The sequence below is a fragment of the Streptomyces sp. NPDC023527 genome, assembly GCF_055560115.1.
Map to the genome: position 1 here is coordinate 1 of NZ_JBVHJJ010000014.1, position 113,390 is coordinate 113,390.

General features: G+C 72.8%; 99 protein-coding genes, 4 tRNA genes and 4 pseudogenes (1 of these 107 running past the window's edge). 51 read left to right on the forward strand and 56 right to left on the reverse strand.

The features are described 5' to 3' along the window. Positions 1 to 250: 250 nt before the first annotated feature. Positions 251 to 1,495, reverse strand: a complete 1,245-nt coding sequence (locus tag ACZ303_RS25455; RefSeq protein WP_467342688.1) for an MFS transporter — start codon at positions 1,493 to 1,495, stop codon at positions 251 to 253. Between the two features lie 107 nt (positions 1,496 to 1,602). On the opposite strand from ACZ303_RS25455, the gene ACZ303_RS25460 reads away from it, so the two are divergent. Together ACZ303_RS25460 and ACZ303_RS25465 are read left to right on the forward strand one after the other, a co-directional pair. Next, entirely contained in the window at positions 1,603 to 2,202 is a 600-nt protein-coding gene (locus ACZ303_RS25460) for a TetR/AcrR family transcriptional regulator (RefSeq protein ID WP_467342690.1), read from the forward strand. 82 nt (positions 2,203 to 2,284) lie between these two features. Continuing rightward, positions 2,285 to 2,695 (forward strand): PPOX class F420-dependent oxidoreductase, encoded by a 411-nt coding sequence (locus ACZ303_RS25465; protein WP_467342692.1) that lies wholly within the window; start codon positions 2,285 to 2,287, stop codon positions 2,693 to 2,695. A gap of 16 nt (positions 2,696 to 2,711) precedes the next feature. Here the strand turns inward: ACZ303_RS25465 and ACZ303_RS25470 are convergent, their stop codons facing one another. Together ACZ303_RS25470 and ACZ303_RS25475 are read right to left on the reverse strand one after the other, a co-directional pair. Continuing rightward, complete coding sequence (locus tag ACZ303_RS25470; RefSeq protein ID WP_467342694.1) at positions 2,712 to 7,883, reverse strand: PAS domain-containing protein; 5,172 nt, start codon at positions 7,881 to 7,883, stop codon at positions 2,712 to 2,714. Between the two features lie 201 nt (positions 7,884 to 8,084). Further along, the gene (locus ACZ303_RS25475) at positions 8,085 to 8,540 is read right to left on the reverse strand and encodes an SSI family serine proteinase inhibitor (RefSeq protein WP_467342695.1); all 456 of its coding nucleotides are present in this window, start codon (positions 8,538 to 8,540) and stop codon (positions 8,085 to 8,087) included. Positions 8,541 to 8,804: 264 nt separating this feature from the next. Between ACZ303_RS25475 and ACZ303_RS25480 the strand changes: the two genes are divergently transcribed. The 3 genes from ACZ303_RS25480 (at position 8,805) to ACZ303_RS25490 (ending at position 9,397) form a co-directional block, all read left to right on the forward strand. Further along, a tRNA-Ser gene (locus ACZ303_RS25480) sits at positions 8,805 to 8,895 on the forward strand. Between the two features lie 308 nt (positions 8,896 to 9,203). Continuing rightward, positions 9,204 to 9,276, forward strand: a tRNA-Arg gene (locus ACZ303_RS25485). Positions 9,277 to 9,323: 47 nt separating this feature from the next. After that, positions 9,324 to 9,397 (forward strand) — tRNA-Met (locus ACZ303_RS25490). A gap of 116 nt (positions 9,398 to 9,513) precedes the next feature. Here ACZ303_RS25490 and ACZ303_RS25495 read toward each other — a convergent pair. Beyond that, on the reverse strand, positions 9,514 to 10,398 hold the full coding sequence (locus ACZ303_RS25495; protein ID WP_467342696.1) for an LLM class F420-dependent oxidoreductase: 885 nt from the start codon (positions 10,396 to 10,398) through the stop codon (positions 9,514 to 9,516). Positions 10,399 to 10,583: 185 nt separating this feature from the next. On the opposite strand from ACZ303_RS25495, the pseudogene ACZ303_RS25500 reads away from it, so the two are divergent. The 3 genes and pseudogenes from ACZ303_RS25500 to ACZ303_RS25510 all read left to right on the forward strand — a co-directional run. Then, positions 10,584 to 10,916 (forward strand): annotated as a pseudogene (locus ACZ303_RS25500) (winged helix-turn-helix domain-containing protein); the annotation flags it as partial. 77 nt (positions 10,917 to 10,993) lie between these two features. Then, positions 10,994 to 12,496: an MFS transporter gene (locus ACZ303_RS25505; protein ID WP_467342697.1), complete on the forward strand. Its 1,503-nt coding sequence runs from the start codon at positions 10,994 to 10,996 to the stop codon at positions 12,494 to 12,496. A gap of 580 nt (positions 12,497 to 13,076) precedes the next feature. Then, on the forward strand, positions 13,077 to 13,847 hold the full coding sequence (locus tag ACZ303_RS25510) for a TetR/AcrR family transcriptional regulator (protein WP_467342699.1): 771 nt from the start codon (positions 13,077 to 13,079) through the stop codon (positions 13,845 to 13,847). 189 nt (positions 13,848 to 14,036) lie between these two features. Here ACZ303_RS25510 and ACZ303_RS25515 read toward each other — a convergent pair. Further along, positions 14,037 to 15,590 (reverse strand): annotated as a pseudogene (locus tag ACZ303_RS25515) (MDR family MFS transporter); the annotation flags it as partial. Between the two features lie 83 nt (positions 15,591 to 15,673). Beyond that, complete coding sequence (locus ACZ303_RS25520) at positions 15,674 to 16,285, reverse strand: MarR family winged helix-turn-helix transcriptional regulator (RefSeq protein ID WP_467342700.1); 612 nt, start codon at positions 16,283 to 16,285, stop codon at positions 15,674 to 15,676. Between the two features lie 213 nt (positions 16,286 to 16,498). Between ACZ303_RS25520 and ACZ303_RS25525 the strand changes: the two genes are divergently transcribed. Continuing rightward, positions 16,499 to 16,723, forward strand: coding sequence for a hypothetical protein (locus tag ACZ303_RS25525; RefSeq protein WP_467342702.1), 225 nt, complete (start codon positions 16,499 to 16,501; stop codon positions 16,721 to 16,723). A 107-nt stretch (positions 16,724 to 16,830) separates the two neighbouring features. On the opposite strand, the gene ACZ303_RS25530 is transcribed toward ACZ303_RS25525, so the two are convergent. The 5 genes from ACZ303_RS25530 to ACZ303_RS25550 all read right to left on the reverse strand — a co-directional run bounded on the left by ACZ303_RS25530 (position 16,831) and on the right by ACZ303_RS25550 (position 20,536). Next, positions 16,831 to 17,640: a hypothetical protein gene (locus tag ACZ303_RS25530; RefSeq protein ID WP_467342704.1), complete on the reverse strand. Its 810-nt coding sequence runs from the start codon at positions 17,638 to 17,640 to the stop codon at positions 16,831 to 16,833. 119 nt (positions 17,641 to 17,759) lie between these two features. Then, entirely contained in the window at positions 17,760 to 18,593 is an 834-nt protein-coding gene (locus tag ACZ303_RS25535; RefSeq protein ID WP_087927110.1) for an RNA polymerase sigma factor SigF, read from the reverse strand. Positions 18,594 to 18,780: 187 nt separating this feature from the next. Continuing rightward, entirely contained in the window at positions 18,781 to 19,863 is a 1,083-nt protein-coding gene (locus tag ACZ303_RS25540; RefSeq protein WP_467342705.1) for an RNA polymerase sigma factor SigF, read from the reverse strand. Between the two features lie 204 nt (positions 19,864 to 20,067). Next, entirely contained in the window at positions 20,068 to 20,361 is a 294-nt protein-coding gene (locus ACZ303_RS25545) for a Dabb family protein (protein ID WP_467342707.1), read from the reverse strand. Positions 20,362 to 20,371: 10 nt separating this feature from the next. Further along, positions 20,372 to 20,536: a hypothetical protein gene (locus tag ACZ303_RS25550; RefSeq protein WP_467342709.1), complete on the reverse strand. Its 165-nt coding sequence runs from the start codon at positions 20,534 to 20,536 to the stop codon at positions 20,372 to 20,374. 611 nt (positions 20,537 to 21,147) lie between these two features. Between ACZ303_RS25550 and ACZ303_RS25555 the strand changes: the two genes are divergently transcribed. Then, positions 21,148 to 21,531, forward strand: coding sequence for an STAS domain-containing protein (locus ACZ303_RS25555; protein WP_467342710.1), 384 nt, complete (start codon positions 21,148 to 21,150; stop codon positions 21,529 to 21,531). Here the strand turns inward: ACZ303_RS25555 and ACZ303_RS25560 are convergent. From ACZ303_RS25560 to ACZ303_RS25575, 4 genes are all read right to left on the reverse strand, one after another. Then, positions 21,528 to 21,875 carry an STAS domain-containing protein gene (locus ACZ303_RS25560; protein WP_467342712.1) on the reverse strand — a complete coding sequence of 116 codons (348 nt, stop codon included), beginning with the start codon at positions 21,873 to 21,875 and terminating at the stop codon, positions 21,528 to 21,530. The two genes, ACZ303_RS25555 and ACZ303_RS25560, sit on opposite strands and share 4 nt — an antisense overlap. Positions 21,876 to 21,885: 10 nt before the next feature. Continuing rightward, a complete protein-coding gene (locus tag ACZ303_RS25565; RefSeq protein WP_467342715.1) occupies positions 21,886 to 22,881 on the reverse strand; it encodes a rhomboid-like protein in 996 nt (331 codons plus the stop codon). 86 nt (positions 22,882 to 22,967) lie between these two features. Continuing rightward, positions 22,968 to 23,696: an alpha/beta hydrolase gene (locus tag ACZ303_RS25570; protein WP_467342716.1), complete on the reverse strand. Its 729-nt coding sequence runs from the start codon at positions 23,694 to 23,696 to the stop codon at positions 22,968 to 22,970. Positions 23,697 to 23,726: 30 nt separating this feature from the next. After that, positions 23,727 to 25,283, reverse strand: a complete 1,557-nt coding sequence (locus tag ACZ303_RS25575) for an FAD-binding oxidoreductase (RefSeq protein ID WP_467342718.1) — start codon at positions 25,281 to 25,283, stop codon at positions 23,727 to 23,729. A 370-nt stretch (positions 25,284 to 25,653) separates the two neighbouring features. Between ACZ303_RS25575 and ACZ303_RS25580 the strand changes: the two genes are divergently transcribed. Next, on the forward strand, positions 25,654 to 26,883 hold the full coding sequence (locus tag ACZ303_RS25580; RefSeq protein ID WP_467342719.1) for an IS701 family transposase: 1,230 nt from the start codon (positions 25,654 to 25,656) through the stop codon (positions 26,881 to 26,883). 31 nt (positions 26,884 to 26,914) lie between these two features. On the opposite strand, the gene ACZ303_RS25585 is transcribed toward ACZ303_RS25580, so the two are convergent. The 4 genes from ACZ303_RS25585 to ACZ303_RS25600 all read right to left on the reverse strand — a co-directional run bounded on the left by ACZ303_RS25585 (position 26,915) and on the right by ACZ303_RS25600 (position 32,641). After that, complete coding sequence (locus ACZ303_RS25585) at positions 26,915 to 28,810, reverse strand: helix-turn-helix domain-containing protein (protein WP_467342720.1); 1,896 nt, start codon at positions 28,808 to 28,810, stop codon at positions 26,915 to 26,917. Positions 28,811 to 29,164: 354 nt separating this feature from the next. After that, on the reverse strand, positions 29,165 to 30,691 hold the full coding sequence (locus ACZ303_RS25590; protein WP_467342722.1) for an FAD-binding oxidoreductase: 1,527 nt from the start codon (positions 30,689 to 30,691) through the stop codon (positions 29,165 to 29,167). Between the two features lie 117 nt (positions 30,692 to 30,808). After that, positions 30,809 to 32,026, reverse strand: coding sequence for an MFS transporter (locus ACZ303_RS25595; protein ID WP_467342724.1), 1,218 nt, complete (start codon positions 32,024 to 32,026; stop codon positions 30,809 to 30,811). A gap of 159 nt (positions 32,027 to 32,185) precedes the next feature. Continuing rightward, the gene (locus ACZ303_RS25600; RefSeq protein WP_467342725.1) at positions 32,186 to 32,641 is read right to left on the reverse strand and encodes a carboxymuconolactone decarboxylase family protein; all 456 of its coding nucleotides are present in this window, start codon (positions 32,639 to 32,641) and stop codon (positions 32,186 to 32,188) included. Positions 32,642 to 32,796: 155 nt separating this feature from the next. Here ACZ303_RS25600 and pdxR point away from each other — a divergent pair, with 155 nt between their 5' ends. Then, a complete protein-coding gene (pdxR, locus tag ACZ303_RS25605) occupies positions 32,797 to 34,152 on the forward strand; it encodes a MocR-like pyridoxine biosynthesis transcription factor PdxR (protein ID WP_467342727.1) in 1,356 nt (451 codons plus the stop codon). 102 nt (positions 34,153 to 34,254) lie between these two features. Here the strand turns inward: pdxR and ACZ303_RS25610 are convergent, their stop codons facing one another. The 9 genes from ACZ303_RS25610 to ACZ303_RS25650 all read right to left on the reverse strand — a co-directional run bounded on the left by ACZ303_RS25610 (position 34,255) and on the right by ACZ303_RS25650 (position 45,164). Next, a complete protein-coding gene (locus ACZ303_RS25610; protein WP_467342998.1) occupies positions 34,255 to 34,728 on the reverse strand; it encodes an RrF2 family transcriptional regulator in 474 nt (157 codons plus the stop codon). Between the two features lie 129 nt (positions 34,729 to 34,857). After that, a complete protein-coding gene (locus tag ACZ303_RS25615) occupies positions 34,858 to 36,447 on the reverse strand; it encodes an FAD-dependent monooxygenase (RefSeq protein WP_467342729.1) in 1,590 nt (529 codons plus the stop codon). A 200-nt stretch (positions 36,448 to 36,647) separates the two neighbouring features. Continuing rightward, positions 36,648 to 38,222, reverse strand: a complete 1,575-nt coding sequence (locus tag ACZ303_RS25620) for an AMP-binding protein (protein ID WP_467342731.1) — start codon at positions 38,220 to 38,222, stop codon at positions 36,648 to 36,650. A 58-nt stretch (positions 38,223 to 38,280) separates the two neighbouring features. Next, on the reverse strand, positions 38,281 to 40,164 hold the full coding sequence (locus tag ACZ303_RS25625) for an anthranilate synthase family protein (RefSeq protein WP_467342733.1): 1,884 nt from the start codon (positions 40,162 to 40,164) through the stop codon (positions 38,281 to 38,283). Beyond that, the gene (locus ACZ303_RS25630; protein WP_467342735.1) at positions 40,161 to 40,805 is read right to left on the reverse strand and encodes an isochorismatase family protein; all 645 of its coding nucleotides are present in this window, start codon (positions 40,803 to 40,805) and stop codon (positions 40,161 to 40,163) included. Before ACZ303_RS25630 ends, ACZ303_RS25625 begins: the two co-directional genes overlap by 4 nt. Before the next feature lie 82 nt (positions 40,806 to 40,887). Continuing rightward, positions 40,888 to 41,658, reverse strand: coding sequence for a 2,3-dihydro-2,3-dihydroxybenzoate dehydrogenase (locus tag ACZ303_RS25635; RefSeq protein ID WP_467342737.1), 771 nt, complete (start codon positions 41,656 to 41,658; stop codon positions 40,888 to 40,890). Positions 41,659 to 41,732: 74 nt separating this feature from the next. Further along, positions 41,733 to 42,908, reverse strand: coding sequence for a 3-deoxy-7-phosphoheptulonate synthase (locus tag ACZ303_RS25640; protein WP_467342738.1), 1,176 nt, complete (start codon positions 42,906 to 42,908; stop codon positions 41,733 to 41,735). A gap of 53 nt (positions 42,909 to 42,961) precedes the next feature. Beyond that, a complete protein-coding gene (locus tag ACZ303_RS25645) occupies positions 42,962 to 44,533 on the reverse strand; it encodes a carboxylesterase/lipase family protein (RefSeq protein WP_467342740.1) in 1,572 nt (523 codons plus the stop codon). 1 nt (position 44,534) lies between these two features. Beyond that, entirely contained in the window at positions 44,535 to 45,164 is a 630-nt protein-coding gene (locus ACZ303_RS25650) for a flavodoxin family protein (RefSeq protein ID WP_467342742.1), read from the reverse strand. 353 nt (positions 45,165 to 45,517) lie between these two features. On the opposite strand from ACZ303_RS25650, the gene tal reads away from it, so the two are divergent. Then, positions 45,518 to 46,639: a transaldolase gene (tal, locus tag ACZ303_RS25655; RefSeq protein WP_467342743.1), complete on the forward strand. Its 1,122-nt coding sequence runs from the start codon at positions 45,518 to 45,520 to the stop codon at positions 46,637 to 46,639. 28 nt (positions 46,640 to 46,667) lie between these two features. On the opposite strand, the gene ACZ303_RS25660 is transcribed toward tal, so the two are convergent. The 9 genes from ACZ303_RS25660 to ACZ303_RS25700 all read right to left on the reverse strand — a co-directional run bounded on the left by ACZ303_RS25660 (position 46,668) and on the right by ACZ303_RS25700 (position 59,738). Further along, positions 46,668 to 47,885, reverse strand: a complete 1,218-nt coding sequence (locus tag ACZ303_RS25660; RefSeq protein WP_467342744.1) for an NAD(P)/FAD-dependent oxidoreductase — start codon at positions 47,883 to 47,885, stop codon at positions 46,668 to 46,670. After that, positions 47,882 to 49,219 carry an FAD-dependent oxidoreductase gene (locus ACZ303_RS25665; RefSeq protein ID WP_467342745.1) on the reverse strand — a complete coding sequence of 446 codons (1,338 nt, stop codon included), beginning with the start codon at positions 49,217 to 49,219 and terminating at the stop codon, positions 47,882 to 47,884. Before ACZ303_RS25665 ends, ACZ303_RS25660 begins: the two co-directional genes overlap by 4 nt. Next, positions 49,183 to 51,261 carry a molybdopterin oxidoreductase family protein gene (locus ACZ303_RS25670; protein ID WP_467342999.1) on the reverse strand — a complete coding sequence of 693 codons (2,079 nt, stop codon included), beginning with the start codon at positions 51,259 to 51,261 and terminating at the stop codon, positions 49,183 to 49,185. Before ACZ303_RS25670 ends, ACZ303_RS25665 begins: the two co-directional genes overlap by 37 nt. 394 nt (positions 51,262 to 51,655) lie before the next feature. After that, the gene (locus ACZ303_RS25675; RefSeq protein ID WP_467342747.1) at positions 51,656 to 52,996 is read right to left on the reverse strand and encodes a nitrate/nitrite transporter; all 1,341 of its coding nucleotides are present in this window, start codon (positions 52,994 to 52,996) and stop codon (positions 51,656 to 51,658) included. Beyond that, positions 52,993 to 54,378, reverse strand: a complete 1,386-nt coding sequence (locus ACZ303_RS25680) for a nitrosuccinate lyase (protein WP_467342748.1) — start codon at positions 54,376 to 54,378, stop codon at positions 52,993 to 52,995. The genes ACZ303_RS25675 and ACZ303_RS25680 overlap by 4 nt, the downstream gene beginning before the upstream one ends. Before the next feature lie 2 nt (positions 54,379 to 54,380). After that, complete coding sequence (locus ACZ303_RS25685) at positions 54,381 to 56,369, reverse strand: FAD/NAD(P)-binding protein (protein WP_467342750.1); 1,989 nt, start codon at positions 56,367 to 56,369, stop codon at positions 54,381 to 54,383. After that, entirely contained in the window at positions 56,366 to 57,937 is a 1,572-nt protein-coding gene (locus ACZ303_RS25690; protein WP_467342752.1) for a class I adenylate-forming enzyme family protein, read from the reverse strand. The genes ACZ303_RS25685 and ACZ303_RS25690 overlap by 4 nt, the downstream gene beginning before the upstream one ends. 66 nt (positions 57,938 to 58,003) lie before the next feature. Next, a complete protein-coding gene (locus ACZ303_RS25695) occupies positions 58,004 to 58,546 on the reverse strand; it encodes an SRPBCC family protein (protein ID WP_467342754.1) in 543 nt (180 codons plus the stop codon). Between the two features lie 199 nt (positions 58,547 to 58,745). Next, positions 58,746 to 59,738 carry an NADPH:quinone reductase gene (locus ACZ303_RS25700; protein WP_467342755.1) on the reverse strand — a complete coding sequence of 331 codons (993 nt, stop codon included), beginning with the start codon at positions 59,736 to 59,738 and terminating at the stop codon, positions 58,746 to 58,748. Positions 59,739 to 59,996: 258 nt separating this feature from the next. On the opposite strand from ACZ303_RS25700, the gene ACZ303_RS25705 reads away from it, so the two are divergent. Further along, the gene (locus ACZ303_RS25705; RefSeq protein ID WP_467342757.1) at positions 59,997 to 60,629 is read left to right on the forward strand and encodes a mycothiol-dependent nitroreductase Rv2466c family protein; all 633 of its coding nucleotides are present in this window, start codon (positions 59,997 to 59,999) and stop codon (positions 60,627 to 60,629) included. 5 nt (positions 60,630 to 60,634) lie between these two features. Continuing rightward, entirely contained in the window at positions 60,635 to 61,165 is a 531-nt protein-coding gene (locus ACZ303_RS25710; protein ID WP_467342759.1) for a GNAT family N-acetyltransferase, read from the forward strand. 22 nt (positions 61,166 to 61,187) lie between these two features. On the opposite strand, the gene ACZ303_RS25715 is transcribed toward ACZ303_RS25710, so the two are convergent. Then, positions 61,188 to 62,162, reverse strand: a complete 975-nt coding sequence (locus ACZ303_RS25715) for a LuxR C-terminal-related transcriptional regulator (protein WP_467342760.1) — start codon at positions 62,160 to 62,162, stop codon at positions 61,188 to 61,190. Between the two features lie 377 nt (positions 62,163 to 62,539). Here ACZ303_RS25715 and ACZ303_RS25720 point away from each other — a divergent pair, with 377 nt between their 5' ends. The 10 genes from ACZ303_RS25720 to ACZ303_RS25765 all read left to right on the forward strand — a co-directional run bounded on the left by ACZ303_RS25720 (position 62,540) and on the right by ACZ303_RS25765 (position 73,426). After that, on the forward strand, positions 62,540 to 63,289 hold the full coding sequence (locus ACZ303_RS25720; protein ID WP_467342762.1) for an SDR family oxidoreductase: 750 nt from the start codon (positions 62,540 to 62,542) through the stop codon (positions 63,287 to 63,289). A gap of 56 nt (positions 63,290 to 63,345) precedes the next feature. Beyond that, on the forward strand, positions 63,346 to 64,395 hold the full coding sequence (locus ACZ303_RS25725) for an Inducer of phenazine A (RefSeq protein ID WP_467342764.1): 1,050 nt from the start codon (positions 63,346 to 63,348) through the stop codon (positions 64,393 to 64,395). Positions 64,396 to 64,575: 180 nt separating this feature from the next. Then, on the forward strand, positions 64,576 to 66,744 hold the full coding sequence (locus ACZ303_RS25730) for an iron-containing redox enzyme family protein (RefSeq protein WP_467342766.1): 2,169 nt from the start codon (positions 64,576 to 64,578) through the stop codon (positions 66,742 to 66,744). Positions 66,745 to 66,807: 63 nt separating this feature from the next. Further along, positions 66,808 to 68,643, forward strand: coding sequence for a carbamoyltransferase family protein (locus ACZ303_RS25735; RefSeq protein ID WP_467342768.1), 1,836 nt, complete (start codon positions 66,808 to 66,810; stop codon positions 68,641 to 68,643). Positions 68,644 to 68,720: 77 nt separating this feature from the next. Further along, positions 68,721 to 68,864 (forward strand): hypothetical protein, encoded by a 144-nt coding sequence (locus tag ACZ303_RS25740; RefSeq protein ID WP_467342769.1) that lies wholly within the window; start codon positions 68,721 to 68,723, stop codon positions 68,862 to 68,864. 36 nt (positions 68,865 to 68,900) lie between these two features. Beyond that, positions 68,901 to 69,857: a TauD/TfdA family dioxygenase gene (locus ACZ303_RS25745; RefSeq protein WP_467342771.1), complete on the forward strand. Its 957-nt coding sequence runs from the start codon at positions 68,901 to 68,903 to the stop codon at positions 69,855 to 69,857. 55 nt (positions 69,858 to 69,912) lie between these two features. Further along, the gene (locus ACZ303_RS25750; RefSeq protein WP_467342773.1) at positions 69,913 to 71,169 is read left to right on the forward strand and encodes an ATP-grasp domain-containing protein; all 1,257 of its coding nucleotides are present in this window, start codon (positions 69,913 to 69,915) and stop codon (positions 71,167 to 71,169) included. Between the two features lie 68 nt (positions 71,170 to 71,237). Then, on the forward strand, positions 71,238 to 71,486 hold the full coding sequence (locus ACZ303_RS25755) for a hypothetical protein (RefSeq protein WP_467342774.1): 249 nt from the start codon (positions 71,238 to 71,240) through the stop codon (positions 71,484 to 71,486). Next, positions 71,483 to 72,766, forward strand: a complete 1,284-nt coding sequence (locus ACZ303_RS25760; RefSeq protein ID WP_467342775.1) for an ATP-grasp domain-containing protein — start codon at positions 71,483 to 71,485, stop codon at positions 72,764 to 72,766. The genes ACZ303_RS25755 and ACZ303_RS25760 overlap by 4 nt, the downstream gene beginning before the upstream one ends. Before the next feature lie 36 nt (positions 72,767 to 72,802). Further along, on the forward strand, positions 72,803 to 73,426 hold the full coding sequence (locus ACZ303_RS25765; protein WP_467342777.1) for a LysE family translocator: 624 nt from the start codon (positions 72,803 to 72,805) through the stop codon (positions 73,424 to 73,426). A gap of 633 nt (positions 73,427 to 74,059) precedes the next feature. On the opposite strand, the gene ACZ303_RS25770 is transcribed toward ACZ303_RS25765, so the two are convergent. From ACZ303_RS25770 to ACZ303_RS25795, 6 genes are all read right to left on the reverse strand, one after another. Beyond that, positions 74,060 to 74,500, reverse strand: a complete 441-nt coding sequence (locus ACZ303_RS25770) for an NUDIX hydrolase (protein ID WP_467342779.1) — start codon at positions 74,498 to 74,500, stop codon at positions 74,060 to 74,062. A 24-nt stretch (positions 74,501 to 74,524) separates the two neighbouring features. Continuing rightward, positions 74,525 to 75,316 carry an STM4013/SEN3800 family hydrolase gene (locus ACZ303_RS25775; RefSeq protein WP_467342780.1) on the reverse strand — a complete coding sequence of 264 codons (792 nt, stop codon included), beginning with the start codon at positions 75,314 to 75,316 and terminating at the stop codon, positions 74,525 to 74,527. Next, the gene (locus ACZ303_RS25780; protein WP_467342781.1) at positions 75,313 to 75,813 is read right to left on the reverse strand and encodes a hypothetical protein; all 501 of its coding nucleotides are present in this window, start codon (positions 75,811 to 75,813) and stop codon (positions 75,313 to 75,315) included. Before ACZ303_RS25780 ends, ACZ303_RS25775 begins: the two co-directional genes overlap by 4 nt. Next, a complete protein-coding gene (locus ACZ303_RS25785; protein WP_467342783.1) occupies positions 75,806 to 76,450 on the reverse strand; it encodes a dTMP kinase in 645 nt (214 codons plus the stop codon). The genes ACZ303_RS25780 and ACZ303_RS25785 overlap by 8 nt, the downstream gene beginning before the upstream one ends. Beyond that, on the reverse strand, positions 76,447 to 77,481 hold the full coding sequence (locus ACZ303_RS25790; protein WP_467342784.1) for a radical SAM protein: 1,035 nt from the start codon (positions 77,479 to 77,481) through the stop codon (positions 76,447 to 76,449). Before ACZ303_RS25790 ends, ACZ303_RS25785 begins: the two co-directional genes overlap by 4 nt. Before the next feature lie 330 nt (positions 77,482 to 77,811). Next, complete coding sequence (locus ACZ303_RS25795; protein ID WP_467342785.1) at positions 77,812 to 77,979, reverse strand: hypothetical protein; 168 nt, start codon at positions 77,977 to 77,979, stop codon at positions 77,812 to 77,814. 208 nt (positions 77,980 to 78,187) lie between these two features. Here ACZ303_RS25795 and ACZ303_RS25800 point away from each other — a divergent pair. The 19 genes and pseudogenes from ACZ303_RS25800 to ACZ303_RS25890 all read left to right on the forward strand — a co-directional run. Beyond that, positions 78,188 to 78,415: pseudogene (locus tag ACZ303_RS25800) on the forward strand (helix-turn-helix domain-containing protein); the annotation flags it as partial. Positions 78,416 to 78,541: 126 nt separating this feature from the next. Then, positions 78,542 to 79,573: a hypothetical protein gene (locus tag ACZ303_RS25805; RefSeq protein WP_467343007.1), complete on the forward strand. Its 1,032-nt coding sequence runs from the start codon at positions 78,542 to 78,544 to the stop codon at positions 79,571 to 79,573. Positions 79,574 to 80,242: 669 nt separating this feature from the next. Continuing rightward, positions 80,243 to 80,518, forward strand: a complete 276-nt coding sequence (locus tag ACZ303_RS25810; RefSeq protein WP_467342787.1) for a phosphopantetheine-binding protein — start codon at positions 80,243 to 80,245, stop codon at positions 80,516 to 80,518. 31 nt (positions 80,519 to 80,549) lie between these two features. Continuing rightward, on the forward strand, positions 80,550 to 83,717 hold the full coding sequence (locus ACZ303_RS25815) for a non-ribosomal peptide synthetase (protein WP_467342788.1): 3,168 nt from the start codon (positions 80,550 to 80,552) through the stop codon (positions 83,715 to 83,717). Positions 83,718 to 83,725: 8 nt separating this feature from the next. Further along, complete coding sequence (locus ACZ303_RS25820) at positions 83,726 to 85,225, forward strand: amino acid adenylation domain-containing protein (RefSeq protein WP_467342790.1); 1,500 nt, start codon at positions 83,726 to 83,728, stop codon at positions 85,223 to 85,225. Continuing rightward, on the forward strand, positions 85,222 to 85,989 hold the full coding sequence (locus ACZ303_RS25825; protein WP_467342792.1) for an SDR family NAD(P)-dependent oxidoreductase: 768 nt from the start codon (positions 85,222 to 85,224) through the stop codon (positions 85,987 to 85,989). Before ACZ303_RS25820 ends, ACZ303_RS25825 begins: the two co-directional genes overlap by 4 nt. A gap of 7 nt (positions 85,990 to 85,996) precedes the next feature. After that, positions 85,997 to 87,286 (forward strand): glutamate-5-semialdehyde dehydrogenase, encoded by a 1,290-nt coding sequence (locus tag ACZ303_RS25830; protein WP_467342793.1) that lies wholly within the window; start codon positions 85,997 to 85,999, stop codon positions 87,284 to 87,286. A 56-nt stretch (positions 87,287 to 87,342) separates the two neighbouring features. Next, positions 87,343 to 87,633 (forward strand): acyl carrier protein, encoded by a 291-nt coding sequence (locus ACZ303_RS25835; protein WP_467342795.1) that lies wholly within the window; start codon positions 87,343 to 87,345, stop codon positions 87,631 to 87,633. Continuing rightward, the gene (locus ACZ303_RS25840; protein WP_467342797.1) at positions 87,630 to 88,985 is read left to right on the forward strand and encodes a TrpB-like pyridoxal phosphate-dependent enzyme; all 1,356 of its coding nucleotides are present in this window, start codon (positions 87,630 to 87,632) and stop codon (positions 88,983 to 88,985) included. Before ACZ303_RS25835 ends, ACZ303_RS25840 begins: the two co-directional genes overlap by 4 nt. Beyond that, positions 88,982 to 90,121, forward strand: a complete 1,140-nt coding sequence (locus tag ACZ303_RS25845; protein WP_467342798.1) for an acyl carrier protein — start codon at positions 88,982 to 88,984, stop codon at positions 90,119 to 90,121. Before ACZ303_RS25840 ends, ACZ303_RS25845 begins: the two co-directional genes overlap by 4 nt. Further along, positions 90,111 to 91,619: a class I adenylate-forming enzyme family protein gene (locus ACZ303_RS25850; RefSeq protein WP_467342800.1), complete on the forward strand. Its 1,509-nt coding sequence runs from the start codon at positions 90,111 to 90,113 to the stop codon at positions 91,617 to 91,619. The genes ACZ303_RS25845 and ACZ303_RS25850 overlap by 11 nt, the downstream gene beginning before the upstream one ends. Further along, positions 91,612 to 92,889 (forward strand): type III PLP-dependent enzyme domain-containing protein, encoded by a 1,278-nt coding sequence (locus tag ACZ303_RS25855; protein WP_467342802.1) that lies wholly within the window; start codon positions 91,612 to 91,614, stop codon positions 92,887 to 92,889. Before ACZ303_RS25850 ends, ACZ303_RS25855 begins: the two co-directional genes overlap by 8 nt. A gap of 5 nt (positions 92,890 to 92,894) precedes the next feature. Beyond that, on the forward strand, positions 92,895 to 93,173 hold the full coding sequence (locus ACZ303_RS25860; protein ID WP_467342803.1) for a phosphopantetheine-binding protein: 279 nt from the start codon (positions 92,895 to 92,897) through the stop codon (positions 93,171 to 93,173). Continuing rightward, positions 93,170 to 94,363: an acyl-CoA dehydrogenase family protein gene (locus ACZ303_RS25865; protein ID WP_467342804.1), complete on the forward strand. Its 1,194-nt coding sequence runs from the start codon at positions 93,170 to 93,172 to the stop codon at positions 94,361 to 94,363. Before ACZ303_RS25860 ends, ACZ303_RS25865 begins: the two co-directional genes overlap by 4 nt. After that, positions 94,356 to 95,477, forward strand: coding sequence for an acyl-CoA dehydrogenase family protein (locus ACZ303_RS25870; protein ID WP_467342806.1), 1,122 nt, complete (start codon positions 94,356 to 94,358; stop codon positions 95,475 to 95,477). The genes ACZ303_RS25865 and ACZ303_RS25870 overlap by 8 nt, the downstream gene beginning before the upstream one ends. Further along, positions 95,474 to 96,115, forward strand: a complete 642-nt coding sequence (locus ACZ303_RS25875; RefSeq protein ID WP_467342807.1) for a 4'-phosphopantetheinyl transferase family protein — start codon at positions 95,474 to 95,476, stop codon at positions 96,113 to 96,115. Before ACZ303_RS25870 ends, ACZ303_RS25875 begins: the two co-directional genes overlap by 4 nt. Next, positions 96,112 to 97,029, forward strand: coding sequence for a hypothetical protein (locus tag ACZ303_RS25880; RefSeq protein WP_467342809.1), 918 nt, complete (start codon positions 96,112 to 96,114; stop codon positions 97,027 to 97,029). Before ACZ303_RS25875 ends, ACZ303_RS25880 begins: the two co-directional genes overlap by 4 nt. Further along, positions 97,019 to 98,575, forward strand: coding sequence for an amino acid adenylation domain-containing protein (locus ACZ303_RS25885; protein ID WP_467342810.1), 1,557 nt, complete (start codon positions 97,019 to 97,021; stop codon positions 98,573 to 98,575). The genes ACZ303_RS25880 and ACZ303_RS25885 overlap by 11 nt, the downstream gene beginning before the upstream one ends. Before the next feature lie 26 nt (positions 98,576 to 98,601). Next, the gene (locus tag ACZ303_RS25890) at positions 98,602 to 99,114 is read left to right on the forward strand and encodes a flavin reductase family protein (protein ID WP_467342812.1); all 513 of its coding nucleotides are present in this window, start codon (positions 98,602 to 98,604) and stop codon (positions 99,112 to 99,114) included. A gap of 13 nt (positions 99,115 to 99,127) precedes the next feature. Here ACZ303_RS25890 and ACZ303_RS25895 read toward each other — a convergent pair whose 3' ends face one another. After that, positions 99,128 to 99,703: a CGNR zinc finger domain-containing protein gene (locus ACZ303_RS25895; protein WP_467342814.1), complete on the reverse strand. Its 576-nt coding sequence runs from the start codon at positions 99,701 to 99,703 to the stop codon at positions 99,128 to 99,130. A gap of 96 nt (positions 99,704 to 99,799) precedes the next feature. Here ACZ303_RS25895 and ACZ303_RS25900 point away from each other — a divergent pair, with 96 nt between their 5' ends. Next, positions 99,800 to 101,119, forward strand: coding sequence for an MFS transporter (locus tag ACZ303_RS25900; protein ID WP_467342815.1), 1,320 nt, complete (start codon positions 99,800 to 99,802; stop codon positions 101,117 to 101,119). A gap of 81 nt (positions 101,120 to 101,200) precedes the next feature. Then, positions 101,201 to 102,040 carry a thioesterase II family protein gene (locus ACZ303_RS25905; protein ID WP_467342816.1) on the forward strand — a complete coding sequence of 280 codons (840 nt, stop codon included), beginning with the start codon at positions 101,201 to 101,203 and terminating at the stop codon, positions 102,038 to 102,040. A 14-nt stretch (positions 102,041 to 102,054) separates the two neighbouring features. On the opposite strand, the pseudogene ACZ303_RS25910 reads toward ACZ303_RS25905, so the two are convergent. Then, positions 102,055 to 102,783, reverse strand: a pseudogene (locus ACZ303_RS25910) (AfsR/SARP family transcriptional regulator); the annotation flags it as partial. A 370-nt stretch (positions 102,784 to 103,153) separates the two neighbouring features. On the opposite strand from ACZ303_RS25910, the gene ACZ303_RS25915 reads away from it, so the two are divergent. After that, on the forward strand, positions 103,154 to 104,383 hold the full coding sequence (locus ACZ303_RS25915; protein WP_467342817.1) for a helix-turn-helix domain-containing protein: 1,230 nt from the start codon (positions 103,154 to 103,156) through the stop codon (positions 104,381 to 104,383). 89 nt (positions 104,384 to 104,472) lie between these two features. Here ACZ303_RS25915 and ACZ303_RS25920 read toward each other — a convergent pair. From ACZ303_RS25920 to ACZ303_RS25935, 4 genes are all read right to left on the reverse strand, one after another. After that, a tRNA-Ser gene (locus ACZ303_RS25920) sits at positions 104,473 to 104,562 on the reverse strand. 67 nt (positions 104,563 to 104,629) lie between these two features. Next, positions 104,630 to 105,139, reverse strand: a complete 510-nt coding sequence (gene tadA / locus ACZ303_RS25925) for a tRNA adenosine(34) deaminase TadA (protein WP_467342818.1) — start codon at positions 105,137 to 105,139, stop codon at positions 104,630 to 104,632. Positions 105,140 to 105,173: 34 nt separating this feature from the next. Next, complete coding sequence (locus ACZ303_RS25930) at positions 105,174 to 105,719, reverse strand: tRNA adenosine deaminase-associated protein (protein ID WP_467342820.1); 546 nt, start codon at positions 105,717 to 105,719, stop codon at positions 105,174 to 105,176. A gap of 154 nt (positions 105,720 to 105,873) precedes the next feature. Further along, positions 105,874 to 106,110: a hypothetical protein gene (locus ACZ303_RS25935; protein WP_467342821.1), complete on the reverse strand. Its 237-nt coding sequence runs from the start codon at positions 106,108 to 106,110 to the stop codon at positions 105,874 to 105,876. Positions 106,111 to 106,334: 224 nt separating this feature from the next. Between ACZ303_RS25935 and upp the strand changes: the two genes are divergently transcribed. Beyond that, on the forward strand, positions 106,335 to 106,970 hold the full coding sequence (gene upp, locus ACZ303_RS25940) for a uracil phosphoribosyltransferase (protein WP_467342822.1): 636 nt from the start codon (positions 106,335 to 106,337) through the stop codon (positions 106,968 to 106,970). An 82-nt stretch (positions 106,971 to 107,052) separates the two neighbouring features. On the opposite strand, the gene ACZ303_RS25945 is transcribed toward upp, so the two are convergent. The 3 genes from ACZ303_RS25945 to ACZ303_RS25955 form a co-directional block, all read right to left on the reverse strand. Then, positions 107,053 to 107,763 carry a LytR C-terminal domain-containing protein gene (locus tag ACZ303_RS25945; protein WP_467342823.1) on the reverse strand — a complete coding sequence of 237 codons (711 nt, stop codon included), beginning with the start codon at positions 107,761 to 107,763 and terminating at the stop codon, positions 107,053 to 107,055. Positions 107,764 to 107,887: 124 nt separating this feature from the next. Further along, a complete protein-coding gene (locus tag ACZ303_RS25950; RefSeq protein WP_003986294.1) occupies positions 107,888 to 108,184 on the reverse strand; it encodes a type II toxin-antitoxin system VapB family antitoxin in 297 nt (98 codons plus the stop codon). Positions 108,185 to 108,412: 228 nt separating this feature from the next. Continuing rightward, positions 108,413 to 109,015 (reverse strand): helix-turn-helix domain-containing protein, encoded by a 603-nt coding sequence (locus tag ACZ303_RS25955; RefSeq protein WP_467342824.1) that lies wholly within the window; start codon positions 109,013 to 109,015, stop codon positions 108,413 to 108,415. Positions 109,016 to 109,153: 138 nt separating this feature from the next. Between ACZ303_RS25955 and ACZ303_RS25960 the strand changes: the two genes are divergently transcribed. Beyond that, positions 109,154 to 109,852, forward strand: coding sequence for a B3/B4 domain-containing protein (locus ACZ303_RS25960; RefSeq protein ID WP_467342826.1), 699 nt, complete (start codon positions 109,154 to 109,156; stop codon positions 109,850 to 109,852). A 21-nt stretch (positions 109,853 to 109,873) separates the two neighbouring features. Here ACZ303_RS25960 and ACZ303_RS25965 read toward each other — a convergent pair whose 3' ends face one another. Continuing rightward, on the reverse strand, positions 109,874 to 110,470 hold the full coding sequence (locus tag ACZ303_RS25965; RefSeq protein ID WP_467342827.1) for an HhH-GPD-type base excision DNA repair protein: 597 nt from the start codon (positions 110,468 to 110,470) through the stop codon (positions 109,874 to 109,876). A gap of 114 nt (positions 110,471 to 110,584) precedes the next feature. Further along, positions 110,585 to 111,430 (reverse strand): NmrA family NAD(P)-binding protein, encoded by an 846-nt coding sequence (locus tag ACZ303_RS25970; RefSeq protein ID WP_467342829.1) that lies wholly within the window; start codon positions 111,428 to 111,430, stop codon positions 110,585 to 110,587. Positions 111,431 to 111,519: 89 nt separating this feature from the next. Here ACZ303_RS25970 and ACZ303_RS25975 point away from each other — a divergent pair, with 89 nt between their 5' ends. Next, the gene (locus tag ACZ303_RS25975; protein WP_467342830.1) at positions 111,520 to 112,500 is read left to right on the forward strand and encodes an AraC family transcriptional regulator; all 981 of its coding nucleotides are present in this window, start codon (positions 111,520 to 111,522) and stop codon (positions 112,498 to 112,500) included. Between the two features lie 28 nt (positions 112,501 to 112,528). Here ACZ303_RS25975 and ACZ303_RS25980 read toward each other — a convergent pair whose 3' ends face one another. Next, positions 112,529 to 112,660 (reverse strand): DUF6126 family protein, encoded by a 132-nt coding sequence (locus ACZ303_RS25980; RefSeq protein ID WP_467342832.1) that lies wholly within the window; start codon positions 112,658 to 112,660, stop codon positions 112,529 to 112,531. A gap of 175 nt (positions 112,661 to 112,835) precedes the next feature. Here ACZ303_RS25980 and ACZ303_RS25985 point away from each other — a divergent pair, with 175 nt between their 5' ends. Then, positions 112,836 to 113,390: the 5' portion of a VOC family protein gene (locus ACZ303_RS25985; RefSeq protein WP_467342833.1), read on the forward strand. The gene runs 243 nt beyond the window's last position; 555 of the gene's 798 nt are visible here — the first part of the coding sequence; it begins with the start codon at positions 112,836 to 112,838; the stop codon falls past the right edge of the window.

Here is a 113,390-nt window from a genome sequence, read left to right on the forward strand (position 1 = left end):
CACGGGAGGGGGCGGGTCGGAGCGGGCCCTATACGGGGCGTAAAGCGAAGCAGCCCCGTATAGGGCCCGCGGAGGCCCGACCCCGCACCATTGACAGCCCCGCGCAGCGGACCCCGCCCCGCGCAGCGGACCCCGCCCCGCGCAGCGGACCCCGCCCCGCGCAGCGGACCCCGCCCCGCGCAGCGGACCCCGCCCCGCGCAGCGGAAACCGCGCCGCACGACGGCAACGGGGAACCCCACAGCGGAGCTGTCACGCACGGCGCGCCACGACCGCGCCACCGCCCCAGCCGATCACAAGCCAAAGCGCAGCGATGGCGCAAACCCCATCCCACCCCCACGCGTCGAACGCCGGCCCCGCCAGCGCCGAAGCGATCGAGCCGCCGAAGAACGCGGCGACCACGTAGGCCGTGTTGGCGGCCGCGGGCTTGGCCGTCGCGCCCAGGGCGCGGGTCTGGTTGGCGACCTGGCCGGCCATGAGCCCGGCGTGGATGAGGACCGCCGCCGCGCACAGCGCCCACAGCTGGCGGCCGCCCAGCCAGAAGAAGGGCAGGGAAAGGGCGGCAAGCCCATACGCGGAGGAGACGACGCGGCGCGGGCCGAACCGGTCGATGAGGCCGCCGGAGACGGGGGCGACGGCGGTCGAGACGAGGCCGAAGAGACCGAAGAGGCCGGCGGTGCCGGTGGACAGGTGGAACGGTTCGTCCGCCGTCAGCAGCAGCGCGAGGGTCGTCCACAGGGCGCTCCATGCCCCGAACAGCCCGCCCTGGCGCAGGCACGCGGCGCGCAGGTCGGCGGAGGAGGCGAGGAGCTTCGGCAGGCCGGCGATGTTCCGGAGCGGGTTCGAGCGGCCGCCCGGGCGGGTCTCGGCGGGCAGCAGCACGGCGGTCAGCAGGCCGACGGCCACGGTCAGCGCGGCCGCGCCGAGGAAGACGGCGCGCCAGCCGTACGCCTGGCCGGCGAGGCTGCCGAGGACGCGTGCGGCGACGATGCCGGTGAACAGGCCCGACACGACCGCCGCCACGTGCCGCCCGCGCCGGTCGGCGGGCGCGCGCTCGGCGACCAGCGGTACGAGCAGCTGCGGTACGACCGTCGCGGCGCAGGCCACCAGGACGGCGGCGGCGAGGGCGGGCAGGCCGGGCGCGAACGCGGCGGCCACGAGCGCGACACCGGCGGCGGTGCACAGGATGCCGACGAGCCGGCGGCGGTCGGCGGTGTCGCCGAGCGGGGCGAAGACGAGGAGGCCGAGCGCGTAGCCGAGCTGGGCGATGGAGGCGATCCAGCCGGCGGCGGAGGGCTCGGCGCCGAAGTCCTCGGCGATGAGGCCGAGGAGGGGGGCCGCGAGGTAGATGTTCGCGGCGGTGACGGCGGTGCAGAGGGCGATGACGGCGAGCAGGACGCCGGTTCGCGGTTCCCGCCCTGCGGGGCTGGTGGTGGTGCCGGGCCCGGCCTCCGGGTGTCGGAGCTCGGTGACCGCGGTGGATTCGGGTGACGGCATGGGTGGCGTGTTCCCCCTGTTTGCTTCCCTTACAACCAACTGGTTGGTTGTAAGTTTGATCGCAGCTGCGTGACCCTGTCAACCAAATAGTTGGTTACCCTGTGTGCATGGCAGTTGTCAGGGACCCCGAGGCCACCAAAGCGCGCATCTTCGCGGCGGCCACCGCCGAATTCGCCGCCCACGGCATCGCCGGCGCGCGCATCGACCGCATCGCCCGCGAGGCCAAGGCCAACAAGCAGCTCATCTACGCCTATTTCGGTGACAAGGCCGAGCTCTTCGCCCAGGTCCTCCAGCGGGCCCTGCTCGACCTCGCCGCCGCGAACCCCGTCGACGCCGATGATCCGGACGGTTACATCGACCGCCTCATGGAGTACCACCGGACCCACCCGGCACTCCTGCGCCTGCTCCTCTGGGAGGGGCTGGAGTACGGCACCGCCGAGATCCCGCACGAGAGCGAGCGCCAGGCCAGTTACATGGCCAAGGCCGACGCCTTCGCCGCCGCCCAGGAGAAGGGCACGGTCGATCCGCGGCTCCCGCCGCAGGACCTCGTGTTCATGATCAGCGCGCTCGCCGGCTGGCCGTCGGCCGTGCCGCAGTTCCGCCGCCTGCTCGTCGGGGGGACGGACGCCGACGACGAACGGCTGCGCGAGTCCGTACGTACCGCCGCGCGCCGCCTCACCGGGCGGGACGCCGACGCCCCGCGCTGACCCGGCGACCTCGCTGACCCCGGCGACCTCGCGGGCCCGGCCGCGCTACCGTCGCCAGTAGGAGCGGACGGAGGAGGTTTCCATGAGCAACCCTCTCGACAGCCGGGCCGCGGCGGTGACGCTGGCTCCCTTCGTGGAGCAGAGAACGGTGCTGCTGACCACCTTCAAACGCGACGGCACACCGGTCGGCACCCCGGTCAACATCGTCGTCGAGGGCGACCGGGCGTACTTCCGTACGTACGACGCCTCCTGGAAGGCCAAGCGGCTGCGCCGCGAACCCGAGGTGGCCGTCGCGCCCTGCACCGTACGCGGCGCCCCCACCGGGCCGGCCGTCACCGGCCGCGCCCGCCTCCTCGACGGCGAGGAGGCGCGGCACGCGGCACGGCTGATCGTCCGTAAGCACCCCGTCCTGCACGGCCTCCTGGTCCCGGCCGTGCACCGGGCGCGCCGCTACCGGACGCTGCACTACGAGCTGACGCCGACGGCTCCGTAGGGCGTACGGCGTCCGGTCAGTTGGTGCCGACCTTCGCCAGCAGGTCCACGATGCGGCCCTGGACCTCCGCGCTCGTCGAACGCTCCGCGAGGAAGAGGACCGTCTCGCCGGACACCAGCCCGGGCAGCTGTGCCGGGTCCAGGCCGGCGGAGGTGTAGACGACCAGGGGCGTACGGGTCAGCAGGCCGTTGGCGCGCAGCCAGTCGACGATGCCCGCGCGGCGGCGCCGCACCTGCATCAGGTCCATCACCACGAGGTTCGGCCGCAGCCGCTCCGCGAGCGTCACCGCTTCCGCGTCCGTCGCCGCGTGCGCCACCTGCATGCCGCGCCGCTCCAGCGTCGCCGCCAGCGCATCCGCGATCGGCGCGTGCTCCTCGATGAGCAGCACGCGGGGCGGGTGCATCTCGCTGTCGCGGGGGGCCAGCGCCTTCAGCAGTACGGCCGGGTCGGCACCGTACGCCGCCTCCCGCGTCGCCTGCCCCAGCCCGGCCGTGACCAGCACCGGGACCTCGGCCACGACGGCCGCCTCGCGCAGCGACTGGAGCGCGGCGCGGGTGATCGGGCCGGTCAGCGGGTCGACGAACAGCGCGGCCGGGTACGCGGCGCTCTGCGCGTCGATCTCCTCGCGCGAGTGCACGATCACCGGGCGGTAGCCGCGCTCGGTCAGCGCCTGTCGCGTCGAGTCGTCCGGCGCCGGCCAGACCAGCAGCCTGCGGGGGTTGTCCAGCGGCTCCGGCGGCAGCTCGTCGTCCATCGGCGGCCGGGGGGCGTTCATGACCTCGACGGCGCCGTTCGGCCCGTCGAGCGGTTCGGGGCCCTCGGAGCCCTCGTCCGGCGCTCCTATGGCGAAGGCGCGGCCTTCGGTGCCGTTTCCGGTGCCGGTGCCGTTGCCGCCGAGCGGCTGTGGGCGGGCGGCGGACGGAGTCGTGGTGCGGGCCTCGCGCTCGCCCTCCGCAGGGTTGCCGAGCTTGCGCCGACGCCCGGAACCGACGACGGTCCCACCGGGCGGGGTGTCCCCGGCACCGGGCCCCTGCCCGAGCGTACGCACGCTGATGGGCCGCGCCTTCTCGCCCTGCGGCGTGCCGCCGGGCTCCTCGGCGAGCGGCCGACGGGCGCGCCGACGCCCGGTCGGTGGGGCGGGTGTGGCGGCCGCCGGTTCGGTGGGCGCGTCCTCCGCACCCTGCGGGGGGTTCGGTGCGCCGGGGGCGGCCGGGTGCGGGCCGTCGAACGGCGCGGCACCGGGCCGGGGTTCCGCGACCTGGGGGGTGTCGAAGGGTACGGGGCCGTTCGGGTTGGCCGGCTGACCCGCCGGGCTGTCGGGCTGGGCGCCGCCACGGGCATTCGCTTGCGCGCCGTCGAACGGCGGCACGCCCTGCTGGGTGCCGTCGGAAGAGGCGCCCGTGAAGGGGACCGTGCCGACCTGCGGCCGGTCCGTCCCGTTCACGTGGCGGGGGGTCGCCTGCGGAGGGCGCGGTGCCGCGCCGCCGAAGGGGCCGCCCGCCGGGTTGCCGGTGGCGTTCGCGCCCTGTGGGTGCGCGGGCCCGGCCTCGCGCGGTGCTCCGCCCGCTGCCGCCGGGCCGTGTGCGGCCGTGAACGGGGAGCCCTGCGGGCCGCTGAACGGGGCGACTCGGCCCGCGGGGTCGCCGTCGGGCCCCTGGCCTTGCGCCATACGGAAGGGAACGGGCCCCTCCTGCGGCTGATGCGGTGTGCCGGGTCCTTGGCCGGGGCCGCCGGGCAGTACGACTCCGGGGCGGTCCGCGTCCGGGCCGCCGCCTTGCGCCGTGCCGAAGGGAGCGGGCCCGCCGGGAGCCTGGTTCGGCGCGCCGGGTCCGTGGCCACCCGGGTTGCCGGGGCCGCCGAGCGGCGTGGCTCCGGGGTGGCCTCCCGCGCTCGCGCCGCCTTGCGTTGTGCCGAGGGGAGCGGGTCCGCCGTGCGGCTGGTTCGGCGCGCCGGGTCCCTGGTCACTCTGGTTGCCGGGGCCGCCGGGCGGCACGGATCCGGGGCGGTCTCCGGCGTCCGGGCCGCCTTGCGCTGCGCGGAAGGGAGCGGGTCCGCCGTGCGGCTGGTTCGGCGTGCCGGGTCCTCGGTTGCCCTGGTCGCCCGGACCGCCGAACGGCGCGGCCCCAGGCCGGCCAGCCGGGTTGCCTTCGGCGCCCGGACCCTGCGTCATGCCGAAGGGAACGGGTCCCCCTTGAGCCTGATTCGGTGTGCCGGGCCTCTGGTCGCCCTGGTTGCCCGGACCGTTGAACGGCATCGCCCCGGGCCGAGCCGCGAGGTTGCCGTTGCCGTCGGCGTCCTGGCCCTGCGTCGCGCCGAAGGGGACAAGTCCCTCCTGACCCTGGTCCGGTGTGCCGGGCCCTTGGCCGCCTCGGTTGTCCGGGCCGCCGAACGGCATGCCTCCGGGTCGGCCCGCCGGGTTGCCCCCGGCGTCCGGTCCTTGTCCTGCGGCGAACGGTACGGTCCCGGGTCGGCCCGCCGGATTGCCTCCGGCGTCCGGTCCCTGCCCCGCGCCGGACGGCGTGCCGGGCCCCTGGCCGCCTCGGTTGTGCGGACCGCCGAACGGCATGCCTCCGGGTCGGCCCGCCGGGTTGCCTCCGGCATCCGCGCCGTGTCCTGCGGCGAACGGCACGGTCCCAGGTCCGCCCGCCGGATTGCCTCCGGCATCCCGGCTCTGCCCCGCGCCGGACGGCGTACCAGGCCCCTGGCCCCGGTTGCCCGGACCGCCCAACGGCATGCCCCCAGGCCGCCCCGCCGGGTTGCCCGCAGCGTCCGGGCCCTGCCCTGCCGCGAACGGCACGGCTCCAGGTCCGCCCGCCGGGTTGCCCGCAGCGTCCGGGCTCTGCCCTGCCGCGAACGGCACGGCTCCAGGTCCGCCCGCCGGGTTACCCGCAGCGTCCGGGCTCTGCCCTGCGCCGAACGGCACAGATCCAGGCCCACCCACCGGATTGCCGTTCCCGCTCCCGTTCCCGTTGACGTCACCGTCGCCCGGCGCGCCGTTCCGCGTCGTGCCGGGCCGCGCAGGCCCGTTCGTACCAGAGCCGCCCGAGCCACCCGAACCATCCGAGCCACTTGCCCCGTACAACCCAGGCGCGCCAACCGCGTCCCCATCCGGCGCTCCCGCCGTCCCCGGCTGTTCGCGTCGGGCGCCCGGCACGGCAGTCGCGCGGTCGGCGTCGGCCGGGGGCAGGGCGAACGCGGCGCGCGGGACGTTCGGTCCGGCTTGGGACTGGCCCGGGATCGGGAGTTCCGTGGCCTCCGCCAGGGCGCGGCGGGCGCGGCGGCCCGTGGGGGCGGCCGCCGGGCCGAGGTCCGCCGGGAGGTCCGATTCGGGTGTGCGGTCGGCCTCCGCCGGCGGCAGTGCGAACGCCGCGCGCGGCGCCTCCGCGGGCTGTTCCCGCCGTGCGCGGCGACCCGTGGGCGCGGCCGTGCCCTGTGCCGGCACCCGCCCAGCGGTGTCCGCGGGCTCCTCGTCGGAGCGCGGGCGGGCCCGCCGCCGACCGGTCGGCTGGGGCTGCGGCTGGGGCGCGGCGTCCTCGCCGCCCCCCGGAGTTCCGGCCGTCTCGTTCTCGGCGGCGCCGCCCCGCTTGGCCCGCCGGCCGCCCGAGGTGGTGGTGGAGGCGTCCCCCTCCGCCGTGCCGCGCGCCCGCTGGGACGGCAGCGGCATGACCGTGGTCGCGCTCATCGTGTCCGTGGCCGGCCGTCGCTCCGACGACGCGGACGCGGTCACCGGACCGGCCTTCGCCGAGACCGGCACCTCCAGGACGTAGGCGCTGCCGCCCGCCGCGCCCGGCAGGTCATGGGTCTGGAGCACACCGCCGTGACCACGCACGATGCCGCGCACGATCGGCTCGTGGACGGGGTCGCCGCCCGCGAACGGGCCGCGGACCTCGACCCGTACGACCTCGCCGCGCTGGGCCGCCGCCACGACGATCGTGGAGTCGCCCGAGGCGGCCGCCGGGGACGTCGTGCTGCCGGTCGCGTCGACGCCCGCGACGTCCGCGATCAGGTGCGCGAGCGCCTGGGCGAACCGTTCCGCGTCGACCTCCGCCTCGATCGGCGGGGCGTGCACCGCGAACTGCGCGCGGCCGGGGCCGATCAGCTCGACCGCGCCCTCGACGGCGGCCGCCACGACCTCGTCGAGCGGGACCAGTTCCTTGTTGAGCTTGGCCTCGCCCGCGTCCAGCCGCTGATAGGCGAGGACATTGTCGACAAGCGTCGTCATCCGCGCGTATCCGGCGGAAAGGTGATGCAGGATCTGATTCGCCTCGGGCCACAGCTGTCCGGCCGGGTCGGCGGCCAGCGTGCCGAGCTCACCGCGCAGTTGTTCCAGCGGGCCGCGGAGCGAGCTCTCCAGGACGGCCAGCAGCTGGGCGTGGCGCGCCGCCAGCGCGTCGTAGGAGCGGCGGTCGGTGAAGGTCATCACGGCGCCGACGAGCTGGTCGCCGTCGCGCACGGGCGCGGTCGTCAGGTCGACGGGCACCGGACGCCCGTCCTTCGCCCACAGCACCTGCCCGCGCACCCGGTGCTTGCGCCCGGAGCGCAGCGTGTCCGCTATGGGCGACTCCTCGTACGGGAAGGGCGTGCCGTCCGGGCGGGAGTGGTGGATCAGCTGGTGCAGCTCCTTGCCGCCGAGGTCGCTGGCGCGGTAGCCGAGGATCTGCGCGGCGGAGGGGTTGACGAGGACGACCTTGCCGTCGTTGTCCACGCCCACGACGCCCTCGGCGGCCGCGCGCAGGATCATCTCGGTCTGGCGCTGCTGGCGGGCGAGTTCGGCCTCGGTGTCGAGCGTTCCGGTCAGGTCGCGGACGACGAGCATGAGCAGCTCGTCACCGGTGTACGAGGAGTGGTCGGCGTACGGCGTCCGGCCGTCCTCCAGATTGGCGCTCGTCACCTCGACGGGGAACTCCGAGCCGTCCGTGCGCCGGGCCATCATCCGGGTCGGCTTGGTGCGCCCGTCGTCGCTGTCCGGGAGCCGCATCGAGCCGGGGATGCGCCGGGAGTCGAAGTCCGGGAGCAGCGAGAGCAGTCCGCGGCCGACGAGACCGGTGCCGGGCACCTCGAAGGTCTCCAGCGCTATGTGGTTGGCGTTGACGACCGTGCCGTTGCAGTTGACGAGCAACAGGGCGTCGGGGAGGGCGTCGAGTATGGCTGCGAGGCGAGCAGCGCCTCGGGATGGCCTGCTGCTCACGACGACGCTTCCTCCCTGGTTACCGCACCTTGCCGACCGCGCCGGGCGGCGAATTGTCCTGTTCTGCCGACCCCGTGGCGTGTCACTGAAGGGAAGTCTACGGGCTGTCGGGGTGGGCGCGACGGCGGACGACGCGTGCGGCGAGGCGCGTCGGTGGCCGCTCCGGGGCGTCCCGCCGCAAGGCCGGACATGCCTCTCGTGTCAGCCCTTGGGTGAGCTCTCCTGATTGCCGAACAGGCTCGAAAACCGGTTCCAACGGGCGATTTCGCACCCGTTCCGCCGGTTGAAGTCGGCCTTGACCGGCCGGCCCGCCCAGGTGCCTTCGACGTGTGCGACATCCGGACCGCCGTAGATCATCGTGCACATCTGCCCCTTCGGTACGGGCGCGAAGAGCTCCTGGCCCCACCGCTCCTGCCCGTCGAGCTGCGCGCACGCGTCGCCGGCGAGCGGGTGGGTGCCGCGGGTGGGGTGGCAGTACAGCTCGTACGTGCCGTCGAAGGCGCCGCTGTCGCCGACGGTGACCGTGAGGTGGTCGGCGTCGCGGTGCGGGAGCGGCAGCGGGAGCGGCAGGGGGAGCGGGGCCGCCGAGGCGACGGGGGCGGCGAGCACGGCGAGGGCCGGCACGAGGGCGGCGAGGGCGAGGCGGCGGAGCGACATGGGGGAACTCCTGGAGACGCGGTCGGGCGAGCCCGGACGAGTCCGGGGTGAGGCGCGAGAGGCGGGGTGGAAGGGGCGGCCCGGGGGCCGGGAGGGGCCGGACGGACCCTTCACCCGTCTAACGCGTCGGACGGCAACGCGTTGCGCGCCGGAAACGTCTTTGCTCCACGCGGTGAAAGCCCGGTACCGTAGGGAGCGATTGGTGGCGGGCCGCAAGGCTGTGTCATCATCTGCACGCACCACTCGCGCATGCGTGAGTGAGCTGGAGGCGTCGCCTAGTCCGGTCTATGGCGCCGCACTGCTAATGCGGTTTGGGTCTTAAAACCCATCGAGGGTTCAAATCCCTCCGCCTCCGCAGGTGCCGGAAGCCCCGGTCGTCACATGACGACCGGGGCTTTTCGCATGGTGGGGGCGGGGGCGGGTGGCGCGCGTCGCGGAGTCCTTCCGGATCTGTCCCGGATCTCTGCCGGGCCTCTTCCGGAGTGCCGGCCGAGCTTGCGCGGGTCTCTTCCGGAGAGCGCTCCGCGATCTTCTCCAGAGCCTGCCGAAACGGCGTTTTCGCAGGTCAGTGCGGGTGCGGCTAATGGATTTCGTGTCCCGGCGGAGTTCATGTAATGTTGTCCACGCAACGCCGACCGGCAAGAAAAACCGCCGGGAAGCCGAGCGCTCGTAGCTTAACGGATAGAGCACTTGACTACGGATCAAGAGGTTGCAGGTTCGAATCCTGCCGAGCGCACAGCCGAGTGGTTGGTAATCCTTCACAGGATTCGACTTCTCGACCGTCGCGGGGTGGAGCAGCTCGGTAGCTCGCTGGGCTCATAACCCAGAGGTCGCAGGTTCAAATCCTGTCCCCGCTACTCAGTACACAGGCCCGGCACTCGAAAGAGTGCCGGGCCTGTGTCGTTCCCGGGATCGGTGGTGCTGCCGGGTCCGGGGGTGTTCCCGGGGCCCTCTCGGGCCCCGGGGTGGGACATCAGCCGTTCAGCGGCAGTGCCTCCGCCAGGGCGCGCCACTCGGCGCGCGGCAGGGCGCCGAACCCGCCCTCGGACTCGGGCAGCACGACCTGGAGGGCGAGGTGGTCGGCGCCGGCCGCCAGGAACTCGTCCACGCGGGCCCGCACGGCGTCGGTGTCGCCGAGGGCGAAGACCGCGTCCAGCAGCCGGTCGCTGCCGTTGCCCTCGAAGTCCTGCTCGGTGAAGCCGAGGCGCAGGAGGTTGTTGGTGTAGTTGGGCATGGGCAGGTAGAACGCCAGGTAGGCGCGGGCGGTCTCGCGGGCGCGGGCCGGGTCGGTGTCGAGCACGACCTTCAGCTCGGGCGCGAGCAGCGCGTCCCCGCCCAGGGCCTCGCGGGCCCGGGCGGTGTGCTCGGCCGTGACGAGATACGGCAGGGCGCCCGCCGCGCGGTCGCGGGCGAGTCGCACCATCTTCGGCCCGAGGGCGGCCAGCATGCGCTGCCCGGCGGGCACCGGCACGGGGGCGGCGTCCAGCGCCTCCAGGTAGTCCTTCATCGCGGAGTACGGCTTGGTGTAGCCGTCGACCATGTGGCCATGGCTCACACCCAGGCCGAGGACGAAGCGCTCCCGGCGGCCGGGGGCGAGGGCGGCGTACTCGGCGGCGACGTCGGCGGCGGTGTGCTGCCAGATGGAGAGGATGCTGGTGCCCACGGCCACCCGGTCCGTGACCTCCAGCAGCCGTGCCGCCTCGGAGACCCGGGCGTTGCCTCCGAGCCACAGGGTGCCGTAGCCCAGCCCGTCCAATTCGGCCACGGCATCGCGTACCTCACCGAACTTCGTCGGGTCGTCCGCCCGGAGCGCGGCGCTCCAGATGCCGATTCTGCCAAGGTCTGTGGTGTGTGCCATGCGCAGGTCAACTCAAGATCACTTTCCGGTATTCCCTCTGGTGGCGCGGGATTCTCAGGGGACTCAAAGGTGGCCGTAAGCCCCCTCTCAGCCGCCGCGCCCACGCTCATGGCATGACCTCCTCACTCGCTGTCCGTACGTGCGTCGAACCGCGGCGCCGGGCCCGCGGCGCGGTGCCGGGCGGGGGCTCGGTGCTGGTCGTGGGGGATCTGGTGCTGGACGAGATCGGCCGCGAGGTGTCGCGGGGCGGTGCGGAGATCCGGCTGACGGGCACGGAGTTCGAGCTGCTGCGGTTCCTGATGCGCAACCCGTGCCGGGTGCTGAGCAAGTCGCTCATCCTCGACCGCGTCTGGGACCGGGGCTTCGGCGGGCGGGCCAACGTCGTCGAGCTCTACATCTCCTACCTGCGGCGGAAGATCGACGCCGGGCGGGAGCCGCTGATCCACACGCGGCGGGGCGCGGGCTATCTCATCCGGGCGGAAGCCTCTTCGGTGCCGCCGGGGGGTCGGCCGAAATAAAGCCTTGTACGGCGTAGAGCTGCTCTTGTACGGTGTACGGCGCGTGACCGTCGTACACCGTACAAGGGGGACCCCGCATGTCCACGACCGCCGACACACCGGATTCCGCCGTTGAGGAGCAACCTCAGCGGAACCCCACCCGCTGGGTGGTCCTGGGCGTCATCTGCCTCGCGCAGCTGACCGTGCTGCTCGACAACACCGTGCTGACCGTCGCGATCCCGTCCCTCACGGAGGAGATGGGCGCCGCGACCTCCGACATCCAGTGGATGATCAACGCCTATTCGCTGGTCCAGGCGGGACTGCTGCTCACCGCCGGCAGCGCCGCCGACCGGTACGGGCGCAAGAAGATGCTCGCGGTCGGGCTCGCGCTGTTCGGGCTGGGCTCGTTCGCCGCGGCGATATCCGAGACCACCGGTCAGCTGATCGCCGCGCGGGCGGGGATGGGCGTCGGCGGTGCGCTGCTGATGACCACGACGCTGGCCGTGATCGTGCAGGTCTTCGACGCGGACGAGCGCACGAAGGCGATCGGGCTGTGGGGTGCGGTGAGCTCGCTCGGCTTCGCCGCCGGGCCGCTGATCGGTGGCGCGCTGCTCAACCACTTCTGGTGGGGGTCGATCTTCCTGATCAATGTGCCGGTGGCGCTGCTCGGGCTGGTGGCCGTGCTCAAGCTCGTACCGGAGTCGAAGAACCCGACCGGGGACCGGCCCGACCTGCTCGGCGCGCTGCTGTCCACGGTCGGGATGACGGGGGTCACCTTCGCGATCATCTCGGGGCCGGAACACGGCTGGACGTCGGCGCGGGTGCTGGTGCCGGCCGGGGTGGGGGCGCTGGTGCTGGCCGCGTTCGCGGTGTGGGAGCGCCGGGTGCCGTTCCCGATGCTGGACATGCACTTCTTCCGTAACCGCCGCTTCGTGGGGGCGGTCTCGGGATCCATTCTGGTGGCGTTCGGGATGGGCGGCTCCTTCTTCCTGCTGACACAGCACCTGCAACTGGTGCTCGGCTACGACCCCTTGCAGACGGGTCTGCGGATGTCGCCGCTGGCGCTGGTGATCGTCGTCCTCAACCTCACGGGGGTGGGCGCGCGGCTGCTGCCGAAGGTGGGCACGCCGGTCGCGATCGCGGGCGGCATGGGCCTGCTGGCCGCGGGGCTGGCGGCGATCGCGGTGCTGGGCGCGGACGGGTACGGCGGGATGCTGGTGGGGCTGGTGCTGATGGGCATCGGCATCGCGCTCGCGATGCCCGCGATGGCCACGTCGATCATGTCCGCGATCCCGCCGGAGAAGGCGGGCGTCGGCGCGGGCGTCAACGGCACGCTCCAGGAGTGCGGCAACGGTCTGGGCGTCGCGGTCCTGGGCGCCGTCCTCAACTCCCGCTTCGCGGCACTCCTCCCCGCGGTGGCCGCCGGCGCGGGGTCCCTGCCGGAGGCCCTCTCCCACGCCCGCACGACGACCGACCGCACGGCGATCGCCGACGCGTTCGCCTCCGGCGTCCAGTCCAGCCAGCTGGTGGGCGCGGCGGCGGTACTGGCGGGAGGCGCGCTGGCGGCGGTGCTGCTGCGGAGGGCGGAGCGGGTTGCGTAGTCGCCTGCGGCGGGCGGTACGGGTTTGCCTGTGGCGCGGGTCGCCTGGCGGCGGGCCGTATGGGTTGCCTGCGGCGCGGGGTCGCCTGCGGCGGGCTGTACGGGGTTGCCTGCGGCGCGGGGTACGGGGGTACTCGCGGCGTGGGCGCCCCGGGGGTCCGCTGGGTTGGGCACCGCCGGGCCGCGCCGTGCGGGTTCCCGCCGTTGCGGCGGGATGGGGTGGCGGGTTGCCCCCCGGGCATGGGTTGGCCTCCCGGGTAGCGCCCCCCCGGGCGCGGGGTGGCTTCCGTGTCGGGGAAGTCTTTCCGCCGCAGCGGTGGGTCGCCACGGTGGCGGATTTCGGCGGTGCCGAGCTGGCGGTGCCGGTGGGCACGGCTTCGGGCGGTTGGGCACCGCCGGGTCGCGCCGTGCGGCTTCCCGCCGTTGCGGCGGGATGAAGTGGCGGGCTTCGTCCCGCCGGGGGTGGCCCCGGGCAGGGACGGGTGGCGGGGCGACCGGCCACGGTCGGGGGCGTCCGGGGCAACTCTGAGATGCCCGGCAAGGGCCTAGCATTCGGGTACCAGCAGCCGTGAGGAGACATCGTGGGTGGGAGTCGCGTGGGGCGGCCCGAGGCGAGTGTGTGGCTGGGGGGGAAGGCCGGGGGCGCCAGGCGGAAGGGTGAGGGGGACGGGGGGTCGCTCGATCTGGAGCGCATCGTCGCCGCCACCGTGCGGCTGCTCGACGCCGACGGGCTCGCGAAGTTCTCCATGCGGCGGCTGGCCGCCGATCTCGGTGTGACCGCGATGTCCGTCTATTGGTACGTCGACACCAAGGACGACCTCCTCGAATTCGCCCTCGACCGGGTCAGCGGCGAGATGGTCCTCCCCGACGTGACCGACGAGACCGTGGACTGGCGCGCCCAGCTGCGCCAACTCGCCCTGGAGTACCGCAAGGGGCTCGTCACCCACCCGTGGGTCGCGCAGCTGGTCGGCCGCTATCTGAACGTCGGCCCCCGGTCCCTGGAATTCTCCGAGGCCGCCCTGGCCGTGGTGCAGCGCAGCGGCATCGCGAAGGAGGGCGTGGGCGGCGCGCTGGCGGCCCTCTTCCAGTTCGTCTACGGCTTCAGCACGATCGAGGCGCTGCACCAGGAGCGCTGCCGGGCGACCGGCGAGAGCATGGACGCCTACCACCAGCGGGTCCTGGGCGCGCTCGTGAACGACGAGGGTTTCGCCGAGACCTATCAGGACATGGCCGAGTTGATCGAGGACCGGCGGAGCGAGACCGTCTCCGAGAGCCTGGAGCGGGACTTCACCTTCGCCCTCGACACCGTGATCGCCGGCATCGAGGCCATGCGGGACCGGACCGCGAGCTGATCCCCGGCCCCGGACACGCGTCGGCCCCGGTGGTGGCGCGCAGGCCGTCCCCTGCCTTTGTGCGCACCGCCACCGGGGCCGTTGTCCCGGGAACTTCCTTTGCCGTTCCGCTCCCGGGGCCGCCGTCCGGGTGCGCGTCTCCGCTCGTAGCGCGCACCCGTCCGACGGGGTCTGTCAGCCGGCCTGCCGGGCCGGCGCCGCGTCGGCCGGGGCCGACGCCTGATCGGAGGCGGCCGGGGCGCCGGTGCGGCCCTTCAGCGTGACCTCCTTGATGAACAGCGTGATGATGAAGGCCAGCAGCGCGGTCGGGGCGGTGTAGAGGAACACATCGCCGACACCGTGCCCGTAGGCGCTCTCGATCACCGTGCGGATCGGGGGCGGCAGCTTGTCCAGCTGCGGGATGCCACCGCCGCCACCGCCCCCCTGCATCGCCCCGGCGGCCTTCGGGCCGAGCGCGGCCATGCCGTCCTTGACGTAGTCCGTGACCCGGTTGCCGAGCACCGCGCCGAGCGCCGAGACACCCACCGCGCCACCGAGGGAGCGGAAGAAGGTGACGACGGAGCTGGCGGCGCCGAGGTCCTGCGGGGCGACCTGGTTCTGCGTGGCGAGCACGAGGTTCTGCATCATCATGCCGAGGCCGAGGCCCACGAGCGCCATGTACAGGGCCAGGTGCCAGTACGGGGTGTCGTAGCGCATGGTGCCCAGCAGCCCCAGGCCCGCCGTGAGCAGGACGCCACCGGAGACCAGCCACGCCTTCCAGCGACCGGTCTTGGTGATGACCTGACCGGAGACGGTGGAGGAGATGAACAGACCGCCGATCATCGGGATCGTCATCACGCCGGACATCGTCGGCGACTCACCACGGGCGAGCTGGAAGTACTGCGAGAAGAAGACGGTGCCGCTGAACATCGCGATGCCGACGAAGAGGCTCGCGGCGGAGGCGAGGGTGATCGTCTTGTTGCGGAACAGCCGCAGCGGAATGATCGGCTCCGACGCCTTGGACTCGACGAAGACGAAGATCGCACCGAGCACGATCGAGCCGGCGACCATGACGTAGGTCTGCCAGGAGATCCAGTCGTAGTTCTTGCCGGCCAGGGTCACCCAGACCAGCAGCAGGGTCACGGCGGCGCTGATGAAGAACGCGCCCAGCCAGTCGACCTTGACGTCCCGCTTCACCACGGGCAGCTTCAGGGTCTTCTGCAGCACGATCAGCGCGATGACCGCGAACGGCACGCCGACGTAGAAGCACCAGCGCCAGCCCAGCCAGCTGGTGTCCGTGATGACACCGCCGAGCAGCGGGCCGCCGACGGTCGCGACGGCGAAGGTCGCACCCAGGTAACCGCTGTAACGCCCGCGCTCACGCGGGGAGATCATCGCGGCCATGACGATCTGGGCGAGGGCCGACAGGCCGCCGACGCCGATGCCCTGGACGGCACGGCAGGCGATCAGCATGCCGCTGTTCTGCGAGAGACCGGCCGCGGCGGAACCCGCGACGTAGATGACCAGGGCTATCTGGACCAGCAGCTTCTTGCTGAACAGGTCGGAGAGCTTGCCCCAGAGCGGGGTGGACGCGGTCATCGCCAGCAGCGAGGCCGTGACGACCCAGGTGTAGGAGGACTGGCTGCCGTGGAGGTCGGAGATGATCTCGGGCAGGGCGTTGGAGACGATCGTCGAGGACAGGATCGCCACGAACATGCCCAGCAGCAGCCCGGACAGCGCCTCCATGATCTGCCGGTGCGTCATGGGGGCGTCGGAGCCGGCGTGGCCTCCGTGCTTGGCGTGGCCGCCCCCTACACCGGCGGGTGTGGTCATAGCCATTGAGTTCGTTACTCCTGTATCTCCTGGTAGGGGATGGTTTCCCGGACCGACGTACGGGCCGGGGTACGGATCGACGCACTGACCGGCGTACGAGTCGCCGTACGGGCCGGCGCGGTGACCGGTGTACGGGCGGGTGGGGCCGCCGCACGGTCGGCGCGCTCCTGGTGCGGAGCGTGCTGGGGTGCGCGGGCCCGGCAGTCGCCGAAGCTCTCGCGCAACCGCGCCAGCAACTCGTTCAGCCGGCCGACGTCGTCGTCGGACCAGTCCTTGAGGCAGACGGCGAGCGCCTGGGTGTAGCGGGCGGACACCTCCGCCAGCAGCTCCTCGCCGCTGGGGCTGATGCTCAGCAGCCGCGACCGTTTGTCGGCGGGGTCCGGATGCCGCTCCAGCCAGCCGCGCTCGGCGGCGTACGCGACATGACGACTCGTCACCGACATGTCGATGGCGAGCAGTTCGGCCAGCTTGCCCATGCGCATCTCACCGTTCTGCCGTAGCAGCGCCAGCAGGATGGCCGACGCGGGCGAGCACTCCGGGGGCAGCAGCCGGCCGAGGTCGCGCCGGACGGCGGCCACGGCGCCGAGCTGTCGGCCGAGCTCCTCGTACTGCTCCTGCGCGGCCACGCCGACACCTCCAGCTTCGGTTGCTTAGGGCAACCATAGAAGCAGTGATTGGTTGCTGAAGGCAAACGAAATCGTCCCTTTCCGGGTAAAGGAAACCTCAAGGGCTCTCCGGCAGCGTGTAAAGCAGCAGGTCGGAGGGTGTGCCGCCGGATTCCGGCGGCAGGGGTGGCCCGGCGAGCGGGGTGCACGCCCGCTTCGCTAGGGTCCTGGCCTATGGCCAACCCGCATCAGCAGAACCCCGAGGGCAACTACGACCCCGCGGGCAGCACCCAGATGTTCCGCGCCTTCGTCGACGAGGGCACGCCCGGCCGCCGCGCCGCGGCGCCGGCCGCGCCGGCCGCTCCCGCCGGTTCTTCCGGGCCGCGGGTCGGCGTGATCGTCGGAGTGGTCGTCGCGATCGCGGTGATCGCGGCCGTGGTGTGGCTGGCGCTCGCCTGACGTTCCGCCTCCCGCGGTTCCTTCCTTTATGGAGGCCTTTATGGAGGCCAGATCCCGTAGGTTCCGGTCCTTCGTCGGCTGGAACGTACGGGTCCGCGTCGCGTCCCTCACGACCCCGTGGCCGTGACGTCCCGCGTCTCGATGTGCATGCCCAGCGGTACGCGCCAGATGTCGACACACACCGTCCAGGTCTTCTCCACCGTCTTTCCCGGGTCGATCGGCGCGGGGAGCGGGCGGGTGGAGGTGACGGTCGCCCAGTCGGTGCCGAGCGCGCCGATGACGTGGGTGCCGAAGGTGACGGTGCCGGTGGTCGCCGGGCGGTCGCCGGTGTTGGTGAAGGAGACGGTGACCTTCTCGCACCAGGGCCACTCGCCGGGTGTCCGGTGTGGCGTGCCGACGTCGATCTTCGCCGGCCGGGCCGGGGTACCGGCCCCGTCGGACGGCGAGGGGCCCGAGGGGTGCGACGGCTTGTCGTCGCCGCTCGGGTCGGAGTGCCGCGGCCCGGAGGGTGCGGAGCCGCCGCCCGTACCGCCGGAGTGCCCGGGTGCGCGCCGGGCCGGACCGGTGCGGCCCGCGGAGTCCTTCGGCGGTCCCGAGGGGCGTGGCGGGGGGTTCGAAGAGGTCTTCGAGGGGTCGGGGGAGGGTTGCCGCGTGGACGCGTTCGCGGAGGGCGCGTCGGACGCGGAGCTCGATGCGGACCCTGACGGTCCGGAGCGGTCGCCGTCCAGCGGGAGCAGTTCCACGCCACCCTTCGGTGGCACGGCCCCGTCCACCGAGCGGGACGAGCCGGGTCCGGCGGCCCCCGTCGCGACATAGCCCTCGCGGTCGCTTCCGCCGCAACCCGAGAGCAGCGCCCCCAGGGCGAGTGCGGCGGCTCCGGCGGTGGCGGAGGCGGAGACGATCGTCTTCCGTCGCATCGGCCCAGTGTGGCTGACGGCTCGTCAGGTGTACATATCCCGGCGGGGATACGGTCGTGGGCGCGGCCCCCGTGTCGGTCCGGCCCGGCCCGCTCGTACCGCCGTGGGGCCGTGTCGCCTCAGTCGGCGATCAGGCCCTCCCGAAGCTGTGACAGCGTCCGCGTCAGCAGCCGGGAGACGTGCATCTGGGAGATGCCGACCTCCTCGCCGATCTGCGACTGCGTCATATTGGCGAAGAAGCGCAGCATGATGATCTGTCGCTCGCGCGGCGGGAGCTTGGCCAGCAGCGGCTTGAGCGACTCGCGGTACTCCACGCCCTCCAGCGCGCTGTCCTCATATCCGAGCCGGTCCGCGAGGGAGCCCTCGCCGCCGTCGTCCTCGGGCGAGGGGGAGTCCAGCGAGCTGGCCGTATAGGCGTTGCCCACCGCCAGCCCGTCGACCACGTCGTCCTCCGAGACGCCCAGGCACAGGGCCAGTTCGGGGACGGTCGGCGAACGATCGAGCTTCTGGGCGAGCTCGTCGCTGGCCTTCGTCAGGGCCAGCCGGAGCTCCTGGAGCCGGCGCGGCACCCGCACGGACCAACTGGTGTCGCGGAAGAACCGCTTGATCTCCCCGACCACGGTCGGCATGGCGAAGGTCGGGAACTCCACCCCCCGTTCGCAGTCGAACCGGTCGATCGCCTTGATCAGGCCGATCGTGCCGACCTGGACGATGTCCTCCATCGGTTCGTTGCGGCTGCGGAAGCGGGCCGCGGCGTACCGCACGAGGGGGAGGTTCAGCTCGATGAGGGTGTCGCGGACGTACGTACGCTCCGCGCTGTCCCTGTCGAGCGCGGCGAGCCGCAGGAAGAGCGAGCGGGAGAGGGTGCGGGTGTCGATGGCTTCGCAGTCGTCGAGCACGGCGTGCGGTGCGTCATTGGCGAGCACCTTCGCGCTGCCCAGGTCTACGGACATGCCACCCCCTTGAGGTCGCGGACGGGTCACAGCAGCACCCTCGTGCGAGGGGTTCAGCCTCCACCTGAATACCGGAGGCCGGGCTGTGGCAAACGCAGTTCCAGCAGAATGTCACATGTCGGCAACACGCTGTAGCGTCAAGTCGACATATCTGCCCGCTGACATCAGGGCCCGTCACCCTAGAGGATTACGCATCGATTCGATTTGCGGAACGCAGCCGGGCGAAGCTGCGGGACAGCAGCCGGGACACGTGCATCTGGGAGACGCCCAGCTCGGCGCTGATCTGCGACTGCGTCAGGTTGCTGTAGTAGCGCAGCAGCAGAATGCGCTGTTCGCGCTCCGGCAGTTGTACGAGCAGGTGGCGCACGAGATCCCGGTGCTCGACCCCGGCGAGTGCCGGGTCCTCGTAGCCGAGCCGGTCCAGCAGGCCCGGCAGTCCGTCGCCCTCCTGGGCGGCCTCCAGTGAGGTCGCGTGGTAGGAACGGCCGGCCTCGATGCAGGCCAGCACCTCCTCCTCGGGGATCCGCAGCCGCTCGGCGATCTCGGCGGTGGTCGGCGTCCGGCCGTGCAGCACGGTGAGGTCCTCGCTGGCGCCGTTGACCTGGACCCACAGCTCGTGGAGGCGGCGCGGGACGTGGACGGTGCGGACGTTGTCGCGGAAGTAGCGCTTGATCTCGCCGACCACGGTGGGCATGGCGAAGGTCGGGAACTGCACCCCGCGGTCGGGGTCGAAGCGGTCGATGGCGTTGATGAGGCCGATGGTGCCGACCTGGACCACGTCTTCCATGGGTTCGTTGCGGCTGCGGAAGCGGGCGGCGGCGTAGCGGACGAGGGGGAGGTTGGCCTCGATCAGGGCGGCCCGTACACGCGTGTGCTCGGGGGTGCCGGGCTCCAGGGTGACGAACTCCTTGAAGAGGACCTGGGTGAGCGCCCTGGCGTCCGCGCCGCGGCTTCTGGGGTGGTGTTCGGCCTCGTGTTCGTGCTCGCGCTCGTCGGAGGCGGCGGCGCCAGTGGGCTCGGCGGGGGCCGCGGGGGCCGCGGGGGCTGCGGGGGCCGCGGGGCCGTCCGCGGGGGTGTCCGCCGCTTCCGCGGCGGCGTCCGGGGAATCCGTCCGTGCGGGCCCCGGGGCGGTCCTGGGGGCCGACGCGCGGCCGGGCGCGGGGGCGGCCGGGTCGGCCGGGTCAGCCGGGAGGGCCGAGCGGGGAACGGTTTCGGCGGAGGTCTCGGAGGTGGCTTCGGGAGTGGCTTCGGGGACGGTACGGGCCGACACGGTCACGCCACCCTTCACGGTCAACTCATCCGGCAAAAGCGGTCATAGCATCACAAGACATGTGCACTGTGTGCAAGCACCGCATCACACCGTGTTGACGCAAAACAGGCCCTTCGCGGAGGTGGCGAAGGGCCTGCTGTGACTGGTGTTGCAGAGGGGGTCGACGGGGGTTCGGGGGTGGTCCGGAGGTGATCCGGAAGCCGCTCAGAACGGGTAGTCGGCGATCACCCATGTGGCGAATTCACGCCACTGCGCGACACCGGCCTGGTGAGCCGGGTGATCGAGGTAGCGCTGGAGGGCGGCGGTGTCCTCGACGGCGGAGTTGATGGCGAAGTCGTAGGCGATCGGCCGGTCCGAGATGTTCCAGGCGCACTCCCAGAACCGCAGCTCGGGGATGGCGCCGCCGAGCTTCTCGAACGCCTGGGCGCCGGCGACGACGCGGGGGTCGTCGCGGTCGACGCCCTCGTTGAGCTTGAACAGGACGAGGTGACGGATCACGGGTCTGCCCTCAGTTGATCAGCTGGGTCATGAACTCGCCGATGCTCTTGGCAGCGTCCGAGATGCCCTCGAACCCTATCTGGACGAGCTCGGCCGACCGGGCGGGGGAGTGGATGATCGTGTATGCCACAAAGATGCTGACGGCGTAGATCGCGATCTTCTTCGCCTGTGCCACGGCGCGCGGCCTCCCCTGTTGTCCCCATGCCTCGACGGTCGCTGCGGTCGCGAGAGTCTAACCGCACATATGGCCGAAATGCTGGCGGGGTACCGGCGGCCGGGCCGGTCCTCACGGCATCTTTAAGGACCAAAGGCCCGGCAAGGTGGGCCCTTCGGCCGCGAGTGGCGCTCCACCCGGGGCGCAGGATGGAGGCGTGGCCCGCGGCTCTGGCAGGAATCCGCGGGCCAGGGACATGACCTCTCTGCGGGGTCCGGGCCGCGACTTCCCCCCGACTGCGGCCCGTACTTGGAGGCGTGTCCTCGTCGGGGGAAGCGGTTGTCCCCCCGATACCGCTTCCCCCGTTCCGCCGTTCCCCACCGCGCGCCCCGCGGGCCTCAGCGCCCGCCCGCGCGCCTCCCACCCCGCCCCGCGCGCACCATTTCCCCTCGCGACGCGCCTGAGCCCCTCAGTGCTCCGAGCGCTCCGTCGCCGCACCGCCGGACGGCCTACGCCGCCCCTTCCGCGGCAGGCGCGATCACAGCTTTGCGACGAAGGTGAGATTCACGTACTGCCGGGGCACCAGAAAGGTGGACGGCATATGCGGTCGAGGGAGGTCGGTGAGGGACTACATGGGCGCGGACGAGCCCGCCTTTGCCATGCGGGAGCGGGTGGCATGCGGTGCGATCATCATTGAACTGCTCGGGGAAATAGATATTTTGGCGGACCAGATGCTCGGTCCGCGCATGGACACGCTGACGGAGAGGTTCCGGGCGGATATCGTCATCGATCTCCGGCGGGTGACCTTTCTGGACGCGAGTGGGCTGCGGATGTTGCTGAGGGCGCGGCACCGGGTGATCTCCCGCGGTGGGCGGCTGAGGCTCGTGCGGGGTGAGCCGCGGGTGTCCAGGGTCATGCGGATCGCCGGTGTGGAGGGCGGTTTCACCTTCGTGGAGGACGTTCCGGGCGTGCGGGCCGACGAGGCGGGACCGCAGGACGGGAGCGTGCCGGCCTAGCCCAGCGAGGGCTGGGGCACTTCGTCGAGGCTGCGGTAGAGGGGCATGACCTCACGCAGCCCCGTCAGTGTGAAGACCTTCCTCGTCAGGGGTGCCGAGGCCACCACGTACAGGGCCATTCCCTTGGTCCGCGCGAGATTTCTGGCCTCGACCAGCACGGACAGCGCGGTCGCCGTCGCGAAGCGGGACGCGGAGAGGTCGGCGACCAGCGCCCGGCAGTCGTCGCCGTGCGCGTGAATGACGGTGCGCAGCGCGTCGCGCATGGCGGGCGCGTTCTCGATGTCGACCACGTCGGGGAAGGTCACCACGCAGTGGACGGACATGATGCGGGTGGGCACCTTCATGAGGTCCTCTTCAGGGTGCTGCCTGACGACCTGGAGAAAGCTGATTATCGATCTTCTCCGTCTTCTTCGGTGTTGCCGGTCTTCTCGATTCAGTTGATCCGAGAGAATTCCACCACATTCGGAGTCGCCTCCAAGTAAAAGCGAGGACATTCGGGTGGGAGGTGCTGTCGGGCGGGTAGAATTCCCGCCCGCCCGCGGAGGCTTGGGCGATCTCCGCCGCCGCGTCCGGCCGCGTCACCCGCGCGACCAGCGGGCCGAGCAGGAAGCCCAGCAGGACGGCCGTGTTGTGGCCGAAGCCGGTGTAGTCCGGGAAGAGGGCGCCCGACGCGACGACGCCCGCGGTGAGGGCCGTCATCGCCGCGACGCGCAGGCGCAGGGACCGTACGCGGTAGCAGAGGACGCCGGCCAGGCAGAGGCTGCCGTAGCTGATGCCCACGTCCACGACGCTGTGCAGGCCCCGGTCCTGATACTGCTCGGGCCGCACCTGGAGCAGCGTCGTCAGGACGAAGGCGGTGAGGAGCGTCGCGACCACGTGGCCGACGAAGAACAGCACGACGGCCCGCGCCGTGCCCAGCCGGCGCTCCACGGGCGCCAGCACCAGCAGGGCCAGGACGGCGACCATCGGCAGGTCGGACGTCTCGGTCCACAGCGCCGAGCCCACCAGCGCCGAGAACGGGTGTTCGGCCAGGCGGCCGAGGTTGCTGCTGTGGTTGCGCAGGACGTCCTCGGCGACTCCGGCGGGGAGTTCGGCCAGGGTGAGCGAGTGCAGGACGACGAAGGTGCACAGCGCGGTGGTCGCGGGGGCGGCCAGGGTCCACGACCTGATCCGGCGGCCCGTACGCCGGACCAGCGCGGCGCCCGGCCGGTCGTACTTCACGACGAGCACGGCCAGGAGCGGCAGCACCACCAGGGCGGTCTCCGCGGCGGAGCGGAGCGCGCCGGCCGCGGGCGGGATCCCCGCGGCGGCCTGCGTCAGAGCTGGTTCCCCCCAGCGTGCGTATGACATGAGTTGATCATGAACGATGCGCGCCTCCGCGACATCAGGGACCACCCGGACATCCGGTCGGGGTCGCTCTCAGGGGCGCACGCCCCTCAGCCGGCCGCCTCGACCACCGCGCGGACCGTGACCAGGCCGCCCTGGAGGGCGTGTTGGGCCGTGCTCGGGCGCAGACGGCCGAGTGCCGGGTCGTACGCGCACATGATGACGCCGGCGTGGTCGGTGGCCGGCTCCTCCAGTGGCGCCGGCCGGCCGTGGGAGCGCAGCGCGGCCGCGAACTCCCGTGCGTGGCCGATGTCGACGAGGTCGTCCCCGGTGCCGTGGACGAGCCGTACGGGCACGGGTGCGGCCGAGCCGTCGGCCAGGTCGTCCAGCGGGGCCGTGCCCGTGGTGCGGGCCGGGCGGTCGTAGCGGCCCGCGATGCCGACGACGGCCAGTGGGCGCGGTCCGGCGACGAGGTCGGGGCGGAGACCGGCCCCGACCGCCGCGCCGGCGCCCGCCGACCAGCCCGCGATCACGAGCCGCCCGGCGTCGCCACCGTGAACGGACGCCTGGCGGTGGACGAAGGTGAGGGATTCCAGCAGGTGCGCCCGGCCGCTGTCGGGGGCGTCGGAGCGCCAGTCGGGGACGAAGACCACCCGGCCCCGGGCCGCGACGGCCTCCGCGACCGGCGCGAGCACCTCGCGCTCGTCCGGGCCCGTGCCGTGCCAGAACAGCACGGCGGGCGCGGGCGCCCGGCCGGCGCCGGAGGGCGCGTACACGTCGATGGCCTTGCCGTTCGTCCCCTGGACGGGCGTGCGCGTCACTTCATGCTCAACGGTCACGCCCGTCACTCTATGCGGGGTCCGGTCGCATCAGTCGATTCCTTGTGCGAAGCGGAAGAAGCCGTGTGGGTCGTAGGCGCGCTTGACGGAGTGGAGGCGGGTGTAGTTCTGGCCGTAGTACGCCTCACGCCAGTTGCGCAGGGCCGGGTCCATGTAGTTCTGGTACGAACGGTGGTTGGAGTAGGGGTCGACGGCCGCGTAGCCGCCGTCGACCCATGCCTGGGCGGCGTCCTTCGCGTCCTGCGCGGGGCTCGGTGTGGTGAGGCCGATCTGGTAGTCGGTCTCGAAGAGCACGTCCCGGTGGACGAAGGCGGTGGCCTTGGGGTCGACGGTGTTGATCTGGCCGCCGTAGGCGAAGAAGCCCAGGAAGCGGTACTGCCCCTTGCGGATGTCGGCGGCGAAGGCCGTGAGGGCCTCCTGGGTGGCCTGCTTCGTCCAGGGCTTGGTGAAGTACAGATTGCGGCCGGTGACGAAGTTGTCGCGCGGCAGCTGGGCCTGGGGTGAATAACCGACCCGGTGGCACTGGGGCACGCTCTTGTCGGCGCAGCCGAAGACCTTCATCATCCCCGCGCGGTAGGGGAGTTCGGTCGCCTCGCGGGAGGCCGGGCGCGCACCGGCCGCCGCGACGAGCTTGTCGAGGAGTCGGTCGCACTCCGCCTGCGTGCCCGCGTGCGTGCCGCTGACCTGCACCGACGGCTCGGTGCCGGCCGGGTCGTCGGTGGACAGCTGGACGAACAGCTCCGCGGCGAGCTCGCGGGGAGCGGTGGCCATCCACTGCTGCCACGCCTGGATCGCGTCGGCCGCCGCGGACCAGCCGAAGGTCAGGGAGAAGACCACCATGGAGGGCAACTGGGTGGGCCGCACCTCGTATTCGGTGACGATGCCGAAATTGCCGCCGCCCCCGCCGCGCAGCGCCCAGAAGAGATCGGCGTGCTCGTGCTCGGAGCAGCGCTTCGTCGTGCCGTCGGCCAGCACCACCTGGGCGGAGACCAGCCGGTCGCAGCCCATGCCGAACTTGCGGGCGTGCGGGCCGAGTCCGCCGCCCAGCAGCCAGCCCCCGGCGGCGACGGTCGGGCAGGTGCCGCCCGCGACCTGGATGCCGTAGGTGTCCAGGGCCGTGACGACGTCCACGCCCTGGCAGCCGGGGCCGAGCCGGACGGTGGAGCGGGCGGTGCGGACGCCGTCGATCCGGGAGACGTCGATGACCAGGCCGGGGGAGGTGGAGTAGCCGGCGAAGCTGTGGCCGCCGCTGCGGGCGGTGGCGGCGAGGTGGTTGTCCTGCGCGAAGCGCACGCACGCGGCGACGTCGGCACTCGTCCGGCAGTACGCGATGGCCTGCGGCTCGATCGCGTCGTACTGCGAGAGCTGGAGCTGTTTGGCCACGGTGTACGTGGGGTCGGCGGGCAGGACGAGGTCGCCGGTGAGCTTCTCGCGGAGCCGGGCCCAGGGGGTGCCGGTCGCGAACGCGGACACCGGGCCCAGAAGGCCGGATCCGCCGGCCGCGAGCACCCCGGCGGCGCCGATTCCGGCGCCCGCTCCGAGGATCGAGCGTCTGCTGATCCGGCTGCCGATCCGTTTGTTGATCACTTGAAGACCTCCCCCGTGGGCCCCACGATGCGCGGGGCGAAGTGTCAACGTTCTTTCAGGCCAGGGCCGAGAAGGCTGACATTGTCTGTCCGGAGGGACCGTATGCAGCCGGACGATGGAACTCCAGGTTTATTCCTGGTGTGGGGTGGAGTCAGTCAAGTCGATTTCTGGAACACCGAATTCCGGTCGATTTCGTCGGCAGAGCGTCAGAGTCCGGCCGTTTTCTTCACGCAGCGTGAGTGGTGGTGGAACATCCACCACCCGCCCGGTGAGCCCGGTGGTTTGCGCACCTAGGCGGCGGAGGCGGAAACCGGCACTGTGGAGGAGCCACTTCGAGACGGATACCCGCTCAGTCGAGATAGGGATTGCAATGAGCACTGTTGCCCTGTACCCCGACGACGTAAGAAGGCAGTCGCACGCACCGAAGTACGCCGGGGCCTATGACGCGATGCTCACCGAACTCTGTTCGGAGCTCTTTGCCACCCTGCCCCGGAGCGATCAGCGCCGAAAGGGCCTGGAATACCTCCGGGGCCTGCTCGGGGGGCAGGGCCGTAAAACCATCCGGAACATCGCCGCGCTGATCGGTGGCTCGGCCACCGAACAGAGCATGCACCATTTCATCTCCAGCTCGATCTGGGACTGGGCGCCCGTGCGGCAGGCGCTCGTGGCGCACCTCAACCGCATCGCCCCGCCGCAGGCATGGGTGGTGCGCCCGATGGTCATCCCCAAGGGCGGCCGGCATTCCGTCGGCGTGGACCGGCGCTTCTTCCCCGCGCTCGGCCAGGTGCTCAACGCCCAGCAGGCCGTGGGCGTGTGGGCGGCCTCCGACGAGATGGCCAGCCCCGTCAACTGGCGGCTGCACCTGTCCGAGGAGTGGCTGGAGGACGACGAGCGGCGGGCCCGCGCCTCCATACCCGAGGGCACCGTCCCCGAGTCCCTGGGCGACTGCGCGGTCGGGGCCTATCTGGAGATGCTCGCGGACTGGAAGGTGCCGGTCCGGCCGCTCGTACTGGACGCCCCGGAGACCGACACCGCCATGATCGTGCGCCGGCTGCGGGCCGCCGGCGTGCCGCTGCTGGTCAGGGTCAGCAACACCTTCCGGCTGACGGCGGCCGACCCCGCCCTGCCCGGCTGCCGGGCCGAGGGGGTCGCCGCGCACCAGATCATGAGCGCCGCCGCGGGCATGCGGCGCCCGGTGATGTGGTCCGACCACGACCCCGCCGAGACGCTGCGCACCAGCATGGCCGCCAGCGTGCGGGTGCGGATGCCGGCCCGGACCCCGCGCCCGGTCCGGATCCTCGGCCAGGCCGGGATGGGCGACCTGCGGCTGATGGGCGAGTGGGAGAACGGACAGTCGTCCCCCACCGCGCTCTGGCTGACCGACATGACCTCCCTGCACCCCGTCGCCCTGATGCAGCTCAGCAAGATGACCCGCCGGGTCGACCGCGACTTCGCGGAGATCTCCGACCGGGTGGGGATGCGGGACTACACGGGACGCTCGTACAAGGGATGGCACCGGCACGTCACCCTCGCCTCGGCCGCGCACGCGGTCACCGCGCTGGGCCGCACCGGCCGGACGGGCCTGGGCTACGCCGTCTGAGCCACAGGCCCCGCCGGACCCGCCGCCTCCGTCAGGCCGCTTCCGGCAGCGGACGGCGCCGCTGGAGCACGTGCTGTATCCGCGACAGCCGCAGGGCGAGCTGGATCTCGAACGCCCGCTCCGACTGCTGCCAGCCCGCCCCTAACAGCTCGCTGATCCGCTCCAGCCGACGGGCGACCGTGTTGGGGTGCACATGCAGCCGCTCGGCCGTCTGCGTGATGCTGCCCCGGGCGTCGAAGTAGGCGTCCAGGGTGCGGGTGAACTCGGTGAAGCGCTGGGCGTCGTAGTCGGCGAGCGGGCCGATCATCGAGCGGATGAAGCCCTCGACGTCATGGGTGTCGGACAGCAGGACGCCCAGGAAGCCGTGCTCCCGGGCGGAGGCGAAGCCTCCGGTACCGCCCAGCGCGATCATCGCCTCCAGGCAGCGCAGCGCCTCCTCATAGGCGCCGGCGATGTCCCGGCCCGCCTCGACCGGTCCCGACGCGCAGACGGTGACCGGCTGGTCGAGGAGCGGCGCGAGGCCCCGGGAGACCTGCTCGGCCGCCGCGGTCGCGTCCGTGCCGGGCAGCAGGAAGACGGCGCAGCCCGCGTGCATGCTCTTGAGGCCGTTCCTGCGGCGGGCGTACGAGGAGGCCCAGATGGCCAGCTTGTCCTGGGGCTCGCCCTCGGGCCGGGCGACGACGACCACGTGCGGCCGGCTCAGGTCGACGCCGAGCCGGCCCGCCCGCTCCTGGAACTGCTCGGCCGGCCGCTGCGGGCTGGCCAGCAGGTCCTCCAGCAGCCAGTCGCGGTCGTGACCGGTGGCCGACTCGTCCCGGCTGTGACGCAGCAGCAGATGGGCGGCGATGGTCTGGGTGACCAGGACCAGCAGCCGGCGGTCGAGGTCGCCGAGGGGGTGGCGCGGGCTCAGCAGGAGGGTGCCGAGGTCCTCGTCGCCCGCCAGGACCGGCGCCGCCCACAGGCCGCCGTCCAGCAGCGTGGCCTCGCGCGGCACATGGGCCTCGACCAGGGCGCGCACCGCGTCGGCCTCGGCCTCGGCCGGCATCTCGCCGGCCGTGGCCAGGACCGCGCCGTCGGGGGCGTGGACGCGCACGGCGCCGCCCAGGACCGCGCCGGCCTCGGAGGTCAGGGCGTGCAGATCGCCGCCGCAGAGGACCACGTCCATCAGCCGGCCCTGGATGGCGGTGACCTCCTGTGCGCCGCGCGCCCCGGCCTTGTGCTCCTTCAGCTCGGAGATCACATCGGCGGCGTGCTCCAGGAAGCGGGCCTTGCCGATGGCCACGCCGGCGAGTTCGCCGAGCGAGCCCATGAGGGAGACCTCGCCCGCGGTGAAGTAGCGCATGCTCCGGCTGGCGACGTACAGGGTGCCGACGGGCCGGGCGCCGTCGTTGAGGGGGACCGACATGAGGGCGCGGATGCGTTCGGACCGCATCAGCCGGTCGACGGCCTGGCTGTGGCCGACCCGCTCGTCAGCCGCGTAGTCGGGGGTCCAGAAGGGGGTGGGGCCGCCGCTCATGGTCGCGTCGTCGGGAATGGTGAGACCGGTGCTCAATACGCTCGTATGGCCGTCGAAGGCGCTGATGGATACGAGGCCGGGAGTTCTGTCGAAAGAAGTGATGTACGCCAGGTCGACATCGAAGAGCTGACGCGCCTGGCGGGCGAGTGTGGAAAGCAGTGCGGGCAGGTCCTGGGTATTGGCCAGGCTGCGTGCCGTATCGATGAACGCCGAGAGCCTGGCCTCCTTTCGCTGCCGTCGTTCGACCTGTGCGTAGATCGCCATGCCGAGCCGCTTGGCTTTTTCCAGGAATGCCAGTTCGGCGCCTGTGGTGCCGCGCCAGCGGGCCTCCTCCACAAGTGATTCGAATTGGTCGATCGGTGCCTCGTCGGCCAGCAACTCCAGTACGGCGAACGCACTGGCCTCTGTCATCCTCCCTGGCGACGCAATGCTCCCCATGTGCTCCCCCTGTGGTGCAACGCAAAGATCGATCACGGCGTACATGTCGGAAGCTACGCATTGAGTAATGTCCGAGTCAACGGCCTCACAAATCCGTTGACGCCCCCCGGACGCGGAAAAAGCGCAGCGGTCAGCCGTACCCGGAGTCGGTGAATCCCTCCGGGCACGGTCGCCCCGGCGGCGCGCTGAGCGCCGCGCACAGTCGCGGTGTTGGTGTGTACCAGGATGATCCTCTCGCCAGGGGACGGGGACAAGTGGGGGTTCGGCCCGCTCCGCCGCCGTGATCAGGCCGGGGGCCCGGGCACGGCGGCGGATGGTCGCCAGGGGTCAGACGGGGCGGACCGACAGCGCGTGCCCGAAGACGCCGCGCGGGTCGTACGCCGACCGGATGGAGCGCAGCCGCGCGTAGTTGTCCTTGAAATAGAGCTCGTGCCAGGGGGTTCCGGAGGTGTTGACGGCCGGGTCGGCCAGGTCGACGTCCGCGAAGTTGATGAAGCAGCCGTCCTGGTCGTCGCCCGGTACGGGCACGCCGCCGGCCTTGGCGAACACGGCACCGTAGAAACGGCGCATCCAGTCCAGGTTGGTCTCGTCGTGGCCCGCGTCCTGCCAAGTGTTCATGAACAGGACCTTCATCACCGAGTCGCGCTGCGCCACGGCGGTGGCGTCCGGCGCGACGGCGCCGACGCGGCCGCCGTAGGAGTCGATGGCCACCAGGCTGCTGTCGTTGGCGTGGTCGTCGCCGCCCAGGAAGTCGAAGAGCGCGTCGGCCTGGTCGTCGCTGAAGGAGCGGCGCAGGTTGGCGGACTTCACCTTCTGCCGGCCGACCTCCGCGTCCTGCGCGTCGCCGAGCGCCTTCTTGGAGTCCAGCCACGGCATGGTCTCGTGCGGCAGTACGACGGGGGAGAGGCCGGCCTGTCCGGTGACCTCGTCGAGGAAGTCCGTCAGCAGCCGCTCGGCGTCCGGCCGGGTCGCGTCCATGTGCGTGACCAGCACGGCGCCCATGTCCTTCTCCGGGTCCGGGTTCTTCCCGAGGAGCACCAGGCTGCTGAAGAGGTGGGCGTACGGGGAGTCCGGCGCGCTGTTGCGCTCGTGCCAGCGGCCGAAGCCGCCGACCAGCGCGCGCAGCGCCGGCTTGTCCAGGCCCGGACGCGGGAAGAGCACGGTGCTGGTGATCATCTCGGCGGGCGGGCGCGGCAGCAGCTGCCCGGGGTCGGTGCCGGTGGCGCCGGGCGTACGGAACCAGAAGCGGGTGACGATGCCGAAGGTGCCGGCGCCGCCGCCGGTCAGCGCCCACCACAGGTCGTGGTGCGGGTCGTCCGGCTCGCGGGTGGCGACGATGGCGCGGACCTCGCCGGCCGCGTCGACGGTCACGACCTCCACGGCGTACAGGTGGTCGGTGATCAGGCCGTGGGCGCGGCACAGGGAGCCGTAGCCGCCGCCCTGTACGTGGCCGCCGACGCCGACCTTGTTGCTGTTGCCGGCGGGGACGGCGACGCCCCAGCGCTCGTACATCGTGCGGTAGACGTCGTCGAGGAGGCGGGCGCCGGGCTCGATCGCGAACGCGGCGCGCTCGGCGTCGAAGGAGACGGCGCGCATCTCACCGAGATCGATGACGAGTTGGACCGCCGGGTCGCCGGTGAAGTTCTCGTAGCCGTGGCCACCGCTGCGGACGGCGATGCGCCGGCCGCCGCGGACGGCCTCGCGTACCGCCTCGACCACCTCGGCGGTGGAGGTGACCACCCGGAACTCCTGGGGGCGGGCGGCGAAGCGCTTGTTGTTGCCGCGGGTGGCCAGGTCCTCGTAACGCGGGTCGTCGGTGCCCACGACGGACGGCCGGCTCGCAGATGCAGGCATGTTCAGCCTCTCGGGATAACACGGGACAACTTGTGGACGGGGAACGCAAGGGGTGGGGCGAGGGGGTCGCCCCCGCACTCCGGGGGATTAAGTGCGGGGGCGGGTCTGTGGGGCGGGTCAGTGACCCGCGGCGGGCTCGGTGGAGAGCAGTCCCTTGGTCCGGTTGCCCGCCACCGCGAGGGTGAGGACGGCCAGGCCGGCACCGATCCACAGCACACTGGTCATGGCGAGGTTGTCGAAGGCGAACCCGCCGATCAGGGCACCGAGCGCGATGGAGAAGTTGAACATCGAGACGTAGAGCGACGAGGCCGCCTCGGTGGCGTCGGGCGCCGCCTTGAGGATCCAGGTCTGCAGGCTCACCGGCACCGCGCCGTAGCCCAGCCCCCACAGGACCAGCAGGACGATGCCCGTGGCCATGCCGCCGCCGGTGACCGCGAAGAGCACCATCGCGGCGGTCAGGACGACGGAGATCGTCAGCACGATCGTGCGGACGTGCTGCCCGACCTTGGCGCCGGCGATGAAGTTGCCGGTGATGCCGGCGACTCCGAAGATCAGCAGCATCATGCTGATCGAGCTGCCGGAGATCCCGGCGTCCTGGAGGATCGGCCGGACGAACGTGTACGCCACGAAGTGCCCGGTGATCAGCAGGAACGTGATGCCGATACCGACCCGCACACCGCGGTTGTCCTTGAAGATCCTGGGCAGTTCGGCGAACGTCAGGGACTCGGAGGCGGGCAGCGGCGGCAGCAGGAAGACCATCAGGACCAGGGCCGTCAGACCGAGGCCGCCGACGGCCGCGAAGGCCGTGCGCCAGCCGCTGAGGTCACCGATGAGGGTGCCGGTCGGGACGCCGAGCACGGAGGCGGTCTCGACACCGCCGAAGATCACCGCCATGGCGCGGCCCACGTGCTCCTCGGGCACCAGGCGCAGGGCGATGCCGCCCGCGATGGCCCAGAAGCCGCCGACGGCGATGCCGACGAGGAAGCGGGCGGCCAGCACGATCGCGAAGTGGTCGGCGAAGGCGGAGGCGAGGTTGGCCGCGCCGACCATGCCCACGAGGATGCCGAGCACGAGCCGGCGGTCGATCCGGCCGGTGGCGATGGTGACGATCGGGGCGGAGAGCGCGGCGACGATGCCGGGGACGGTCACCATCAGGCCGGCGGTGCCGTCGGAGACGTGCAGGGCGTCGCCGACCGGGGTGAGCAGGCCGACGGGCAGCAGCTCGGAGGTCATCAGGCAGAAGATGCCCAGGGTGACCGCCGCGACGGCGAACCAGCCCTTGACCGGTGATCTTCCCGGGTCGGTCAGGGGAGCCGATGATTCGACAGTGGTCAAGTCCTCACAACCTTCATCACGAGCGGTAATCGGGGGAATTGCCGCGGCCCGTTCTCCCGGCGGTACCGGTAACCGGTCGGGAGGGGGCGAGAGCCGGGCGCCTGCCGCGCCCGGTGAATTGCAGGGACTACGCGCAGGTCGATAGGGAAAAGCGGCCGGTCACTCGGTACCGGGAATCTTGCGGGTCGGGACCGCGATGCGGTTCCAGGCGTTCACGGTGAAGATCAGCGCGATGAGCTGGGCCAGCTCCGGCTCCTCGAAATGCCGGGCCGCCTCGTCGTAGACCGCGTCCGGCACCTCACCGTCGGCCAGCCGCGTCACGACCTCGGTCAGGCCGAGCGCGGCCTTCTCCTTCGCCGTGAACAGTCCCGCTTCACGCCAGGCGTTGAGCTGATAGATCCGCTCCTCGCTCTCACCGGCCTTGCGCGCCTCCTTGGTGTGCATGTCGATGCAGTAGGCGCAGTGGTTGATCTGCGAGGCGCGGATCTGGACCAGATCGATGAGCACCGGGTCGAGCCCGGCGCGGGCGGCCGTGTCCAGGGCGATCATCGCCTTGAAGACCTTGGGCGCCGCCTTGGTGAAGTTCATGCGCTGGTCGAGCTCGGGAACGGTCATGAGAATGACTTTAGGCAGCCAATCGGTCCGGAGTGTGGTGCAATTCCCGGGTGAAATCGAAGGTCAATGCGAGCGCTGATCCGGGGGGGAGCCTGGGCAGTGATCTCCATCTGGAGCTCCCCGATTCACCGCCGGGCGGCCGCCGCGGCGCGCTGATGAGCGCACTGCGCGAAGCCATCCGCACCGGCAGGCTCACGCCCGGCACCCGGCTGCCGCCCTACCGGTCACTGGCCACCGACCTGGGCCTGGCGCGCAACACCGTCGCCGAGGCGTACGCCGAGCTGGTCGCCGAGGGCTGGCTGAACGCCCGGCAGGGCTCCGGCACCTACGTCGCCCGCCGCGCCCAACTCCCCGACCAGCGACCGCGCCGGCCCACCACGCCGAGCCGCGCCTCCCGCCCGGCGTACAACCTCGTGCAGGGCACCCCCGACGCCTCGGCCTTCCCGCGCTCCGCCTGGCTCGCCTCCGCCCGCCGCGCGCTCACCGTGGCGCCCAACGACGCCTTCGGGCCCGGCGATCCACGCGGCCGGATCGAGCTGCGCCGCTCGGTCGCGGAGTACCTGGCCCGCGCCCGCGGCGTACGGGCCGACCCCGACCGCATCGTCATCTGCTCGGGCTTCGCGGGGGCGCTGCGCCTGCTGGGCGAGGTGCGCTCGGGCACCATCGCCGTGGAGGCGTACGGGCTGGGCTACTACCGCCATCTGCTGGCCGCCGCCGGGTTGGAGACGGTCTCCCTGCCGGTGGACGACCGGGGCGCGCGGGTGGAGGAGCTGGCCGCGACCGGTGCCGAAACGGTCCTGCTGACGCCCGCCCACCAGTTCCCGACCGGCGGCCCCCTGCACCACGAGCGCCGCTCCGCGGTCGTCGACTGGGCCCGGGCCGGCGGCGGACTGGTGCTGGAGGACGACTACGACGGGGAGTTCCGCTACGACCGGCAACCGGTCGGCGCCGTGCAGGGCCTCGACCCGGACCGGGTGGTCTACATCGGGTCCGTCAGCAAGAGCCTGTCACCGGCGCTGCGGCTGGGCTGGATGGTGCTGCCCGGCGGGCTCGTGGACGCCGTGGTGGAGGCGAAGGGCGAACGGGAGCCGTGGGCCAGCGCCCTGGAGCAACTGACCCTGGCGGACTTCCTCGACTCGGGCTCGTACGACCGGCACGTACGGCGGATGCGCCGGCACTACCGGCGCCGCCGCGACCAGCTGATCGAGGTCCTCGGCGAACGGGCGCCGCACGTGCGGGTCACGGGCATCGCCGCCGGGCTGCACGCCGTGCTGGAACTCCCGGCGGGCACCGAGGCGTCGGTGGTCAAGGCCGCCGCCTGGCAGGGGCTGGCGCTGGAGGGGCTGTCGCTCTACCGGCACGCCGCGAGCGGGGAGCCGCCCTACGACGGCCTGGTGGTGGGCTACGGCACGCCGCCCGAGCACGCCTTCGCGGGGGCGCTGGAGGCGCTGTGCGAGGCGCTGCCGCCGCCCTACGAGTCGGGGCCGGTGGGCGGGCGCGGGCGGGGCTGAGGGGCGGGGGCGGGAAGCGGGCCGGTGGGAGGCGAGCGAGGGGCGCGGGCCGGTGGGAGGTTCACGAGGCGCTGGTGCCGGCGCGGGGGTCGATTCGCCGGGTCAATTCTCGGAGAACCAGCGGCGGGTGTTCTCGGGCACCGCGGGGGAGCTGCGCAGGACCGTGCGCTGGACGTCGGCCAGGGTCTTGCCGGCCAGTTCGCGGCGCCAGGCCAGTTCGGCCTCCCGCATGGCCCAGGAGACGTGGCAGGGGTGGTCGAAGCCGTCGGATATCCGGCTCTGCGGGCCGCGGCGCCGGATCTCGGAACAGCGGAATACCCGCTCGGATCCTTCGATCGCCGTCACGATGTCCATGAGCGTGATGATCTCCGGCCCGCGCGCCAGCCGGAAACCGCCCTTGGGGCCGGGACTGGAAGAGGCGATTTCAGCCTGCACCAGTGCCTGCAACTGCTTGCCGAGATAAGCCGGCGGGAGATCGTAGAAGGCGGCGAGCCGGGCGGCGGTCACCGCCTTCTCCGGGCCGACCCACGCCAGATTGAGGCAGGTATGCAAGGCCCATTCCACACCCTCGCTCATTCGCATGCCGCGATGTTATAGCGAGAAACGGACAGGTAAAATCGTTGTGGGGCAGGGGCGTTCACCGATTCGGTGGACGCCCCCGCCGTGGCGCGATTCGTTCGTCCGGCGTTCTCGTCGCGCTTTCCCTCAGTTGTCCGAGGGACGTCGCAGGACCGTGGCCAGCTCCGCTTCCAGCCGGTCGAGGTCGTCCCGGTGGCCGTGCGCCGCGATGTGACCGTCCGGGCGGATCAGGTGATAGCCGGGCCGGCCGCAGAAGGTGCCCGCCGCGTCGACGCCGCGCGGAATCGCCAGCACGCGCAACTGCGGCCAGCGGGCGGCTATATGGCCGATCTCGCGCAGCCAGGCACCGTCGCCCGACGGCGCCCGCAGGGCCAGCACCCAGCGGTGCGGGTCCGTGCCCGGGCCGGCGATCCCGGCCGACAGCGCCGCCCGGCGCGGGAACGTCCCGCCGACCTTCGCGCCGCCCGGGAGCCTGCCCCGCAGCCGGCACGCCGACCAGCGGGCGGGGCGCTGGGTGTCGCGCTCGGGCGCGTAGGACAGGCGCCTCCCGGCCATCACGGGGGTGTAGAAGCGCGACACCACCTGCGAGCGGTCCAGGAAGCGGAACGCGGCGTCCCGGGCGAGGACCTGCGCCGGGCCGTTGAACATCCACGCCCGCGTCTGGATGTCGGTGTCCCGGACGATCCGCCGCGTGGACTCCGAGCGCTCCGGCCCGTACGAGTCCAGGAGCGTCGACGGCGACTCGCCGCGGATGACGGCGGACAGCTTCCAGCCGAGGTTGTGGGCGTCCTGGAGGCCGTTGTTCATGCCCTGGCCGCCGGCCGGGCTGTGCACGTGCGCCGCGTCACCCATCAGGAAGACCCGCCCGCGCCGGAACTCCTGGGCCCGCCGCGCGTGCACCCGGAACACGGTCTGCCACACGGGTTCCGTGATCCGCACGCCGCGCGGGCCCCGCGCGTCGAGGAGCTCCTGCATCATCGGCACGCTGACCTCGCGGCCGCCGTCCGGCATGACCGACAGGAAGCGGTGCACGCCGTTCGGCTGCGGCACGATGACCAGTGTGCCGCTGGGCGCCTGGTAGTACAGGATCTCGTCGGGCGGCAGATAGCCCTCGATATGGGCGTCGACCAGCGCGAACGCCATCTCGTACGTCGTGCCCTCGAAGCCGATGCCGAGCTGGCCGCGTACGGAGCTGCCGGCGCCGTCCGCGCCGATCACGAACGGCGCCCTGACCCGCTCCACGAGGCCGTCGCCGTGCTCCAGGATCGCCGTGACGCCGTCCGTGGCGTCGATCCGGCCGGAGAAGTCGACGTCGTCGAGGGCGAGGAGGCGCACGCCGCGCTCGATCTTGCCGCCGAGCTCGCGCAGGCGCTCGGTGAGGATGCGCTCCGTCTCCGGCTGGGGGAGCTGGCGGGCGGCGAGGTCGTCGGTGAAGGTGAAGGAGGCGAGGGGTTTTCTGTCGGAGAAGTAGCTGAAGGCGCGGATGGGGGCGGAGACTTCGCGGATCTCGTCGGCTACGCCGAGGTCTTCGAGGATGTCGAGGACTCTTGGCCATAGGGAGAGGGCTTTGGGGACGTGCATGGGGGTTGTGGCGCGGTCGATTACGCGGGTGCGGATGCCGCGTCTGAGGAGTTCGCAGGCGGCCAGCAGGCCCGTGGGACCGGCTCCTACGACGAGTACGTCGATGTCGGTGGGGGTTCGGTCGTCGGTGGGCATGGGTGTTCCTGTTCTCTCCGGTTCCGTGGCTGCGGCTGGCTGTGGGCGGCGGACTTTTCCCCTACCCGCCCCTTCCCGAACCGGGGCTCTGCCCCGGACCCCGGTCCTCAATCGCCGGACGGGCTGGGGGGGCGCCGGACGGGCTGGTTGTGGCTGCGCTTGTCGTCAGCCCGTCCGGCGATTGAGGGCGTGGTCCGCTCTCAGCCCCGCTTCAGCTGCTCGTGCAGGCGGCGGGTCAGTTCTATGCGTTGGACCTTCATCGTCGCCGTGCGCGGGAGGTCGTTCAGGGACATCTGGATGGGGTCCGCCATGGGTGGGAAGTCGGCCACCGCCTCGCGCCAGCGGGCCAGGTCCAGGGGGGTCTCGTTGCGGGTGCACACGACCGGCAGCGGTTCGTCGGCCGGGCCTCGGAGGAGGACGAGTTCGGCGAGTTCCTCCAGGCGGCCGAGGACGGTGTCCTCTACTTCCAGCGTGCTGTGGATCGTGGGGACGACGTCGACCTCGCGGTCGAGGAGGTGCAGGCAGCCCTCCTCCGTGCGGTAGCCGACGTCCATGCCGCGCCACCAGCCGTCGGCGTCGACCTGCTTGCCGTAGCGCTCGGCCTCGCCGAAGTAGGTCAGTACCCGGCCCGCGGCCTGCACCTCGATGTATCCGGGGTGCTCCTTGGACGGCTGCCGGCCGTTGCGGCCGACGAGGCGGAACTTCGTGTCGCCCGGGAACGCGTAGCCCTGGCAGCGGCCGTCCGCGCCGAGTGCCGTCTGCCGGGTGAAGGCGCGGCCCACCAGCGGGCCCGTCTCGCTCTGGCCGTAGATCTGGTAGAAGACCGGGTTGTGCCGCTCGGAGGCGTGCAGCAGGCGGTGCATGGTGCCGGGGTGGATCGCGTCGAAGGTGCTGCTGAAGTACTTCACGTTGGCGAACGGCTTGCGGGGGTCGTCCGCGAGCTCCTCCCACTCCATGAAGGAGTTGGGCGCCGACTCGACGAACGCCGGCTTGGTGCGGGCGAAGAGCTCCGCGACCTTCTCGGGGTCCGCGTCGTCCATGACGAGGAACGGGACGCCGCGCGGCAGCAGCACCGCCAGGGCGAGCGGCATCCGGGAGTGCACATAGGAGACGTGCAGGGCCACGGTCTCGTGCTTGCGGATGATGTCGAACAGCTTCGCCTGCGGGCGGTAGCGGCCGTGCAGGGTGCGGGGCGTGTGCACCAGGAGCTTCGGCAGGCCGGTGGTGCCCGAGGTGTGGGTGATGAGCGCGGGCTCGTCGAGGCCGAGGACCACGGCCTCCTGGCGGGGCGAGCCGGCGAGGTCGGCCAGCGAGACCGTACCGGGGCGGGAGCCGGCGACGATGAAGATCTCCTTGGCCAGGCCGGGCAGGCCCGGGTCGGCCAGCGGGCCGTCGAGCTTGGCCGCGTCCGTGACCAGGTACGGCTGGCCGAGGCGGTCCAGGAGCGCGAGGACGCTCGCGCCGTCGAGGCCCGGCGACAGCTGTACGGGCACGGCGCCGATCCGCGAGGCGGCGGACGAGATGATGTTGATGTCGAAGCCGGACGACTTGTAGATCGCGACGTGCTCGGTGGCGCGCACACCGGCGGCCCACAGCCGGGCGGCGATGTCGTCGACGTGGTCGGCGTACTCGGCGAAGGTCAGCTCCGGACCGACGCCCGGCAGCAGGGGCAGTTCGTGGTCGAGCGTGATCAGCGTGCCGGGGTGCTCGGCGGCCGCGCGCTCGGCCACGAGCCCCATGTACAGGCCGGTGTCGCTGGCGGTGATCGGCAGCATCTGGTGGCTCCTCAGATCAAAAAGGCGTACGTGTGTGGTGGGCGGGACGGGCCGCCGGTCAGGCGACCGGCATCCCGGTCAGCAGTCCGGCCAGCAGCGAGCCGGTGATGCGGGGGCCGTCCTGGGTGAGGACGGACTCGGCGTGGAACTGCATGGAGGCGAAGTGGGAGCCGCGCAGGGCGTGGATCTCGCCGGTGTGCGGGTCACGGCTGACCTCGACGACGCCGGCGGGGCCGCAGTCGGCCTTGTCGTCGTCGCCGCGCGCGGCGAAGGTGTTGTAGAAGCCGACGCGCTCGGGGGCGCCGAAGAGGTCGATCTCGCGCTGCACGCCCTGGTTGGGGATGTCGCGGCGGACGAGGTCGAAGCCCAGGCGCAGGCTGAGGACCTGATGGCTCAGGCACACCGCCAGGAAGGGCCGCCGCTGGTCGAGGAGGGTGCCGATCGCCGTGTTCAGGTGCGCGATCTTGGGGTGGTCCGTCTCGCGCGGGTCGCCGGGGCCGGGGCCCATGACGATCAGGTCGTGGCCGTCGAAGGCGTACGGCTCGTCGAAGCGGCGGACGGTCACGCCCAGCCCCATGGCGCGCAGCTGGTGGTCGATCATGGAGGTGAAGGTGTCCTCCGCGTCCACGACCAGCACCCGGCGGCCCTCCAGGACCGGCCGGCTGTGACGGCGGTCGGCCGTGGGGGCGAGCCAGAAGCCGGCGATGTTGCTGTTCCGCTCGGCCAGGGCGGCCCGGACGCTGGGGTGCCGGCCGAACCGGCCGCCACCGCTGTCCTTGAGCGCGGAGATCAGCCCGGCGGCCTTCGCCCGGGTCTCCAGCACCTCCGACGCCGGGTCGGAGTGGCGGACCAGGGTGGCGCCGACGCCGATGCGCACCCGCCCGTCGTGAGCGATGTCGGCGGTGCGGATGAGGATGGCGGAGTCCAGGTTCCGTACGCCCTCGTGGTCGCGGCCGATGAGGGCGATGACGCCGCTGTAGTAGCCGCGCCCGGCCGGCTCGTACCGGTCGATGACGCGGCAGGCGCTCTCCAGCGGGCTGCCGGTCACGGTCGGGGCGAACATCGTCTCGCGCAGGATCTCGCGCGGGTCGCGGCCGGTGGTGCCCTCGATGAAGTACTCGGTGTGCGCCAGGCGCGCCATTTCCTTCAGGTACGGGCCGGTGACGCGGCCGCCGGTGTCGCAGATGCGGGCCATCATCTTCAGTTCCTCGTCGACGACCATGTAGAGCTCGTCGGCTTCCTTGGTGTCGGCGAGGAAGTCCATCACCTCCGGCAGGCTCGGCCCGGCCGGCGGATAGCGGTAGGTGCCGCTGATCGGGTTCATCACCGCCCGGCCGCCCTGGACGCTGATGTGCCGCTCGGGCGTGGCGCCGACGAAGGTGCGGGTGCCGGTGTGCACGAGGAACGTCCAGTACGCGCCGGTCTCCCGCTCCATCAGGCGGCGGAAGAACGTCAGCGCGTGGGCGGGCGTGTAGTCGCCGATGTCGGCGGTGAAGGAGCGCTTGATGACGAAGTTGGCGCCCTCGCCCTCGCCGATCTCCCGGGCGATGACCTGCCGCACGATGTCCGCGTAGGCGTCGTCGTCCACGTCGAAGCCCTCGCCGGACAGCTCGATCCGGGTCTCGGGGATCCGGGCCAGCACCTCGGCCACCGGGGCCGTGGCCTGTTCGGTGACGGTCATGGCGATCAGGGGCGCGCCGTCGTCGGAGCAGGCGAAGCCCCGCTCGGCGATCTGCCGGTACGGCATCACGACCAGCACCTCGTGCCCGGTCGCACCGTCCTCGGGCAGCGGGATGTCGGCCAGCGCGCTCGGTGTGGAGACGTCCCCGACGAGGACGTCGAGCGAGCCCGCCCCGGTGGCGTCCGGGCGGTGGATCAGCGCGAACGCCGGTGCCTCGCCCGCCAGCACCCGGCTCAGCAGCTCGTCGTGGAGGGCGCTCATACGGACGCTCCCCCGAGGTCCGCGACGAACTGTTTCGCCGTCCCGACCACCGCGCACCGCTCGGCCGCGTAGGTCACCGCGAGCCGGTGGTGGACCTCGGAGAAGTCCGCGACCGCGTCCGCCGCGAGGAAGGTGCGGATGTCGTTGGTGAACGCCTCCACGGCCGTCATCAACACGCCCACGTGCGCGTACACCCCGCACACGATCAGCTGGTCGCGCCCGGCCGTCCGCATCCTCTCCAGCAGGTCGGAGCGGAAGAAGGCGCTGTAGCGCCACTTGGTGAACACCCAGTCGCCCGGCGCCGGGGACAGCTCGTCGACCACCAGCCGGTCGGCCGGGTCCACCCGCATCCCCGGGCCCCAGAAGTCCTTGAGCAGCCCGCGCTGCTCCTCGCTCATGCCGCCGGGCTGCGCCGTGTAGGCCACCGGTATGCCCAGGCCCGCGCAGGTCTCCCGGAGCTGTGCGGCGTTGCGCACCAGCTCCCCGCGCAGCCCCTCCGGGAGGGGCTTGAGGAAGTAGCGCTGCATGTCGTGGATGAGCAGGACCGCGCGGGCCGGGTCCACGGTCCACCGGGCGGTGTTCTCGGGCAGGTCGCCCGCTGTCGGCATCGGGTAGGGCTCGATCGGGGGGATGCCTGCCATGGAACTTCCTCGTCTTCGGGTTCGCTGCGTAACAGAGGCTGCGTATCGGAGTCGCCGGGCGGTGGGGCGCGGCGGCGCGCTGTCAGACGCCGAGCGTCGCGCCGCCGTCGACGGTCAGGTCGTGCATGGTGATGTGCGCGGCCCGGTCGGAGAGCAGGAAGGCGACGGCGTCGGCGATGTCGGAGGGGCGGGCCAGCTTGCCCAGCGGGATGCCGACCTTGAAGGTGTCGGTGCGGCCCTCGATCGTCGACTCCGGCGTGGTCCGCTCGTTCCACATGGAGCTGAGCATCGGGGTGTCCGTGGAGCCGGGCGCGACGACGTTGCAGCGGATGCCGTGCCGGGCCACCTCCAGGCCCAGGGACTTGGTGAACATCGACGCCGCCGCCTTCGACGCCGCGTAGGCCGCCATGGCCTGGCGCGGGGTGCCGGCCGCGTTGGACGCGACCGTCACGATCGCGCCGCGGCCGCGCTCGATCATGCGCGTGACCACGGCGCGGGACACGTGGAAGACGCCGGTGACGTTGACGGCGAAGACCGCCGCCCAGTCCTCGGACGTGCAGTCCCGCACCTCGCCGACGCGCAGCACACCGGCGGCGTTGACGAGGAACTCCACCGGTCCCAGGCGTCGTTCGATCTCGGCGACGGTGTCGGCGACCTGCTGTTCGGCGGTGACGTCGCAGACGAAGCCCTCCGCCGAGAGGCCGTCGGCGGCCAGCTTCTCCACCGCCTCGCGGAGCGTGGCCGCGTCGCGGTCGACCGCGGCCACGCGGACGCCCTTCTCGCCCAGCGTGCGGGCGACGGCCGCGCCGATGCCGCTCGCGGCCCCGGTCACCAGGGCTACCTTGTTCTCCATCGCAGCGTCCCCTCCTCCTCGGCCCCGCGGGCCGGATTCGATCGGTGTGCGGTTCGCGTTCCCCACGGGCCGGTTCAGCCGCGCCAGGCCGACACCACGGCGATGGCCTGCCGGGGGTTGAGCCGGGGGTCGCAGAAGCTCGTGTACTTGTCGCCGACGTGGTCGAGCCCGCTCTCGTCCTGCACGCACTCGGTGACGTCCTCGGGGGTGGTCTCCAGGTGCAGACCGCCCGCGACGCCTCCGCCCGCCCGGACGGCGGCCTGGAAGCCGTGGACCTCTCGAATGACGGTCTCCACCAGGCGGGTCTTGAGGCCGTCGGCCGCCGCCCGGGTGTTGCCGTGCATGGGGTCGCTCAGCCAGCTCACCGGGTGCCCGGCGGCGCGTACGGCCGCGACGAGCGGGGGCAGCCGGTCGGCGACGTTCGCCGCGCCCATGCGGGCGATGAGCGTCAGCCGGCCGTGCTCGCGGTCGGGGTCGAGCCGCTCGCACAGGGCGAGCAGGTCGTCGGCGTCCATCGTCGGGCCGACCTTGCAGGCCACCGGATTGGCGACCTCGGCGAGCAGGGCGACGTGCGCGCCGTCGACCTGGCGGGTGCGCTCCCCGATCCACGGCCAGTGCGTGGACGTCAGCCACGCCCGGCCCTCCTCGTCGCGGCGGACCATGGGCTGCTCGTAGTCCAGGAGCAGCGCCTCGTGGCTGGTCCACACCGGCGGGCAGATGCCGGAGCGGCGGGCCGGGTTGAGCCAGCCGAGGTGGGTCATGGCCTCACTGGCGGCGAGGTAGCCGGACAGCAGGCGCTGCGGGTCGGGGCGGCGGCGCTCCGGGTGCGGCTCGGGGCTGTTGACCATGTGGCCGCGGTATACGGGCAGTTCGACGCCGGCGACGTGCTCGGTCGGGTTGGAGCGGGGCTTGGCGAACTGGCCCGCCATGCGGCCCGCGCGCACCACCGGCTTGTGGGTGATCATCTTCATCACGCCGGCGAGGGTGTCCAGGAGCCCGGCCTTGCGGGCGACGTAGCCCGAGGTGCACTCCGCCGGGTCCTCCGCGCAGTCACCGGCCTGCACCACCTGGGACTCGCCCCGCGCCACGTGGGCGAGGTGGGCGCTCAGGGTGCGGACGTCGGCGGCGCGCACCAGCGCGGGCCGGTCGGCGAGCTCCCGCCGCACGCGCTGGACCTGGGGGGCCGCGTCGCCCCAGTCGGGCTGCTGAAGGGCGGGTTCGGGCCGGGCGTCGAGTACGGCGTTGTTCACGAAAGTCTCCAGGGCGGTCGCTCAAACAGGCGGTGGCGTGCGGGAGTGGGGGGTCAGGGACAGGGGACGACACCCGCGTCGTCCCAGAACCGCAGCTGCCTGAGCTTGTGGGCTGCGGCGACCTGCGCGACACGATCACCGCCGACGATCAAAGTGCTGGGCCGCTCCGGCGAGAACGCCGGCCATTCGGGTGCGTGCGCACTGCGGGGGACGCCGGTGCGGGCGAAGGAGGCGACGAGGTCCATGAACGTGTCGGAAATCCTCGACTCCAGGGGCCCGTCGCCGAATTCCGCGACGTTCTCGGGCAGACCGTGGGTGCCGAAGAGGAATTTGGACGTGCCTTCGTGCGGGGTGCCGAAGTAGGGCGGGCGCACGGGATGGGCGAACTCCATCACGTACTGCGACGCGTTTTCCGTACGGGCGCGCCGTTCGGCCAGTCGCAGGATCTGGAATCGGAACAGCAGGTCGCCCCAGACCTCCGTCCAGATCGACAGCGAGTCCCGCGGCAGGTCTTCCGCCGCGGCGGCTTCCCGGTAGGCGTGCAGGCAGGCGTCGACGAGCGCGTCGTCGGCCTTCGTGGTGCCTTTGAGGAGAACGCCGCGCACGGCTTCCCGCAACGCGGCCTCGTCGGCCGGAGCGGTGGGTGCCGCGGGTCGTTCGGGGCAGGTGTAGAAGGAGCCCTCGGTACGGGTGTGGACGATCAGCGCGGGATGGGGCGGGTCGGGGATTTCGTGGTCTTCCGCCGCCAGCCAGTGGCCGTCGAGGACCGGCCCCCGGTATTCGCGTCCGCTGTCCACCCGGCGATCGGCCGGGGCGCCCGAGAAGAATTCCTCCCAGGCGTCCTTGAGCGCCGCCGCCGGGACGTCGCGCAGGCCGGCCACCGTCGTGCCGAGCTCCGCGGCCAGGGCGGCGTAGACCGTCCGGGAGTCCTCCGGGGTCAGGGAGTTCGCCGGGGCCCAGGTGTGGCAGGCGCTGATGGGCACGAGACGGCGGATCAGCCGGCCGGTCCCCGGCAGGAGCGCCAGCTGGCGCACGCTCGCACCGCCGGCCGAGGTGCCGCACAGCGTGATGGCGTCGGGGTCGCCGCCGAAGGCCGCCGCGTTGTCGTGGACCCAGCGCACGAGCGCCGCCTGGTCCTGAAGGCCCCAGTTGGCGAAGGAGCCGGTCAGCGGGTCCGTGAGTTCCTCGTGCAGGCCGAAACCGAAGGCGCCGAGGCGGTAGTTGAAGGTGACGACGACCATGTCGGTACGGGCCGCGAGGCGTGCCCCGTCGTAGGTGGGGAGGTGGCCCGCGCCGCGTTCCCAGCCGCCGCCGTGCACATACACGAGGACGGGCCGGGAACCGGTGGTGCGCGGCGTCCAGACGTTGGCGTAGAGGGAGTCCTCGCTGTTGCCGGGCACGATCGACTGGAAGGACGCCGGCGCGAACGCGGTGGCGTCCCGCACGCCGCGCCAGGCGACGGGCGGCCGGGGCGAGGCGAAGCGCAGCGGGCCCACCGGCGGCTGTGCGTAGGGCACGCCGCGGAAGACGGTGATCCCGCCGGTCCGCTCGCCCGCGACCGGCCCGGCGGTGGTGTGTGCCACCACGGTGCCCGGCGGGTGCGGCCGTCGATCGGTGAGGCTCATCTCAGGCGGCCTCGAGGCCCCGGCGGAGGGCGGTGGTGATCTCCACGACGCGGCGCGACTGGTAGGCGATGGCGGCGAGGTTGTCGTCGTCGACGTTGCCCGGCTCGTTGCGCGAGACGCTGCTGACGCCGTAGGGGTTGCCGTTGGTCGGAGCGAGCTGGATCGCGTCGGCGACGCCGGGCGGGACGATGATGGCGCCCCAGTGGTAGAAGGCGTTGTTGAGCGCGAGGATCGTGCTCTCCTGGCCGCCGTGCAGCGTCGCGGTGGAGGTGAAGGACGACATCACCTTGTTCACCAGGCCCCGCTTGCTGTGCAGCGGCAGCGTGGTGTCGATGAACTGCTTCAGCGGGCCCGACGGAAGGCCGTAGCGGCCCGGCGTGCCCCAGAGCACGGCGTCGGCCCAGTCGAGGTCGTCGAGGGACGCCTCGGAAATGTGCTCGGTGGCCGCCACGTGCTCGCTCCAGGCCGCGTTCCAGGCGTCGTTCCCGGGGACGATCGTCTCCTTGGTGAGGTCGGAGACCTTACGGAGACGGACCTCGGCGCCGGCCTTCTCGGCCGCGGCGGCCGCGGCCTCGGCGAGCCGGTGGACATTCCCGGTCGACGAGGAATAGATGACGGCAAGCTTGATCATGAAAGTAATGCCCCTTGACGGGTGGACAGCGACGGGCCGGACTCGGGTGACGAGGCGTCGGCCGACTGGACATATCAGATGCTGCTGGGGCGCCCGGGAAACTGCCAAGGGCGGTTGCCGTAGTTCACAGAACTTCGTCAAAAGGGTCGCGATCCATCAAGTTGACGGTCCGCTGTCGCACAACTGACGGGTGATCGACGGCTATGGTCGCGCACGCTGTACCTGGGTAGAGGTGCTGCGGGGTTTCGCCTCTGGTTCGGATCCTGGACGTTCCTTATCCTGAATCCATTCCGCCCTACCTCATCCTGCACTGGAGTCGTGACCATTCCATGACAGACCGGGAGTTGACGGCTGTGAGCGGTGAATTGCACCGACTGGCTGCCGAAGGCGTGTCGCCCTGGCTGGACGGCGTCTGCCGGGCCCTGCTCGCCTCGGGCCGCCTCACCGAGCTCGTCGAGAACGCGGGCATCCGCGGGGTCACGTCGAACGTCGCGGCGCTCGCCGCGGCGGTGGAGGCCGGCGACTCGCCCTACCTGGACCAACTGCTGTTCCTGTCCTACCGCGACGTCCCCGCCGACGCCGCGATCCGGGCCCTGACCGCCTACGACACCCGCTGGGCCTGCGACGAACTCCTGCCGGTGCACGAGCGCACGGGCGGCCGCGAGGGCTATGTCTCGGTGGATGTGAACCCCTGGCTGGCGCACGACGCCACCCTGGTCGCCTCGGAGGCCGGCAAGCTCGTCCGCGCGGTCAACCGGCCCAATGTGCTCGCCAAGATCCCCGCCACCCCCGAGGGCCTGGAGGCGATCAGCGAGTGTCTCAGCCGCAAGATCGGCGTCCACGCGACGGGCATCTTCTCGGTGCGCCGCTACGGCGAGGTCGTGGACGCCTACTTCGACGGCCTGGAGCGCGCCCGCGCGGCGGGCCACGACCTCTCGGACCTGATGTCCTTCGCGTCGCTGCCCATCAGCTGGTTCGACGCCGAAGTCGACGCACGGCTCGACGAGTTGGGCACGGACGAGTCGCGGGCCATGCGCGGTTCGGCGGCGCTCGCCAGCGCCCGCCTGGTCTACAGCCTCTACGAGGAGCGGCTGGGCGGCGAGCGCTGGCGGAGCCTGGCGGGCGTCGGGGCCCGCCCGCAGACGGTGATGTGGATGGCGACCACGCCCCGGCGGCCCGGCATGTCACAGGCGCGCTATGTGGACCGGTTCGTCGCCTGGGGCACCGCCAGCGCCATGTCCCCGGCCATGCTCGGCGAGCTCGGCCACCTCTGCCCGCTGCGCGGCGACACCTTGACCGACGGCCACGACGCGGGCCGTTCGGTGTGGGAGAAGCTCGAAGGGCTCGGCATCTCCTACCGCTCGGTCGTCCGGAAGCTGGAGGACGAGGGCGTCGAGTGGCTCCAGACGTCCTGGAGCCTGCTGTACGCCTCGGTGGAGCGCCGGCTCCGCGGCGCGCGGGTGTTCAGCCACTGACGCGGAGCCGCCCCCGAATGCCCGGCGGTCAGCCCTTCCAGGCCAGCAATTCCTCGACCGGTCCGGGCAGTTCGCGCTGGAGCAGCGAGCGAAGCATCGGATACGCGCGGGCGTCGCCCGCCAGCACACCGCCCAGCAGGGTGCGGCCGTCCTCGGCCAGTACGAGCTTGGCGTAGGTGCCGGCCTCCCGGTCGGCCCGGACGAACTCCATCGCTCCCGGAGTGGTGGCGTGGGCGTCCCCGAGGCTGGCCACCTCCACGCCGAGCAGCTTGAGCTTGGTGGACATGTCGGCCCCGCCGAAGACGGAGTCCCCGTCGCCCAGGAGCTGATCGGCGACCACCTTGGCCATCCGCAGGCCGGGCGCCGCGAGCCCGTAGCACCGGCCCTCCACGGCCGCGCACTCGCCGACGGCCCAGATGTGCTCGTCCTCCGTGCGGCAGCGCTCGTCGACGAGGAAGCCGCCGCGCTCGGCGCGGGCCAGCCCGGCGGGCTCGGCGAGGTCGTCGCGGGGGCGCACCCCGGCCGAGAAGATCACGAGTTCGGTCTCGATGGTGGTGCCGTCGGCCAGCCGCACGCCCGCCACCGATCCGTCCGGGCCCGCCTCGACGGCCTCGGTGACCGCCGAGCAGTGCACGCCGACCCCGAGCTCGCTGATCATCTCGGCGAGCACGTCACCGGCGCCCTGGTCGAGCTGGACGGCCATCAGGCGGGGTGCCATCTCGACGACGTGCGGGCGCATCCCCAGCAGGCGCAGCGCGTTGGCCGCCTCCAGGCCGAGCAGTCCGCCGCCGATCACCACGCCGGGCCGTCCCTCGGCGCCCTCGGCGGCGGCCCGTATCGCGTCGAGGTCGTCGAGGGTGCGGTAGACGAAGCAGCCGGGCAGGTCGTGGCCCGGCACGGGCGGGACGAACGGGCGGGAGCCGGTGGCCAGGACGAGCGCGTCGTAGGGCACGACGGTGCCGTCGGCGGTCTTCACCGTGCGGGAGAGGCGGTCGATCGCGGCGGCCGGGGTGGACAGGCGCAGATCGACGCGCGGGTCGGCGAGGAAGTCCGGGCGGGCCAGGGTCAGGGCGGTCTCGGCCCGGCCGTCGAGGTAGCTGGAGAGGGCCACGCGGTTGTAGGCGGGCCGGCCCTCCTCGGCGAGGACGACCACCCGCCAGGTGCCGGCGGTGTCGCGGGCGAGCAGGTCGGCGGCCAGGCGGTGGCCGGCCATGCCGTGTCCGACGATGACAAGGGTGCGGGTCATGGAGTGCGTACCTCGGTGCAGAGCGCTCGTACGGTCGCGGTGCAGGAGCCGCAACCGGTGGTGGCGCGGGTGGCGGTGGCGAGGGCGGACAGGTCGTGGGCGCCGGCGCGGACGGCGGCGACGAGGTCGGCTTTGGTGACGGTGTTGCAGCGGCAGACTACGGCGTCGTCCGGGAGTTCGACAGGTCCATTTCTCGCGGGAGGGGTGCCCAGCAGCAGGGCGAGGTGGTCCGCCGGCACGGGCAGGCCCCGGTCGTGGAGCTGGGTGAGGGCGGCGATCGCGCGCGGCAGCCCGACCAGCGTGGCACCCGTCAACCGCCCGTCGCGCACCGCGATTTCCGCCAGCCGCCCCCGGGCGGGGTCACTGAGCGTCACGCGCGTGGCGTCCCGGTCGAGCGACCCCAGGGTGACGAGGTCGAGGCCGGGGAGCCGCGGGCGTACGAGGTCCCGTGTACCGGCGTAGCGGCCGCGCCCGGTGGCCAGGTGGGCGGCCAGCGCGTCGGCCTGGTCGTAGGCGTTGGCGGCCGTTCCGGGGGCGGCGCCCGGGTGTTCGGCGCAGTCGCCGATGGCGTGGACGGCCGGATCGCCGGTGCGCAGGTGGTCGTCGACGACGATGCCCGAGCGCACGGCGAGGCCGGCGGCCCGCGCGAGCGAGGTCTCCGGCACGAGGTCCGGACACGGCAGCAGGATGTCGGCGCGCACCATCCGCCCGTCGGCCAGCCGCACCTTCCCGTGCTCACGGCCCGTCACCGCGTGGCCGAACTCCAGGCTCACGCCGAGCCCTTCGAGGTGTGCGGTCAGCAGCCGCCCGGCGCGGGCCGGAAGGCGGTCGTCCATGGGGTACGGGCCCGGGTGGACCAGCGTCACCTCGCGCCCCGCGCGGCACAGGGCCGCCGCCGTCTCCACGCCGCGGACGCCCCCGCCGACGACCGTGACCTGGCCCGGCGCGAGGTTCGCGCAGTCGGCCGGGGTGCGCGGGCCGCCGCGCGCGCCCGTGGCCAGGACGAGCGTGTGGTAGCCGTACGCCGTGCCGTCGGCGGTGCGCACCAGGCGCCGCCGCCGGTCGACGGCCGTCGCGGTCGTGCCGGGCCGGACCGTCGTGCCCTCCGGCGGCGGGGGCAGGGTCAGGGCGGCGGGGGAGAGGGTGCCGTCGAGCACGGAGGTCAGCAGCGCCCGGTTGTGGGCGGGGCCCTCCTCGGCGCCGAGGAGGGTGACCGGGCCGTCGTGGCCGTGGTGGCGGAGCCGGTCCGCGAGGCGGTGGGCGGCCAGCCCGCGCCCGACGACCAGGATGCCGCCCATCAGCGTTCGCCGCAGGGCTCGACGCGCACCGCGCATACCTTGAACTCCGGCATCCCGCTGCGGGGATCGAGGGCCGGGCTCGTCAGCAGGTTCGCCCTGCCCTCCCCGGGAAAGTGGAACGGCAGGAACACGGTGTCCGTGCGCATGCTCCCCACCAGCCGCACCCGGGCGACGGTGCTGCCGCGCGCCGAGCTGATCCGGGCCCAGCCGCCCTCGGCGAGGCCCGCGCGCCCCGCGGTGTCGGGATGGATCTCGACGAACGGCTCCGGCGCGGCCGCGGTGAGCTCCGCGACCCGGCGGGTCTGCGCCCCGGACTGGTAGTGGGCCAGGACCCGGCCCGTCGTGGCGAACAACGGGAACTCCGCACCGGGCGACTCGGCCGCTTCGCGGTGCTCCACGGCGGTGAAGCGGGCTCGCCCGTCGGGGTGCGCGAACCGGTCCAGGAACAGCCGTGGCGTACCGGCATGGTCCGCCTCCGGGCACGGCCAGTACAGCGCCTCACCCGCGTCCAGCCGCTCGTAGCTGATCCCGGCGTAGTCGGCGCGGCCGCCGCGCGAGGCGCGCCGCAGCTCCTCGAAGGCGGCCCGCGGCACGGTCGGGAAGCGGTCCGCGGGCTGGCCCAGGCGGACCGCCAGGCCCTGGAGCACGTCCAGGTCGCCCCTGACGCCGGGCGGCGGGGCCAGCGCCCGGCGGCGGCGCAGCACCCGCCCCTCCAGGCTGGTCATCGTGCCCTCCTCCTCGGCCCACTGGGTGACCGGCAGCACCACGTCGGCCATGCGGGCCGTCTCGGACGGCACGAAGTCCGCCACCACCAGCAGGTCCAGGGCGGCCAGCCGCTCGCTGACGTGGCCCGCGTGCGGGGCGGAGACGGCCGGGTTGGAGCCGAAGACCAGCAGCGCCTTCGGCCCGGCCGGGGTGCCGAGCGCGTCCAGGAGCTCGTACGCGCCACGCCCCGGTCCCGGCAGCGAGTCGGCCGGGACGCCCCACACGGCGGCGACGTGCTCGCGCGCCGCCGGGTCGGTGATCATCCGGTAGCCGGGCAGCTGGTCGGCCTTCTGGCCGTGCTCGCGCCCGCCCTGGCCGTTGCCCTGCCCGGTCAGGCAGCCGTAACCGGAGCCGGGCCGGCCGGGCAGGCCCAGCGCCAGCGCGAGGTTGATGAACGCGGCTGCCGTGTCCGTGCCCTTGCTGTGCTGCTCGGCGCCGCGCCCGGTCAGGACGTACGCGCGCCGGGCCGCGCCCAGCAGCGCGACGGCCTCGCGCATCTCGGCGACCGGCACGCCCGTGACCCGTTCGACGCGCTCGGGCCACCAGGCCGCCGCGCGCTGCCATGCCGCGTCGAAGCCGTTCGTCCGCTCCGCCACGTACGCCTGGTCCACGTGCCCCTCGACCACGGCCAGGTGCAGCAGGCCCAGGGCGAGCGCGAGGTCGGTGCCGGGGGCCGGCTGGAGGTGCAGGGCGGCGCGCTCGGCGGTCGCGCTGTGCCGGGGATCGATCACGATCAGGTCCGCGCGCGCGAGGTGACGCATCAGCGGCGGCATGGTCTCGGCCGGGTTGGCGCCCGCGAGGAGGATCACCTCGGCGTCGCCGAGGTCGGTGACGGGGAACGGCAGCCCCCGGTCGACGCCGAAGGCGGCGTTGCCGGCCGTGGCGGCGGAGGACATGCAGAAGCGGCCGTTGTAGTCGATCTGGCTGGTGCCGAGCGCGACGCGCGCGAACTTCCCCAGGAGGTACGCCTTCTCGTTGGTCAGCCCACCGCCGCCGAAGACGCCCACGGCGTCCGGCCCGTGCTCGGCCCGCAGCGCCGCGAGCCGCCCGGCGACGAGGTCGAGGGCGGCGTCCCAGCTCGCGGCGGCGAGCTCACCGCCCACGCCCCGCACCAGCGGCGTCGTCAGCCGTTCCGGGACGGCGAGGAGCGCGGGCGCGGTCCAGCCCTTCTGGCACAGCCCGCCTTGATTGACGGGGAAGTCGACCCGGGGGCGCACGGTGACGCTCCCGCTATCGGGCACGAGCCGGGTGCCGCACTGGAGGGCGCAGTAGGGGCAGTGGGTCTTGACCTCCGGCCGGGTGCGGTGCCCCATGCCGGGGGCGGGGCCGGGCTGCGGCCCGGTGTCGGGCGTCGTCGCCCGAGGTCCGGCGTCGGCGCCGGTTGCCGGCATGGCTCCGGGCGCGCCTTGGGGCACGGCCCCGGTCCCGGCCTCGGGCACGGCTCCGGTCCCGGCCTGGGGCACGGCTCCGGCCCGGGGCGGGTCTCCAGCCTTGGCCTGAGGCCCGGTTCCGGCCTGAGGCATGGCCCCTGAAGTCGCCTGGGGCACAGGCCCGGCTCCGGCCTGCGGCACAGCGCCGGCTTTGGCCTGAGGCCCGGTCTCGGGCGTCGCCCGAAGCACGGCCGCGGCCCCGGCCCGGGGCCCGGTTTCGGGCTCGGTTTCGGGCGTGGCCTGCGGCCCGCCCCGGGGCATCGCCCCCGGCAGGGGATCACGCACGGGACGCCTCGAACGCCGGTGCCCCCGCCCGCTCGCGGCGCAGATACACCGCCCAGGTCACGACCGTGCAGGCCGCGTAGAAGACGAGGAAGGACCAGAAGGCCGGTTCGCCCGAGCCGCCGCCCGCGGTGCCGCCGTAGGAGGCGCGGAAGGCGAGGTTGATGGCGACGCCGCCGAGCGCGCCCACCGCGCCCGCGATGCCGATCACGGCGCCCGACAGGCGCCGCGCGCCGGCGGGGCCCGTACCGGCCGCGGCCGCCTCCTGGGCGAAGACCGCGGGGATCATCTTGTACGTCGAGCCGTTGCCGATGCCGCTGAGGACGAACAGCCCGGTGAACCCGGCGACGAACAGCCCGAACGAGCCCTCGGCGGAGGCGATCAGCAGCACGGCCGTACCCGCGCCCATCCCGACGAAGCTCCACAGCGTCACCCGGGCCCCGCCGAACCGGTCGGCGAGCCTGCCGCCCGAGGGCCGGGCCACCGAGCCCAGCAGCGGCCCGAGGAAGGTGTACGAGGCCGCTTCGAGCGGTGTCGAGCCGAACTGGTTCTGGAGGACCAGGCCGAAGGCGAAGCCGTAGCCGATGAACGAGCCGAACGTGCCGATGTAGAGCAGCGAGATCCACCAGGTGTGGCGGTTGGCGGCGGCCTCGCGCTGGGCGCCCGGTTCGGTGCGTACCGCCTCCAGGTTGTCCATCCGCAGCGCCGCCAGCAGCGAGACCAGGGCGATGAACGGCAGGTAGACGGAGGCGACATAGGCCGGGTGGGTGTCACCGGCGGTGGCGATGACGAGGAGGCCCAGCAGCTGGACGGCGGCGACGCCGAGGTTGCCGCCGCCGGCGTTGAGGCCCAGGGCCCAGCCCTGGTGGCGCTGGGGGTAGAAGCTGGTGATGTTCGTCATCGAGGAGGCGAAGTTCCCGCCGCCCACGCCCGCCGTCGCGGCGACGGCCAGGAACACCCACAGCGGTGTGTCCGGCCGCTGGACGAGCCAGGCCGTCAGCGAGGTGGGCACGAGGAGGACGGCGGAGGCGAAGACGGTCCAGTTGCGGCCGCCGAAGCGGGTCACCGCGTAGCTGTAGGGCAGCCGCAGCAGCGCGCCGGCCAGCGTGGGCGTGACCACCAGCAGGAACTTCTCGCCCGGGGTGAAGTGGAAGCCGATGGCCGGCGTCATGAACAGCGCCATGACCGACCACAGGCTCCACACCGAGAAACCGACGTGCTCGGAGACGATCGACAGCACGAGGTTGCGGCGGGCGACGCGTTTGCCGCCGCGCTCCCAGAACTCCTCGTTCTCCGGGTCCCAGTCCCTGATCCACGTCGAGCGGCCGCCGTTCATGGCCGCAGCGCCCGGTCGATGAGGGAGTTCGCCGCGCCGGTGTAGTCGGCCGGGTCGCACAGGGCCTCCAGTTCGCCGGTGGTGTAGACGCCCTTGAGCTCGGGGGCGTCGGCGAGGATCCGGTGCAGCGGGCGGCCGGTCCGCCCCGACTCGGTGGTCGCGGCGGTCAGCAGCTGCTTCGCGGCCGCCTTGCCCAGGCGCGGCGCGAGGACGGCCGCGAGCCGCTCGGAGACGATCTGGGCGCCGGTCAGCGCCAGGTTCTCGCGCATGCGGTCGGCGTGGACGGTGAGACCCTCGGTCAGTTCGACGGCGGTGTGGGCGGCGCCGCCGGCCAGCCGCAGGCACTCGCGCAGCAGTTGCCACTCGGCGTGCCAGGCGCCCGCGGAGCGCTCGTCCTCGCTGATCAGGGCGCCGGTCAGGCCGGCGGCCAGGACGGGCAGCTGGAGGGCGGCGCTGCGGATGAGCGTGGCCAGCACCGGGTTCCGCTTCTGCGGCATGGCCGAGGACGCGCCGCGCCCGGCGGTGGTCGGCTCGGCGATCTCGCCGACCTCGGTGCGGGCCAGCGACAGGACGTCCGCCGCGATCTTGCCGAGGGCGCCGCCGGTGAAGGCCAGGGCCGCGCCCAGGTCGGCGATCGGGGTGCGCAGCACGTGCCAGGGCAGCACGGGTCGGGCCAGGCCCGTCTCGTCCGCGAACGCCGCCACCAGGCGGCCCGCGTAGCCGGGGTCGTCGACCCCTTCGAGCCGCGCGTACTCCAGATAGCCGGCCAGCGTCCCGGCGGCGCCCCCCAGGGACACCGGCAGGGAGCGCTGGACCCGCGCCAGGCGCTGGGCCGCGTCCAGGACCAACTGCCGCCAGCCCGCCGCCTTCAGCCCGAAGGTGGTGGGCACGGCGTGCAGGGCGAGCGTGCGGCCGGCCATGAGGGTGTCGCGGTGCCGGTCGGCGAGGATGGCCAGCGACTTGGCGGTACGGGCCAGGTCCGCCCGGATCAGCGTCAGCGTCCGGTCGGCGACCAGCATGGCGCCGGTGTCGAAGATGTCCTGGCTGGTGGAGCCGCGGTGGACGTACTCGGCCGCCTGCGCGTCGTCGGCCGCGACCAGGCGGGTGAGCGCCTGGACGAGGCCGACGACGGGGTTGGCCGTCTCCCGGGCGGCCAACGCCAGGGCGCGCGGGTCGAGCCGATCGGCCTCCGCGGCGTGGGTGATGGACTTGGCGGCCGTCTCGGGGACGGTGCCCAGGCGGGCCTGGGCCCGGGCCAGGGCGGCCTCGGCGTCGAGCATGGCCTGCAGCCACGCCCGGTCGCCGGTGGCCGCCTCGGCCGGGGTCCCGGCCCGCACCGGCGACAGCAGCCCGCTGTCGAGGGGCGGTTCCGGTGCGCACACGGTCACACGATCACGCCCGTCAGCTCGGCGTCGCTCAGGGCCGGGCGCAGCGCGGCCGGCACGTGGGCGACCGGCGGCAGGCCCAGCACCGCCCGCGCGATGGCGTCGGAGTCGCCGAGGGTCACCGAGTCGACGCCGGGCCGGATGCCGGCCGCCGTCACCCAGTGCACCGACTCGGTCGGCACCCCGTAGGCGAACCGCCGAGGGTGGGCGTGACCCCGCCCGTCGATCACGTGATACGGCCGTTCCGTGACCGCCAGACCGCCCGTCTCATAGCTCGTACCGCTCGCGGCGTCGATGCGGAAGGTCGTGATCTGGTCGGTGTTGAGCAGGTGGCGCAGCAGCGGATCGGCGGTGCGCCGCAGGTCGGGCTCGGGCAGCCGCGCCTCGATCAGGACCTTCGAGCGGATCGCCGGGCCGGGGACGGTGGTGGACTCGGCGACGAAGGCCGGGTCGGTGGTGTCGATGCGGACGACGGTGCCCGGCCCGGTGACCTCCAGGACGCCGGCCTCGACGAGCGCGATCATCTCCTCGATGCGCGAGGCGGGCGGGCCGATGGACAGGAACGCGTTGAGGGGCGTGTACCAGCCTTCGAGGTCGTCGCGGTGCGAAGTCCCCTCCAGGCCGCCGTGGTCGACGGCGAGGCGGATCTCGTTGCGCAGGTCCCGCAGCACGTCGAGCGCGGCCTTCAGCGGGCCGCTGACGTTGCCGGCCCGCGCCTCGCGCACGTCGTCGGCCAGATAGCCCAGCAGCCAGGCGCGGAACTCGTCGCGGTCGGCGAACTCCCGGTCCCCGTACGGCCTCGACAGCCGCTCCCAGCTCCACCGGTCCTCGGCGGCGACGGCGAAGGCGTCGAGGAGCTCGTCGCGGTGCTCCTCCTCGGCCAGGGCCAGGAAGCCCTTGACGAAGGCGTCCCGCTCCTCGTCGCGGCCCTGTGCGGTGAGGAGGGCGCCGTAGTAGACGCTCTCCACCTCGCGGGAGATCAGCGGCCACAGGTCGGTGGTGAAGCGCACCGGCTCGCCGTTCGCGGCCCGGTCGCGCAGGCCGGCGATGTACTCGGCGGTCAGCAGCTCGGGGAAGTAACGGCCGTACGCGCCCTTCTCGTTCTCGCCGCGGGCGTGGTACGGGATGCCGCGCCGGGAGAAGGCGTACAGCTTCGGCTCGTCGCCGGACGGCCGGTAGACGAGCTTGTCGCCCTCGCGGACGAAGGCGCCGCCGCGGCCCGCGGTGAAGAGCGCCATGTGGTCGAAGAAGTTCAGGCCCAGGCCGCGCAGCAGGACCGGCGCGCCCGGCGCGATCGTGCTCAGGTCGAGGTCGGCGGGGTTGGCCGGGGTGACGTAGTCGAGGTGGTGGATGCGCGCCAGGCTGGAGGTGCGGGCCTCGCGGGGCGAGAGGTGCGCGGGGACGTGGCCCAGCGCCATGACGATGGCGTCCAGTTGGTTGAGCCGGGTGCCGTCCTCCAGGCGGATGCCCTGCGGGCCGCCGGGCAGGCCCTCGGTGTCGGCCATGGCGACCGCGCGCGAGCGGTGCACCTCGACGGTGACGTGCCCGGGGGCGCGGGCGACGACCTGCTGGAAGCTGTCGTGGAGGTACGCGCCGTAGAACGCCCGGGTGGGGTACGTGTCCGGGCCCAGCGTCCGGGCCTCGGCCAGGGTCTCCTCGTCGTGGCCCCCGGCCTGGCCGGCCTCGGCGAGCAGGGCCAGGCCGCGCGCCCACTCGTACAGGCTCGGGCCCGGCTCGATGGGCCCCTCGATCCGCGCGCTGTCGTCGGTGTAGACGGTGATCTGCGAGGCCACGGTGTTCATCAGCAGGTGGCGCGACTGGTCCGAGCGCCAGACCGTGCCGGCGCCGGGCGCGGACGGGTCGACGACGTGCACGGTCACGGCCGGGTGCGAGGGCGTGGCGCGCTCGTTGGCGCACAGCCGCTCCAGGACGGACAGGCCGCGCGGGCCGACGCCGACGACGCAGATTTCCATGCGGTTGCTGCTCATGCGGGGGAGCCGTTCCTCGTCTTCAGCAGGCGGGCGAGTTCGAGGCGCTTGATCTTCGTGGTGGCGGTGTGCGGCAGGTCCTCCAGCCGCCACTGCACGGGGTCCGCCATGGGCGCGAGGCCCTGGACGGCGTGCTGCCAGGCCACCGGGTCCAGCGGCTTGTCGTCCTTGGTGCACACCACCGGCACCGCCCTGCCGTCCTCACCGGGGACGATGATGACCTCGACGAGCTCGTCCAGCCGGGCGAAGAGGGTGTCCTCGACGGCCAGGGTCGACTCGATGCCGGGGATCACGTCGACCTCGCGGTCGAGCAGGTGCAGACAGCCCTGCTTCGTGCGGTAGCCGACGTCGCCCATGCGCCACCACTCGCCGTCGGCCTGCTTCTCCCAACGGGCGTGCTCACCCAGGTAGGTGATGATGCGGCCGTCGCTGCGGACCTCGATGTTGCCGGGCGAGGTGCGGGAGGGCGGGTTGCCGTCGCGGCTGATGACGCGCACGCCCGTCATGCCGGGGAAGGGCATGCCCACGCAGCGGCCGTCGGCCTCGGCGCCGCGGTCCTTGGTGTACGTGCGGGCGGCGATCGGCCCGACCTCGCTCTGCCCGTACGCCTGGGCGAACAGCGGGTGGTTGCGGCGTGAGGCGCTCAGCAGCCGGTGCACGGTCCGCGGGTGGATGGCGTCGAAGGTGGAGCTGAAGTACTTGACGTTGGCCAGCGGCGCGCGCGGGTCGTCGACCAGCTCCTCCCAGCGCATGAAGGAGTTGGGGTGCGCCTCGATGAAGCCGGGGGGCGCCTGGGTGAAGATCTCGCCCACGGACGCGGGGTCGTCGTCGGCGAGCACGATCAGCGGGTGGCCCTGGAGCACGGCGATCGGCATGGCGGTGAACATCCGGGAGTGCACGAACGACACGTGCACGGCCAGCGGTTCGCGCTTGCTGACCAGCGAGACCACCGTCGCCTGGGGGCGGTAGCGGGCCTCGAAGGTGGCACCGGTGTGCACGGCGAGCTTGGGCGTGCCGGTGGTGCCGGAGGTGTGCGTGATCAGCGTCGGGTGCTCGGGCGGCATGGCCACCGGTGCGACGCGGGCCACGCCGGCGAGCGAGGCGAGCTCGGTGGCGCCCTCGTGGCTGCCGGTGGTGAGCAGCACCTGCTCGGACAGGCCGAAGACCGCCTCCGGCAGGTCGTTCTCCAGCTTCGCCTGGTCGGTGACCAGGTGCGGGCGGTTCACCCGGCGCAGCAGCTCCGCGACCGTGTCGCCGTCGAGCTTCGACGACAGCAGGACCGGGATGGCGCCGATCCGTGCGACCGCGCAGGCCAGCAGCGTGATGTCGAAGCAGTCCGTCTTGTGGACGACGACGTATTCGCCGGTGCGTACCTTGGCGGCCCACAGCCGGGAGGCGAAGTCGTCGATCAGGTCGGCGATCTCCGTCAGCGTGGCGCGGCGGCCGAGCCGCGGGGCTATGTCGAGGGTGTGGTCGAGGATGATCAGATTCGCCGGGTGCTTCGCTGCGGCTCGGTCGAAGAGCGTGCCCAGCCGAATTCCCTTATTTCCGATGCGTTGCAGAAACATGTACCCGCTATCTCGCTCGTGGCTGCAATGAAATCGACGGCGCGAATCCGGCCGCGCGCCCGGGGGTCAGCTCTTCTCGATGACGTCCTTGATGCGCTCGAGCGTGACGTCCAGGTCCTGCTCCAGCTTGGCGGCCCACTCGTCGACGAAGCGCTTGCGGCCGGCCTCGTCGAGATCGGCGACGATGTGGTGGATTCCCTCGGTCGCCCGGCCCATACGGAAGTGGTGGGTGAGCTTTGCGCCGTCCCCGGCGGGCTCGATGTCGAAGCCCCAGACGCTGTCCTGGTTCTCCTGGGCGTGGGTGAGCATCACCCAGCGGAAGGTGGTGCCGGGGTCCGCCGCGACCACCTTGGCCTCGGTGAACCAGGTGCCGCGGATGAGCGGGGCCCAGGCGACGACCTCGGTGCTGCGCAGGTTCTCACCGCGGAAGATCGCACCGACCGTCGAGGGCTCACCGGAGGTCCACTCGCCGCCCATGCATTCCGGGCTCCATTCGGAGCTGCGGGCCAGGTCGCTGACCACCGAATAGATTTCGAGCGGGGTGGCCGACACATGGATGTCGGCGCGGCACTCGAAAAGCGGGCTGGAATCAATGATGGATTCGCTCATGGGGAAGACGATGCCGGGGGCCGCGCGGCCCGGTCAAGAAAAAAGCCGAGTGTTGTCAAGTCGGCGCGCCGGTTTCCGTGCGCCGTTTATCCGGTGGGGCGCAGCAAAGAATGCCGACAGCATGATGGACGCGCTGCCGGCAGTCTTTTCACGTATATGTGGTGTGCGGGTGCGAAGAAATGGCGTACGGGCGTGGAGCTCAGTCCTGGGACTCCGTCCGGAGGACGAGACGACGGCCGTTGGCCTCGCCGGCCTCCACCCGCCGGTGCGCCTCGGCGGTCGCGCTCAGCGGCAGGATGTCCACGGCGCGCGGGCGCAGCAGCCCGGCCGCGAGCAGCCGGTTGATGCCCTCTGCCGCCTCCGCGAGCTCCCCGGTGGTCGCCTGCGAGATCGCGAAGCCGACGACCGAGCCGTCCTTGAGGTAGAGCGGCCCGACCGGCAGGACGGGGCGCGTGCGCAAGCCGGCGAGCAGGACGATCCTGCCCCGCTTGGCCAACAGGTCGACGGCCGTGGGCAGGTCGTTGCGGGCCGAGGTGTCGATGTAGAGGTCGGCGCCGCGCGGGCACGCCGCGCGGATGACGTCCGCCTCCGCGGGGTCGCGGTAGTCGACGACCTCCGCCGCGCCCAGCGAGCGGCAGTAGTCGGCGTCCTTGGCGCTCGCCGTCGCCACGACCCGGGCACCGGCCTGGGCCGCCATGACGACGAGCGCGCTGCCGACGTTCCCGCCGGCGCCCGCGACCACCACCGTCTCCCCGGCCCGCAGCCGCCCGTGGGTGAAGAGGGCGAGGTGGGCCGTCGCCGCCGGGTGCGCCAGCGCGACCGCGTCGGCCGGCGCCACGCCGTCGGGCAGGTGGTACAGCCGCTCGGCGGGCACCACGACCCGCTCGGCCGCCGCACCCTGCCGGCCGCCGTGGCCCATGCTGTTGGACCACACCACGTCGCCGGGGCGGAAGCCCGGAGCGCCCGGCCCGGCCCGGTGGACCGTGCCGACCAGGTCCCGGCCGACGACGAACGGGAACTCGACCGGGGTGCGCCAGGCACCCGAACGCACAAAGGTGTCGACGTGGTTGACGGTGGCGACCGTGACGTCGACGATCACATCGGTCGGGCCCGCTTGCGGGACGGGCAGCTCGCCGTACTTGATGACGTCCGGCGGCCCGAGCTCTTCGATATAGGCGGCGCGCTTGATCACGCCCTGATCCTGACAGCCCCCCGGTGCCCCCGTCTGCGGGCGCACCGGAAATGGCCCGACCTCTGTCAAGTCCGGGCGAAGATAGGGGCCGTGGGGGCGCGCGGCAGGAGGGACGGGCGCGGACTCGTACGGGAACAGGGGGCGGCCCGTGCGAAAGCGCTCCCGGCCGGTCGCGGGCCGCCGCACGGCGATTGGCCCAAGGAAATTCCCGCCGAGTGGCCCACCTCCCGGGTCCACTCCCCGGCTTATGGTCGCCGCGTGACCAACGATCAGCAGACACCGGCAGAGAAGACCACCGTCGACTTCTACTTCGACGCCGCCTGCCCCTTCTCCTGGATAGCCTCCCGCTGGATCCTGGAGGTCGAGGCGCGGCGCGACATCGACGTCCGATTCCACGCCATGAGCCTGTTCCTGCACAACGAGGGAAACGACCTTCCCGAGTGGTACCGCGAACTGGTCGACAAGTCCATCGGCCCGGCGCGCGTCGCGGTCGCCGTGGCCCAGGGGCACGGCGAGGAGCACCTGCGCGACCTCTACACCGCCTACGGCACCCGCATCCACCAGCAGAAGAACGAGGACTTCGACGCCGTCGTCCGGGAGTCCCTGGCCGAGCTCGGCCTGCCGGCCGAACTGGCCGCCGCCGCCCACGACCCGGCCTTCGACGCCGCCCTGAAGGCCAGCCACGACAAGGGCAAGGACCCCGTCGCGGACGCCTACGTCGGCACGCCCACCCTGCACATCGACGGCGTCGCCTTCTTCGGCCCCGTGCTCAGCTCCATACCGCGCGGCGAGGACGCCGTACGGGTCTTCGACGGCGTGCGCCTGCTCACCGGCTACGCCGACTTCTTCGAGCTGAAGCGCACCCGCACCGGCTCGCTGAACGTGGACTGACGGACATGACGGGCATGAGGGAACGGTTCGCCGAGATCACCCCCGACGACCCCCGCATGGCGTCCGGCGTCCGGCCGCTGCTGCACGCGCTGCGCCCGGCGCTGACGGAGGAGGGCTGTGCCCGCTTCGTCACCGAGGCCCACGGGCAGGGCCTCGTCTTCCTCGCCGCGTACGAGGCCGCGTACGAGGCCGCGTACGAGGCTGCGCACGAGGAGGAGGGCGCGGAGGAGGGCGCGGAGGAGGGCGACGGCGCCTGCGTGGGCCTGGCCACCTACCGCGTGCTGGCGACCAGCCGCGGCCGCGTGCTCCAGGTCGACGACCTCGTCACCGACCCGGGGCTGCGGTCCACCGGCGTGGGCACGCGCCTGTGGGAGGAGCTCGTCGCCCGGGCCGAGCGCGCCGGCTGTGCGCGCGTCGAGCTCGACTCGGGCGTGACGAACCACGGTGCCCACCGCTTCTACCACTCCCGCCGGATGGCCGTCTCCGCCTTCCACTTCGCCCACGACCTCACGGCGGGCCGGCCGGTCGCACCATGACCACCCCCGGCCCCCAGGGGCCTCAAACGGCAGAGATCCCGTCGCGCGACGCGACGGGATCTCTCTTTCTCGTGGCTTTCGGGGCCGTACTCGCGCCCTCCAGCAGCCCGCTGCGGGCGACCAGATAGCCCAGCTGCGCGCGGCTGCGACTGCCCAGCAGGTCGGCGGCCTTCTTCACATGGGCGGAGACCGTGCGGGTGCTGATCCCCAGCCGGGCGGCGATGGCCGCGTCGGTGTGGCCCCGGACGATGAGTTCCAGGACGGCGCGGCGCGTCTCATGGGTCAGGGGCTCCGGTCCGGTGTTGCCCTCCTCGTGGACCGGCTTGGCGCGTTCCCATATGTACTCGAAGTACTTGAGTAAGTATTGGATGACGCCCTGGTCCTGTATGACGAGCGCGGCGGTGCGGCGCTGCTGGTCGCCGGGGATGAAGGCGACCGAGCGGTCGCAGATGATGAGCCGGTCGATGACCTCGTCGACCGTACGGACCTGGGCGCCGCCGGCGCAGATCCGCTCGATGTAGGCGAGGGTGGGGCCGTGCGAGCGCACGGTGTGCTGATAGACGGTCCGCTGGCGCACCCCGCGGGCGCTGAGCGCGAGGTCGCGTTCGAGCGCCTCGGCGAGCAGCTCGGGGTCCCGGCCGCCGCCGGGCTGGGCCGTCAGCAGCTCCCGGCGGCAGGAGCGCACGGCCTTCTCCAGGGCCGCGCTGATGGAGCTCTCGCCGAGGATCAGCCGGACCGGCGCCGAGCGCTGCTGCACCTCCTGATAGACGGTCTCCAGGCGGGAGACGGACACCCGCATGGAGGCCAGCGTGTGCTGCTGGGTGAGGATGGAGCGCTCGATGGGGCGGGCCATGTCGAAGAGCGCGACGTCCGGCGGCACGGGGACGTACGTGCCCAGAGCGTCCGGTGAGGGCCGCAGCAGCCCCAGTTCCAGCAGACACTGGGGCACCGGGCCCGAGGCGGTGCCCTGGATCAGCGCCTCCCGGTAGTGCTCCATGCCGGGGCCGCACACTTCGATCTGACTGTTCTGTCCGGTCTGATCACGTCTTACGCACATTCGCTCCCCCTTCTGGTTTCCGCACTTCTCGATCATGATGCCATTCGGGTCTGATGAATGATGAAGTTTTCTCGTTAGGGTCCTCGAAGGCGCTCGGAAATCAAATGCGCCGGAATGTGAAGAGGTGGGGGACCCATGAAACGCCACGTTATTCCCGGAACCTTTGATCTTTTTTCTCCGACCGCTTCCGAAGGATTCAACGCGTCCGGACGGAACGGAGTGTCAGATTCCGCGCGGTGCGATTCCGCGTGGGGCTGAGTGCCGCCAGGCGCGCTCGGTTCCCCGATATCAAGACGAATTCCCAGGAGGTGGTCCGCATGGCCGGAACGGCCGTGGTGACCGGTGCGAGCAGCGGTATCGGGGCGGCCACCGCCCGGCGGCTCGCCGCGGCAGGCCATGACGTCGTCGTCATCGCCCGCCGCGAGGAGCGGCTGACCCGGCTCGCCGAGGAGATCGGCGGGCGGGCGCTGCCGCTCGACATCACCGACGCGGGCGCGGTCGAGGCCGCCGTGGCGGCCCTGGACGGCTGCGACGTCCTCGTCAACAACGCGGGCGGCGCCCTGGGCGCCGATCCGGTGGGCCTCGCGGACGCCGACCACTGGCAGTGGATGTTCTCGGTGAACGTCCTCGGCACGCTGCGCGTGACGCAGGCGCTGCTGCCCCTGCTGCGCAAGGGCGAGGGCGGCACGATCGTCAACATCACCTCGACGGCAGCCTTCGTCAACTACGAGGGCGGCGCGGGCTACAGCGCCGCCAAGCACGCCGAGCACGCGCTCACCGAGACCCTCCGCCTGGAGCTGTGCGGCGAGCCCGTACGGGTCGTGGAGATCGCGCCCGGCATGGTGGCGACGGACGAGTTCGCCGTCAACCGCTTCCAGGGGGACACCGCCAAGGCGGCCTCCGTATACGACGGCGTGGACCGGCCGCTGACCGCCGAGGACGTCGCCGAGTGCGTGGCGCTGGCCGTCGGCCTGCCGCAGCACGTCAACGTCGACCAGCTGGTGGTGCGCCCCCTCGCGCAGGCCGCCCAGCACAGGATTCACCGCGGGCCGCTGTTCCGGGGCTGACCGGGACCGGGCCGCAAGCGATCCCGGGGGAACCCCCGGACACAGGGAGATAGTTCGTGAAGCTGCACCGTGAGACCCTCACCCCGCAACTGCTCCAGTACGACGACTTCGACGACCGGGGCGAGGCGCGCTACCTGCCCTACCTGATGTACTTCCACCGGGCCGACTACCGCTCCGCCGTCATCAACACCGACCGGCTGGGCTTCCGGATCTCCCACGGCCCGGACGGCCGGACCGCGTCCGCGGCCGGTGACGTGCCCCAGGGGCCGGTGAAGCTGCTCATGGGCAGCTCCACGGCGCTCGGCATCGGCGCCACCAGCGACGCGGCCACCACGCCCTCGCTGCTGTGGTCCAAGTACGCCCCCTCCGCCCCCTGGCTCAACTTCTCGGGCCGCAGCTACAACTCCGCGCAGGAGCTCATGCTGTTCGCGCTCCACCAGCACCTGCTGCCCGAGGTCGAGGAGATCGTCGTCGTCTCCGGTCTCAACAACCTCGCGCTCTCCCTGCTTCCCGAGTGGCAGCGCGGCGAGCACGGAGCGTTCTTCTTCTGCGGCGAGTACTACGAGTCGGTGGAGGAGCTGCGGGCCAAGGCGCGCAAGGAGGCCGCCGCGCCCACCAAGGGCTTCAGCCTCCGCGACCGCAAGCCCGCCCCGGCGGCGCCGGCCCGCCCGGCGGAGCGCAAGCGGCCGCTGTCCGAGCTGATCGGCACCGCCGTCGAGCTGACCGGCCGCCACCTGGAGAGCCTGCGCAAGCTCGTCGGCCCCGACGTCCGCATCACCTACGCCCTCCAGGCCATGGCGCCCTGGATGCGCGAGGAGCACGCGCCGCAGGAGAAGCTGCTCTTCGAGGAGTTGAACAGCCTCTCGAAGAACGGTTCCTTCGAGGAGAACTACGGCATCATCGCCTCCATAGCGGCCGGCCGCGCCTACGCCGACGCCCTGCGCCCCGCCGTCGAGAAGGCCGGCGCGCGGTTCTTCGACCTCAACCCCGCCGTCGCCGACGCGGTCACCGCCAAGGACTGGCTCTTCGTCGACCGCGCGCACTACACCGACCACGGCCACGACGTCGTCACCCGCGTCATGGCCGACACCCTCGGTCTGTCCTGACCCCCCCCAGCCACACCACTCACCCCGGAGAGGGCGTGCCCGCCATGTCCATCGTGCGAAAGATCCTCGACGCGCTGTTCCGCCGCAAGCCCAAGAAGAAGAACGACGCCTCCATCTACCCGATGTTCTAGCGCCCCGCCCCGACCAGCGTCCGACAGCACCAGCGAAGGAGGTACGAGGATGCCGCTCGACACCACGGCACCCCCTGCCCCGAGCCCGCACCGGCGGCGCGGCGTCGGGAGCGCGTCACGCGGCGTCTACGTGCGGGCCGCCGACCCGGAGTGCTCGCTCCCCGGCGGCCGGCTCCTGGAGGAGATCCGCGCCGAGCTGCGCGCCGCCCCCGCCACCGCCGATTCCCTGACCGAACTCGCCGAACAGGCCGCCACCTGGGCGGCCGGGGAGCGGCAGCGCTTCACCGCGCTGCTGGGCCGGGCGGACACCGACGAGACCCGCGACGCCCTGGTGCGCCGCACCGCGCTCGCCTGCGCCCCGCTCGCCCTGATGTCCGGCGCGTGGCTCCAGTGGCTCAGCTCCCCGGCGACCGCCGACGAGCCCGTGGCGCTGCGGATCCTCACCCTCTACGCCTCCGACATCGGCGCCGGCCACCCCAGCGCCTCCCGGGGCAGCGCGTATCTGGCGCTGCTGCGGCGGCTGCTGCTGTCCGAGCACGCCGTCCCGGCGGCCCGGCTCGCGCTGGACCAGCGCATCGACGACGCGGCGTTCCGGCTGCCCGGCCTGCTGCTGGCCATGAGCCGCCGGCCGGAGGACTTCCGGGCCGAGCTCCTCGGCGCCGACCTGTGCCTGCGCCACGTCGGCCTGCTGCCGGCCCTGGGGCTCGTACGGGACGTCCTGCCGACCGCCGCGAACTGGCCGCTGCTCGACCCGGGCGGCGCCCGGGACGCGGGCGGTCCCACGGACCTCGACCGGGCCCGTACCGCCGTCGACGCCCTGGTGGCGGACGACGCGGAAGCCGCTCCCCGGGCGGTGGCGGGCTTCGCCTGGACCCGGGACGCGCTGCGCGCCTGGAGCGCGGCCCTGCTCGCCGAGCTCGACGCCTCCCGCGACCCGGCGTACGACATGGGGGAACTGATGCGGCTGCGGGCCCGCGAGGGTGCCGTCTACCACCACGACTTCACCCTCGAAGGCCGCTCGCTGTCCGACTGGCTCAAGGAGTGCCGCACCGACCCGGCGCCGCTGCTGGGCATGCTCTCCCGCAGCCGCCTGGTCAAGCCCGGCCGCTCCGGGGCGAGCCCGCTGGTCAACGGCCTGGTCGGCGAACGCGGCCCGATGTTCCGGGTGTTCGCGCCCGAGGACCTGACCGTGATCCGCCGCTGGATCGACTCCCTGCCGCCCGACGGCGAGGCCGGGGCCGAGGCCGGCCCCGAGCCCGTACCGGTGCCCGAACCGCTGCGCCTGACCGCCCTGGACGCCACGCCCGCCGACCGGGGCCGCGCCCCGGCGGACCTGCGCGAGGCGTACTGGATGCTCCTCAACCGCGCCGACACCCCGGCGCTGCGCCGCTGGGCCACGGATTACGTCCGCGGCTGGCTCGCGCGGGCCCGGCACGGCATCGACCGCGCCGAGGCCCAGCTGCCCGCCGCCTGGAACCCCGCGGGCCTGCGGCCCTGGCTCGCGGAACAGCACGACCTGCACGGCCAGGAGTTCGAGGGCGGCCGCGAGGCGCCGGTGACCGGCCGGGCCGAACTCATCGACTCCACCGTGCAGCTGGCACCGCTGACCCTGATCGACGGCAGCTGGTTGCAGGGCTTCACCGACTACGAACAGGGCGCCTCCGAGATCGGCTTCTCCCTCTTCGAGACGTACTGGGACGAGCTCGGCAACGGCGAGGAGCGGCTGAACCACCCGCTGATCTACCGCGAGGTCCTCGCGGAGATGGACGTACGGCTGCCGCCCACCGGCTCCCGGGAGTTCTCCCGCTGGTCCGGCTTCCGCGAGGGCTCCTTCGAACTGCCGGTGTTCTGGCTGTGCGTCGGACGCTTCCCGCGCACCTTCCTGCCCGAGGTGCTGGGCCTGAACCTGGCGATGGAGCTGTCCGGCGTCGGCGGCTCGTACCGGCGGGCCCGGATCGCCCTGAAGACCCACGGCTTCAGCACCCGCTTCGTCGACATCCACAACACCATCGACAACGTCTCCAGCGGGCACTCCGCGTGGGCGGCCGACGCCGTCGACACCTACATGGCCGGCGTGCCGGCCTCCCGGGTCCCCGGCGGCCGCGAGGAGATCTGGGGCCGGGTGCGCGTCGGCTACCGCTCGCTCAACCCCCCGACGGGCTTCCTGGCCCGCCAGGCCGCCCGCCGGGCGGCCCGTACCTCGGGCGGACCCGGATGACCACCACGACCCACCACCCGAAGGCGACCGTCGGCCGTTCTTCGCGCGTTAAGGAGCACAGGCATGTCTGACCTGGTTCTGGGCGTCTCCGCCTACTACCACGACAGCGCGGCGGCCCTGGTCGCGGACGGTGTCCCCGTCGCGGCGGCCCAGGAGGAACGCTTCTCCCGCCGCCGCCACGACTCCGCGTTCCCCGCCCAAGCGGTCGAGTACTGCCTGCGCGAGGCCGGGGTCACCCTGCGGGACGTCTCGGCGGTCGCCTACTACGAGGACCCGGCGCTGAAGTTCCGCCGGGTGCTGGCGACCCTGGCGGGCGCGGCCCCCAACGGCTTCGCCTCCTTCGAGCACACCCTCCCGGAGTGGCTGGCCTGGAAGCGCCGCACGGCCGACACCGTCCGGCGCAGCCTGCTGGAGCTGGGCCTGGGCCGCGTCCCGGAGATCAAGGTGCGCCGCCACCACGAGTCGCACGCCGCCTCCGCCTTCTACCCCAGCCCCTACGAGTCCGCCGCCGTGCTGTGCATCGACGGCGTCGGCGAATGGGCCACCACCACGATGTGGCACGGCCAGGGCGACCGCCTGCGGCCCGTCGCCGAGCTGCGCTTCCCGCACTCGCTGGGCCTGCTGTACTCGGCGTTCACCTACTTCTGCGGCTTCAAGGTCGACTCGGGCGAGTACAAGCTGATGGGCCTGGCGCCGTACGGCAAGCCCCGCTTCGCCAACCTCATCCGCGAGAAGCTGATCGACGTCAAGCCCGACGGCTCCTTCCGCCTGGACATGCGCTACTTCGAGTACCTGCGCGGCCAGGTCATGACCGGCCGGGCCTTCGAGAAGCTGTTCGGCGGGCCCCGGCGCACCTCCGAAGGGCCGCTGACCGAGCGCGAGTTCGATCTGGCCGCCTCGGTGCAGAAGGTCACCGAGGAAGTGGTGATCAAGCTGGCCCGTACGGCACGGGAGCGCACCGGCGAGTCGAAGCTGTGCCTGGCCGGCGGCGTCGCGCTCAACTGCGTCGCCAACGGCAAGGTGATCCAGGAAGGCGTCTTCGACGAGGTCTGGATCCAGCCCGCCGCCGGTGACGCGGGCGGCGCCCTGGGCGCCGCGCAGGCGGTCGCCGCCGAGCGCGGCGCGCGCCGCACTCACCTGGGCACCGGCCGGGACGCGATGTCCGGCTCGCTGCTCGGCCCGTCCTACAGCGACGACGAGATCGCCGCCTACCTGGACGCCAAGTCGATCCCGTACACCCGCCTGGAGCCGGACGCCCTCGCCCGCGAGGTCGCCAAGGGGCTGGCCGCGGGGAAGATCGTCGGCTGGTTCCAGGGGCGGATGGAGTTCGGTCCGCGCGCGCTGGGCGCGCGCTCGATCCTGGGCGACCCGCGCGACCCGGTGATGCAGTCCGCGATGAACCTGAAGATCAAGTTCCGGGAGTCCTTCCGGCCGTTCGCGCCCTCGGTGCTCGACACGGACACCAAGGACTACTTCGACCTCCAGCAGGAGAGCCCGTACATGCTGGTGGTGACCGACGTCGCCGAGGCCCAGCGCGTCGACGCCACCGTCCCGCGGGACGCCTCCGGGCTGGACCTGCTGAAGGTCCAGCGCTCCACGATCCCCGCGGTGACCCACGTCGACTCCTCCGCGCGCGTGCAGACCGTCTCCGCGCACAACAACGAGCCGTACCACCGGCTGCTCACGGCGTTCAAGGAGGAGACCGGCTGCCCCGTGGTCGTCAACACCTCCTTCAACGTGCGCGGCGAGCCGATCGTGAACACCCCGGACGACGCCTACACCTGCTTCATGCGCACCGACATCGACCTGCTGGCGCTGGGCGGCTTCCTGCTGGAGAAGTCCGCGCAGCCGGAGTGGCTCGAGGAGAACGACTGGCGCGAGGCCATCCCCCTCGACTAGCCCGGCCGCGCGCCCGGCGCGCGGTGGAAGCGGACCCCCCACGTACTGACGACGAAGACCTCCGAAAGAGCAGGCCGATGCGCAAACCACTGCTTATCGCTGTCTATTACCTGTTGGTCACGCCCATCGGCCTGCTGAGCCGGCTGGTGCGCGACCCGCTGGCCCGCCGCTGGGACCGCGGCGCGCGGACCTACTGGATCCCCGTCGCGAGCCATGACTGAGCAGACGAGCACGCGAGTGACCGATCGGAGCCATCGATGACAGGCGGCATACGACTGTCCCATTACCGTCTCGACGACGGTACGCGAGATGTTCTGGGCAAGGAGATTTCCGCGCGCGTCGCGACGACCGCACTGGACTCGGACGCCGACGAGGCCATCCTGGCCACCATCGGCGCCCACGCGCTGGGCAATCTGCTGCCCGGCCAGGTCCTGCACGAGCTGGAGATCTTCTCGGTCGCCGGCGCCCACGCGCTGCTCCTGGGCAACCTGCCCCGCCAGGATTTCCCGCCGACCCCGGTGCACGGCTACGGCGACGAGCCCGCCCTGGCCGCGACCAACGCGATCCACTTCGGGCTGCTCCAGCTGCTCGGCCGCACGCCGTTCGCCGTCAGCTACGAGAACGACGGCCGACTGGTCCGCAATGTGGTGCCCAACCCGGCCGCGTCCGGGATCACCAGCTCCTGGGGCGCGGACTCGGAGTTCTTCTGGCACTCCGACCAGCCCCACCTGCCGTTCGGGGAACCCGGCTCGGACCCCCGGCTGTACGTGCCGCAGTACCTCTCCTTCTACGCCGTGCGCAACGCCGAGCGGGTGCCCACGGAGCTCACCTCGGTCGACGGCATCGCCGACGGCCTGGACGAGAAGGTCCTGCGGGTGCTGGAGCGGCCCGAGTTCGTGGTCGGGGTGCCCGCCTCCAACGACGCCGACGCGCCCGTACGCCGCCTGGAGAACGCCCGGCTGCTGGAGACGGGCCCCGACGGCCGCCGCCGGGCCCGCTACGACCAGGGCACCACCCGCGGCGTCACCGAGGAGGCGGTCGAGGCGCTCGCCGCCTACGAGGAGTTCCTCTCCGGTGTCCCGGCGGCCGAACCCATGCTGACCCCGGGCGACTTCATGATCTTCGACAACTGCCGGGTGCTGCACCGCCGGCGGGCCTTCACCCCGCACCCCGACGCCGAGGCGCGCTGGCTGCGCCGCGTCTACGCCAGCTGACCGGGCCCCACCGGCCCTTACGACACTCACCACCCTGACACCCCAAGGAGCCCTCATGCCCCGGAAGTTTCGCGTAGCGGTGATCGGTGGCCGTCCGGCACCCATCAATGGCGCCAAGGACCTCGACATCGACATCGTGCTCGTCCACGAGAAGGGCGCGTACGACGAGGCCGTCGCCGAGCACTGCGAGCGGATCATCCACGCGCCGCTCGACGACGGCCCGGCGATCCTGGAGGTGCTGCGCCCGCTGCACGAGGAGCGCCCCTTCGACCGGGTGATGACCACCACCGAGCCGGCGGCCGAGTCGACCGGCTTCGTGGTCGACGCCCTCGGCCTGCCCGGCGTCAGCGAGCACACCGCCCGGGCCCTGAAGGACAAGGCCCTCACCCGCGAACTCCTCGCCAAGCACGACCTGAGCCCGGTGCGCTACCGCGTCGTGCGCAGCGCCGAGGAGGCCGTGGACTTCCTCGCCGAGGTCGGCGGGCCGATCGTCATCAAGCCCGTCGACGGCGTCGCGAGCCTGCACATCCACGAGATCTCCGAGCCCGCCCAGGTGGCCCCCGCCTGGGAGGCCCTCCAGGCCGCCGGCGCCACCGCGCCGATCGCCGAGGAGTTCCTGACCGGCCCGGTCGTCAGCGTCGACTCCTTCTCCTTCGAGGGCCGCCACCTGACCATCGGCTACTCCGAGTACCGCATGAACGACCGCTTCGTGGAGTGGGAGGTCAGCACCCCCAGCCGCGTCGCCAAGCCGCAGCTGGCGGAGCTGCGGGCGCTGACCGTCAAGCTGCTGGACGCCGTCGGCCTGACCGAGGGCCCCTCGCACAGCGAGTTCGTCCTCACCCCCGACGGCCCCCGGGTCCTGGAGTCCCACGCCCGGCTCGCCGGCAGCGGCGCCCCCGAGCTCGTACGCCGTGCCTTCGGACTCAGCCTCAACCGGATGTTCCTGACCGTGCCGCTGGGCATCGACAAGCTGCCCGAGACGTCGCCCGAGCCCGTCGGCGGCGCCGCGGTGCGCTTCTTCACCCCGGACGCCGGGACGGTGCGCGCCGTCGACGTCGACGAGGACATCCCGGCCGTCGTCCGGCGGCTGCCCAAGGGCGAGGTGCCCCTGGTCTTCCTGCCCTACCTGGACGAGCTCACCGACCACGAGGTCGCGGCCGTCATCCAGAAGAGCCCCGGCGACGAGGTGCCGCCCCTGCTGACGGTCGCCGACTGCGTCTCCGGCTATGTGATCGCCTCCGGCCGCGACGCCGACGACGCCGTCGCCAAGTGCGACGACATCAACGACCGCGTCCACTTCCGCGTCGGCTGACGGACGGGCTGATCGATCGCACACCGGCCGGGCCGCCGCCTCGCGCCTTCGACCGACGGGAGAACCCTGTGCACAGCAACGCAGCGGAGCTGCTGGAGACCGCCCACAAGGCCGTCGCGGACGAGTTCGGACCGGACGACGGCCTGGCCCGGGTCGCGCTGCACCTCATCGAATGCGCGACGGACGTCGTGGAGGGCCTGCCGGGCACCGACCTCGACGCCGCCCACGAGGCCCTGCGCGCGGCCCGCGCCGCCGTGCTCACCGCGACCTACGCCGTGCGCCACATCCACGACCACGCCAGAAGGGAACAGCCTTGAGCGACCACATCCTGGTCATCCACCGGTGGCGCGACCGGTACGCGCTGTACGAGGACTACATCGACCACAGCGCCCACCGCGTCACCTACGTGACCACGGTGCTGGGCAGGCAGTCGATCCCCGACAGCGCGGCGGGCATCGTCACGGTCCGGGAGACCGACGACTTCCACCAGGTCAAGCAGGCCGCCGACACCCTGTCCGTACGGTTCGGCGCGCCCGCGCGGGTGGTGGCGCTCAACGAGGGCGACCTGGACACGGCGGCCCTGCTGCGGGCGCAGCTGGGCTGCCCGGGACAGAGCCCGATGGAGCTGGCGCGGTTCCGCGACAAGCTGACCATGACGGAGATCGTGGCGTGCGCCGGGATCCGTACGCCCGCCTTCGCCGACGCGCCGGACGCGGCGTCGGTACGGGAGTTCGCCGAGGCGCACGGCTGGCCGGTGGTGGTCAAGCCGCGGCGCGGGACCGCCAGCCGCGGCGTGCTGCGGATCGGCTCCCCGGAGGAGCTGGCCGCGCTGGAGGCGCAGCCGCCCGAGGCCCGGCTGGTGCAGACGTTCTGCCCGGACGGGATCTTCCACATCGACGGCCTGTGGACGGGCACGACCCTGGGGCCCTGGCGGGCCTCGCGGTACGTGAACACCTGCGTCGACTTCACCGAGGGCCAGGCGCTGGGCTCGGTGGAGGAGGACGACCCGGCGCTGCTCGGCCCGCTCGGCGAGTTCACGGCGGCGGTCGCGGCCGCGCTGGGCGGCCGCCGGCCGTGGGTGTTCCACCTGGAGGCGTTCGTCGGGCCCGGTGAGGGGGGCGGGGCGCCGCGCCTGACCTTCCTGGAGGCCGGCTGCCGGGTCGGGGGAGCGGAGATCCCCTTCATCTGGCGCGAGGTGCACGGCCTGGACCTGATGGCCGCCGCGACCGCCATCCAGCTGGGCCGCGAACCCGTCGCCGACCGGCCCCGCGTCCGCGAGGACGGCCGGGGCGGCTGGCTCCTGGTGCCCACGCCCGTGCCCGCGCCCTGCGAGGTGGTGGCCACCGGGCTGCCGGCCCCCTCACCGGGTGCCGTCGGCACCGGCCCGTACACCCAGGTCGTGCCGCCGGTGGGCTATGTGATGCCGAAGGTCGGCGGGTACGAGCACGTCGGCGCGCGGTTCCGGTTCAAGGGGTCCACAACTCACGAGGTGGAGAAGGCGATTCAGGCCACGGCCGACCAATTCACCCTGGACTGTGTTGCGGTTGAATACCCGACGTCAGCCGTCAGTCGGGGCGGCTGCGGTCTCGACCGCTAGGCACCGCCCCGTTCGCGAAGGACGTTAAGGAATCGCATGGTCAGCACGCACGCCGTGATCGGCATGGCGCTCGTCGCCCTGGGCCTGGTCCTCACCCCCGGCCCCAACATGATCTACCTCGTGTCGCGGTCGGTGACACAGGGCCGCAAGGCCGGGCTGATCTCCCTCGTCGGCGTCGCCGTCGGCTTCTTCGTCTACCTCGTGGCCGCGATCGCGGGCATCGCCGCCCTCTTCAGCCTCGTTCCGGCCGTCTACACGGCCGTCAAGCTGGCCGGTGCCGCGTACCTGGCCTGGCTCGCCTGGAAGACCCTCAAACCGGGCGGGGTCTCCGCCTTCGACCCCAAGCCGCTGCCGCCGGACCCGCCGCGCAAGCTCTTCACGATGGGTCTGGTCACCAACCTCCTCAACCCCAAGATCGCCATCCTCTACATCTCGGTGCTGCCACAGTTCGTCGAGCCCGACCGGGGCTCCGTGGCCACCCAGAGCCTGATACTCGGGCTCGTCCAGATAGCCATAGCGATCACCGTCAACGGTCTGATCGCCATGGCCGCCGGCTCCATCTCCGGATTCCTGCGCAGCCGCCCGCGGTGGCTGAGCATCCAGCGCTTCGTGATGGGCACCGTACTCGCGGGGATCTCGGTGCGGGTCGCCGTCTCCTGAGCCCGCGCGACGTTGCCGAAGTGGCCGCCTTCCCATGTGCCGTGGGGAGGCGGCCTATCGCCTTACGCGCCCGCATCCGCGACGGCGGGAGTACGGCGCCCGGCCCCGTACAGGCCGGGTGGGCAGCGCGCCGGGCCCCATGCCATCACTTCCCTCCGCTGTCGGCCCGTCCTTTGGATCCCCTGCCAGCGGCGCGTGCGGATGGCGGTTGCCGTGACGGGGGTCGGGCGTTTGCCGGCCTCGGGGGCGGTCGGCGCGTGGTTGGGTCGGAGGTAGACACGGGCGTCGGTCCGTGCGGCCATGAATCGGCCGGTGGTGCGGGTGAACTTCCCGCGTGCGCGGTGTTCCTCGTCGGTGGTCAGGCGGACGAGGCCGCCCTCGATGCCGAGCGCGATGTCGGTGTGGATGACGGAGCCGGGCTTTGTCTGCTCGATCCATGCTTGAGGGATGGCGGGTACGGAGCAGGTCGCGGTGGAGCTGGTCGAGCAGGGGCGCCCAGCCGAGTCCGACGGTGCCGGCCCACGCGGGGATCTGCCGGTCGCAGGCAGCGAAACGGCCGCGGGTGTCGTCCATACGCTTGATGATGGCGGCGGGGTACGACAACGGCCGGTGCCGGGCGCCTTGGGCGGGGTGTTACCCGGCGCGTTCGGCCAGCAGCAGGGCGAGGGGGCCGGCCGGGAGGAGGAAACGGCCTTCGGCGGCGGCGGTGATGGCGTCCGCCATGGGCCACCAGGAGAGCTTGAAGTCTTCCTCGGTGGGTGTGAGTTGCTGCGGGCCGAGGGTGAGGTCGTGGGCCTGGTAGAGGTGGATGCGGGCGGTGGACTCCAGGATGATGGCGTACGTGCCCAGGGGTTGCCAGCGCCTGGCGGTGATGCCGGCCTCTTCCTGGAGTTCTCGTTGTGCGCATTGCTGGGGGCTCTCGCCGTCCTCGCGCCGCCCGCCGGGCAGGAACAGGTATTCGCCGCCGTGGCGGGGGAAGTCGGCGGTCAGGATGGCGACGAGGCCCTGGTCGTCGCGGGCCACCACCACGGCGGCGTCGCGGGCCGGGCCTCGCCGGTGAACCTCATCGCTCATGGCGAGCGAGCCTAGCGCCGGGGCCTACCTCACCATGGCCGCATAGGGAACATTCATCACGACGGGGTGGGCGATGCCCCGGCCGTGGTAGCCGTCCTCGCCGTAGGCGTCGCCGTGGTCGGCGCACATGATGATCAGCCATCTGTCCTTGGCGGTCAGGGTGGTGATCAGGCGGCCGAGGTGTTCGTCGGCGTAGGCGAGCGCGGCCCGCTGGGACAGTGCGGTGTCGGCGGACTGCCCAAGGTAGTGGCCGTGGGGGACGTGGGTGGCAGAGATGTTGACGAACAGCAGCAGTGGCCGGTCCCGGTGCCGGTCGGCGAGGTCGAGTGCCTGGTCCACCTGGTGGCGGGTGGAGTCGGGCTCGGGCGAGCAGAACTCTGGCCGCCAGTGGTCCTCGTCGAACATCTGCGGCAGCACGCTGCCGAGCGGGGTCTGGCGAGAGAAGTAGGTCACCCCACCAACGCACATGGTCCGGTAGCCGTGCTGGCCGAGGCCGGCCAGGAGGTTCGGGGCGTCGAACAGGAACGTCTCGGGCGGGACGGTCTTGAACGCGGGCGGGCGGCATTCCCACAGGCGGGGCGGTTGCTCGGGCTGGGGCAGTTTGGGCAGGAAGCCGGAGAAGAACGCCATGTGGGCGGGGAGGGTGAAGGTGCCGGGGGTGTGCCGCCGCTGCCAGCCGCCCTCGGGCAGCACGGCGGCCAGGTGCGGGGTGAGGCCCTCGTCGTAGGCGGAGCGGGCCATGTCGTGGCGCAGGGAGTCCAGCGTCACGAACAGGATGCTCGTGCCGGAGGTGATGATGTCGGTCGCGTTGATCACTGCCCGTCTCCTTCCGCCGGCCTGTAGTGCTCCACCCGTCCGCGTGCCTGGTCGTTGACGGGGCGGGGCACGCGGTCCTCGGTGATCAGCCGGCGGATGCGGGCCAGGCCTGCACCCTCGGACAGCGGGGCGCCGTCGCGGCCGTACAGGGCGATGCGGACGCTCTCCCCGTCCTTGTCGGCCGAGCTGGTCACCAGGGCGCCGGGGATGCCGCCCAGCTCCTTCATGGCGGCCAGCAGCTCGGTCTCGCCGACCACGCGCAGGTCGGTGACGGTGCAGGCGAAGTGCTGGGCGTTCATCGCGCCCCGGCACAGGTGGCGGTGGAAGGTGGCGCTGGTGGCCCGGCCGTCGTAGGCGACCGCGATGCGGGTGGCCTGGGTGACGACGACCAGGCACGCGCCGGCCCACCAGCCGACCCCTTCGTGGATCTGTCCGGGCAGACGCCCGGCGGCGGCGCCGTCGCGGATGACCTTCTCAGCGTCGATGGGGTCAAGCACGCGCGTCCTCCAGGTAGGCGGTGATCCAGTCGGCCAGCTCGTCCGGGGACTTGCCATCGGTGTCCACCACGACGGCCGTGGGGTCGGCCTCGGCGACCGCTTCGAAATTCGCCAGAAGGCGCCCGAGACGGTCCGGCACGGAGAACAGCTCCGCATCGTCCGGAGTGAGGGCGCCGCCCTGTTCCTTCGCCTCCAACCGCTGCCTCAGTGATGCCTCGGAACAGCGCAGGTAGAAGGTGTGGTCGGGGATCTCCAGGTAGGGGCGGAAGGGGCCCAGCATCAGCTGGACGTCGGCCAGGGGAATGTCGTGGACGGCCGCGTGGCAGGCCAGGACGGAGGAGACGTACCGGTCGGTGACCACGGGGCCGTGCACGCGGTAGGAGCGGACCGAGTCGGAGGCGTGTAGGAGCCCGGAGAGGTAGAAGGCGAACTGCGGCAGGGGCCGCAGCCGCGCGTTCACCACCGACGACCAGTCGCTGTGCGGGCGGGGCAGGGTGTGCAGGCCGGCCGCCGCCAGCCGGTCGGCGAGGCGGTCCTTGGCGGTGGTCTTCCCGACCCCGGAGAGCCCTTCCAGGACGCTGAAGCCGCCTCGGGCGCGGTCGTAGGAGGCGGGCGCGTAGGCGGGCGGCAGGCTCATAGCGTCCCCTCGGTGAAGGCGGCGATGTGACCGGCGACGGCTGCGGCGAGGTGGTCCGGGTCGTCGAGCAGGTCCTTGAGATCCATGCGGAGATCCCCGCGCAGCAGGCAGGGCTGGAGGCCGCTGTCGTGGTCCAGGCGCAGGGCCCAGAACCCCTCGACGCACTTGGTCCGCTGGGGGCAGGTGCCGCACTGGCCGACGTGGTGGCGGCCGAGGTTGCGGTGGATGACGTCGATCTCGATGCCGTCGATCCGGAAGACGCGCCGTCCCTGGCCGACCCCGGCGACCTCGGTGTGCTCATCGCGGGTCAGGGTCCGCAGGTGGGCCACGATGTTGTCGGCGGGGACGGCGGCCTCGGCCCGGTCCTCGTTGAAGTCGGTGCCGACCAGCTCGATGAACTGCACCGGCATCCGCCGGGCCAGGGCGAAGTCCAGGATGGGCCTCACCTCGTGGGCGTTGTCCTTCAGCAGCAGGCAGTTCAGCTCCACCTGCTCGAAGATCTCGCGTGCGGCCTCGATGCCGTCCAGCACCGATGCGATGCCCAGGCGAGTTGCGGCGATGGCGCGGAAGGTGTCGTCGGAGAAGTAGTGCAGGGAGACCTTCACCTTGTCCAGCGGGACGCCGGCCAGCCAGTTCTGGCTGGCGCGCACGCGGGTGCCGTTGGTGATCAGGGTGTAGGAGGTGTCCGGGCGCGGGGCCGGGAGCTGCTCAAGGACGGGCCGGGCCAGGGGCGAGGTGAGCGGTTCCCCGCCGGTGAAGTACACCCGCTTCAGCCCGGCCTTCAGCAGCGCGGAGATGACCGTGACGTAGTGCTCGGCGCACAGCGAGCGGGGCCGCTGCTTCTTCGAGTGGTCCCGCCGGGCCAGGCCCGGCGGGATGTCGCCCTCGTCGTGGCAGAACCAGCAGGCGATGTTGCAGGCCGGGCCGAAGGAGACGCGCAGCTGTCCCCGCAGGGCGGCGAAGTTCAGCAGGGCGGTCCAGTCGGTCTCGTCCCGGGCGCGGGCCGGGGCGAGGGTGAGCGGAACTTTCACGATGGCCTCCAGGAAGGGCGAAGCGCTGCAAGGTGCCGTGCGGCAGGGCGCTGGGGTGTCCTCGCCCCGGCGGCCGGAGCCGCCGGCCCGCCGGGGCGGGACTTCCCCGCGCGGGCCCGCCCGCCGTGGCGAGGCCGACGGGCGGGCCCTGGCCGCCCTCGGGGGAAGGCGGCGTCTGGAAGGCTCCGGCGCCCGGGAATGGACATCGGCGCACCGGGCGCCGGAGCGGCTTGCAGGAGCCGGTGACCTCGTGCAGGACGGTCAGCGGCAGGTGAGGAGCGACGCCTGGCCGGCGGAGGTGAACGGGCCCACCTCCGCGGACAGCGTGGATCAGCCCGGTATGTCGTCCGGGACCGACATGAACGTCGGCGCCTCGTCGTGGACGAGCCCCAGGATTTGCCCGGCTTGCTGGTGCAGAACGGTCATGGGACCGGCCAGACCGAGTACCAGCAGGGCCACAAAGTCCCGCAGGTAGTAAGTGATTCCGTCGTTCGTCATCGCAAACGATTCCTCGATCTGCTGAAGACGGGATGCGGTGGTCCGCCGGGCTCATCGCAAGGGATGGTGAACCACCGCGCCAACCAGACTCCGGGAGTGAACGCCCTTGGTACAGAAGGTGATTGGAGCCCTGGTGTGAAGACTGGACCGGCCGCCCGGCACGCGGAAGGTCTGGCATCGTGAGGGAATGTGAGTCCAGGTCCTCACAATGAGGGGGTACACCGTGGCGCGGCGTCCGAGGGATCTCAACCCGTACGCGAGCTGGCCCGAGTTCGTGGGAAGCGAGCTGCTGGCGTGGCGCACGTTCCGGGGCATGGCCCAGCAGGGCTTAGCTGACCGCCTTCACTGCGACCGGTCACTGATCTCCCACGCCGAATCGGGTAAGCACCTGCTGTCGAAGGACATGACGGCGGAGTGCGACACCGTCCTGGGCACCGGTGGAGCGCTCTCCCGCCTTCGGCCGTGGGCAGCCGGCGAATGCCCGCTCCCGCCCACCACCACAAGCTCTCTCGGCGACGGCGCTTCGGCACATCCCTCGGCGGGAGAGGAGGGAGAAGACGACATGAAACGACGCACCATCATCCGCGTGGCGCTGGGAGCCAGCGCCGCCCTGTCCCCGCCGGTCCTCGAACTGCTTGCCGCACAGCAGGCCAGGGCCGAATCCGCCCTCACCACGGCAGCGGGCCGTGACGCCCTGATCCACCAGTGGGAGGAGACCGCCTGGCGGTACGGCTGCGGCTACGGAGGCCGTGCCCCCATCGCGCTCCTGCACGACGCCCTCCTCGACGTCGAGGACGTCAACCGGCTCCTGGGCAAGCCGCTGGACGACGATGAACGCCAGCGGGTCCTGCGGGTGACCGCGCAGCTGTCCGGCATCGTCGCCCTGGTCCTCGGCGACATGGGCCACCCCCGCGACGCACACCGCTGGTACGCGAACGCCGCCACGGCCGCCACGGCCAGCGGCGACAGGGCGGTACAGGCGTGGGTGACCGCGCGGGAAGCGATGGTCCCCCTCAATTGGGGTCAGCCCGCCGCCGCCCTCCGCCTCGCCGACCGCGCCCGCAGCCTCGCAGGCGACGGCGTCTCGGCCGCCGCCGCGCTCGCCGCCGCAGCACAGGCCCGCGCCCACGCAGCCCTCGGCCACCACGCGGAGGCCCGCAAAGCGATAGCCGACGCCGAGCACGCCCGCGGCCGGCTACGGGACACCGACGCATCGGGCACCTGGTACGGCTACCCGCTCCAGCAGCACCTCGTCCATGCCAGCCGGACCTACACCGGCATCGGAGACACCCGCCCCGCCGCCGAAATGCAGACGGAGGCCCTACGGACGATCAGCCCCACCTCGGTCATGTCCCCCGCCCTGATCCACCTCGACGAAGCCCTGTGCACCGCCGCCAGCGGCGACCACGGCAGCGCGTGCGCCCAGGCAGTGCACATCATCACCGCCCTCCCACCCGCCTACCGGACCGGCCTGATCGCCCGCCGGGGCCAGGAACTGACCGGCGGCTTGCCGCACGGCGCCCGCGAACTACCGGCCGCACGCGACCTACGAGACGTTCTCGCGGCCACACCGCCCCCACAGCTGACCGCCTGACCAGGCAACAAGGCGCGTCCCCCTCAGACCAAGTGAGGTGACCGCGCCCGTACCGTACCGGCCCCGGCCATCGGCTAGATCTCGCGGGCGGCATCGAAGGCGGCGGCCGGGCCGAGAACCGAGAGACCGTGAGTGATCGTCTTGCCCAGCTTCCGCATCATTGCGTGAACCTCGGACACGACCTGGCGGCGAACGCCAACTTCCTGGCTGAGGCCGTCGGAGTCTGAAGGGTTCGCCCGAGCCTGAGGGCCTGCCCCCTTTGCCGTGGGGCAGGCCCTCAGGCATGTAGTGGGAGAGCCTCGATGGGCAGGCGCCATCGCACGTGGGACGGCTGCGTCAGTCCGGCTACTGGCTCGGTCGGTCCGTCGACGAGCTCCTGATGGACGCCGTCCCCGGAGACTTCCCCGGGGAGCAGCCGGCCGTGCGCCGGGCCGTGGACTGAGCCGCGCTCCGAGCCCGTGCCGAACCCTTCGGCACGGGCTGATCTGTGTTTGCCGCCCCCGATGCCGCCTGGATACCGGACCTGTAGTGCGTCGATAGAACGCCGTTAGGACGGCGGTAGCGGTGGGATAGGGCGGGTGTAGGGCGACGTCAGGGAAACGGTAGGGCGGGCTGATGTGCTGGAGCGAGTCGTGCGCTCCAGCACCTCCGAAGGGATGGGTCCCGTCCATGACAGCATCGCCGCCCCGACCGCAGGAAGACCGCTCCGCGGACGGAGCTCTCTCCGAGCGCGTAACGGCCGCCCTCGGCAAAAGGGTCGGGCACGAACCGTTCACCGACGGGACCGAACTGGCCGCGCTGGGCGTCGACTCGCTCCTGCTGCTGCGGATCATCGCCGACCTGGCGCTCGACCCCACGCAGGAGATCGACCCCCAGGGGCTCGCCGAGGTGATCACCGTCGCCGACCTGCGCGCGTTCGTCGCCCGCTGGCACGCCGCGTCCTGAGGTCCGGCGGACGATGAGGAGAGAAGAGAGCGTGGAGCACCACGAAGAACTGCCCGTGACCCCTTCGCAGCGCAACCTCCTGTTCATCCAGGAGGCGGTGGACCGCAAGGACCTCTACAACATCGGCTTCCGGCTGGTCTTCGGCACGGTGGTGGAGGCGGCGCCGCTGCGGGCGGCGCTGAACCGCCTGCTGCGCGTCCAGCCCACCCTGCGCACCCGGTTCGACCTGTCCTCCGGCGCCCCGCGCGCGGTGGTCACCGCGCCCGGCGAGGCGCCCCTGGACATCGTCGACCACGCGGGCGGGGACGAGGACTGGGCCAAGTGGCTGGACGAGCGGAGCCGGGAGTTCGCCGCCGAACCGGTCGACCTGCGCCAGGCACCGCTGTGCCGGTTCCGGCTGCTGCTCGGCCGGGAGCGGTCCGCGCTGCTGTGCAACGTCCACCACGCCATCAGCGACGGCGTGTCCATGGAGGTCCTCCTCGACGAGCTGTGCGAGGGCTACGCGGCCGCCGCGACCGGCTCCGCGACGCCCGAGAGCCCCGCCGAGCACGAGCGCGAGCGGTGGCTGAAGGCCGAGCTCACCGCCCAGTGCGCCGCCTCCGAGGCGGCCGTCGCGGCCGGTGCCGTACGGGACCTGGCCGCCGCCCTGGCGGACGTACCGCCGACGACGCTCTATCCCGTACCCGGCCGCCCGGCGGACACCGGATTCCGCGGCGGCATCCTGCGCGCCCTGCTCCCCACCGCGGAGTGGGCCCGCCTCACGCGGGTCGCGCGCGAGCTGTCGACGACCCCGTACTCCCTGCTGCTCGCCGTCTACGCGATCCTCCTGGGCGACTACTCGGGCAACCGCGACGTCATCGTCGGCAGCCCGTTCTCCGCGCGCCGCACGATCGCCTCCCACCAGCTGTGCGGGTTCTTCGTCAACACCCTGCCCATCGTCCTGCCCGCCCGGGACCGGCCGTTCGACGACCACTGCTCCGCCGTGGCCGAGCGGGTGCGCGAGGCCAAGGGCTATCAGTCGGTGCCCTTCGACGCGCTCGTCACCGAGGTCGCCCCCGAGCGGTCCTCGAACCGCAACCCCGTCTTCCAGTGCATGTTCGCCATGCAGGACGGGCTGCGCACCCGCCGCGAGCTCGCGCCCGGCATCGAGGCCCGCGTGGAGTTCGTCCACAACGACACGGCGAAGTTCGACCTGTGGCTCGGCGCGACGCCGGTCGACGACGGGCTGGAACTGGAGCTGGAGTACGACGCGGACCTGCTCCCGGCGTCGTACGCGCACAGGTTCCTCACCGAGTACCGGCAGCTGCTGGCCGGCGCGCTCGCCGCGCCGAAGGCCACCACCGGGGAGCTGCTCCGGGCGCTCGACACCCGCGACCGGCCCGTGCTGCGGCAGGGCGGCGGCGCCGACGGGGACGCCGAGGGAGGGCTGCTCGGGATGGTCCTCGCCGCGGCCCGGCGCACACCGGACGCCGTCGCCGTCACCGAGCCCGGCAGTACGGGACTGACCTACGCGCGGCTGCTGGACCGCGCCGCGCGGGCCGCCGCCGGGCTGCGCGCCCGGGGCGTGCGGCCGGGCGACACCGTCGGCCTCGTGCCGGACTCGCTGCCCGACACGGTCACCGCCATGCTCGCCATCCTGTGGTGCGGCGCCGCCTATCTGCCGATCGACCCCGCACTGCCGGCCGACCGGCTGTCCTACATGCTGGCCACCGCCGAGTGCCCGTTCCTCATCAGCCGCCGGACCGTGGTCCCCGACGAGCCGGCGCGCGCCGCGATCGGCGACCTGGAGGCCGAGGGCGGCGACCGCCTCCCGGAGCCCTGGGGCACCGACCCGGTGTACGTCATGTTCACCTCGGGATCCACCGGCCGCCCCAAGGGCGTCAGGATGGGCCAGGCCGCGCTGATCAACCTGCTGCGCTGGCAGGCGGACGCCCTCGCCATGGGGCCCGACACCCGGTTCCTTCAGTTCGCGCCGCTGGGCTTCGACGTCTCGTACCAGGAGATCTTCCCGACGCTCGCGTGCGGCGGGACCGTGTACGGCCTGGGCGGGACCGACCGCCGGGACCTCGACCGGGTCACGGCCCTCGTCGACGAGGCGGCCCTGACGCACGTCTATCTGCCCGTCGCCGTCCTCGGGGCGTTCGCCGGCGCGGCCCTGGACGCCGGGCGGGAGCTCGCCGGACTGCGGTTCCTGTGCGTGTCGGGGGAGCAACTGCACCTCGACAGCAGGGCCGAGCGGCTCATCGCGCGGTCCGACACGCGTCAGGTCGTCAATCTCTACGGGCCGACCGAGACGCACGCCGTGACCTACCACGTGCTGGCGGGCGGCGACCACGACCACCCCGCGCACGTCCCCATCGGCCGGCCGCTCCGGGGCGTCGACGCCCACCTCCTGGACCAGGACGGCCGGCCGGTGCCGCCCGGCGCGGTGGGCGAGCTCTATCTGGGCGGGATCTGCACCGCCGACGGCTATGTCAACGACGAGGAGCGCACGGCCGCCGCGTTCCTGCCGGCGCCGGGGGACGGCGCGGGGCGGATGTACCGCACCGGCGACCTCGCGCTGCTCGCCGAGGACGACGCGCTGATCTTCCTGGGCCGGCGCGACGCGCAGGTCAAGGTGCGCGGCCACCGCGTCGAGCTCGGCGAGATCGAGACCGCGGCCGAACGCCTGCCGGGGGTCGCGGCCGCCGCGGCCGCCGTGCGGGGCGCCGGTGAGCGGGCGGCGCTGTGCCTGTTCGTACGGGCCGCCGGAGACGGTGAGCTGGCGGAGGGCGAGCTGCGCGGGGCACTGGAACAGGCGCTGCCGACCTACATGATCCCCCGGCACATCCTGACCGTGGAGTCCGTGCCGCTCACCCCCAACGGCAAGGTCGACCGGCCGGCCCTGCTGCGCCGCTTCGAGGCGGGCGAGTTCACGGCCCTCGCGACCGGGCCGGCCCCGGTGTGGGAGCCCACCGGCACCGAGAGCGAGCTCCGGAAGCTGTGGGGCGAGCTGCTCGACCGGGAGCCGGCCGGGCCCGAGGACTCCTTCTTCGCGCTGGGCGGCAACTCCTTCGACGTCCTCAAGCTCGTCACCGCCCTGGAGCGCACCACCGGCCTGCGCGTGCCGGTCGGCGTGTTCTTCCAGCGCCCGACGATCCGCGCCCTGGCGGCGTACGTGGACGAGGCGGCGGCCACCCGACCGGAGGCGACCCTGTGAGGAGCGGCATGACCACCACCGTCCAGCTGATCGAGGAACGCGTCCGGGCCACCCCCGACAAGACCGCCGTCATCTGCGGCACCACCCGCCTCACCTACGGCGAGCTGTGGGGACAGGCCACCCAGGTCGCCCGCGTCCTGGCGGAGCGCGCGGACGCCGGCGAGCGGACCGTGGCCCTGCTGGGCCCGGGCACCGCCGAGTTCATGGCGGGGGCGCTCGGCGCCTGGCTGGCCGGCCTGGCCTGGGTGCCCCTCGACCCGAGGCTGCCGGCCGAGCGTGTACGGCACGTGCTCACCGACACCGGCGCGGGACTCGTCCTCGACACGGGGACCACCACGGACCTGTCCACCGGCCTGCCGACGCTGCGGGTGGACACCCTCCCGCGCGAGGCGGCCGAGGAGCCCGTGAAGCCCCGCGCGACCGGCGACGACCCCGCGTACATCATCTACACCTCGGGCTCCACGGGCGTCCCCAAGGGCGTCGTCGTCTCCCACCGACCGCTGGCCGTCTTCCTCCAAGGCGCCGTCCACGCCTACGACTTCACCGCCACCGACGTGGCCCTGTCGTTCGCCTCGCCCAGCTTCGACGCCGCCGTCGAGGAGATGTGGGCGATCCTGGTCGCCGGCGGCACGGTCCTGCTGCGGGGCGCCGCCCTGTGGACCGGGCCGCAGATGTTCGAGCGGGTCCGCACCCACGGGGTCACGTTCGTGCTGTGCACCACCGCCTACTTCGAGGCGTTCTTCGGCGAGGAGCTCTCCGAGGCCGACGTGGCCGCCCTGGGCGGCCTGCGGGGCATCGTCTTCGGCGGCGAGGCCGTCAGCGCCGCCGTGGTCCGCCGCTGGTCCAACGGGCCGCTCGGCCGGATCCCGGTGTGCAACACCTACGGCCCGACCGAGACCGTCGTCACCGCCACCCTGTACTGGATCCACGAGGGCTGGTCCGGCGGCGACCGCGTGCCCATCGGGCAGGCCATGCCCGGCCACGAGCCCGTCGTCCTCGACGAGGACGGCAAGGAGGCGGTCGTCGGCGAGCTCTACCTCGGCGGCCCGTGCGTCGCCGACGGCTACCTCGGGCGCCCCGACCTCACGGCGGAACGGTTCGTCACGCTGCCCGGCCGGGACGGGGTCCACTACCGCACGGGCGACATCGTCGAGGTGAACTGCGGCGAGATGGTCTTCCTCGGCCGCGCCGACCGGCAGGTCAAGGTCCGCGGCTTCCGTATCGAGCTCGAAGAGATCGAGGTGGCCCTGCGCGGCCTGGACCGGGTGCGCAACGCCGTCGTCGCCCTGGAGCGGGGGCCCAGCGGACGCGACCGGCTCGCCGCCTACGTCGTACCCCAGCAGGCCGACCCAGGCGCGGACTTCGTCGCCGGGATCAAGGCGGCGCTCGCCGCCCGGCTCCCGGTCTACATGGTGCCCGAGACCGTCACCGTCCGGCAGGAGCTGCCGCTCGGCGTCACCGGCAAGGTCGACCGGGCCCGGATCGCCGCCCAGGAGGCACGGTCATGACCGATACGCCCCTCGCGACGACCGAGGCGCCCCTGGCGATCGTCAGCGGCGGCACCCGCGGCATCGGGCGGACGCTCACCGAACGCCTCGTGAAGCTCGGCCACCGCGTCGTCGCCCTCTACCGCTCCGACACCGACGCGGCGCGCGCCCTGCGGGACGACCTCGGGCCCGCCGTGGACACCGTCCGCGTCGACATCGCCGATCCGGACGCCGTACGGGCCGCCGTCACCGGCGTCGTCGAGACGCACGGAGCGCCCGCCCTGCTGGTCAACAACGCGGGCATCAACATCGACAAGCCGTTCCTCGACATCACCCCCGACGAATGGCGCCGGGTCCTGGACACCAACCTCTCCGGCGCCTTCCACCTCACCCAGGCCGTGGTCCCGCACATGCTGGACCGCCCGGACGGCGGGAACGTCATCAACATCGGTGCCACCACCGGCATCCGCCCCCGCACCGACGGCGCCGGCTACTGCGCGAGCAAGGCCGGCCTGCTGCACCTCACCAAATGCCTGGCCCTCGAACTCGCCCCGCGCATCCGGGTCAACTGCCTGATCCCCGGCATGACCTGGACCGAGGAGCTCGTCGAACGCTTCCACCTCGACGACCCCGTGGCCCGCGAGTCCGTCCTGCGCCAGATCCCCCAACGACGTATTGGTTCCACCTCCGACATCGCCGACGCCCTGGAATTCCTGACCGGCGCCTCCAGCGCCTACATCACGGGGCAGAAGCTGATCGTCGACGGTGGCCAGTTCATGTGGTAGGAGACCCATGCCCCCGTCCATAGAAGAGGCCACGCAAGAGACCGTGCGGGCCGCCCGGGCCGCGAGCGACCTGGCACCGCCGGTCGGCGACCCCGCCTACCAGCGCTACTGCCGCGAGCTGGCCGACCGGCTGCGGGCGGACTGGCCGGACATCCTCAAGGCCAACGCGGAGGACGTCGCCACCGCGACGACCCGCGGCCTGCCCGCCACCCTCGTCGACCGGCTCCGCCTGACCGACGACCACCTCGACGTGCTGGAGCGGCTCGCCGCCTCGGTGCACGACGCCCTGCCCGAGGCCACCGCCAAGGGCCCCGAGACACCCATCGGCCGGTGGGGCAGCCGCCGCCAGGTCCCCAAGCCGCTGGGCGTCGTCCTGATGGTCTACGAGGCCCGGCCCACCGTCACCGTCGAGGGCGCCCTGCTCAGCGTCGCCACGGGGAACGCCGTACTGCTGCGCGGCGGCAAGGAGATCGCCGCCACCAACGCCGCACTGGCCGGCACCCTCGCCGCCGCCGCCGAGAGCGCGGGCCTGCCCGCCGGCATGGCCGCCGTGCTCGACGACCCCAAGCGCGCCCAGCTCCGGTGGCTGCTCGGGCAGCCGGACGCCGTCGACGTCCTCATCCCGCGCGGCAGCCCCTCCCTCATCGACTACTGCCGCACGGCGACCTCCATCCCGGTCATCGCCAGTGGCGGCGGCGTCAACCACCTCTACGTCCACCGCAGCGCCGACCTGGAGCTGGCCGCGGCGATCGCCCTCGACAGCAAGCTGTCCGAGCCGACCGCCTGCAACACCCTCGAACTGGCCCTCGTCGACGCCTGCGTCGCCGAGGAGTTCGCCGCCCGGCTGGCCGAGGCCGCGCTCCGCGACGGCCGGCCCACCACGCTCCGCGTCGACCCCACGCTCCTGCCCGTCACCGCCGGCGGAGAGGTCCACGTACAGCCGCTGGAAGCGCACGACCTGGGGCGCGAGTTCCTCGACCCGGCCGTCGGCGTCCTGGCCGTCGACGGGCTCGACGCGGCGGTCCGCCACATCCGCCGGCACGGCTCCGGCCACACCGAGGGCATCGTCGCCGAGGACCCGCACACCATCGACGCCTTCGTCGCCCGCGTCGACGCCGCCACCCTCGTCACCAACGGCTCGCTGCGCCTGCACGACGGCCCGACGATGGAGCTCGGCCCCGAGCTGTCGATCAGCACCGGGCGGCTGCACGTCCGCGGCCCGGTCACCCTGCGCTCCCTGCTCACCCGCAGCTGGGTCGTCTCCGCGCGCGGCACCCTCCGCGACGCGCCGCGATGACGCGGCCCCTCCCGCCCCGAGGCACCCACGGCCCGCCCACAGAAGGACACAACCCAGTGCCGAGCGACACCACCGCCACACCGGACCTCACCTTGATCAGCGCGTCGGTCAAGCGCGTCCTCATCGCCGAGTCCCGGCTCTCCGTCACGCCCGACGCGGTCGCCGACGACGAACCGCTCAACGGCGAGCTGCTGAAGGTCAACTCCCTCGGGTTCCTCGGCATGCTGATCCGGCTGGAGGACGACCTGGGCGTCGAGCTCCCCGACGACCTCTTCGTCGGCCGGACCTTCCACACCGTGCGCGACATCATCGACCTCGTGGCCACCGCCGCCGAGGGGGACGCGTGAGCACCCCCGGCGTCCCGGCCGCCTGGCGCAGCGTCCTGCCGCACCTCGACACCCCACTGCCCGCCGACCTCGCGCCCGAACGCGCCCCCGACGGCTCCGGCGTGCACATCAACCTGCCGCTGGAACTCGTCCGCCAGAGCATCCAGCCGCGCGACACCTGGCCCATCCCGGAGGAGGTCGCCGCCGCCTACCGCTCGTTCCGGCCCACACCGCTGTGGCGGGCCACGGGCTTCGAGCGCGCCATCGGCGCCAAGGTGCCGGTGTACGTGAAGTACGAGGGCGGCAACATCTCCGGCAGCCACAAGCTCAACACGGCGCTGGCCCAGGCGTACTACTACAAACGGGCCGGCATGACCGAGCTGGTCACCGGCACCGGCGCGGGCCAGTGGGGCACCGCCCTGGCCGCCGCCTGCGCGCTGTTCGGCCTGCGCTGCACCGTCTTCATGGTCGGCTCCAGCCTCGACCGGAAGCCCTACCGCGGGGTCCTGATGCGCATGCTCGGCGCCGAGCTGCACGCCAGCCCGAGCTCCCTGACGGAGGTCGCCCGCGCCGACGACGGCACCCAGGGCAACAGCCTCTCGCTGGCCATCGGCGAGGCCGTGGAGTACGCCGCCGGGCGCACCGGCACGGCCTTCTGCATCGGCAGCGGCGAGACGTACAGCATCCTGCACCAGTCGGTGATCGGCCTGGAGGCCCAGGAGCAGCTCGCGGCGCTGGAGTGCGAGGCCGGCACGGTGGTGGGCGCCGTCGGCGCCGGGTCCAACTTCGGTGGCATCGCGCTGCCCTTCTTCGCCGCCGCCAAGGCGGCCGGGACGGCACCGCCCCGGCTGGTCGCCGCCGAGTCCGCCGCCAGCCCCAAGCTCAGCAAGGGCGTCTACGCCTACGACAAGACCGACGCGACCGGCGCCGGCCCGCGCGAGGCGATGTACACCATCGGCAGCGACTACCGGATCCCCGACTCGCACTCGGCCGGGCTGCGCTTCCACGGCGCCGCGAAGGTCATCTCGGCGATGCGCCACGCCGGCCAGGTCGACGCCGTCGCCGTCGGCCAGGTCGAGGCGCTGGAGGCCGGGCGGCTGTTCACCCTGAACGAGATGGTGCTGCCCGCCCCGGAGTCCGGGCACGCGCTCGCGGTGGCCGCGCGGCTGGCGGCCGGTGACCGGGGCGACGGGCGCGGCGTGCTCGTCTGCGTCAGCGGCCACGGCTACCTCGACCTCGGCGCCTACCAGCAGCTCCTGGCCGGCGAACTGTCCGACCCCGATCCGGACCCGGCCGCCCTGCTCGCCGCGACCAGCGGGCTGAAGCGCGCCGGGGACACACCGGTCGGCACCCGACCGGAGGTCCTCGCATGAGCGCCGCCACCACCCACCGCGCCGATCTCCTGGACTGCCTCCAGACCAACCTGGCGCTGCTCGCCGACCAGCACCACGGGCCCGGCACGTCCCTGCGCCTGGGCGCCCGGCTGCGGCTGCGCACCCGCCCCGGGGCCCACGGCCTGCCGACCGTCGAGCCGACCCTGGACCAGCACACGGCCGACGCGTACGAGCTGCTGGGCCTGGCCGTGGCCGGGCACCGCACGGGGGACGCGGGCGCGGCGACCGTCGCCGCCGGCCGGCCGGTCTATGTGGTCGCCGACGCCTTCCATCTGCCGTGGGTGCCCTACTTCGGGCAGAAGCACATCGAGCACAGCTTCCTGGCGGAGGCCACCGACGACGGTGTCGTGATCAGCGACGCCTACCACAACGAGACCCCGTGGGGCCCGGCCAGACCGCTGCGCCGCTCCTACCGCGCGGACGAGCTCGCGGCGATCCTGGCGGGCGTGCCCGGCGGCTTCGAGATCATCGAGTTCGCCCCGGCGCCCCTGGGCCCGGCCCCGGAGCCGGCACGCGAGTTCGATCACCAGGCTGTGGACGACTACGTCCGCGCCTACGCCGAGCACCCCGACCGTGCCGCCGCCCTCGAACAGTTCACGCTGGAGACCTGGCTGCTCGCCCGCTCGCGCAGGCTGCACGCCGCGTACGCCGCCGACCGCGACGGCGCCCCGTCCCCGGCGGTGGACGCCCACCTGGAGGCGTGGAACGCGCTGGTCGAGCACGCCTACCTGGCGTACCGCCGGGTGGCGCGCGGCCGCGCCGAGCCACCCGAACTCCTCGACCGCGCCGCCGAATTGCTGCGCGCCGACACCGTGGTGTTCGCCGAGCCCGCCCGGTCCGGCGGGGGCGCGTCGCGCGACGCCGTACGGGCGGTCGTGGCGGATGTCCTCGACGTGCCCGCGCACCGCCTGGACGCCGAGCCGCTGACCGCGATCCCGGCCTTCGGCTCCTTCCGGATGGTGGAGATCGTCGAGCGCCTGGAGAAGGAGTTCGCCATCGAGTTCGACGCGGGCGACCTCGTACCCGAGAACCTGCACAGCCTCGACTCCCTGTGCGCGCTCGTCGCCGCCGCCGGAAGACCCGACCCCCAGGAAGGAGAGCGCCGTGGCGTCTGACCTCGCCCCCCTGCTGCACGGCCTGCTCGACGACGCCGCGCACGCCCACCCCGACCAGCCGGCCGTCTCCGACCGGACCACCACCCTGACCTACCGCGAACTCGCCGCGGCCTCCCACCGCGTCGCCGCCTGGCTCGACGCGCAGGGCCTCGGCCCCGGCGACCGCGTCGTGGTCGTCTGCCCGCCGGCCGTGCCCGTGGCCGCCCTCGTCTTCGGCGCCGTCCGCCAGGGCGTGGTCTTCTCCGTCCTGCACGAGCAGGTGCGCGGCACGGCCCTCGCCCACGTCCTCGACGACTGCGAACCCGCCCTGCTCGTCAGCGACGACGCGGCGGCCCGGCAGGCCGCCGGGGAGCGCGGCATCCCCGCCCACCCGGTGGACGCGCTCGCCGAGGCCATGCGGTCCGGGTCCACCGACCGGCCCCGGCGCCGTACGCCGCTGCCCGTCGACCCGGTCTGCCTGATCTACACCTCCGGCACCACGTCCCGGCCCAAGGCCGTGGTCAGCACCCACCAGCAGGTCGTCTTCGCCGCGCGGGCCATCCAGGAGCGGCTGGGCTACCGCCCGGAGGACGTCGTGTACTGCCCGCTGCCGCTCTCCTTCGACGTGGGCCTCTACCAGCTCTTCCTCGCCGCGTGCGGCGGTGCGCACGTCCACCTCGGCGACTCCGCGGCCGCCGGACCGCTGCTCGCGCGGAACCTGGCCCGTACGGAGGCGACCGTGCTGCCCGCCGTGCCCGCCGTCGCCGAGGGCCTCGCCCGGCTGCTGCGGCGCGGCACCACCGCGCTGCCCCGGCTGCGGCTGCTCACCAGCACCGGGGCCGCCATGCCCGCCGAGGCGCTGGCCACGCTCCGCGAGCGGCTGCCCGCGCTGCGGGTCCAGCTGATGTTCGGCCTGACCGAGTGCAAGCGCATCTCGATCATGCCGCCCGACGGCGACCTGGAGCGGCCCGGCGCCTGCGGGCTGCCGCTGAGGGGGACCGAGGTCTTCACCATCGACGCGTCGGGCAGGCGGCTGCCGCCCGGTGAGCTCGGCGAGTTCGTCGTGCGGGGCCCGCACGTGATGGCCGGGTACTGGCGGCGCCCCGAGCTGACCGCCGAACGCTTCTTCCGCGACGAGCAGTTGTTCCCGCAGCTGCGGACCGGCGACTACGGCTGGATCGACGAGGACGGCTATCTGTACTTCGACGGCCGCAGGGACGACATCTACAAGGAACGCGGCTTCCGCGTGAGCACCACCGAAGTGGAGTCCGCCGCCCGGCGCGTGCCCGGGGTGGAGTCCGCCACGGTGCTCGCCCCCACGAAGGAACGTTCCGCCGTGCTCGCCGTCACCGGCGACGTCCGGCCCGAACGGGTCCTGGCCGAGATGCGCGAGGAGATCGAGGAGTTCAAGATCCCCCGGCGCTGCGCGGTCCTGCCGGAGTTCCCGCTCAACGGCAACGGCAAGGTCGACCGCAAGGCCCTGGACCTCCTGCTGGGCAGCGAGGCCCTCCATGGCTAGTCCGCTCACCGCCGCCGAACGGGCGCTGCGCACCGTGCCCACCCCGGCGTACGTCTACGACCTCGCGGAGCTGCGCGCCAACCGCGAACGCCTGCGCGCCGCCCTCCCGGAGGCCACCGGCGTCTACTACTCCCTCAAGGCCAACCCGCACCCCGCCGTCCTCGCCGAGCTGCGCCGGGGCGGGCTGCTGCCCGAGGTCTGCTCGCCCGGCGAGCTGGCGGCCGCGCTCGACGCCGGCTGGCCGCCGGACGCGGTGCTGTACACCGGGCCGGGCAAGCGCGACACCGACCTCGCGCTCGCCCTCGACCAGGGCGTACGGCACTTCTCCGTGGACTCCGCCCACGCGCTGGACCAGCTGGAGGCCGCCGCCGGGGCCCGGTCGGCCCGGGTGCGCTGCCTGCTGCGCGTCAACGACAGCCAGCCCGTGCCCGGCCAGGGACTGGCGATGACCGGCGTCACCTCCCAGTTCGGCGTGGACGTCGACGAGGTGCTCGCAGCCCCCAAGGACTTCGCCGGGCGGGATCACGCCGAAGTCGTCGGCCTGCACCTGTACATGGGCACCAACATGAGCGCCGTGGAGGAGCTGCTCGGCCAGTTCGCACACTCCCTGGCCACCGCCGGCCGCCTTCGGCAGGCCCTGGCCGTGCACGGGGTGACCCTGGACGTCCTCGACCTCGGCGGCGGCTTCGGCGCGCCCTTCGCCAAGGACGGCACGGCCCTGGACCTGACGGGGCTGCGCACGGGCCTGGAGGCGCTCCTGGACCGCGAGGCCCCCGGCTGGCGGGACGGCGGCCCGGAGATCGTCTTCGAGTCGGGGCGCTATCTGACCGGCACCGCCGGCACGCTCGTCACCACCGTCCTCGACGTCAAGCGCTCCCACGGCCGCACGGTCGCCGTCACCGACGCCGGGATCAACCACCTCGGCGGCATGTCGGGGCTGCGCCGCCTGCCGCTGCTCAACCCCCTCCTGGTGACCGACGACGAGGCGCCCGGACGCGGCGAGCCGCAGCCGACCGTCGTGGCAGGCCCGCTCTGCACCCCGCTGGACACCTGGAGCAAGAACGCCTCCCTGCCGCCGCTGCGGCCGGGGGACCGGCTCCGCGTCCCCAACACCGGGGCGTACGGGCTCTACGCGAGCCTCGTGGCGTTCCTCGGTCACCCGCTGCCGCTGGAGGCCGTCGTCGACGGCGACCGGCCGCACCACGAGCCGCCCCACCTCACCCGGCTGGAACTGCGCCGGGTGCCCACAACCGATCCGGAAAGGCGCTGACCTCCATGGACACCCGATTCACCGAGATGCTCAAGCCGTTTCTCCCCTTCCTGAAGGACCAGCCCATCACGGACACGACGCCGCTGCGCGATCTCGGACTGGACTCCATGCAGGCCATCGAGCTGATGTTCGCGATCGAGGACACCTTCGGGGTGGAACTGCCCGACGAGGCCCTCAGCGAGCAGACGTTCAGCACCGCCGGGAACCTCTGGCGCACGGTCGCGGCCGCCCTGCCGTCCGGCGAGCCCGGGACGGGCGTCCTCACCGGGGCCGATGCCCAGTGAGCGAGAGCACCATGTCCGACCGGGCGCACCCGAAGCCCTTCGCGGAGGCCGTGGAGCAGGTGCGCGCCGTGGCCGAGAAACACGCCGAACAGACCGATGACAAGGCCGAGTTCCCCGTCGCCGCACTCGATGAGATGCGGCGGCAGCGCCTGCTGGGCCTGCTGGTACCCGTCGAGTACGGGGGACTCGGCGGCACCGTCGACGACATGATCGACGCCGGTATCGCGCTCGGCCGGGCCGACATGTCCGTAGCGATGATCTTCACCATGCACTGCCAGCAGGTCGCGGCGCTCGTCCGCCACGCGGGCCCGAGGCTCGCCGCCGAGCTGCTGCCCCGCGTCGCGGCGGACCAGCTGTACCTCGCCTCGGTCACCACCGAGGCCGGCAAGGGCGGCCACCTGCTGAGCGCGACCTCCCCGCTCGCCGCCGAGCCGGGGACGCTGGTCATCGACCGGACCGCGCCCATCGTCACCGGCGGCCAGTACGCCGACGGCTTCCTCATCACCATGCGCAGCCCCGACGCCGAGGCGGCCAACAGCGTCTCGCTCGTCTACGCCCACCGCGACCAGCTGACCGTCACCTCCTCCGGCGACTGGAACCCGCTCGGCATGCGCGCCAGCCACAGCACGGCCCTCCAGCTCACCGGCCGCGTGCCCGACCACCAGGTCGTCGGCGAGCACGGCGCCTTCCGCGCCGTCGTGCTCGACACCTTCGGCCCGATGGCCCACCTCGGCTGGTCCGCGAGCTGGCTCGGCACGGCCACCGGTGCCCTCTCCCGCGTCCTGCGCATGCTCCGCAGCCCCGCCGGCCGCAAGAGCGCCGACCTCGAATCGGAGCTGCTGCTCACCCGGCTCTCCCGGGCCCGGCAGCGCCTGGACACCGTGCACGCGCTGCTGCGGCACACCGCCGGTGTGGTGCGCGAGGCGGACGGCGGCGACGCCCTCACCCGCCCCTCGTGCCAACTGCTGCTCAACGCCCTCAAGATCACGGCGTCCGAGGAGTGCCACCGCGCGGTCGAGGAGCTCGTCGACGCCGTCGGCCTGCGCCACGGCTACCTCAAGAACTCCCCCACCGGCCTGGAACGCGCCCTGCGCGACCTCCGCTCGGCCCCGCTGAACTACAGCAACGACCGGCTGCACCTCGCGGACGGCTCGCTCGCGCTGCTCGATCCGGGGGTGAGCTATGCCTGACGCCCAGCCGGCGGTCCCCGACATCCCTGACGTCCCCGAGGTCCTCGCCGGGCTGCCGGACGACGCCGACGCCCGGCAGGTCGTCGCGGCCCTGGGTGCCGGGGGGATCCTCGCCGGCCTCTACGCGGACCTGCCCGCCGGGCACCTCCACCCCCTGGCGCTGCGCAGGCTCCTGGCCGGGGCGGAGGCCCGAGGCCGCCAGGGCATCGTCCTCGCCCTGTGCGTCCAGCTCGCCACGGCCGTACCGCTGCTGGCCGACGCCGCCGCCCGCTCCCCGCTGGCCGCCCGGATCCTCTCCGAGGTGACCGGCGGCAGGCGGCTGCTCGCCCTCGCCGCCACCGACGAGGGCGCGGGCTCCGACCTGACCGCCCTGGGCACCGAGGTCGAACTCGGCGAGGAGAAGCTGACCCTGCGGGGCACCAAGCGCTGGGTCACCTCCGCCCTGACCGCGTCGCACGCGCTGGTCCTCGCGCGCCACAAGGAGGGCCGGCACTTCACCAGCTTCACCTGGGTGCTCGTTCCCCTGTCGGCCCCCGGCGTGACCGTACGGCCCGTGGACACCGACCTGTTCGAGGGCGCGGGCCTGGGCCACATCGAGCTCGCGGACGTCACCCTTCCCCGCGACCACCTCGTCGGCCGGCCCGGCATGGGGCTCGCCCTGTTCGCCCGGCACATCGCCACCGAGCGGCTCGCCTCGGCGGCCTGGGCGATCGCCCTGTGCCGCAGGGTCCTCGCCGACACCGAACGGCGCCTTCGCGACCGTACGGTCGAGGGGGAGCCGCTGTCCCGGTCCCCGCTGGTACGCGACCGGCTGGCCGGCTGCGCCGTCGAGGTCACCGCCCTGCACGCCCTGTGGAACCAGCTGAGCCACCGGATCGCGACGGACCGCGACGCCACCGCCGCCGCCCTGCTCAAGGCGGCGTCCGGCACCGCCGTCGACCGCGTCCTCGCCGTGTGCGGCCGCCTCCAGGGCGCCGACGGCTTCGGGCGGGACGGGGTGCAGCGGCTGCGCGCCGAGGCGCAGGTCTTCGGCATCGGCGGCGGGACGACCGAGGTCGTCCTGGGCACCGTGGCCGACCGCTTCGACGCCGTCCTCGACGAGCTCGTGCCATGACCGGACTCCGCTTCGAACCCGCCCCCGGCGTGTGGGTCGCGCTCAGCCACGGCCATCCCGCGCCGGACCGGTGCACCCCCGCCGACCGGGCCGCCGCCGCACGGCTGGCGGAGCCGCGCCGCGCCGAACACCTCGCCGCCCGCGCGCTGTTGCGGACCCTCCTCGCGGAGCGGTTCCCCGCGGCCCGGGACGCCGACGTCGTCCACACCGCCAAGGGCCGCCCCGAGCTGGCCGGTCACCTGGACATCGGCATCAGCGTCACCCACGACGGCGACACCGTCGCCGCCTGCGCCGCGCTCCACCGCACCGTCGGCGTCGATGTCCAGCATCCCCCCGCGACCGTGGCCGACTCCCTGCTGCGCCGGTGCGTCCGCGAGCGGGCCGACGAACTGGCCCGGCTGCCGGCGCGGCGCCGGGCCAGGGAGTTCACCTGGGTGTGGACCGCGCAGGAAGCCTGCGTCAAAGCCGACGGCACCGGCCTGTCCGGCGCCCCCTGGGCCATCGACGTGGCGCCGCTGACGGAGTCCGGCACCTGGGGCCCGTACACCTGGATCACCTTGCGCACCCAGTCGGCCACCCCGCTGAGCTGCGCGTTCACCACTGTGCCGATGCGGCACACACGCCCGGAGGCGGCATGACCGAAGCGCTGGAACTGAGCTGCTACACCGCGAACCTCGTGCACTACCTGGAGCGCGACGAACCCGCCGTCCGGGACACCCTGGCGGCGGAACTCACCCTGTCCGTCCGCACGGACCTGCCCGACGGCACCCTCGCCTTCTCGCACCACCCGCGCGTCGACGCCGCCGCACTCGCCTACCGGTCCGCCCCCGAGTGGCCCGCCGCCCGCGACGCCCTCCAGCGGGAGCTCTCCCGCCACGGCCGCGTCCTCGTCGTCGGCAACACCCTCCACATGCCGTGGTCGCCCTCCCGCCAAAAGGCGGCGACGCCGCACTGGTTCGTGCTCCACGGGCACAAGGGCGGCAGGTGGCTCGCGAAGGACCGCTTCGCCGCCCTCACCCCGCACGGCGAGCAGATCCCTTACGTGGGACCGTTGTCGGACACCGAACTGCGCGACGTCCTCACCCCGCCCGGCGAGGTGCCACCCGAGATCCGCGAGCGCGACCGCTACGCACTCGGCGAAGCCGTCGACCTGCCCCCGTACACCGCCTACCGCTGGCTGGAACGGACGGAGTCCGCGCCTGTCGCCGCACCGGAAGGGACCTGGATACGCGGCCTGCTGCCCGCCCTGGAACACCTCGCCGGCGTCCTCTGCGGTGACGACGCGGCCCTCGCCCGGCACGCCGACGACCTCTGGACGGTCGGCCGCCACCAGTGCTACCGGATCGACCGCCTCACGGCGGCCGGCCGGTGCGACGCCGAAGCGGCCTCCCAGGCGGCCGCCGCCTGGGAGGAACTCCCGCGCGCCGTGCGCTTCGCCGTGGCCTCCGCGGCTCGCGGCAGGCCCCGGCGCGCCCTGGTGGAGAAGACGTTCGGCCAGGTCGTCGACGCCGTCCGGGCCTTGGAGCAGAGGAGCCCGGCCCATGTCGCCTGACCGCACGCTGTACGAGTGGTTCGAGCGCTCGGCGCGACTCCACCCGGCCGCCACCGCCCTTGAGGTGGACGGCGACGCCCTCACCTACGCCGAGCTGGAGGCGCTGTCCGGGCGGCTCGCCGCCCGCCTCGCCACGGCCGCGGGCGGCGAGCTCCCCCGGCGCGTGGCCCTGCTGGCGGCCCGCACGGCCACCGCGTACGCCGGCTACCTCGCCGTCCAGCGCCTCGGCGCCGTCGTCGTCCCGCTGAACCCCGCGTTCCCCGCCGAGCGCAACACCACCATCGCCACCGCCGCCGACGTCGACCTGGTCCTCGCCGACCCGGAGCACGCCGGTGCGGAGATGCCCGTACCGGTGGTGGTGCCCGCTTCCCCGCTCGCCGCCGATCCACCGGCCGGCCGCCGCCCGGAGCCCGGCGACCCCGCGTACATCCTCTTCACCTCCGGCTCCACGGGCACCCCCAAGGGCGTGCCCGTCACCCATCGCAACGCGGCGGCCTATCTGGCGTACGTGATCGACCGGTACGAACTCGGCGTGGGCTCCCGGGTCTCGCAGACCTTCGACCTCACCTTCGACCTGTCGGTCTTCGACCTCTTCGCCACCTGGGGCTCGGGCGCCACCCTCGTCGTCCCCGGCCGCAACGACCTGCTCGCACCGGCCCGGTTCGTCAACCGCGAGAAGATCACCCACTGGTTCTCCGTCCCGTCGGTGATCTCGCTGGCGGCGCGCCTGCGCGGCTTGCCGGCCGGTGGCATGCCGACCCTGCGCTGGAGCCTGTTCTGCGGCGAACCGCTGACCGTCACCCAGGCCGACGCCTGGCGCGCGGCCGCCCCCGGCAGCGTCCTGGAGAACCTCTACGGGCCCACCGAACTCACCCTGAGCTGCGCCCAGTACCGGCTGCCCGCCGAGCGCTCGAAGTGGTGGGAGCCGGCCAACGGCACGGTCCCCGTCGGCGAGCTGTACCCCGGGCTGGAGCGGCTCGTGGTGGGCGAGGACGGGACGGCCGCCGAGGAGGGGGAGCTGTGCGTGCGGGGGGCGCAGCGCTTCCCCGGATACCTCGACCCGCGCGACGACGAAGGCCGCTTCCTGCGGGACGAGGGCGACGGCGTCCGGCCGGTCGGCGCGGGCGAGCCGCTCACCGACCGCGACTGGTACCGCACGGGCGACCGGGTACGCGTCGGCGAGGCGGGCCTGGTCCACCTCGGGCGGCTGGACCACCAGGTCAAGGTGCACGGCTACCGCGTCGAACTCGGCGAGGTGGAAGCGGCGTTGCGCGACCGGCCGGGGGTGCTGGACGCGGTCGTCGTGGCGGTCGAGCAACCGGACGGCGGGCACACGCTGGAGGCCGCCTGCACGGTGACCTCAAGCGGCGTGGAGAACGGCGTCGACACCGGCGCGCTCCTGACGGCCCTGCGCGGCCGGCTGCCCGCCTACATGGTCCCGGCCTCGGTCGCCGTGCTGGAGTCGCTGCCGCTCAACGCCAACGGGAAGGTCGACCGCCGCGCCCTGCGGCAGGCACTCGTCACCGCCCGGTCCCGCACCCGGTGACCGGGCAACCAATGAGGGGGAACAGCATGTCAGCGCACCTGCCGACGGCGGTCGCGGAACGCCGCGGCGTGTCCAGGGACGACTTCCGGGAGGTCATGTCCCGGTTTCCCGCCTGTGTGACCGTGGTGACCGCGTACGAGGACGACCGGCCGGCCGGCTGCACCGCGACGGCCGTGATGTCACTGACGGACAAGCCGCCGAGCATGGCGGTCTCCCTGCACAGCGGCAGCGCCACCCTGCGGCGCGTCGTCGAGGCGGGGACCTTCGCCATCAACGTCCTGCCGGCCCACCAGGGCCATCTGGTCGAGCAGTTCGCGACGGCCGAGGCCGCGCGGCGGTTCGACGGCGTCGGCCACAGCCCGCGCCACGGCGCACCCGTCCTCACGGGGGCGGTGGCGAGCGTGGTGTGCGACGTGACGCACGTGGTGCCGCTGCTGGACCACACCCTGGTCATCGGCGCGGTGGTCCTCGCCGAGGCCGAGGAGGGCGGGGAGCCGCTCGTCCTCTACCGCCGGGCGGGACACCGGCTGGCGAAGTGAGGGGGCCGCTCCCTCACCGGTGCGCGGCGGCGGGGCGGCGCCGGGCCGCGTAGGCGCGGGTCTTGGAGCGGTTCCCGCACACCCGCATCGAGCACCACTTGCGGTTGCGGTTCTTCGTGCCGTCCCAGAAGCACCAGCCGCACGTCGACTCCGGACAGCGCTTGAGCCGGGGGCTCTCGCCCGTACTGACCAGCTCCGCCCAGGCGATGGCGACGGCGGCGAGCGCGTGCCGCACCGGGTCGAGGCCGGGTTCGCCGACCAGCGGCCTGTCGCCGCCCTCCGCGCCGGCCGCGGGCAGTCCGATGCTGACCCGCAGGGGCAGCCCGCGCAGGGCGTCGTTCGCCGCCCGTACGGCCTCCGGGTCCGGCTCGGTGCCCACCGGCACGCCCAGCGCCTCGCGCAGCCCCGCCCGCACGGTGGTGGCCAGGGCGTGCTCGCGCGGGGAGACGGCGACCGGGGCGTCGAGGAGATCGACCGAGGTCAGCCAGGCGGCGAGACCGTCCGGGGTGCTCAGCTCGTCGGTGCCGTCCTCGATGTCGACGGTGTTGACGAACGCCAGCACCAGCTCGCCCTGCCTGGAGAGATCCACGGCAATTCCTCCATCTCACACTGGCTAACGTGCTTTGCTGGTTATATCGTAGCGCCACGCCCCGCGACGGCGGGGCTGCCAGGAACGGAGACCGTGATGACAACCGACGGCGCGCTGTCGAGCGAGCGGGCGCCGGACGTCGGGGCCGCGCCCTTACCCGGACCGCCTTCGCCCTCGCGCGGCATGCGCAACACCTACGTACTCGTGGCGTTCACCGCCCTGACCAATCTGGCGGACGGCGTCACCAAGGTCGCGCTGCCACTGCTGGCGACCCGGGTGACGGACTCGCCGCTCCAGGTGTCGGGCGTGGCGGTCACCCTCACCCTGCCGTGGCTGCTGGTCTCCCTCTACGTCGGCGTCCTCGTCGACCGCTTCGACCGGCGGCGGCTGCTCTGGCTGGCCGACGTTGTCCGCACGGCCTCGGTCCTGGTCCTGCTGGCCGCGATGGCCGCCGACGGCATCAGCATCCCGCTGCTGTACGGGTGCGGCCTGGTGCTCGGCGTCGCCGAAGTCGTCGCGCTCACGGCGGCGACCTCGCTCGTGCCGACCGCCGTGCCCGAGGAGGGCCGCGAGAAGGCCAACGCCTGGGTCGCCGGCGCGGAGACCGTCTGCAACGAATTCGCCGGGCCGCTCGTCGGAGGGCTGCTCCTGGCGGCCGGTGCCGCGGTCGCGCTCGGCACGACGGGCGCCGCCTACGCGGCCGGCGCGCTGATGCTCGTCCTGCTGATCGGCCGGTTCCGCCCGAGCGCCCCGGACACGCCGCGGGCCTCGGTGCACCAGGAGATCGGACAGGGCCTGAAGTTCCTCTGGCACCAGCCCATCCTGCGGTTCATGGCGCTCGCCCTGACCGTCCTGTGCTCCTGCTGGGGCGCGTGGCTCGCCCTGATCCCGCTCGCCGCCACCAAGCTGATGGGGGCCAGCTCCAGTGAGTACGGGCTGCTGCTGAGCGCCCTCGGGCTCGGCGGCGTCGCCGGTGCCCTGACGGTCGGCCGGATCAACCGGGTGCTCGGCCGGCGCTGGGCGCTCTTCGCCGACATCCTCGGCACCTTCGCCATGGTCGCCGTCCCCGTCGTCACCACGTCCGTACCGCTGGTGGCCGTGGCGGCCTTCCTCGGCGGCATGGGCGGCGTGCTGTGGACGGTGAACTCCCGCACGATCAGCCAGTCCCTGGTCCCCGACGCCCTCCTCGGCCGGTACAACGCCGCGGCCCGGCTCTTCAGCTGGGGCGCGATGCCGGTCGGCTCGGCGCTCGCGGGCGTGCTGGCCCAGTGGTTCGGGATGCGGGTCACGTTCGCGGTCTTCGCGGTGATCACGGCGGCGATCGTGCTCCCGTTCTTCCGCTACCTCCCGACGCAGTCCCTGAACCCGGAAGAGCCGAAGGCCGGCGACCTCACGACCGGCGATGTGAAGACCTGACGACGACGTATCGCACCCCTGGGATCTCCGGGACCTCCGGGACCACCGGGATCACTGAAGGAGAGGGAGGACAGAGCCCGCATGGAGATCACACAGGAGTCGCGTCAGGAGACGTGGCTCCGGCACTACAGCCGGAACCCCGCCGCGCGGATGAGGCTGGTCTGCCTGCCGCACGCCGGCGGAGCGCCGACGTTCTTCCGCGACTGGCCGGACCACCTCTCCCCGGAGATCGAGGTCGTCGCCGTCTGCTACCCCGGACGCCAGGAGAGGATCGCCGACCCCTGCATCACGGCCATGCCCGACATGGCGCGCGAACTGGCCGAGGTGCTGTCGTCCTTGGCCGACCGCCCGCTGGCGCTCTTCGGCCACAGCATGGGCGCCACCATCGCGTACGAGACGGCCCGGCTGCTGGAGCACGAGCACGGCATCACGCTCGCGCACCTGATCGTGTCGGGCATCGCGCCCCCGCACCGCCTGGGCCAGGGCACCCTCCACCTCGAAGCGGACGACGTCCTGGCGGAGGCGGTGGTCGAGGCCGGCGCCGGTGACAGCGCCATCCTCGCCCACCCGGAATTCAGAGAACTGCTGCTGCCGGCCATCCGCGCCGATTACCGCCTCATCGAGACGTACCGGCTGACTGGGTCCGCGGAACGGACGCTGACCTGCCCGCTCACCGGTTACCACGGGGTGGCGGACGACGACGCGGTCGCGGGCAGGTTCGAGGAATGGGCCCGCTATTCATCCCGGGCCGCGGCCATCACGTCCTTCCCCGGCGGGCACTTCTACTTGCAGGACAGCGAGAGCGATCTCGTACGCGCCGTCGACAGGCTCCTCGCGAATTCACCCGGTAACTCCGGGGACCGCACGGGCAGCACGGACCGCACGTGCGAATCGAGCGCGGACTCATCGCCGGCCGACTGAGAGAGGATTTCCGCCTGCAATGCGCGGAGCGGCAGCGAGGGTTCGATGCCCACTTCGCTCACCAGCCGGTCGCGCAGCGTCCGATAGGACTCCAGGGCCTGCGCGACACGTCCCGAGCGGTAGAGCGCGACCATGTGCTGCGCCTGGAAATTCTCATGCGTCGGGTACTGCACGATCAGGCTGCTCAGCTCATGGAGCAGCTCCTGGTGCATGCCGAGGCGCAGCTCGGCGTCGATGCACTTCTCCCGGAGCGTGAGCCGCTGTTCCTCCAGCCGGGTGAGGTGCGGCTGGAGCCGCAGGCCGGGGGAGACGTCGGCGAGCACCGGGCCGTGCCAGAGGTCCAGCGCGTCCCGCAGCGCCAGGGACAGCACGCGGTCGTCGCCCGCGGCCTCCGCGGCGCGGACACCGCGCAGCTGCCGTTCGAGGTCGTGCAGGTCGAGCTCGCCCGGCCCGATCCGGAGCGTATAGCTGTGGTTCCCGGTGACGAGGACGCGCTTGACCTCCCGCGGGGTGAGGGAATGCGCGAGGAACTTCCTGATCTGGAGTATGCGGGTGTGAATGCTCTGCAGAGCGGTGGGAGGTGCTTCCTCGCCCCACAACTCCTCGATGCACTGGTATACGGATACGGGTGCGTTTGCATTGAACAGGAACAATGCGAGGAGCTGGCGGGTCTTGGGTGCGGACGGCAGTTGCGGAGAATCATCGTCCAGTACTGCCAATGGACCGAGCACACTGAATTTCATCGATTGCCCTGCGCACCGCTGAGGGGGGTGGATATGATACCCGGAAATAAGGAGGGGAGTGGACCGGAGGTTCTGGAACGTGCCGATGATGCGGACATCGTGCCGCCTTTCGGGCCGTGAAAGAGAAGCGAAGATGACGTCCTCACGTGGAGGACGGAACAGTTCCGTTCAGTCACAGGATCGAGTTGCCACAAGACTAGGCCAAGGCATCACAGCTTGGCAACGGTTTGCCTGAGAGCTCGACTTGTGAATTACCAATTCCGCTTTCCCTTGGCAATGTTGTTGATAAATCAGGCAAGGTATTGCCAGGGGGAGATGGATCGGCTAGGGCACAGGGCCCCCTCATCCGTTCAATCTCTGGGATGCATCGATGCTGGAACAGCCGTTTTTCGGGCGCCGGCTCAAGGCTCTGCGGGCGGAGCGCGGCCTCTCGCAGGCCAAACTCGCCGGTGACGGCATGTCGACCGGGTACGTCTCGCGCCTGGAGTCGGCGGAGCGCCATCCCACGGAGCGGGCCGCGGCCTATCTCGCGGAGCGGCTGGGCGTCCCGGCGTCCGTCTTCGACGAGCCGTTCCGCCCCGCCCCGTGCGGTTCGCTGGCGCAGGCGCTGACGATCGCCGCCTCGGCCGGCACGGACGAGGCCGTCGAGGCCCTCGCCGACGTCCTGCCGCGCACGCGCGAGGAGGACCCCGCCCTGCGCTGGCAGGCGGTCTGGCTGCTGGCGGAGCTGAAGCGGCGGCGCGGCGAGCGCGTCGCCGAGCGGGTCCATCTGGAACAGCTCGTCGAGCTGGGCGACGACGTCGGCCTGACGGAGCTCCAGGTGCGTGCCCTCACCCGGCTGGCCGGCTGCCTGTGCTCGCTCGGCGAGGTGGCCCGCGCTTCGCAGTACGCGGCGACCGCCCACGCCCTGTGCCAGGAGTACCGACTCCCGGACCGCGAGACCTTGGTGGCCCTGCTGACCCTGGTCTCGGTCCAGGTGGAGGCCGGCCGCCTGCGCGACGCCGGCGACCGCGCGGACGAGCTGTGCGCCCTGGCGAAGGGCCAGTCGGACGCCCTGCGCGCCGAGGCCCTCTGGACGGCCGCCGCCGTACGCACCCGCCAAGGCGATCACACCGCCGCCAGGGGCCTGCTGGAACAGGCCCTGTGCCAACTGGACAGCCGGTCGGATCTCACGGCCTGGGTCCGCCTGCGCCTCGCCGCCGCCTCCCTCTACCTGCGGCTGAGCCCCCCGGACGGCGCGGCCGCCCGCATCCGCCTGCGGGAGGCCGAGCACGCCCTCGCCCTCATGGGAACGCCGGACCTCCTCCAGGAGCTCATGTCGCTCCAGGCCCACCTCGCCTTCCACGAGGGCAGGACCGACCAGGCCCGTACCCTCTGCGAACGCCTCAGCCGCGGCGACCTCCACCTCACCTACCGCGACCGCACCCGCCTGGACAGCCTCCACAACCGCCTGCTGATCACCGAAGGCCAGGCCGCCACCGGCGCCACCCGCCTGCTGAACCTCGCCCAGCACGCCCAGGAGGCCGGCAACATGGACCTGGCGGCGGAGATCTGGCGGGTCCTCGCGGAGACCCTCGCCAAGACCCGCACGGCGGGCTGACGCCGGGGGCCGCGGAAGGGCCGCCGGGGAGGGTCGCCGGGAAAGCACAACACCCCTCCACTCGCGTTTCCGCGAATGAAGGGGTGTGCTGGCGGTAGCGGTGGGATTTGAACCCACGGTGGAGTTGCCCCCACACACGCTTTCGAGGCGTGCTCCTTAGGCCGCTCGGACACGCTACCGAGAGAGAGCTTAGCGGACGTTGGGCCGTGCTCTGAAATCGGTTCCCGAGACAGGCCCCGGCGGGGGTCAGCGGGTGCGGAAGAAAGCCGTGAGGAGGGCGGCGCAGTCGTCCGCGAGGACGCCGGACACGACCTCGGGGCGGTGGTTGAGGCGGCGGTCGCGGACGACGTCCCACAGGGAGCCGGCGGCGCCCGCCTTCTCGTCGACCGCGCCGTAGACGACGCGGTCCACGCGGGAGAGGACGATCGCCCCCGCGCACATCGTGCAGGGCTCCAGCGTCACGACGAGCGTGCAGCCGGTCAGCCGCCACTCGCCGACCGCCCGGGCGGCCTCGCGGAGGGCGAGGACCTCGGCGTGCCCGGTGGGGTCGCCGGTGGCCTCGCGCTCATTGCGGCCGCGACCGATGACGGAGCCGTCCGGACCCAGCACCACGGCGCCGACCGGGACGTCGCCGGTGTCCGGGGCCCGTACGGCCTCCGCCAGGGCGGCCCGCATCGGGGCGCGCCAGGGGTCCCGTACGGGGTCGCGTACGGGCTCGGGCCGGGGGGCCGGCCGGCCGGGGACGGCGTCGTTCATCGCACCAGTGTGCGTGACCGCGCCGGGCGGGCCGTCAGCGGACGGCCTCCAGGACTTCGGTGCAGTCGAGCTGGTCCGCGATGAAGCTCAGCGCGTCCCCGTCGAGCGAGCGCAGCTGCTCCTCGCTCACCCCGAGGTCGGCCAGGACCTGGCTGTCGCCCAGCGGCCCGGCCGGCACCGGCTCGGCGGCCTCCCCGGCGGCGGTGTCGTCCTCGTCCGCCTCCGGCTCGCCGTCCTCCGTGCCGTCCAGGTCCGGGAGGCTGTCCAGACCGGTCTCGGCCTCCCGGCCGAGCAGCTCGTCGGCGAGCAGCGCCCCGTAGGCGTTGCGGCTGGCGGCGGCGGCGTCCGAGAGATAGACGCGGGGATCGTCCTCGCCGTCCACCCGGACGACACCGAACCAGGCGTCCTCCTGCTCGATGAGCACCAGGACCGTGTCGTCGTCGACCGAGGACCCGCGGGCCAGGTCGGCGAGGTCGGACAGGGTTTCCACGTTGTCGAGTTCTGTGTCGCTCGCTTGCCACCCGTCTTCGGTGCGCGCGAGCAGTGCGGCGAAGTACACCGTGACTCTCCCACTGGTCATAGGCGGTGCCGGGTCGGACGGGGACCACCCCGCCCACTCGGAATCGTGGCAGAAACCTCGCCGTCGCGAGAGGTCTTCCGCGCTGCGTCGTGCGGCAGTCCGAAGAGATGTGCCTCACGCGGGGGCCGTACGGGCGTCTTCGGGTACGGGCGTGTCACCAGCGGAAGGTCCGCATCCGCATCTGTTGGCGCATCCGGGCGGCCCGGGCCCGGCGCGGCTGCACCCTCTCGCGCAGTTCCTTCGCCTCGTTGAGCTCGCGGAGGAACTGGGCGCGTCTGCGCCGGCGCTCGGAGTCGCTCTCCGCCCCCGCGGAGCTCATGCGGCCCGTCGGGGTTCCGGGTTCCGTGTGGTCCGTCAGGTCCGATTTCTCGTGGGTCTCCCGGTCGGTCATGGGCAGCACCACCTCGTGCCGAGGTCCTCGCCCGGCCGCTGACTGCCTCCAGACCGGGCGTACGTGCCCACTTTCCCCCCAAGTGGTGGTTTGATGCCAGTGCGGCGACAGACTGTCGCGGGGGACGCGGAAGGCACACGGAGAGCCCGCGAAAACGCGGCTCACAGAGGCCGACGGCGACCGCGCGGGAGCTGGTGCCCGAAAGCTCGGTTAATGTCGATGTCATGCGGATCCACGTCGTCGACCACCCGCTGGTGGCGCACAAACTCACCACGCTGCGCGACAAGCGCACCGACTCCCCCACCTTCCGGCGTCTCAGCGACGAGCTGGTCACCCTGCTCGCGTACGAGGCGACGCGCGACGTGCGCACCGAGCAGGTGGACATCGAGTCCCCGGTCACGGCGACCACCGGCGTCAAGCTGTCCCACCCCCGCCCCCTGGTGGTGCCGATCCTGCGCGCCGGTCTCGGCATGCTCGACGGCATGGTCCGGCTGCTGCCGACCGCCGAGGTCGGCTTCCTCGGGATGATCCGCAACGAGGAGACGCTCAAGGCGGAGACCTACGCCACGCGGATGCCGGAGGACCTCTCGGGCCGCCAGGTCTACGTCCTGGACCCGATGCTCGCCACCGGCGGCACGCTCGTCGCGGCGATCAACGAGCTGATCCAGCGCGGCGCGGACGACGTCACCGCCATCTGCCTGCTCGCCGCCCCCGAGGGCGTCGAGGTCATGGAGCGCGAGCTCGCGGGCGCCCCGGTGACCGTCGTCACCGCCTCCGTGGACGAGCGCCTCAACGAGGCCGGCTACATCGTGCCGGGCCTCGGCGACGCGGGCGACCGCATGTACGGCACCGCGGGCTGAGCGCACACCGCGCGGACACGAACGACAGGACGCGGGTACGGGCCGGCCGGATGGCCGGTCCGTACCCGCGTCCGGGGCGTGCTCAGCACTTCGCGGGCGGCGGCTCCGGCTTCTTCTGCTGCTGCTCCCGCTTCTCCCGGTCCTCCGGGCTCTCCGACTTCTCCGGCTCCACCGGGTGGGGCTGACCGCCGATCTCGGTGAGGGCCTTGTCGGCGTCCTGCCGGGGCGCGAGCTCCTTGAACTCCGCGCCGATGATCAGGTCGACGTCCCCGGCCGACCGCTGGTCGTTCTTGACCTCGGTCCCGCCGATCTGGGTGCCGAGGACCTTCAACGCCCCTTCGGTGGCCTCCGGCGGGCCCAGGAGCAGGGCGGTGCCGGCCACCTTCTTGTCGTAGAGGGCCGGGGCGTTGCCCACCTTGCCGATCTTGAATCCGCGCTTGCGCAGTTCGTCCGCGGTGGTCTTGGCGAGGCCGCCGCGCGGGGTGGCGTTGTAGATGTTGACGGTGATCTCGTCGGGCTTCGGCAGTGCCGCGGGCACGGCCTTGCAGTCGCCCTTGCCGCTCTTGGTGCCCTTCGCGCCCTTGCCGTGCGCCGCCTGCGTCGTCTCCCCGGCGCCGCCGGAGAAGACGTCGACGAGCTGGAGCGTGCCCCATCCGGCCAGCGCGAGCGCGGCGGTCGCGGACACCACGGCGAGCACGATCCTGCGGCGATTTCTGGGGCGGCGCATGTGCGGGAAACGATTGCCCGTGATGCGGTACTTTCCGCCCATGCCGGGAGGGGTGAGCATGCTCATGGGCGCAGCGTAGTGCCGGGCGGAGCCGATGCCTACTAGATGATCAATGGGTTGGCGCGCGCCAACCCGAAAGGCCGAACAACGGCTGCGAAAGGGCCTCGTGGGGCCCGCCGCGAGGGTGGGATCAGCCCAGTTCGAGCACGCGTGCGTGCAGCACCTGGCGCTGCTGGAGCGCGGCGCGCACCGCGCGGTGCAGGCCGTCCTCCAGATAGAGGTCGCCCTGCCACTTCACGACGTGGGCGAAGAGGTCGCCGTAGAAGGTCGAGTCCTCCGCCAGCAGCGTCTCCAGGTCGAGCTGCTGCTTGGTGGTCACCAACTGGTCGAGACGCACCGGGCGGGGGGCGACGTCCGCCCACTGCCGGGTGCTCTCCCGGCCGTGGTCGGGGTACGGCCGCCCGTTTCCGATGCGCTTGAAGATCACACGGAAAGCCTACCGGGCAACCGGCTCCGAGCGCAGCCACGGCGCGGGAGTGCGAAGGCGACAATCGGCCGCATACCGGGAGTGATGCCCGGGCCGAGGGCCGGTTTCCGGCCGCCGTATCGAGCCTGCCGGCCGGTCTGGACGGTGCGTCGGCGCGGCGCGAACCTTATGCACAGGCTGTGGACGGAGGAACCTTCGGCGACGCCGCGGCGCACCGCGTACGAGCCATCACGGTACGAGCACCACGCCCGTGTACTCGACCGGCGCGTCGGTGCGATTGGCGTAGCCGTGCGGATGGTCGCCCGCCATGCGCAGGCCGTGCCCGGGCGGCAGCACCGCCTCCTGGCCGCCGACCGTGACGGTGAGGGTGCCGCGCAGCACATGGAGCAGTTCCACCGTGCCCGCGACGTGCGCCTCACTGTGGTGCTCCTCGCCGGGCGCGAGGCGCCAGTGCCACAGCTCGGCGCCCACCGGCTGCGCGGCGCCGGTCAGGAGCGTGCCCCTGCCGCCCGCGGGCCCGGTCCAGAGCACCGGCTGCTCCTCGGGGGCCGAGGGCTGGAGGAGCGGCGCGGCGGGCTGCTGGAGGAGGTCGGTCAGGGGGACGGCGAAGGCGTCGCAGAGGCGGATGAGGGTGGCGAGGTTGGGGTTGGAGCGCCCGTTCTCCAGCGCGACGAGCATGCCCTTGCTGACATGCGCGCGGGCCGCCAGCGCGTCGAGGCTCCAGCCGCGCTCCTTGCGCAGCGCGCGGGCGCGGGCGGCGACGGCCTCCATGACGGACCGGTCGTCTGTCGTGGACCGGTCGCCAGGTCGACTTGAGGTGCCGCCGTTCATGCCCATCCTCCGCCCGTCATCCCTGCTGATCCGCCGGCTCGCACGAGCCCCGCGATCTTCATGATCTTTCGGGCTCGCCGCCGGTCGGTCGATGCTACCGTCCATCTCATTGAACCGACCGACAGAAGTGGGTGTCCCATGTCCCTGGATCTCGACGCGGTGGCCGCGAGCGTACGGGTCGACGCGGCCGTGCACGAGCTGCGACCCGACTTCGCCGTGCTGGTGATCGCCGCCGACGGCCTGCCGACGGGACCGACGGACGCCTGGTCGCGCGGCCTGCTCAAGGACGCCGCCGCGACCGCCGCCGACCTCGGCGACGTCACCGCCGAGCCGCACATCGCCGCCTGGCGGCAGGCGTACAGCGCCTTCGGCGCCAAGCCCGGCCGTACCCGCAACAGCGCCGAGGCCCTGGCCCGCCGCGCCGCCGCCGGGCTGCCCGAGGTCAATCTGCTCGTCGACGTCTACAACGCCGTCTCCGTCGCCCACCGCCTCCCCATCGGCGGCGAGGACCTCCACGCGTACGCCGGCGCCCCGCGCCTGATCCGGGCGGACGGCACCGAGGCGTTCGACACCGTCGCCGCCGGCGAGCCGGCCGTCGAGCACCCGGAGCCGGGCGAGGTCGTCTGGCGCGACGACCTCGGCGTCACCTGCCGCCGCTGGAACCACCGCCAGTGCGTTCGCACGCGCATCACCGAGGAGTCGACCGGCGCCCTCTTCCTCCTCGAACGGCTCGACCCCATGCCCTTCGAGGCCCTCGACGCGGCGGCCGACGACCTCCTCGCCCGCCTGCGCGAGCGCGCCCCCCAACTGCGCGCGGTGACCCGCCTGGTCCGCTGAGCCCAGGCGGGAAGGCGAGGGTCAGCCCTTCTTCGTGGCCTTCGCCGCCTTGGCCGCCCGCTTCATCTCCTGCTTGTGCTCCCGCACCTTGGTGAGCGACTCGGGGCCGGTGATGTCCGCCACCGAGCGGTACGCACCCTCCTCGCCGTACGCCCCGGCCGCCTCCCGCCAGCCGGGCGGCGTGACGCCGAGCTGTTTGCCCAGCAGCGCCAGGAAGATCCGGGCCTTCTGCTCGCCGAAGCCCGGCAGCGCCTTCAGCCGCTCCAGCAGCTCCTCGCCCGTGCCGGCGTCGCGCCACACGGCGCTCGCGTCACCGCCGTAGTGCTCGACCAGGTACTGGCAGAGCTGCTGGATCCGCTTGGCCATCGACCCGGGGTAGCGGTGCACGGCGGGCTTGTCCGACAGCAGGGCGGCGAAGGCGTCGGGGTCGTGGGCGGCGATCTCGTGCGCGTCCAGGTCGTCGCGCCCCAGCCGCCGCGCGATCGTGTACGGGCCGGAGAACGCCCACTCCATGGGGACCTGCTGGTCCAGCAACATGCCGACCAGCGCCGCGAGCGGGCTGCGGCCGAGCAGTTCGTCGGCCTCGGGCTGCTGGGCGAGGCGAAGGGAGATGTCCATCCCCCGATGATCACCCCGCGTCGGGCGGGCGGCACGCCCCCACGCGGAGGGCCGGCGCCCGGTGCCCCGAGGCCCCCGCGCCCGGGGCACCGACCGGCTCGCGCCCCCTCGCCCTCACGACCAGACGCCCTCCGCCGCCGCGCGAGCGGCATACGTGGCGAAGTCGACCGGCTCCCGGCCGAGCACCTGCCGGACCCCGTCCACCGGCTCCGAGGTGCGGCCCGTGCGGTGGAGCGCGAAGAGGGCGCCCATGGCCTTCACGCCGGGCTCGGGGACGCCGGCGGTGCGGAGCTCCGTCGCGTACTGCTCCGGGGTCAGCTCGGCGTACGTCATGGGGCGGCCCGCCGCCCGGGACATGATCTCGACCGCCGCGGCGAACGTCAGCCCGCGCGGGCCCGACAGCTCGTAGATCCGCCCGGCGTGCCCGTCCCGGGTCAGGAGGACCGCCGCGACCTCCGCGATGTCGTGGACGTCGACGAACGGCTCCGCCACATCACCGATCGGCAGGGCCAGATGGCCGTCCCTGAGCGGCTGGTGCCACAGGTCCTCGTGGAAGTTCTGGTTGAAGTTGTTGGGGCGGATGACCGACCACTCCGCGCCGCTCTCGCGCACGGCCCGCTCCGCCGCGACCATGCCCGCCCCGAAGTCCTTCCCGACGAAGTCGATGCCGCGCCCCGACAGCACCACGAACCGGCGGACGCCGGAGGCCACCGCCAGCGCGGTGAAGTCACCGACGGCGTGCGGGTGTTCGTCGGAGGCGATGAGATAGACCGCCGAGACACCCGTCAGGGCGGCCGCCCAGCCCGCCGGGTCCGCCCAGTCGAAGCGCACCTCGCCGGAGCGGGACGCGGCCCGTACGGCCACGCCGTCCACACGCAGCCGCGCCACCACGCGGCGCCCGGTCTTGCCCGTCGCGCCGAGTACGAGTACGGCGCCCTTGTCCTTCGCGTAAGTCGTCATGTGCCCAGCCAAGCCGCCCGCGGGGCCACGGACCATGGCCGTCCGTCCGCGGCCCATGTGCGTGCGTACGAGCCGCATATCGTGAGGCCATGGACCCGTTTGACGATCTGTTGCGAGGCGTACGCGCCAACGGCGCCCTGTTCAGCGGCTCGGTGCTCCGCCCGCCGTGGGCGCTGCGCTTCACCGGCGACGCGTTCCTGACGCTGTGCGTGCCCCTGCGCGGCGAGGGCTGGATCATCCCGGGCGACGGCGACGGCGCCGGCGGGAACGGCGAGCCGCGCCGCATACGCGTCGGCGACGCGGCGATCGTGCGCGGCCCCGCGCCGTTCGTGTTCGCCGACGACCCCGCCTCCGCGAGCCGCCCCGGGCTGACGCGCGACGTGCGCTGCGCGGCACCACCCGGGCAGGAGGACGTGGACGGCCGGACGGTGCTGATGGCCGGCGCCTATCGCGTACGGGCGGAGGTGCCGCGCCGGCTGTTGCGCGTGCTGCCGCCGGTGGTCGTCGTGCCGGACGACCACGACTGTTCGGGGATGCGCACGTATCTGGAATCGCAGCTGGTCACGCTCCGCCCCGGGCGGCAGATCGTGGTCGACCGGCTGCTGGACTGGCTGCTGGTGTGCACCCTGCGGGACTGGTTCGACCGGGCCGAGGCGGAGCCGCCCGCCTGGTACCGCGCGCTCGGCGACGACGTCGTGGGCCCTGCCCTGCGCGCCATGCACGAGGCACCCGCCCGGCCGTGGACGCTGGCGGAGCTGGCCGGGGAGGCGGGCGTCTCCCGCTCCACCTTCGCCAAGCGCTTCAACGACCTGCTCGGCGAGCCCCCGCTCGGCTACCTCACGGACTGGCGCATGGCCCTGGCCGCGGACCTGCTGGCCGAGCCCGGCGCGAGCGTCGCGGCCGTCGCCCGGCGGGTCGGCTACGCGGACGCCTTCGGCTTCAGCGCGGCCTTCAAGCGCGTACGGGGTACGAGCCCGAGCGCGCACCGGGCCGCGATGACGGCCTCGCCGCCGCCCGGGGAGGGAATTCCCGCGATGACGGTCCCGCCTTCCTCGGAAATGCGGTCCTGAGCACCGGGCCCGCGGCCTTCCTCGCCCCTCACTTGTCGGCGTGCCCGCCGACGTAGAACAAAAGCCAGATGAATCCGGCGAAGAGGTGGGTGATGAAGACGTAGACGAGCACCCGCAGAGCGACCTGTCTCTGCTGCCATTTCTCGCTCTCGGCGGCCACACCGTCTCCCTTGCTCGGAATGCGGCAAGTTTACGGTCCGCGGCCTTTCGTCACGCTCCGCGGATCGTCGTCCGCTTTTCCGTTATCGGGGCGACGCGCTCGCCCGCGCGCATTCGCCGATGACTGGCTAGCGTGACAAACGGGACTGTTCGCCCGATCGGAGGGAGTCAGGGCCATGGCCGTGCAACCAGAGGGCACACCGTGCTGGGCCGACGCGATGTTCACCGACCTGGAGGGGGCCAAGCGTTTCTACGGTGACGTAATGGGCTGGACCTTCGGCGAGAGCGCCTCGGAGTTCGGCAATTACACGCGGGCGTACGCGGACGGCAAGGCGGTCGCCGCCGTCGTCCCGCCGATGCCGGGCCAGGAGGGGCAGCCGTCCTGGTGCCTGTACTTCGCCTCGCCGGACGCAGAGGCGACCGCGCGGAAGATCCGCGACAACGAGGGCGAGGTGCTGATGGGGCCGATGCAGGTCGGCGACTTCGGCTCGATGGTGCTCGCCGGCGACCCCGGCGGCGTCACCTTCGGCGTCTGGCAGGCGGGCACCCACGAGGGCTTCGAGGCGCGCGGCATTCCGGGCTCGGTCGTCTGGGCCGAGATCTTCACCCGCACCCCCGAGAAGTCGGACGCCTTCTTCCCCGCCGTGTTCCCGTACAGGACGCAGCGCATGGACGACGACGCCGTCGACTTCAAGGTCTTCAACCTCGGTGAGAACACCGTCCTCGGCCGC

Coding starts and splice junctions, on each gene's coding strand:
- ACZ303_RS25600 (WP_467342725.1), bottom strand. CDS start 32,641: ATGACCGTTCCCGAGCTCGACCAGCGCATGAACTTCACCAAGGCGGCG.
- ACZ303_RS25465 (WP_467342692.1), top strand. CDS start 2,285: ATGAGCAACCCTCTCGACAGCCGGGCCGCGGCGGTGACGCTGGCTCCC.
- ACZ303_RS25460 (WP_467342690.1), top strand. CDS start 1,603: ATGGCAGTTGTCAGGGACCCCGAGGCCACCAAAGCGCGCATCTTCGCG.
- ACZ303_RS25475 (WP_467342695.1), bottom strand. CDS start 8,540: ATGTCGCTCCGCCGCCTCGCCCTCGCCGCCCTCGTGCCGGCCCTCGCC.
- ACZ303_RS25930 (WP_467342820.1), bottom strand. CDS start 105,719: ATGACCAGTGGGAGAGTCACGGTGTACTTCGCCGCACTGCTCGCGCGC.
- ACZ303_RS25875 (WP_467342807.1), top strand. CDS start 95,474: ATGACCGGACTCCGCTTCGAACCCGCCCCCGGCGTGTGGGTCGCGCTC.
- ACZ303_RS25810 (WP_467342787.1), top strand. CDS start 80,243: ATGACAGCATCGCCGCCCCGACCGCAGGAAGACCGCTCCGCGGACGGA.
- ACZ303_RS25715 (WP_467342760.1), bottom strand. CDS start 62,162: ATGGAGCACTACCGGGAGGCGCTGATCCAGGGCACCGCCTCGGGCCCG.
- ACZ303_RS25860 (WP_467342803.1), top strand. CDS start 92,895: ATGGACACCCGATTCACCGAGATGCTCAAGCCGTTTCTCCCCTTCCTG.
- ACZ303_RS25960 (WP_467342826.1), top strand. CDS start 109,154: ATGTCCCTGGATCTCGACGCGGTGGCCGCGAGCGTACGGGTCGACGCG.
- pdxR (WP_467342727.1), top strand. CDS start 32,797: ATGAGCGCACTGCGCGAAGCCATCCGCACCGGCAGGCTCACGCCCGGC.
- ACZ303_RS25965 (WP_467342827.1), bottom strand. CDS start 110,470: ATGGACATCTCCCTTCGCCTCGCCCAGCAGCCCGAGGCCGACGAACTG.
- ACZ303_RS25660 (WP_467342744.1), bottom strand. CDS start 47,885: ATGACCCGCACCCTTGTCATCGTCGGACACGGCATGGCCGGCCACCGC.
- ACZ303_RS25630 (WP_467342735.1), bottom strand. CDS start 40,805: ATGGCAGGCATCCCCCCGATCGAGCCCTACCCGATGCCGACAGCGGGC.
- ACZ303_RS25730 (WP_467342766.1), top strand. CDS start 64,576: ATGCCGCTCGACACCACGGCACCCCCTGCCCCGAGCCCGCACCGGCGG.
- ACZ303_RS25650 (WP_467342742.1), bottom strand. CDS start 45,164: ATGATCAAGCTTGCCGTCATCTATTCCTCGTCGACCGGGAATGTCCAC.
- ACZ303_RS25795 (WP_467342785.1), bottom strand. CDS start 77,979: ATGACGAACGACGGAATCACTTACTACCTGCGGGACTTTGTGGCCCTG.
- ACZ303_RS25720 (WP_467342762.1), top strand. CDS start 62,540: ATGGCCGGAACGGCCGTGGTGACCGGTGCGAGCAGCGGTATCGGGGCG.
- ACZ303_RS25670 (WP_467342999.1), bottom strand. CDS start 51,261: ATGGGGCACCGCACCCGGCCGGAGGTCAAGACCCACTGCCCCTACTGC.
- ACZ303_RS25900 (WP_467342815.1), top strand. CDS start 99,800: ATGACAACCGACGGCGCGCTGTCGAGCGAGCGGGCGCCGGACGTCGGG.
- ACZ303_RS25955 (WP_467342824.1), bottom strand. CDS start 109,015: ATGAACGGCGGCACCTCAAGTCGACCTGGCGACCGGTCCACGACAGAC.
- ACZ303_RS25535 (WP_087927110.1), bottom strand. CDS start 18,593: ATGTCCGTAGACCTGGGCAGCGCGAAGGTGCTCGCCAATGACGCACCG.
- ACZ303_RS25695 (WP_467342754.1), bottom strand. CDS start 58,546: ATGAGCGAATCCATCATTGATTCCAGCCCGCTTTTCGAGTGCCGCGCC.
- ACZ303_RS25970 (WP_467342829.1), bottom strand. CDS start 111,430: ATGACGACTTACGCGAAGGACAAGGGCGCCGTACTCGTACTCGGCGCG.
- ACZ303_RS25625 (WP_467342733.1), bottom strand. CDS start 40,164: ATGAGCGCCCTCCACGACGAGCTGCTGAGCCGGGTGCTGGCGGGCGAG.
- ACZ303_RS25765 (WP_467342777.1), top strand. CDS start 72,803: ATGGTCAGCACGCACGCCGTGATCGGCATGGCGCTCGTCGCCCTGGGC.
- ACZ303_RS25525 (WP_467342702.1), top strand. CDS start 16,499: ATGGCCAACCCGCATCAGCAGAACCCCGAGGGCAACTACGACCCCGCG.
- upp (WP_467342822.1), top strand. CDS start 106,335: ATGCGGATCCACGTCGTCGACCACCCGCTGGTGGCGCACAAACTCACC.
- ACZ303_RS25845 (WP_467342798.1), top strand. CDS start 88,982: ATGAGCGCCGCCACCACCCACCGCGCCGATCTCCTGGACTGCCTCCAG.
- ACZ303_RS25565 (WP_467342715.1), bottom strand. CDS start 22,881: ATGTCATACGCACGCTGGGGGGAACCAGCTCTGACGCAGGCCGCCGCG.
- ACZ303_RS25830 (WP_467342793.1), top strand. CDS start 85,997: ATGCCCCCGTCCATAGAAGAGGCCACGCAAGAGACCGTGCGGGCCGCC.
- ACZ303_RS25945 (WP_467342823.1), bottom strand. CDS start 107,763: ATGAGCATGCTCACCCCTCCCGGCATGGGCGGAAAGTACCGCATCACG.
- ACZ303_RS25620 (WP_467342731.1), bottom strand. CDS start 38,222: ATGCTGCCGATCACCGCCAGCGACACCGGCCTGTACATGGGGCTCGTG.
- ACZ303_RS25580 (WP_467342719.1), top strand. CDS start 25,654: ATGAGCACTGTTGCCCTGTACCCCGACGACGTAAGAAGGCAGTCGCAC.
- ACZ303_RS25590 (WP_467342722.1), bottom strand. CDS start 30,691: ATGCCTGCATCTGCGAGCCGGCCGTCCGTCGTGGGCACCGACGACCCG.
- ACZ303_RS25675 (WP_467342747.1), bottom strand. CDS start 52,996: ATGAACGGCGGCCGCTCGACGTGGATCAGGGACTGGGACCCGGAGAAC.
- ACZ303_RS25560 (WP_467342712.1), bottom strand. CDS start 21,875: ATGAAGGTGCCCACCCGCATCATGTCCGTCCACTGCGTGGTGACCTTC.
- ACZ303_RS25735 (WP_467342768.1), top strand. CDS start 66,808: ATGTCTGACCTGGTTCTGGGCGTCTCCGCCTACTACCACGACAGCGCG.
- ACZ303_RS25935 (WP_467342821.1), bottom strand. CDS start 106,110: ATGACCGACCGGGAGACCCACGAGAAATCGGACCTGACGGACCACACG.
- ACZ303_RS25615 (WP_467342729.1), bottom strand. CDS start 36,447: ATGCCCACCGACGACCGAACCCCCACCGACATCGACGTACTCGTCGTA.
- ACZ303_RS25530 (WP_467342704.1), bottom strand. CDS start 17,640: ATGCGACGGAAGACGATCGTCTCCGCCTCCGCCACCGCCGGAGCCGCC.
- ACZ303_RS25745 (WP_467342771.1), top strand. CDS start 68,901: ATGACAGGCGGCATACGACTGTCCCATTACCGTCTCGACGACGGTACG.
- ACZ303_RS25665 (WP_467342745.1), bottom strand. CDS start 49,219: ATGCGCGGTGCGCGTCGAGCCCTGCGGCGAACGCTGATGGGCGGCATC.
- ACZ303_RS25905 (WP_467342816.1), top strand. CDS start 101,201: ATGGAGATCACACAGGAGTCGCGTCAGGAGACGTGGCTCCGGCACTAC.
- tadA (WP_467342818.1), bottom strand. CDS start 105,139: ATGAACGACGCCGTCCCCGGCCGGCCGGCCCCCCGGCCCGAGCCCGTA.
- ACZ303_RS25880 (WP_467342809.1), top strand. CDS start 96,112: ATGACCGAAGCGCTGGAACTGAGCTGCTACACCGCGAACCTCGTGCAC.
- ACZ303_RS25890 (WP_467342812.1), top strand. CDS start 98,602: ATGTCAGCGCACCTGCCGACGGCGGTCGCGGAACGCCGCGGCGTGTCC.
- ACZ303_RS25770 (WP_467342779.1), bottom strand. CDS start 74,500: ATGAGCGATGAGGTTCACCGGCGAGGCCCGGCCCGCGACGCCGCCGTG.
- ACZ303_RS25635 (WP_467342737.1), bottom strand. CDS start 41,658: ATGGAGAACAAGGTAGCCCTGGTGACCGGGGCCGCGAGCGGCATCGGC.
- ACZ303_RS25820 (WP_467342790.1), top strand. CDS start 83,726: ATGACCACCACCGTCCAGCTGATCGAGGAACGCGTCCGGGCCACCCCC.
- ACZ303_RS25505 (WP_467342697.1), top strand. CDS start 10,994: ATGTCCACGACCGCCGACACACCGGATTCCGCCGTTGAGGAGCAACCT.
- ACZ303_RS25785 (WP_467342783.1), bottom strand. CDS start 76,450: ATGAGCCTGCCGCCCGCCTACGCGCCCGCCTCCTACGACCGCGCCCGA.
- ACZ303_RS25690 (WP_467342752.1), bottom strand. CDS start 57,937: ATGTTTCTGCAACGCATCGGAAATAAGGGAATTCGGCTGGGCACGCTC.
- ACZ303_RS25740 (WP_467342769.1), top strand. CDS start 68,721: ATGCGCAAACCACTGCTTATCGCTGTCTATTACCTGTTGGTCACGCCC.
- ACZ303_RS25585 (WP_467342720.1), bottom strand. CDS start 28,810: ATGACAGAGGCCAGTGCGTTCGCCGTACTGGAGTTGCTGGCCGACGAG.
- ACZ303_RS25710 (WP_467342759.1), top strand. CDS start 60,635: ATGACGGGCATGAGGGAACGGTTCGCCGAGATCACCCCCGACGACCCC.
- ACZ303_RS25610 (WP_467342998.1), bottom strand. CDS start 34,728: ATGAGCGAGGGTGTGGAATGGGCCTTGCATACCTGCCTCAATCTGGCG.
- ACZ303_RS25555 (WP_467342710.1), top strand. CDS start 21,148: ATGGGCGCGGACGAGCCCGCCTTTGCCATGCGGGAGCGGGTGGCATGC.
- ACZ303_RS25885 (WP_467342810.1), top strand. CDS start 97,019: ATGTCGCCTGACCGCACGCTGTACGAGTGGTTCGAGCGCTCGGCGCGA.
- ACZ303_RS25915 (WP_467342817.1), top strand. CDS start 103,154: ATGCTGGAACAGCCGTTTTTCGGGCGCCGGCTCAAGGCTCTGCGGGCG.
- ACZ303_RS25645 (WP_467342740.1), bottom strand. CDS start 44,533: ATGAGCCTCACCGATCGACGGCCGCACCCGCCGGGCACCGTGGTGGCA.
- ACZ303_RS25805 (WP_467343007.1), top strand. CDS start 78,542: ATGAAACGACGCACCATCATCCGCGTGGCGCTGGGAGCCAGCGCCGCC.
- ACZ303_RS25870 (WP_467342806.1), top strand. CDS start 94,356: ATGCCTGACGCCCAGCCGGCGGTCCCCGACATCCCTGACGTCCCCGAG.
- ACZ303_RS25685 (WP_467342750.1), bottom strand. CDS start 56,369: ATGAGCAGCAACCGCATGGAAATCTGCGTCGTCGGCGTCGGCCCGCGC.
- ACZ303_RS25750 (WP_467342773.1), top strand. CDS start 69,913: ATGCCCCGGAAGTTTCGCGTAGCGGTGATCGGTGGCCGTCCGGCACCC.
- ACZ303_RS25455 (WP_467342688.1), bottom strand. CDS start 1,495: ATGCCGTCACCCGAATCCACCGCGGTCACCGAGCTCCGACACCCGGAG.
- ACZ303_RS25825 (WP_467342792.1), top strand. CDS start 85,222: ATGACCGATACGCCCCTCGCGACGACCGAGGCGCCCCTGGCGATCGTC.
- ACZ303_RS25855 (WP_467342802.1), top strand. CDS start 91,612: ATGGCTAGTCCGCTCACCGCCGCCGAACGGGCGCTGCGCACCGTGCCC.
- ACZ303_RS25495 (WP_467342696.1), bottom strand. CDS start 10,398: ATGGCACACACCACAGACCTTGGCAGAATCGGCATCTGGAGCGCCGCG.
- ACZ303_RS25975 (WP_467342830.1), top strand. CDS start 111,520: ATGGACCCGTTTGACGATCTGTTGCGAGGCGTACGCGCCAACGGCGCC.